A 115,343-nucleotide genomic window follows, 5' to 3' on the forward strand; every position below is an offset into this window, starting at 1 on the left:
GCGGTTCACTCCGTTCAAGCGGGTCAAGGCGATCTTGCTGGAACGGACTGAGCGCCTCCGGTTGGGACTGCTCAACCAGGACTCCAGTTGCTCGCCCAAACCCGGGCGCTATCAACGGAGAGTGAATCACCGAATCAGCACTTTCGAGTATGAAATTCGGAGCAGGTTATGATCCAGTCCAGTGAGGCGATGTTGGGTAAGGTGGCTGTACTCATGGGAGGCTGGTCAGCCGAGCGTGAAGTCTCCCTGCGTAGCGGCCAGGCAGTCTTGCAGGCTCTGCAACACGCCGGCGTCGATGCCCATGGCATTGATGTGGGGCGGGATGTACTGGCGGTTCTGGAGCAGGGGGCCTATGACCGGGCATTCATTGTCCTGCATGGCCGTGGCGGTGAGGATGGGGTTATCCAGGGGGCTTTGGAAGTGCTGGGCCTGCCCTACACCGGTACCGGCGTGGCCGGTTCTGCCGTGGGCATGAACAAACTCATGACCAAGCAGCTTTGGCAGGGTGCCGGTTTGCCTACCCCCGATTATCGGGTGCTGTCTCCGGGCTTTGACCCGGTGGCAGTGGAAGCGGCCCTGGGGTTGCCACTGATGGTCAAGCCGGCCCTGGAGGGATCGAGCATCGGCATGAGCCGGGTCAGTCAGGTGACGGCATTGCCGGAAGCCTTTGACAGGGCTGCGGCCTGCGGCGGGCCGGTGTTTGCGGAACGCTGGATCACTGGGCAGGAAGTGACCGCAGCCATTGTGGATGGGGAACCACTGCCCCTGATCCGTCTGGAAACGCCCAGGACATTTTATGATTACCAGGCCAAGTATGCGGCCACGGATACCCGTTATCATTGCCCCTGTGGTCTGGACCCGGCCCTTGAAAGTGCAGTTCAGGCCCTGGCCTTGACCGCCTTTGAAGCCGTATCGGGCCGGGGCTGGGGCCGGGTGGATCTGATGATAGACCATGGGGGGCAGCCCTGGCTCATTGAAGTGAACACCGTGCCTGGCATGACTGATCACAGCCTGGTACCGATGGCGGCTCGGGCTGCCGGGCTGGATTTTCAGGCGCTGGTGCTGAAAATTTTGGCCACGACCCTGGATTCGGGGCTGCAATGACGGGGTGCCCATGGGTAGAGCAATGGCAAGGCGAAAGGTGCAGCGGCGACTGCCCTGGTGGCGGGAGCCTCGTCTGCACCGCGCCCTGCGGACCCTGCTGCTGGCAGCGGCACTGATCATGCTCGTGGTGGCCGGTCAGGGGGCCGTGACCTACCTGATGGAACCAGATACCCTGCCGGTTCGTACCGTGACATTGGAAGGAGAACTGCGGCATTTACACCCGGACACCCTCTCGGCAGTGGTGACCCCCCATCTCCAGGCCGGATTTCTGGCCCTGGATCTGCGCCAGATGGAGGCATCGGTACAGGCGTTGCCCTGGGTGCGGGGGGTATGGCTGCGGCGGGAATGGCCCGACCGTATCGTGATTCAGATAGAGGAGCAGGTGCCCGTGGCCCGTTGGGGCAACGATGCTCTGGTGAACCAGTACGGGGAACTGTTTCATCCTGCATTGTCGGAAGCCCCGGAAGGGCTCCCTTTTCTGGAAGGGCGCCAGGGACGTCAGCGGCAGCTCATGGAGCGGTTTTTGGCAGTTCAGGCCCGGTTGGCGGACGTGGGGCTGGAGGTTTCCGGCCTGCGGGAAGACGCCCGCCGTTCCTGGGTCATTCAACTTGAAGATGGGGGGCAGGTATTGATGGGACGGGGCATGGATACCGACCGGCTGGACCGGCTGGTGCGCATGTATCCACGGTTGGAGGCCCATCGTGACCATCCCATCAAGCGCATCGATATGCGCTATACCAACGGCATCGCCGTGGCCTGGCAGTCCCCGGAGCGGGATGGACAATAAGATGGACGGTCCTGGGGGCAAGACAAAACGTATTGAATATTACCGCCCTTGATGGGTTTCCTAGGGGCAGTGCAATCATGCCGATCACCCCGGCAGTGGAGATGAAATTTTATGTCAAAGCGATCGGAGAAGGGAATGATCGTCGGTCTGGATATCGGAACTTCCAAAGTGGAGGCCATTGTCGGTGAAATCAATGACGATGGTGATATCGAGATTATCGGAATCGGTTCCCATCCCTCCCGCGGTCTCAAGAAGGGCGTGGTGGTCAATATTGAATCCACCGTGCAGTCCATTCAGCGGGCCATTGAAGAAGCGGAGCTGATGGCAGGTTGCCGGATTCATTCCGTGTTCACCGGCATTGCCGGCAGTCACGTCAAGAGCCTGAATTCCACAGGGGTGGTGGCCATCAAGGACAAGGAAGTCACGGCAGCGGATGTGGAACGGGTGATTGATGCGGCCCGTGCCGTGGCCATCCCCGCAGACCAACGTATTTTGCATGTCTTGCCTCAGGAGTTCATCATTGATGAACAAGAGGGTATTCGTGAACCCATTGGCATGTCCGGTGTGCGTCTGGAGGCCAAGGTACATTTGGTGACCGGTGCGGTATCTGCCGCCCAGAACATCATCAAATGTGTGCAGCGATGCCGGCTGGATGTGGATGACATTATTCTGGAACAGTTGGCTTCCAGTTATGCGGTACTGACCGAGGATGAAAAGGAATTGGGGGTGTGTTTGGTGGACATTGGTGGTGGCACCACCGACATTGCGATATTCACCGATGGTGCCATCCGGCATACCACAGTGATTCCCATTGCCGGTGACCAGGTGACCAATGATATTGCAGTGGCCTTGCGCACACCCACCCAATATGCCGAGGAAATCAAGATCAAATACGCCTGCGCCCTGCGTCAGCTTGCCAACCCGGAGGAGAACATCGAAGTCCCCGGCGTGGGGGACCGGCCACCCCGGCGGCTTTCCCGACAGACCCTGGCGGGGGTGGTGGAGCCGCGCTACGAGGAACTCATGTCGCTGGTGCGCTCGGAACTGCGCCGCTCCGGCTGTGAGGAGCTGGTGGCGGCGGGGGTGGTGCTCACCGGCGGTTCCTCAAGAATGGAGGGCGTGGCGGAACTGGCCGAGGAGGTATTTCAGATGCCGGTGCGCCTGGGGTTACCCCAGTACGTGACCGGTCTGGTGGATGCGGTGAAAAATCCCACCCATTCCACCGGTGTGGGTTTATTGTTGTTTGGTCAGCAAAGTCGTTACCACACCCTGGAGGACGGGGTGCGGGATGGCAGTATGAAATCGGTCTGGGGGCGGATGAAACACTGGTTTCAGGGCAATCTTTAGGGCACCGCTGCGACGGTGGTCAAGGGCGATCAGATCCGGGCAAAACGGGCGCATGCAGGGGGTGGATGGCATGGTGGTGATCGGAACGTGGAACGATTGTGTTTTTTCAACGAATTGTGGTTTTTAGGAGGTGCTGGACATGTTTGAGCTGATGGATAACCTTCCTCAGAATGCAGTCATCAAGGTCATTGGTGTTGGTGGCGGCGGCGGTAATGCCGTACAGCACATGGTCAACGCATCCATCGAGGGTGTGGACTTTGTGGTGGCCAACACCGATGCCCAGGCGCTCAAGCGGGTGGATGCCAAAACCCTGCTGCAACTGGGATCACACATTACCAAGGGGCTGGGTGCAGGTGCCGACCCGGCAGTGGGCCGTGAGGCGGCCCTGGAAGATCGGGAACGCATCCAGGAAGTGATTGATGGTGCCGATATGGTCTTTATTACCGCCGGCATGGGCGGTGGTACGGGCACCGGGGCTGCGCCGGTAGTGGCCCAGATTGCCAAGGAAATGGGCATTCTCACCGTGGCCGTGGTGACCAAGCCTTTCCCCTTCGAGGGTAAAAAGCGGATGTTGGTGGCCCAGAGCGGCATGGAGAATCTGGCCAAATATGTGGATTCCCTCATTACCATTCCCAATGACAAGCTGCTCTCGGTGCTGGGGAAAAACGTGACCCTGCTGGATGCCTTCAAGGCGGCCAACGATGTGTTGCTGGGGGCCGTACAGGGGATTGCAGAACTCATCACCCGTCCGGGTCTGATCAATGTGGACTTTGCCGACGTGCGCACTGTGATGTCGGAGATGGGGATGGCCATGATGGGCACGGGCACCGCTTCCGGTGGGGATCGTGCCCGGGTTGCTGCCGAGGCCGCCATTTCCAGTCCGCTGCTGGAAGACGTGGACCTGGCCGGCGCCAGAGGTATTTTGGTGAATGTCACCGCCGGTATGGACATGTCCATTGGTGAGTTCGAGGAAGTGGGCGCGGCAGTCAAGGAATTTGCTTCCGAGGATGCCACCGTGGTGGTGGGCACCGTGATTGACCCGGAAATGGACGACGAACTGCGGGTGACTCTGGTCGCCACCGGTCTGGGTACCCCCGGCCAGGCTGCCCGGCCCACCCGGGACCGGCCCACCGTCAAGCTGGTGGAAGCTCGCCAGGTGGCCGTTGGTGGCAACAACGGGCCGGACGTGGTGGATTACGACAAGCTGGATCGGCCTGCCGTGCTGCGTCGGCAGCAGGGCAATGCAGCTTATGACATGTCCAACAACCCCAACATGGACTATCTGGACATTCCTGCTTTCCTGCGCAAGCAGGCCGACTGACCCGGGGCAAGCCCACGGCGGGAGGGTGCTCCTCCCGCCGTTTGCCATGCAGCCAGCAGCGTTCAATGGCATAATGACCAGCTATTTTTCCTGTCGGCGCGCCCGGTACATGCCGTTTTCATGCGTCGCGGGTTCAGAGGACTATCACGTTGATCAAGCAGCGCACGCTCAAAAATACCATCCGGGCCACCGGCGTTGGTCTTCATACCGGCGAAAAAATCTATCTCATGCTGCGGCCCGCCCCCGTGAATGTGGGGGTGGTGTTCCGCCGGGTGGATCTGGACCCGGTGGTGGAGATCAAGGCCCATCCGGAGAACGTGGGGGACACCTGTCTGTCCACTACCGTGGTCAATGGTGATGTGCGTGTCTCTACCGTGGAGCATCTGCTGTCAGCGGTGGCCGGGCTGGGTATCGACAACCTGTATGTGGATGTCAGCGCCCCGGAAGTCCCCATCATGGACGGCAGTGCCGGGCCTTTCGTTTTTTTGATTCAGTCTGCCGGCATCGTCGAACAAAATGCCCCCAAACGCTTCATTCGCATCCGCCGTCCGGTGGAAGTCAGAGAAGACGACAAGTGGGCCAGGCTGGACCCCTTTAATGGTTTCAAGGTGGGATTTTCCATCGATTTCAAGCATCCCATCTTCAGCGGCGGCATTCAGTCGGCGGAGCTGGATTTTTCCACCACGTCCTTTGTCAAGGAAGTCAGTCGCGCCCGCACCTTCGGCTTCATGCGGGAAATCGAAGCCCTGCGCAGTCGGCGGCTGGCCCTGGGGGGGAGCTTGGACAATGCGGTGGTTCTGGATGACTACCGGGTACTTAACGAGGACGGCCTGCGCTACGAGGACGAATTTGTTAAACACAAAATCCTCGACGCCATTGGAGACGTTTATCAACTGGGCCATAGTCTCATCGGGGCGTTTACGGGCTACAAGTCCGGCCATGCCCTGAACAATCGGCTGATTCGCAAGCTGATCACCCAGGAAGATGCCTACGAAATCGTGACTTTCGAGGATGGGGGGGAGCCGCTGCCCATTTCCTACGCTCACGCCCTGGTCACGGCTTGACCGGGGTATGACGCCGCATGGCCAGGCGGCGCAGCACCTGCCCCAACTCCGGGTCCGTCACTGTGTTGGCAGCCCCCAGCAGTGCCTGCCGGGCCTTGGTGGTCAGGGGTTCTGGCGGCTGGAGTCGGGAGGTGGTGGCCGGGGGGGTGACAGCCGGACGTACCCGGATACGGATGGTCCGGGCCTGAATCCCGTGCTCCCGTTGGAGTCGAGCCAGAATGTCCCGTTGCCGGTAGCGCAGCGGCGTAGCCCAGACCCCGGAGTCTGTGACCAGGGTCACCACCCCTGCCTGGATTCCGCTCACCCAGCAATGTTCCCGGGGTCCGGGGGGCAGCAGGGTTTTGATGTCACGGGTGAGCCGTTCCAGCAGGGCGGCTTGTTGCAGCAGATCGGGATTCAGGTAGGTTTGGGTGCGGCGCATGGGCAGGCCGTTGGGTCGTTTGGACGGACAGCCCCAAGATTACCCGTGTTGGCGTCAAAGGCATACCCACCGGGGACTGGACCGGCGCAAACCATCGAAACAGCAGGGCAGGCATCGACATCATGGTGAACATCATTTTCCTGACGGGCAAAGGGGCGGGTTCCCGGCGCTTCCAGATCTCCCGCTGGTATCACCTGACCTTGCCCCTGGCCGCGTTCACGGTCTGTGGCAGCCTGATCCTGGGGGCGGGGTATCAGTGGGGCAAACAGGTGCATGGTGCCGCCGACCCCCGGCTGGCCGCCTGGGGAGAGGCATTACAGGCCCAGCGGCTGGAACTGGAATACACCCGGGATGTGGCCGAGGCGGATATCCGTATCCTGACCCAGCGGGTGGCCCAGCTCCAGGCCCAGATGATGCGCCTGGAAGCATTGGGCGGCAAGCTGGTGAACATGGCTGATCTTGAGGATGGGGAGTTTGATTTTGGCCATCCGCCGGGGCTGGGTGGACCGGAGGAACTGCTACCGGGCGTGTTGCCTGATCTTGACCTGCTGCGGCAACTGGACACCCTGGCCCGACAACTGGAAGATCGGGAATCCCAGTTACGGCTGCTCAGCCAGCTGCTTTTATCGGCCCAACTGGCCGATGAAGTGACCCCCGCCGGACGGCCTGTTGCCTCCGGCTGGATTTCCTCCGGCTACGGCACCCGCACCGACCCCTTTACCGGGCGTCAGGTTTTTCACCGGGGGGTGGATTTTGCCGGCCGACCCGGTACCGAAATCCTGGCCGTGGCCGGTGGCATTGTTATTTTTGCCGATTATCACAACACCTTCGGCAAACTGGTGGAGATTGATCACGGTCAGGGCTATGTCACCCGCTATGCCCATAACCGGGCCATGCGGGTGGCCGTGGGCGATACCGTCCGCAAGGGTCAGGTGATTGCAGAAATGGGCGCCACCGGACGTGCCACCGGTCCCCATGTGCATTTTGAGGTGCTCAAGGATGGCCGCCACATGAACCCCCATCGTTTCATCAATGACGCCGGATAGGGGCTCAGCGGGTCCAGGACCGGCGCGGACCTTTGGTCACTGCGCCTGTGTCGTGGATGCGGTATGATGCCCCTTCACGTTCAGTCACCCAGTGCAGAACCTTTCAATGGTCACAAGTCTCGTCAGAAAGATCTTCGGTAGCCGTAACGACCGCCTGGTCAAGCGATATGGCAAGCAGGTGGGACGGATCAACGAACTGGAACCCGATCTCAAGTCGCTCACCGACGAACAACTTCGGTCAAAAACGGCATTCTTCCGTGAACGCCTCGACAAGGGAGAGCCTCTGGAGGATGTGCTGCCCGAAGCCTTCGCGGTGGCCCGGGAGGCGGGACGGCGCATCATGAACATGCGCCATTTCGATGTTCAGCTCATTGGCGGCATGGTGCTCAATGATAGTCGCATTGCCGAAATGCGCACCGGCGAAGGCAAAACCCTGGTGGCCACCCTGTCGGCCTACCTCAATGCCCTGCCCGGCAAGGGCGTGCATGTGGTCACGGTCAACGACTATCTGGCCCGCCGGGATGCCACCTGGATGGGACGGCTCTACCACGGCCTTGGTCTGACTGTGGGCGTCATCAACTCCTCTGGTGCCAAGGGGGCCAAGCATTCCTATCTGTACGACCCGGAGTTTATCGGTGAAGAAGACGGATACCTCCATCTGCGCCCGGTAACCCGGCGGGAAGCCTATGCCGCCGACATCACCTATGGCACCAACAACGAATTTGGTTTTGACTACTTGCGGGACAACATGGCCTTTCGTGCCGAGGATCGGGTTCAGCGCGAACTGGCCTACGCCATTGTGGACGAAGTGGATTCCATCCTCATCGACGAGGCCCGTACTCCCCTGATCATCTCTGGTCCTACCGGTGAAAACTCCGAGTTGTATCAGCGGATGAAGGACATTGTGCCTCGGCTGCAACGTCAGGAAGACGAAGAAGGGGAAGGGGATTACTATGTGGATGAAAAGGTCAAGCAGGTGTTTTTATCCGAAGACGGCCAGGAACAGGCGGAGCAACTGCTCAAGGAAGCCGGGCTGCTCAAGGCGGATCAGTCCCTGTATGACGCCGCCAGCATCCCTTTGCTGCATCATCTCAATGCGGCCCTGCGTGCCCATGCCATTTTCCAGCGGGATGTTCATTATCTAGTGCGGGACCAGCAGGTGCTCATCATTGATGAATTCACCGGGCGGGTGATGGCCGGTCGGCGCTGGTCGGAGGGCCTGCATCAGGCCGTGGAGGCCAAGGAAGGGGTGCCGATCCAGAACGAAAATCAGACCCTGGCCTCCATCACTTTCCAGAATTATTTCCGCCTCTACGGCAAGCTCTCGGGCATGACCGGGACCGCCGATACCGAAGCCTACGAGTTCCAGCATATCTATGGCCTGGAAGTGGTGGTCATTCCCACCAACAAACCCATGGTCCGCAATGATATGCAGGATCTGGTCTATATGACCCAAAAGGAGAAATACAAGGCCATCATCGAGGACATCAGCCATTGCCGGGAACGGGGTCAGCCGGTACTGGTGGGGACCGCCTCGGTAGAGGCCTCGGAAATCCTGTCCGACCTGCTCAAGAAGGCGAAGATCAGCCACGAAGTCCTCAATGCCAAACAGCATGAACGGGAAGCCCATATCGTGGCCCAGGCGGGCCGACCGGGGGCGGTGACCATTGCCACCAACATGGCCGGTCGCGGCACCGACATCGTACTGGGCGGCAGCCTGGAGGCGGAACTGGAGACCCTGGGCCTCAACCCCGATCCTGACCAGGTGGAAACAATCCGCGTCCAATGGCAGCAGCGCCACGATCAGGTGCTGGAGATGGGCGGCCTGCACATCATTGGCTCCGAACGCCATGAATCCCGCCGTATCGACAACCAGCTACGGGGTCGTGCCGGTCGTCAGGGTGACCCCGGTTCCAGCCGCTTCTTCCTGTCCCTGGAAGATAATCTGATGCGTATCTTTGCCTCCGACCGGGTGAAGATGATCATGCAAAAGCTGGGTATGCAGGAGGGCGAGGCCATCGAGAACGCCTGGGTGACCAAGGCCATCGAAAACGCCCAGCGCAAGGTGGAAGGGCATAACTTTGATATCCGCAAGAATCTGCTCGAATATGACGATGTCGCCAACGATCAGCGCCGGGTAGTCTATGAGCAGCGCCGGGAACTGCTGGATTCCCAGGACATCTCCGACACCATTCGGGTGGTGCGTGAAGACGTGGTGGATCAGGCCATCAGCCGGCATATTCCCCCCGGTTCCATCGATGAACAATGGGATATTCCCGGCCTGACCCAGACCATGGAAGGAGAATTTGGTCTTAAACTGGACATTACCGGCTGGCTGGAGCGGGAGGATGACCTGCACGAGGAATCCTTGCGCGAGCGCCTGCAAGGGGAAGTGCGGGCAGCCATGGAGGCCAAGCAGGCCATCATCGGGCCGGAGATGATGCACCGGATCGAAAAGGATGTGATGCTACAGGTGCTCGACAGCCACTGGAAGGAACATCTGGCCGCCATGGACTATCTGCGCCAGGGTATTGGCCTGCGGGGGTATGCCCAGCGCAATCCCAAGCAGGAATACAAGCGCGAAGCCTTCGCCATGTTCGAAAGCCTGCTGGAGCGGATCAAGCACGATGTGATTTCCATGCTCATGCGGCTGCAGGTGCAGTCACCGGACGATGTGGCCGTCCTGGAAGCCCAGGCCCGCCGTCATGACAAATCAGCCGCCATGGAATTCAAGCATGATCAACCGGACAGTCCCCTGTCCGCAGAGGACGAAGCCCGCCCCCAGGGCAACCCCGAAGATCAGGACCAGGAACCCTATCGGCGGGAAGGCCCCAAGCTGGGGCGCAATGATCCCTGCTGGTGTGGGTCCGGCAAAAAATTCAAGCATTGCCACGGCAGACTGGAGTAATCATTCATGGCGGTGAATCTGTCCGAACCCGTTGCACTGGCGCCTGTGGCTGGTGTTCGTCTCGGTGCTGTGGCGGCGGGTATCCGCTACCAGGGGCGTGACGATCTGGTACTGATGGAGCTGGCGCCGGGCAGCACCTGTGCTGCTGTGTTCACCCGCAATGCCTTTTGTGCAGCTCCGGTGCAGGTGGCCCGGCAGCATCTGGCCAGCGGGGCACCCCGCTATCTGCTGATCAATGCCGGCAATGCCAATGCCGGTACAGGAGCCCAGGGATTGACCGCCGCCCGTTCAAGCTGTGTGGCTGTCGCTGACCATGCCGGGGTGGATATGACCCAGGTATTGCCGTTTTCCACCGGAGTGATTGGTGAGCCATTGCCGGTGGACCGGATCTCGGCGGCCCTGCCCATGGCCATGACGGCCCTGAATGAGCAGGGCTGGATGGACGGGATGCGGGCCATCATGACCACCGATACGGTGGGCAAGGGGGTATCGGAAACAGTACGTCTTTCCGGGGGAACGGTTACCCTCACCGGGATTGCCAAAGGATCGGGCATGATTCATCCCGACATGGCCACCATGCTGGCCTTTCTGGCCACCGATGCCCAGGTGGACAAGGACATGCTGCAGGCCATGCTGCTGCGCTGCAATGAAGCCAGTTTCAATGCCATCACCGTCGATGGTGATACCTCCACGAACGACGCCTGTGTATTGATGGCCACCGGAGCTGCCGGGGTCGGGTTGACCGATATGGCGGATCAGGTGCTGTTCGAGCAGGCATTGCTGCGGGTCTGCCGCCACCTGGCCCATGCCATTGTCCGTGATGGGGAAGGCGCCACCAAGTTCATTACCGTGCGGGTCAGTGGCGCCCGGGATGTGGCCGAAGCCCGTCAGGTGGGTTTTACGGTGGCCTTGTCACCACTGGTGAAAACCGCCCTGTTTGCCTCCGATCCCAACTGGGGCCGTATCCTGGCGGCGGTGGGGCGGGCCGGTATTGCCGATCTGGACGTGGATCGGGTGACCATCCATCTGGATGATGTCTGTATCGTTACCCAGGGTGGGCGCGCCCCCGACTATGAAGAAGCGATGGGACAACAGGTGATGGCAAGGACCGATATCCCCATCAACATCCATCTGGGAGAACGGGGCACGGCCCAGGCCGAAGTCTATACCTGCGATTTTTCCTACGACTATGTGCGTATCAACGCCGAATACCGCTCATGAGTCAACGCCTTCCCGCCTAAGAACGGAAGCTCTCTTAACCAATGACAAGCAGCCAGCCTTTGCGGGTGGCGGTGGCCGCCATCGCCAATGATCGTGATGAATACCTGATTGCCCGTCGCCCTGATCATGTGCATCAGGGTGGGCGATGGGAGTTTCCCGGAGGCAAGATTGAGCCGGGGGAGAACCTGGAAACCGCCCTGTGCCGGGAATTGCGGGAAGAACTGGACATCATCCCCGTAAGCTTTCATCCCCTGATGACCCTGGACCACGCCTATCCTGACCGGCAGGTGCGATTGGAGGTGGTCAGGGTTCATCGCTTCGAAGGCCGGCCTCGGGGCATGGAAGGCCAACCCCTGCGCTGGATGCCTGCCGGTTTATTGCACACCCTGGATTTTCCCGCCGCCAACCGACCGATCATTCAGGCGCTGACGTTGCCGGATCGTGTATTGATCACCCCCGATCTGCGCTGCCCCCATACCCTGCTGGCGGGGCTGCAACGGACCCTGGCCGCAGGTTGGGTCCGCCTGATTCAGTGGCGAACGCCGCGTCTGGAAGGGGAAATCCTTGCCGAACTGATGGCCCAGGTCATGCCACTGTGTCGGGCCAAGGGGGTGCGCCTGTTGCTCAATGGCGATCCTGAGCGGGCCATCACCCTGGGGGCTGATGGCGTACACCTCAACAGCCACCGTCTGGCCTTGCTGGGCCAACGGCCTGAGGGACTGGATGGTCAGCATCTGGTGGGGGCATCGGTACATGATGCCGTGGGGCTGCGGCAGGCCCGGAAGATCGGCGCGGATCTGGTGCTGATTTCTCCAGTGGCCGCCACCTTGACCCACCCAGGGGCGCCCACATTAGGGTGGTCCCGGTTCGAGGAACTGGCCCGGCAGGCTGGCTGTCCGGCCTATGCCCTGGGCGGGATGACGCCGGCCCATGTGGCTACGGCCCAGGACCACGGTGGCCAGGGTATCGCCGGCATCCGGGGACTCTGGCTGGGGCCGGCAGAACCCGATTGAATCCTGCCCGTTAAAGGGCGCAGCAGCTCAGGGTAAACTGAATTTCCCCATCACACTGGGCTGGCCGGGATGTCATATCACCTGCCCGCAGGAAACGCACCGAAAACCGCTGTTTGCCGGCGCTGATCTCCGGGTAGCAGGGGGCATTCATGGGCAGGATGATTCGCAGCATCTGCCAAGGCTGGGTAGTATCCAGGGTCTGTTCATGAAAACCTCTGGGTGCAATCACGGTACGGTTTGCCCCGGCGTTGCGGATCAACTGCAGGATCACACTGACGGATTCCTGGATTTCGGTAAAAGGTTGTGCCCATACCTGCAGCAGTTGCCGGCGTTCCCCGGTGGGGCGAGCCAACCAATAGTGATAGGCTGGCAGATCGAAATCGCAGGTTCCCCCCGGTATGGCGGTCCGCTGGCGGATGCTGTTGAAAAAATCATTGCCCTTGACCTGCCGGTCCATCTGACCACCCAGAGCGTGAATGGTATCAATGAGTTGACGATGGTGGTGGATCACCGAGTTCAAGCGCTGCTGGTCCACGCCGGGTTCACTGCCGAGCCGGCCCAGGTTGACGATCTGCCGCTCCAGCTCTTTTATCAATTCCCGCTTCACATCCACCCGGTTGGTGAGGTTCACCATTTCGATCAAGGTGAGCAGACTGCTGTGGGTATCCGGCGGCGCTTCATGTTTCAGGGCGTGATCAAAGCGCGCCATGAGCATTTCCAGGCGCATGAACAAGCGGACCCGCTCATGCAAGGGTTGTTCGTAGGTGATGGTCATTTTCACGGCGCTGATTATAGGCAATAGCTATCTATGTATCAAGTTTGGAGGCGGCGCTTCCTCCCCCGACTGAAATCAGGGGCTTTCGCACCGGAAATTCTGTGAAAGACACATGCCATCCGGGCATCAACCGGCACCCGCCAGGGCCAGATAGCGCTGGTGCAGGGTGTCGACCTGATGTTCAAGATCAGTGGCTGGCCCCTCGTTGTCGATCACATCATCGGCTATTGCCAGCCGCTGGGTCCTGGAAGCCTGGGTATCCAGGATGGCCTGGATCTGTTGCGCCGATACCCCGTCACGGTGACTGGCTCTGGCTTTTTGGGTGGCCTCGGTACAATCCACCAGCAATACCCGGTCTACCCGTTCCTGAGCGCCTGACTCCAGCAGCAAGGGGACGACCAGGATACAGTAAGGGGGTTTGGCCCTGAGTATTTCCTGGTCCATTTTATCCCAGATCATAGGGTGCAGCAGATGTTCCAGTCTGTGACGGGCTTGGTGGTTCTGGAAGACCTGTTCCCGCAACAGGGCCCGATCCAGACTGCCATCGGGTCTGAGGAGATGGTGACCAAAGGCAGACACCACCGCAGCCAGTCCTGGCGAACCTGGCGCCACCACCTGCCTGGCCATTATATCTGCATCAATGACCGTAATCCCACGGGCCTCAAACAGCCGGGATACGGTGCTTTTGCCGCTGCCAATGCCGCCGGTGAGTCCGATGGTCAACATGGCCTAGTGCATCATGCCCAGATAGGTGTCCACGATCAGATGGCCCCATAGCAGGGCAATCCAGCCCGCAGCGGCCAGATATGGACCAAAAGGCATGGGCAGGTTACGGTCCCGCCCCCTCACGGCAATGAGCAGCAGACCCACCACGGCCCCGACCAGGGACGACAATAAAATGATCAGGGGCAGCATCTGCCAGCCGAGCCAGGCACCCAGGGCAGCCAGTAGTTTGAAGTCGCCATGCCCCATGCCTTCCTTGCCGGTGAGCAAGCGGAAGCCATGGTAGACCAGCCACAGGCTCAGATAGCCAAAGACGGCCCCCAGCAGGCTGCTGGTGGCATCGGTAAACAGGCCACCCAGGTTCAGCACCAGCCCCAGCCATAACAGTGGCAAAGTGATGACATCCGGCAACAGGGTGGTGCGCAGGTCGATCACGGCCAGGGCGATCAAGGCCCAGGTCAACAGCAGGGCTGCCGCCGCTGTCCAGGTGGCACCGAAATACCAGACCACAGCCATGGAGAGCAGGGCGGTGGCCAGTTCCACCAGGGGATACTGGGGGGAAATGGAGGCGCCGCAGGCGGCACATTTGCCCCTGAGAAACAGATAACTCAAGAGGGGGATGTTTTCCAGGGCGGTGATGCCATGGCCGCAGGCGGGACAGGCAGAGCGGGGAAGCAGCAGGTTGTAGGGCGGCGCAGGTTCCTGGTCCACCGGCGGCCCATGGCCCTGTGACCGTTGCCAGTCCAGCACATCCTCCTGCCAGCGCCGCTCCATCATGATCGGCAGTCGATGAATGACCACATTGAGAAAGCTGCCGACCATCAGGCTGAACACCCCGGTCAGGGCCAACAGCAGTGGCAGGCTATCGGTAACGGGAAAACTCATACCACAGACCCCAATTGGAAGATGGGCAGATACATGGCAATCACCAGGCCACCTACCACAACACCCAGGATGGCCATGATCATGGGTTCCATCAGGCTGGCGAGGGCATCAACCATATTGTCCACTTCCTCCTCATAAAAGTCGGCCACCTTGCTCAGCATATCGTCCAGGGCGCCGGATTCCTCGCCGATGGCCACCATTTGTACCACCATGTTGGGGAACACCCCGGAATTGCGCATGGCCTGCTGCAACTGAACCCCGGCGGCGGTTTCATCCCGCATCCGCAAGGTGGCCTCCACAAACAGGGCATTGCCGGTGGCGCCGGCCACCGATTCCATGGATTCCACCAGGGGCACCCCGGCGGAGAACATGGTGGACAAGGTGCGGGAAAAGCGGGCGATGGCGGCTTTGCGCAGCAACTCCCCCACCACCGGAATCCGCAGGGAGAGCAGTTCCAGCCGCCGTCGGAAGGCCCGGGAACGGCGCCGGATCTGAACGAAGGCAAATGCCGCCAGAATAATACCGCCGAAAATGACCCCCCAGTAGCGCTGGAAGGCTTCCGAGATATTGATCACAAACTGGGTGAACACCGGCAGATCAGCGCCAAAGCCCTGGAACAGATCCTGAAACTGGGGGATCACGAAAATCAACAAAATGGAGGTGACGATGAAGCCCACCACCACCACTGCCGCCGGGTAAAACAGGGCTTTTTTGATCTTGCCCTTGAGGGATTCGATCTGCTCCTTGTAGGTGGCAATCCGGTGCAGCAGGGTTTCCAGGGCGCCGGATTGCTCACCGGCCTTGACCAGGTTGATGACCAGATCGTCAAAGTAGGTGGGATGGCGGGCCAGGGCATCGGCAAAAGTGGTACCGCCTTCCACATCGGCCTTGATCTTGAGGATCAGTTCCTGCATGGCCAGGTTTTCGTGGCCCCGGCCAATGATTTCAAAAGATTGTACCAGGGGGACGCCGGCACTCATCATGGTGGCCATCTGGCGCAGAAAAATAGCAATATCCTTGGGGGTGATTCGTTTGCGGGCGCCGAACAGGGGTTTGGGTTTCTTGCGTACCTTGAGGGGATTGATGCCCTGGCGCCGCAGTTCTGCCTTGGCCAGACTTTCATTGATGGCGCTGGTTTCCCCCTTGATCCTGACCCCTTTTTTGTCAACGCCTTCCCAGACAAACACTGTCATTTCAGCCATATCGTTAGTCCTTGGTCACGCGGTTGACTTCTTCAAGACTGGTGACTCCGGCTTTCACCTTGAGTAGCCCGGCCCGTCGCAGGTCATCAACCCCCTCGGCCCGGGCCTGTTCCGCCAGTTGCATGGAATTGCCGCCTTCCAGAATGAGCCGCTGGGTGGCTTGGGAGATGGGCAGTACCTGATAAATCCCCACCCGTCCCTGATAGCCATTGGTACATTGATCGCAGCCCACCGGCTTGAACAGTCTAAAGCCCTGGTCGATTTCTGCTTCAGTGAACCCTTCCTGCAGCAGCGTCTCCCTGGGGATCTCTTCGGGGGCCTTGCAATGATTGCACAGGCGCCGGGCCAGTCGCTGGGCAATGATGAGCAGGATCGAGGAGGCGATGTTGTAGGGGGGCACCCCCATGTTGGCCAGGCGGGTGAGGGTCTGGGGGGCATCATTGGTGTGCAGGGTTGATAGCACCAAATGGCCGGTCTGGGCCGCCTTGATGGCAATTTCGGCAGTTTCCAGATCCCGGATCTCCCCCACCATGATGATATCCGGATCCTGACGCAGGAAGGACCGCAGGGCAGCGGCAAAGGTCAGGCCCACCTTGGGGTTGACGTTCACCTGATTGATGCCGGGCATGTTGATTTCAGCCGGGTCTTCTGCCGTGGAAATGTTCCGGTCGGGGGTATTGAGAATCCCAAGGCCGGTGTAGAGGGAGACGGTTTTACCTGAGCCGGTGGGTCCGGTGACCAGAATCATGCCATAGGGCTTGCTCAGGGCCTTGAGATACAGGGCCTTTTGGTGTTCCTCGTATCCCAGGGCATCAATGCCCATGAAGGCACTGGAGGAATCCAGTATACGCAGCACCACTTTTTCTCCATACAGGGTGGGGCAGCTGTTGACACGAAAATCAATGGCCCGGCCCCGGGAAATCTGCATCTTGATGCGCCCGTCCTGGGGAATCCGCCGCTCGGAGATGTCCATGCGGGACATGACCTTGATGCGGGAGGTGATGCGGGGCGCCAGACTGGTGGGCGGCTGGGCGATGTCATGGAGCACTCCATCGAGACGAAACCGGACCCGGAAGAATTTTTCATAGGGTTCAAAGTGAATGTCCGAGGCCTTGCGATTGATGGCGTCCAGCAGCACCTTGTTGACGAACCGCACCACCGGCGTGTCATCCACATCGCTTTCGGTGGCCTCCTGACCCCGTTCTTCCCTGTCCACTATCTCCAGATTGTCCAGATCCTCGGCCATCAGCCCTTCCATCATGGCAGAGGCGTCGTTGAGGGTATCCTCGATCAGTTTGGCCAGCTTGTCCTGCTCCACCAGTACCGGCTCGGTGGGAATGCCCGTGTTGAACTTGATTTCGTCCAGGGCAAGGACATTCATGGGATCGGACATGGCCACAAACAACCGGTTGCCCCGCCGGAAGATGGGGAGCGCCTGGTGTTGGCGGATCAATTTTTCGTCCACCAGCCGGGTGGGAATGAACTCTCTGTCCAGAGCATCCAGATCAAACAGGGGTGTACCGAACTCTTCGGCGGCCACCTGGGCCAATGTTCTGGCCGTCAGGATTTTTTCCGTGACCAGATGGGCCACCAGGGGCAATCGTTTGCGACGGGACTGCTCCAATGCCTTGTTGGCATCGACCTCGCTGAGAAGCCCATCTTTGACCAGGCGCCGGGCGAGACCACTCAGGGGTATGGATGCGGCGGGTGAGGACATGGGGACTCTGGGTTGGGGGATATGGAGGACTGATCAAGCTGCATGTTGTTTTCGTGCTCAAACGGCCAGCGCCCGCCGCGCCTGCAATGGTTTTGCGGAGCATTTGGCGGCGTTTGACTGGAAACCGATGTCATGTGGAATCCTAAGGCACCAAGCCCCTCAAAAGAAACCCCGCTTGGCCCTCTCCTGGCTACCCCTGGCAGGGGGAATGCGCGGGGGAGATGTTCAATGGTGTTTCAGACCCAACCGCCCCAGCCGGTGACGCAACTGTCGGGCCGTCAATCCCAGATGGCGGGCCGCCAGGGTCGGGTTGCCACCGGCCTGGGCCAGGGCCAGGGTGATGGTCTGTCTTTCCTGCTGCTCCAGATGCTGGGTCAGGGGGCGTTGGGGTGAGGAAGACGGGTCAGGATGCTCGGTGTCGGTGGTGTGGGGCAGCCGCAGGTCCGCCACCTGGATGGTGTTGCTTTCAGTCAGGGTGGCGGCCCGTTCCAGCAGATTTTCCAGTTCCCGCACATTGCCTGGATAATCATGGGCCATCAGGGCCTGGATTGCGGCAGATGTGAGATGTTTGGCTGGTGTATCCCAATGGTCTGCCAGCCGGTTGAGAATATGGGTCGCCAGCAGGGGGATGTCCTCCTGCCGTTCCCGCAGGGCCGGCACCCGCAATTCGATGACATTCAGCCGATAGAACAGATCCTGACGAAAACGCCCGGCCTGAACCTCCACGGCCAAATCCTTGTGGGAGGCCGACAGAATACGCACATCCAGGGGGATTTCATGGGCTGCCCCGATGGGTTTGATGGCCCGCTCCTGAATGGCCCGCAATAACTTGACCTGCATATGCAGGGGCAACTCGGCCACTTCGTCCAGTAACAGGGTGCCCCCCTGGGCCGCCTGAAACAGCCCCTGTTTATCTGCTGTGGCTCCGGTGAAGCTGCCTTTGATATGGCCAAAGAATTCGCTTTCCATCAGTTCGGCGGGGATGGCACCACAGTTGACCGGCACAAAGGGATGCCCCTGTCTGGGACCACGCCGGTGGATCTCCCGGGCTACCCGTTCCTTGCCGCTGCCCGACTCCCCCAGGATATAAACCGGCGCCTGACTGCGGGCCAGCTTGAGGATGGTCTCATTGAGCCGCTGCATGGCGGGGGTATGGCCCAGCAGGCCATGGGGATCGGCCTGCTGGGCCTGTGTCCCGGCGTCTTCCGGTGGGGATTGGCTCAATTTCAGCGCGGTACTCACCAGCCGACGCAGGTTGTGCAGGTCCACCGGCTTGGAGACAAAGTCGAAGGCGCCGGATTTAAGGGCCTGTACCGCAGACTCAACGCTGCCATAGGCGGTGATGACAGCCACCGGCAGGTTCGGATGATGGATCTGCATATGGTCCACCAGGTCAATGCCATCCCCATCCGGCAGGCGCATATCGGTCAGACACAGGTCAAAATGTGTGTTCTCCAGCAGCCGCTTGGCCTCGCTGACCGTACCCACGGCGCGGGTGTGCAACTGCATTCGCCCAAGGGTGATTTCCAGCAGTTCCCGGATATCCGGTTCATCGTCGATGATCAGTACGTTGTGAAGGGTCATCCGTCAGACAGGGTAGGATGGCTGGAGGGCGGCGCCCCGTTGGGCGCTGGAAACTGGATACGAAAGCAGGTGCCATCGGCAAGGGGGATAAGGTCAAGACTGCCGCCGTTGTTTTCGCACAGCTCACGGGAGATGTACAGGCCCAGGCCAACCCCCTCACCACCGGCGCTGATAAAGGGGTCGAACAGTCGTCGGGCCACGATGGAATCGATACCCGGCCCCCGGTCAATCACGTCCAGACTGGCGGCGCCATGGGTCTTTTGAGGGTTGCCTCTAAGGAGAATACAGGGAGATTCCCCGCTCCGGTAGCCGTGGCGCAGGGCATTGGTACACAGGTTCCACAGCACCTGATGCAGGTGTCCAGGATCAAACCAGACCTGCTGATCTGCCCCAGGGAGGGACCAGGTCAACTGTTCAGGGGGCAGGCCGTGGTGGCGCCGAAATTCATCACTGAACTGTGCCAGCCGCGCTCCCAAATCCAGGGGGACCATTTGGGGGGGATGGCGTCGGGACAGATCCAGTACGTTTTGAATGACGTGATTCATACGCCGGCTCTGATCCTGAATGATCCCCGCCAGCCGCCGATCTGCCGGGTCAAGGGCCTCGGACTCTCCCAGTAACTGGGCGGCATGGCTGATGGCGCCCAGGGGGTTGCGGATTTCATGGGCAATACTGGCAGTAAGCCGGCCCAGGGAGGCCAGCTTGAGGGCCTGGGTCTGGCGGCGCAGTTCTGCGGTATCTTCCAGCAGCACAATGGTATCGGCGATCTGGTGCTCCCCCAGGCGGGTGAACCGCACCCGCAATTCCGGTCTGTCTGCTTCGGCAGCCAGGGTTTGGGGGCGGGTTTCCGTCGGTGCCTGTCGCCACAGGCTCAAGGCCTGTTGCAAGGCCGGTGACAGCTGCCCCAGGTCTGTCCCCTGGGCGGCTGCTGGCTGGCCCAGCAGCCGCCGGGCTGCCCCATTGACCAGATGCACCCGGTCGTCATCGTTTACCACGATGATACCTGCATGCATGCCCTCGATAATATGGGCGTTGAGTTCAGCCATGCCCGCCAGGTCTGCACCTCGCCGCTGGGCCAGGGCTTCACTTTCCCTGGCCCGGCGGGCGAGCACCAGGGCCAGCAGGGCGGTGGCGAACAGGCCGGCCCCCAGCAGTCCGGTTTCGGTCAGGGCTGCCTCCCGACCAGGTTCCAGCCAATAGCCATGAATCTGCGCCAGCAGCAGGGCAATGGAGGCGAGCGCGGCAAACAGCAGGGCCGGGCGTCCGGGGGCCAGCAGGCCCAGACCGGCAATGGCGGGAATGGCCAGCACCCCCAGGCCGCTGGTGACGCCGCCGCTGGTGTAGGTCAGCAGGGTAATACAGCTGATGTCCGTGGCCGCCTGCAGGTAGATTTGCAGGTTGGGGGCAGGCCGCCGCAGGCGGGTCGCCACGCCAAAAACCAGGCTCAACAGCAGATAGCCGGTGGCCAGCAGCAGGAACAGTCGGGGATGGGAACTGCCCAGGGCCTGGGGACCGGTACCCAGCACCACCAGCGTGGTGACCATCCCGGCAACAAAAAACCGGTACAGGCTAAAAAGCCCCAGGGCACGCCAGATATCCCCCTGACTGTCCCCCTTTCCTCCCCATCCCGGGTTCGGGACCAGCACCGCAAGCGGTCCTATTCTCGTGTAGACTCTTGCGTCAAGAACAGATCCCGGTGAGCATCGGAACAAAAGGGTCTACCCTCGGCCTGCAGGCTTTCTTCCTCGGGGATATGCAGACCACAGTAGTGGCAGCGCAGCATTTTGCCGGAGGTTTTATACCCGTGGTCGGACATGGTCTGCCGACGTTTGGACGGATGCTCTGGGCGGGGGACATCCGGGGTCTTGAGCATAAGCCGGACCACCATGAACACCAGAACGATGGATGCGATCAGGAACAAGATTTGCATGGCGCGTGATTCGATTGTGAGTGGTGTATAAGAAGGTACTACAGAACACGAATCGGCGGTGAATGTGTAAAGAATGGCTATACCTTTCAACCCAAACCGATAACAGGAGGACGCGACCAGGGCCGCGTCATCGTGCTGTACACGATGGGCTATCCCTCCCCGATCTGAAAGCGGGGTGTCTCGCGCAAAATTGATGAATCTGCATGAATTCCAGGCCAAGAGCCTGTTTCGTGATTACCGGATTTCGGTGCCACCGGGGGTTGCCGTCCACAGTCTGGACCACCTGGATGAAACCATGGCGGCCCTGGACGGTGACAGCTGGATGGTCAAGGCCCAGGTCCATGCCGGCGGTCGTGGCAAGGCTGGCGGTGTCAAACGGGTCAATGGACACGCGGCCCTCAGGACTGCGGTCGGAGACCTGTTGGGTTCCACCCTGGTGACCCATCAGACCGGCCCGGCTGGTCTGCCGGTGAACACGGTACTGATCGAGTCCCTGACGGACATTCAGCGGGAGATGTACCTGGGCCTGCTGGTGGATCGGGCCACCCACCGTGTTGCCATCATGGCTTCGGCGGCGGGGGGGATGGACATCGAAACGGTGGCTGCCGAGACTCCAGAACAGCTGCTGACCCTGTTTGTAGACCCGGTGGCAGGTATCCAGCCCTATCAGGGACGGCGCATCGCGTTTGCGCTGGGTTTGTCTGGCCCCCAGGTGAACCTGTTCGTGGCTTTGCTCACCCGGCTTTACACCCTGTTTATCGAGACCGATGCCAGTTTGATCGAGATCAACCCGTTGGTGGTCACCGGGGAAGGGGAGTTGGTGGCGCTGGATGGCAAGATCAACCTGGATGACAACGCCCTTTACCGTCATCCGGCCCTGATGCAGTGGCAGGATGCCAGTCAGGAAGATGCCCGTGAGGCCCGGGCCAGGGCCCATGAACTCAATTACGTTCGTCTGGATGGCAACATCGGTTGCATGGTCAACGGTGCCGGACTGGCCATGGCCACCATGGACCTGATCAAACTCCACGGTGGCGAGCCGGCCAACTTTCTGGACGTGGGTGGCGGTACCACGGCTGCCCGGGTGACCGAAGCCTTCAAGCTCATTCTTTCCGATGATTCGGTCAAGGCGGTCTTTGTCAATATCTTCGGCGGTATCGTCCGTTGCGACCTGATTGCCGAGGGTATCATCGCGGCGGTGCAGGAGGTCCATGTGACGGTGCCCGTGGTGGTGCGTCTGGAGGGGACCAACGTGGAACAGGGCCGTGCCCTGCTGGCCCGCAGTGACCTTGATATCATTGCCGCCGACAGCCTCACCGACGGGGCGCTCCAGGTGGTACGGGCAGCACAGGCCGCCTGAGCGACCGATGCAGACAGACGACGCGGACACGGATTTAACCTAATGAGCATTCTCATCGACAAGCATACCCGGGTCATCTGCCAGGGGTTCACGGGCCGGCAGGGCACCTTCCATACCGAGCAGGCCCTGGCCTATGGTACCCAGATGGTGGGTGGGGTCACACCCGGCAAGGGTGGCCAGCAGCATCTGGGCCTGCCGGTTTTCAACACCGTACATGACGCGGTACAAGACACCGGCGCCAATGCCACCATGATTTATGTCCCGGCTGCTTTTGCTGCCGATGCCATCCTGGAGGCCGCCGATGCCGGGATTGAAACCATTGTCTGCATCACCGAAGGGATTCCCGTGCTGGACATGCTCAAGGTGAAGGCAGCCCTGACGGGCAGCCGTGCCCGGCTCATTGGTCCCAACTGTCCGGGGATCATCACCCCTGGCGCCTGCAAGATCGGCATTATGCCAGGCCATATTCACCAGCCGGGCAAGGTGGGGATCGTCTCCCGCTCCGGCACCCTCACCTACGAGGCAGTCAAGCAGACCACCGATGCAGGGCTGGGCCAAAGTACCTGTGTCGGCATCGGCGGCGACCCGATTCAGGGCATGAATTTCATCGACTGCCTGCAACTGTTTCAGGCTGATGAACAGACCGAAGGGGTGATCATGGTGGGGGAGATCGGTGGCACTGCCGAAGAAGCCGCCGCAGACTTCATCCGTGACCAGGTCACCAAGCCGGTGGTGGCCTACATTGCCGGGGTGACGGCCCCGCCGGGCCGCCGTATGGGGCATGCCGGTGCCATCATTTCAGGAGGACAGGGGACGGCAGATCAGAAATTTGCCGCCCTGGAAGCCGCCGGGGTGGCCGTGGTGCGCTCCCCCGCAGAGATGGGGGAACGGCTCAAGGCGCTGCTCGTATGAACAGCCTCAAGATCGCCCTGGCACAAATCAATCTCCTGGTGGGCGACGTGGAAGGCAATGCCGAGCGGGTGGTGGTCACCGCCCGGGAGGCCCGGGATCGCCACGGTGCCGATCTGGTGCTGTTTCCCGAACTGACCCTGACCGGCTATCCACCGGAGGATCTGTTACTGCGGGGCACCCTCCTGCAACGGGCGCAAGCCGCCCTGGACCATATTGCCCGTGAAGTATCCGGGATTGATCTGGTGGTGGGACTGCCGCTGCGGGAATCCGGGCGTTTGCACAACAGTGCGGTATATCTGCGGGAGGGCAAGGTACTGGCCCGCTATCACAAGCAGGTACTGCCCAATTACAGCGTCTTTGATGAAAAGCGCTATTTTCACCCTGGCAAGGCCCCCTGTGTGGTGGATGTCAAGGGATTGCCGGTGGCCCTTGCCCTGTGCGAGGACGTTTGGGTTTCCGAACCGGCCCGCCGATCCCGATCCGCCGGCGCCCGGCTGCTGCTCAGTCTCAACGCCTCCCCCTTTCACCTGTCCAAACACGAGGAACGGTTAAAGGTGTTGCGGGATCGGATCTATGAAAGCGGCCTGCCGGTGGTGTATCTGAATGCAGTCGGTGGACAGGACGAACTGGTGTTCGATGGTCATTCCCTGGCGCTGGACCGGGGCGGCGCCTTGCAACTGAATGCCCCCTCCTGGCAGGAAGGGATCTACACCCTGGAGGTGCATTTTGATCGCCGGGATATCAGTCTGAGCGGCGGCCTGATGACACCGATCCCCGCCCCGGAAGCACAGCTGTATCAGGCCCTGGTGATGGGGGTGCGGGATTATGTCAACAAAAACGGCTTCAAGGGTGCCCTGCTGGGCCTGTCCGGGGGGATCGACTCGGCGCTGACCTTGTGTGTTGCCGTGGACGCCCTGGGGCCAGAGCGGGTGGAAGCGGTGATGATGCCTTACCATTACACCGCCGATATGAGCCGGACAGATGCAGCAGCCCAGGCCCGGACCCTGGGGGTGGCATACCGGGAAATCCCCATTGCCCCCATGGTGGAAGCCTTCATGGCTGGTCTGGCGGATGTGCTGGCTGGTTTACCGGCGGACACTACCGAGGAAAACATCCAGGCCCGCTGCCGGGGCACCCTGCTCATGGCCATATCCAATAAAACCGGTCGCATGTTGCTGACCACGGGCAACAAAAGCGAGATGGCTGTGGGTTATGCCACCCTTTACGGGGATATGGCCGGGGGATTTGCCCCACTCAAGGATGTGTCCAAGTGTTGGGTCTACCGCCTGGCCCGGTATCGCAACACCCTGGGGCCTGGGATTCCCGAGCGGGTGATTGAACGTCCCCCCTCGGCGGAACTGGCGCCGGATCAGTGCGATCAGGACAGTTTACCCCCTTACGAAATACTGGACTGTATTCTGGAGCGATTTGTAGAACAGGATCAGTCTTTTACCGATATCGTTTCTGCGGGATTTGAACCGGCCACGGTGGAGCGGGTGATGGCGCTGGTGTTACGCAGTGAATACAAGCGCCGTCAGGCCCCCCCTGGCGTGCGTGTCACCCGTCGCGCTTTTGGCAAGGACCGGCGCTATCCCATCACCTCGGGCTATGGTCGGCTGCTGGGTCGTCAACATCCCGTAGCACTTTCTTCCAACTTGCAGGTCGTTGAAAAAAATGAAAAAGATTGAAGCAATCATCAAACCGTTCAAACTGGAAGACGTCCGCGAGGCGCTGATGGAAATTGGCGTGACGGGGCTGACTGCCACAGAGGTCAAAGGATTTGGTCGGCAGAAAGGTCATACCGAACTGTATCGGGGGGCTGAGTACGTGGTGGACTTCATTCCCAAGGTGAAACTGGAAATCGGTGTGGATGATCATCTGGTGGATGCCTGTGTGGAAGCCATCCTCAAAGCCGCCCGCACCGGCAAGATCGGTGACGGCAAGATTTTTGTCACCGACATGGAACGGGCCATTCGCATCCGTACCGGGGAGGAAAACAGCGACGCCCTGTGAGTGATTCCCGGCGGCAGAACCGGCCCCCATCAGCCCCGGAGCACTGCACCCGGGGCAGGTTCAGGGCATGTTTACCGGTACGTCACCACCTCATCCAGGCGCCGCCGATGAGAAGATTCCGGCAGCTCTGCCGGATAGCCTATACAGAGCAGGGCCAGGGGCCGCAACGCCCCTTCCAGACCCAGACGTTGGGCCACGGCCAGTTCATCGAACCGCCCCACCCAGGTGGAACCCAGACCTGCGGCCACCACCGCCAGTTGGGCATAGGCGGCGACGATGGTGGCATCCTGAATCGAAAACAGGGTCCGGCCCCGGTCACCATAAGCGGTGGCAGCACGTTCTGGATCGCTACAGAACACCAGACAGACCGGCGCCTCGGCAATGAACTGTTGCCCGTAAGCCGCTTGAGCCAGTTCCTCTCGCAGGGCTGGCTGCTTCACACAGATGATACGGTAGGACTGCAGATCCCCCGCCGAGGGCGCGGTCACAGCGGTTTCCAAAATGGCGTGCAACTTTTCCGGTTCTACCGGCATATCGGTCTGGTAGCGCCGAATGGAATGCCGGTGTCTGACCGTCTGAAAGAAATCCCACATCCTCAAAACCCCTGTGTCGTGGTTGTGAATCAGCAAAAACCCGCGTGAACCCTCGCCCACTCGGGCGGGGAGGTCAGCGGGGGCCGCGCAAGCGGCCCTATTTTTGTGTCTTCTGCCCCTGAACATAGGCTTTCAACGTTGTGACGCTGTGCCGCCCTCGTCGGTAGACTGCATCCGCACTCACTTGAAATCCCCCGTTATAGCTATTAATCTATGGCTATTGTAGCAGTGAGCACTGACATGCTGAAGGCCACAAAGATACGCATCTACCCCACGACCGAACAGGCGGCATTTCTGAACTGCCAGTTCGGCGCGGTGCGCTTTGTCTATAACACCGGCCTTCGCATCATATCTCATCGCTACCAATACCACGGCCAGTCGTTGAGCGCCAAACACGACATCAAGAAGCTGTTGCCAGTCGCCAAGAAATCGCGCAAGTATGTCTGCCAGCACAAGAGGGATGCCATGCCGTTGAGCGTCCGGTCGTGGGAATGCCCGGCCTGCCACACACAGCATGACCGGGATATCAACGCGGCGCTGAACATCAAGCATCAAGGCATAGTAAAGTTGAAGGCGGAAGGGCTGTCCGTCTCTGCCCATGGAGGCTTGCGTAAGTCCGGCACATCGCCGGCTGCTGCCTGAGAAGTGGGAAGCCTCGCCCGTGGCGCGTCAGCGCTTAGGGCGGGGAGCAGTCACGTGTCTGGTTCTAATCGTTCCGCCCGCTCTGGAAAATTCAGCGCCAGCACCCGCAGGGCATCCCCGGCCAGATCATCCAGGTGCAATTGACGGTAGGCCTTGACCATGATCTCCAGGGCATCGGGTACCGCTTCGGCTCCCGCATAGCGCTCCAGCACATAGCGACCTCGCTGGGCTGCCGCCAGCCAGGCCCCCCGACGCATGTAAAAATCGGCGACATGAAGCTCATGGGCTGCCAGTTGATTTCTTAGATGCACCATGCGTTGCCGGGCGTCCTCAGCATAACGGCTGTGAGGAAAGGTGCGGACCAGGGTGCCAAAATCCTCAAATGCCTGTTGCAGGGGGACCGGATCGCGGCGGGCCTGATCCTGGGGGAACCAGCGGTTGAGGGCACTTTGATCCCGTTCGTAGTTGATCAGGCCCCGCAGATAATAGGCATAATCCACATGGGGATGGCGGGGATTCATCTGGAGAAAACGGTCCACTGCCGCCAGGGCCATTTCCGGCTCCTGGGCCTTGTAGTAGGCATAGGCAATTTCCAGTTGTCCCTGCTGGGCATGACGACCAAAGGGGAAGCGGGCTTGCAGAATTTCGTAATATTCCACAGCCTGCTGGAAATTTCCCCGCCCCAGGGCGGCCTGGGCTTCTTCATAAAGCTGGCTGGCGGACCAATCCTGGGTAGGGTCCTGGCGCAGGGAAGCGCAGCCTGAAACCAGGACGGTGATGAACAGGACAATCAGGGCTGAGCGAAGTGCTGTCATTAGGGACACGAAGACGGGAAGGTAATTGAGGTGATGGTGAGTATAACTGACGTCTATCGGGATTACGCATGACCACTACCATTGAGCTGGCGGGAGACATTCCCTGCGAACTGGCCGGTAAACGTCTGGATGCCGTATTGGCACAGATGTTCCCGGATTATTCCCGGGGCCGTATCCAGCAATGGATCGAGGCGGGGGCGGTGGAAGTGGCCGGAGTGCAGCCGCGACTGCGACAGAAAGTAAACGGCGGGGAGTCTGTGCGGATTCATGCCACCCTGGACCTGCCGGGGCGGGATGTGGCCGAGGATTTGCCTCTGGACCTGGTGCATGAGGATGAGCATCTGCTGGTGATCAACAAGCCTGCCGGGCTGGTGGTGCATCCTGCGGCAGGACATCCCCAGGGCACCCTGGTCAACGCCCTGCTCCACCATGCCCCGGAACTGGCTCATCTGCCCAGGGCCGGTATCGTTCATCGTCTGGACAAGGATACCTCCGGCTTACTGGTGGTGGCCCGTACCCTGGCTGCCCATACAGATCTGGTGCGTCAGTTGCAGGCCCGCACCGTGGGCCGCCAGTATCTGGCCCTGGTACAGGGCACCCTGGTGGCGGGAGGAACCATTGATGCCCCCATTGGTCGGCATCCGGTGGACCGCAAGCGGATGGCGGTGACTCCCGGCGGTCGGGAGGCCATCACCCATTACCGGGTAGACACCCGGTTTCCCTGTCACACCCTGTTGCGGGTCAACCTGGAAACCGGGCGTACCCACCAGATCCGGGTCCATCTGGCCCATCGGCATCATCCCATTGTGGGAGATCCGGTTTACGGCGGACGCCTGCGTCGACCTGGGGGGCTATCCGACAGGGCCGGTAAGGTACTGCAGGATTTTCGCCGTCAGGCCCTGCACGCCACCTGCCTGACCCTGGACCACCCGGATGGTTCGGGCAGTCATCAGTGGCAATGTGATCCGCCCCAGGACATGCAAACCCTGCTGGCTGCCCTTGGTGAAGATTGACAGTGATTGCCGCTGGGCTTTTCCTTGTCCTGGGCAGGCGTTATCATAAGCGGTGTCTTCGTCGATCCGGGATTGACCGGTTCACGAGGGCCTATGTGAGGCAACAGAGGCTTAATTGTCGATGGACAGTTGTTGTAGAGGCATGCGTGGTGAGGCCGTCATTGGCCGCGAACCGGCATGTGATCGCGTCCGTAGGGTTTCCCTCCCGCGGTAATTCACCGCATCTTTTCGGGCATCCCTGACGGACCGTTTCATGTCGGTCATGATCAGGGAAGCCGGTGTCTGCATCATCCCCAGGTTCCTACCGCCGCTGGACACCTTGTGTCCCCGGTCAAGGGTGAATGCCTGCCGACCTTCTGCCCCGGTTTTACCGGGTTGGGTCGTTGTCCTGTCCTTGGTCTCTCCCCATGCCGTCCACGGCCTTGTCAGGCCGTGCCCCGTGCACCCCGACCGTCTGCTCCGGCAGACAAAGGAGACCCCCATGACCCGGATAATCAACCATATGGGCCGCCTGATGAACCAGGTACTCAGAACCCTGGAATCCCCGGCCCGTCCCCCTGCTGAAAGCTATCCCGTGGCTGAAGCCATTCGCCGGGGCGATTTTGGCAGCGCCCGGCTGAATTTTCTCAAGCTGCCCCGTCAGTCCCAGATCCGGATGCTGCAGACCATGGATCAGTCGGCCATCCGGCGTCTGACCCTGGGATTGCCCGATACGACCCTGGCTCACCTCTGCGCCCAGGGGCCGGCGCCTTTGGGAAAAACCATTGTCGGTGCCCTGCCTGAGGGTCGGCGCCGGGGTGTTTCCCTGATGTGCGAACAACATCGCCGTCAGCACTCGTGATATCCGCCGGCGCTTGACGCCGGCCTTTGACAGTGCATGATCAGTACTTCTCGCAACCGGGCCAAGGCATGGAACTGACACGGATTTACGATCTGGACGAACTGAACGAGCATCTCGCCCAGAACAATCTGGCTGCAGTGCGCAGCTGGCTGGATGACATGCGCATCCAGGATATCGCCCAGGACTTGATGCTCCTGGATGACCAGGTGCGGCGGGATGTGTTTCGTTTGCTGCCTCCGGGGCGGCGGGCGGATGTCTTTGCCTATCTGGACCCCCTCCATCAGTTACAGCTTATTCGCCAGGTTTCGGTGGATGAAGGCCGTTATCTGCTCTCGGAGATGTTGCCGGATGATCTGACCGCCCTGCTGGAAGATTTGCCCAAGGACGAGGTTCGGCACTTACTGCGCCTGTTGCCGTTTCGCTCCATTCGCCGCGCCCTGACCCTGCTGGGGTATCCGGAAGACAGTTGCGGTCGCCTGATGACCACGGCGGTGGTGAGTGTGCGACCGGACTGGCTCATGGGACGCGCCCTGGATCATTTGCGGGTACAGGCGGGGCGAGGGGAAACGGTCAACCTGATTTACGTCACCGACGAGGAAGGTCGCCTGCAGGGGGTACTGGCCCTCAAGCATTTTCTCAAATCCCCCATGGACGTGACGGTAGCCTCCCTGATGACCGGCCAGGTGGTATCCATTGATGCCCATGCGCCCCAGGAAAAGGCACTGCAGATGATGCGCCATTATGATCTGCCGGCCCTGCCCGTGGTGGATCAGGATCAGGAACTGCTGGGCATCATCACGGTGGACGACGTGCTGGACGTGGAGCAGGAAGAAAGCACCGAAGACTTCCAGAAGATGGGGGCCATGGCCAGTCTGACCCTGAGCCTGCGTCAGGCGTCCCCCTGGTTGCTCTATCGCAAGCGGGTGGGCTGGCTACTGATCCTGGTGGCGGTGAACATCATCGGTGGCTTTGTCATTGCCGGTTATGAGGAAGCCATCGAGGCTCTGGTGGTGCTGGTCTTCTTTTTGCCGCTGATCATTGACAGTGGCGGCAATGCCGGCGCCCAGTCTGCCACCTTGATGGTACGTGCCCTGGCCACCGGAGATGTGCATCCCCGTGACTGGTTGCGTCTTTGGGGCAAGGAACTGGGGGTGGCCACGGCCCTGGGGCTGACCATGGCCCTGGCGGTGTCTGGCCTGGGCCTCTGGCGGGGCGGGATGGACATTGCCATGCTGGTATCGGTGGCGATGCTGCTGGTGGTGGTGGTAGGCAGTCTGGTGGGGATGATTCTGCCCTTTATCCTCGCCCGTCTGCGTCTGGACCCGGCCACTGCCAGTACTCCCCTGGTGACGTCCATCGCTGACGTGGCGGGCATCATGATCTATTTTGGCCTGGCGGCCACCTTCCTGGGGCTTCATGGACAATGACTGATTCTTTCAACCCGGCCCATGTTCTGGAACAGGTGCAACAGCAGGCGTGGGAGGCGCTCAAGGCCACCATGTCCACCCTGCAGAATCAGGACGTGGCCGCCTTGATCCAGGCCCTGCCCGCCGAGGAGTGGGTGACCGTAATCCGGTTGCTGCCGTCGGAGCGGATGCCGGATGTGTTCTTTTACCTGAATCCAGAGCAGCAGGCGCCGATCCTGGCGGCGTTGAGTGACGATGAAAATACCCGTCTGCTGACCGCTTCTTCCTACGACGATGTGGCGGAATTGCTGGAACATCTGCCAGCCCCGGAATCTACCCGCCTCATGGCCCTGCTGCCCCGGCCTCGACAGCGGGTGGTCAGAGGGCTGTTGAACTATCCCCCTGACAGTGCCGGGCGTTTGATGACCCCGGAATATGTGGCCGTGCGACCGGACTGGACCCTGGAAACCACGCTGTCCTGGCTGCGGGACAACTTTGCTCAGGGGGAAACCATCAACGTGGTGTTCGTGACCGAGGCAGACGGACATTTACTGGGGGCAGTCAAACTCAAGGACATCCTGTTTGGCCCACCCCGCCGGCGGATGGACAGCCTGATCAAGGAGGCTGCGATCCGGGTCCAGGCCCAGGCTGACCAGGAGGAAGCCGCTCGCCTGATCCGCCATTATGATCTGGAAGTATTGCCGGTGGTGGACGAGCGTGAAGTGCTGGTGGGGATCATCACGGTGGACGATGCCCTGGACGTGCTGGAAGAAGAAACCACCGAGGACTTTTTGCGCATGGGTAGCGTGGGCGCCATTGTGCCCGGACTCAAGGACGCGGCCATGAGCCTGCTCTACCGCAAGCGGGTGGGGTGGCTGGTGATTTTGGTGTTTGTGAACGTCTTTAGCGGGGCGGCCATCGCCGTGTTCGAGACCGCCATTGAAGCTGTGGTGGCCCTGGTGTTCTTCCTGCCTTTGGTGATTGCCACTGGCGGTAATGCCGGCTCCCAGGCGTCTACCCTGATGGTCCGGTCCCTGGCCACCGGAGATGTCCAGTTGCGGGACTGGCTTGGTCTGTGGGGTAAGGAACTGATCGTCTCCGTTGCCCTGGGAGTGACCCTGGGTCTGGCGGTCTGGGGGGCCGGGATCTGGCTGGGAGGGCCAGATGTGGGATTGGCCGTAGCCGTGGCCATGGTGCTGGTGGTGATCTTCGGCAGCATGATCGGGATGTTGTTGCCGGTGATTTTGACCCGCCTGCGCCTGGACCCGGCCACCGCCAGTGCGCCCCTGATCACGTCCATCGCCGACGTGGGCGGTATTTTGGTGTATTTCTCCGTGGCCACCGCCATTTTGCAGTTGGGTTAGGATCAATGGCGGCTGTCTATCGCCGCCATTCATGCTAGATTAGCAAAAGCTAATATGGAGACCCTGCCCATGGTTCGTCCCGGCCCCCGCTGGCTGCTTGCTGGCCTGTTCATCCTGTCGTTTGTTGCCGCTCCGGTTGCCGCCGATCCGGCCACCGTCCCTGCCACCCGTCATCTATTGCCCGCCGAGCAGATTTTTGATGGCCGGGTGGAAGCGGTGCAGCAGGCCACGGTGTCGGCCCAGACCAGTGGCCGGGTGACGGCGGTGCGGTACGACGTGGATGATTTCGTCGAGGCGGGGGCGGTCATCATCCAGTTGCGGGACACCGAACAGCGTGCCCGTCTGGATCAGGCCGAGGCGGGCCTGCGGGAAGCCCAGGCCCGTTTCAACGAGGCCAGGGCCGAATTTGAACGGATACAGGGCATCTTCGAGCGCCAGCTCATCTCCCGCGCCGAGATGGACCGGGCCACCGCCGCCCTGGAATCCGCCCGCGCCCGCCTGGAATCTGCCCGGGCCGCCCGGGCCGGCGCCCAGGAGGCCCTGGAGCATACCCTGGTGCGCGCCCCCTACGCGGGCATCGTCACCCGGCGTCATGTGGAAGTGGGCGAGAGCGTCAGTCCCGGTCAGCCCCTGCTGTCGGGCATCTCCCTGGAGTTTCTGCGGGTGACCACGGAAGTCCCCCAGCGCTTCATCAACCCGGTGCGTCGCTATCAGAGCGCCCGTATCCTGCTGGAGGACCAGCCGCCGGTGACCGTCAGCCAGCTCACCTTCTTCCCCTATGCCGATCCGGCCACGGCGGCGTTCCGGGTCCGGGCCGAACTGCCCGACCGGACACCGGACCTGTTTCCCGGCATGTTCGTGAAGGTGGCCTTCACCGTGGGGGAACGAGAGGCCCTGCTGGTGCCCGCCTCGGCGGTGGTTCGGCGCAGCGAGGTCTCCGCGGTCTATGTGGTGGATGATCAGGGCCGGATCAGCCTGCGCCAGGTGCGCACGGGCAGAACGGAAGCCGACGGGCAGGTGGCCATCCTGGCGGGTCTGTCGGAAGGCGAGCAGGTGGCCCTGGATCCCGTCGCCGCCGGCGTGGCCCTCAAGACCCGGCAGCGGGAGGCGGCACGATGAACCAGGCTGCAACGGACGCCGGCGCCATGGGGATCTCCGGCCGTATCGCCAAGGCTTTTCTCACCTCCCAGATCACGCCCCTGCTGGCGCTGGTGGCTCTGCTGATGGGGCTGTTCGCCATTTTGGTGACTCCCCGGGAGGAAGAACCCCAGATCAATGTCACCATGGCCAACGTGTTCATTCCCTTCCCCGGTGCCTCGGTGGAGGAGGTGGAGCAGCTGGTGAGCATCCCGGCCCAGCAGGTGCTGTCCGAGATCGAGGGCCTGGAGCATGTCTACTCGGTATCCCAGCCCGGCCTGTCGGTGATCACGGTCCAGTACCAGGTGGGGGAGCCTCGCACCGATGCCATCGTGCGGCTCTACAATCAGGTCTTTTCCAATCAGGACTGGCTGCCCCAGGGGTTGGGGGTGGGGCAACCCATCATCAAGCCCAAGGGGATCGATGATGTGCCCATCCTGGCCTTCACCCTCTGGACCAAAGACCCTGCCCGGGGTGCCCATGAGCTGCTGCGGGTGGCCCACAGCCTGGAAACCGAACTCAAGCGGGTGCCGGGCACCCGGGACATCTACACCATCGGCGGTCCCGACCATGTGGTTCAGGTGCGGCTGGACCCCCAGCGGGTGGCCGGTTTCGGCCTGAGCCTGGAGGACCTGCGTCATGCCCTTCAGGCCGGCAATGTCTCCCGCGATGCCGGGGCGCTGGTGCGGGATGACCTGGAGATCCCCCTGCAGGCCGGCCGGTTCCTGTCCAGCGAGGCGGAGGTGGCCGCCCTGGTGGTGGGTGTCCACGAGGGCAGTCCCGTCTACCTGTCGGACGTGGCCCAGGTGCGTCAGGGGCCGGCCACGCCGGACAATTACGTGCGCTTCGGCTGGGGCGTGGGCGCCGGCAACGACTTCGTGCCGGGCCTGACCGAACCGGCGGTGACCATTGCCGTGGCCAAGCAGCCGGGGACCAACGCGGTGGAGATCGCCGACCGGCTCATGACCCGCATGGCGCAGCTCCAGGGGACCCATATCCCCGAAGGGGTGGAGGTCACCGTCACCCGCAACTACGGCGAGACCGCCGACGCCAAGGCCCGGACCCTGATCCAGAAGCTGATCCTGGCCACCGCCTCGGTGGTGCTTCTGGTGTGGCTGGCCCTGGGCTGGCGGGAGGCGTTCATTGTTGGCACCGCGGTGGTCATCACCCTGGCCCTGACCCTGTTCGCCTCCTGGGCCTATGGCTTCACCCTCAACCGGGTGTCCCTGTTTGCCCTCATCTTCTCCATCGGCATCCTGGTGGATGACGCCATCGTGGTGGTGGAGAACATCCATCGCCACATGCAGATGGGCAAGAAGACACTGCTGGAGGCCATTCCCCTGGCGGTGGACGAGGTGGGCGGTCCCACCATCCTGGCCACGTTCGCCGTTATTGCGGCCCTGTTGCCCATGGCCTTCGTCTCCGGGCTGATGGGGCCTTACATGAGCCCGATTCCCATCAATGCCAGCATGGGCATGCTGCTGTCCCTGGCGGTGGCCTATGTGGTGACACCCTGGATGACCTACAAGCTGTTGCGGCGTCAGGCGGAACAGCAACCCCCGGCACAGGGGGGCAAGGGTCATGAGGGCGGCGAGGATGCCGCCGGCTGGATGCAGCGGGGTTCCGAGGCCATCCTTGGCCCCTTCCTGCGGGGCAAGGGGGCGCGGATGCGCCGTTGGGGCCTCTACGGGAGCATGGTGCTGTTGATCCTGGGTTCCGTGTCCCTGGCCTATTTCCAGGTGGTGGTGCTCAAGATGCTGCCCTTTGATGACAAGTCCGAATTCCAGGTGGTGGTGGACATGCCTGAAGGCACCAGTCTGGAGCGCACCGCCCGGGTGCTGGGAGAACTGGGGGAATATCTGGCCACGGTGCCGGAAGTGCGGGACTACCAGATCTATGCGGGCACCGCCTCGCCCATCAACTTCAATGGTCTGGTGCGCCAGTACTACCTGCGGGAGGGCGGACATCTGGGGGATATCCAGGTGAATCTGGTGGATCAGAAGGAGCGTCGTCGCCAGAGTCACGAGATCGCCCTGGACGTGCGCGGTCCCCTGCAGGAGATTGCCACGGGCCACGGCGCCGCCCTGAAGGTGGTGGAGGTGCCGCCGGGGCCGCCGGTGCGTGCCCCCATCGTGGCGGAAATCTACGGCCCCGATTACGAAGGTCAGATCCAGGTGGCCCGTCAGGTCAGGGCCCTGTTCGAGTCCACCGAGGGGGTGGTGGATGTGGACGACTCGGTGGACTATCCCGGTCCGCGCCTGATCCTGGAAGTGGACCGTGAAAAGGCGGCCCGGCTGGGTGTGGCCCAGGACCAGATCGCCCACGCCGTGGACACGGTGATCCGGGGCGAGGACGTGAGCTTCCTGTTCGGTGCCGGGGTCAAATACGCCGTGCCCATCCGGCTGGAATTCGACGCCGCCGACAAGGCGGAGCTGGACACCGTGCTGGCGTTGCGGGTACGGGCCAGGGACGGTGCCCTGGTGCCTCTGTCGGAGCTGGTCAACGTGGTGGAGACCACCCGGGAGCGGTCCATTCATCACAAGGACCTGCTGCCGGTGGTCTATGTCACCGGCGACATGGCCGGGCGTCTGGACAGTCCCCTGTACGGCATGTTCGACCTGTTCTTCCAGTTGCGTGACCAGCCCCTGGCCCTGGACCGTCCCCTGGATCAGTACTTCATCAATCAGCCGGAAGACCCTTACGTCTACAGTCTGAAGTGGGACGGGGAGTGGCAGATCACCTATGAGACCTTCCGCGACATGGGTCTGGCCTATTCGGTGGGGCTGGTGCTCATCTACCTGCTGGTGGTGGCCCAGTTCCGTTCCTACGTGGTGCCGCTGATCATCATGGCGCCGATCCCGTTGACGGTGATCGGTGTCATGCCCGGTCACGCCCTGCTGGATGGACTGTTCATGGACGCCAAATTCACGGCCACCTCCATGATCGGCATGATCGCCCTGGCGGGGATCATCGTGCGCAACTCCATTTTGCTGGTGGATTTCATCAATCAGGAAGTGGCCCGTGGGGTGGCCCTGGAAGCGGCGGTGATCCGGGCGGGGGCGGTGCGCACCAAGCCCATCGTGCTCACCGGTCTGGCGGCCATGATCGGCGCCGGGTTCATCCTGACCGATCCCATCTTCAACGGCCTGGCCATCTCCCTGATCTTCGGGGTACTGGTCTCCACGGTGCTCACCCTGCTGGTGATCCCGGTGCTGTACTACAGCTATCTGAAAGGGCGCACGGGCTGACGGGGGGCGCCCCCCCGTTCCCGCAGCATTCGGGCGGCGCAATGGCCGATGCCGGAGGAACAGCCGGTGGTGCGCACGGATTCAGGGGATGGACTCAAGGCGGGTCTCCTAATACGTCAGCACCACAACCCCATCCTCCACCGCCTCGCCGATGAAGGCGGCGCCGCCCCGCTTGCCGTCCAGCTCCGGGATGACGTTGTCATCATTCAATCCATGTTCTGCCATGGCAGCAGTACAGGCATAGAACTTGACTCCGGCTTCATGAGCGTCTTGCATGAACTCATAAATGGATTTTGTCCGCTGCTTGCCCGCATAAAGATTCTCCGCCACCCCACGTTTGAGCAACTGGGCGGTCTCGGCGGCAAAATAAATCTCCACCTCCAGATCCATGGCCGCCGCCACCGCCGCATGGAAAAACGGTGTCCCCAGGGTGCCGGTGGCCTGAAGGCTGGTGTTGAGAAGCATGATGATGACCTTGTCTGCCATGGTGCCTTGCGCCTTGAAATTAAAAGACTGGAAATTTTCCCAAATATCCCCATATGCAGTCAGGCGCCATTTCTTCGGTGCCACGAAACACTTTGCGGATATAATCCGGACCTGTCCAGATTTCTGCCCTTGGGGTATTGACCATGCCGATCTACGAATACGAATGCAATGCCTGCGGCCACCGCCTGGAGGCTATCCAGAAGTTCTCCGACGCCCCCCTGGTGGATTGCCCCGAATGCCACGGCGCCACCCTGCAAAAGCAGGTGTCGGCCCCCGCCTTCCGTCTGGGCGGCAGCGGTTGGTACGAGACCGACTTTAAAAACGGCAATAAAAAGAACCTCAAGGATGACGGCAAGGCCCCGCCCTGCGGTGCTGACAGCAAATCCGGCGGTGGCGCCGATGCCTGTGCCACCTGCAAGGCCGCAGGCTGAGTCGCCCTGATCCCATGTCCATCACCGGACCCAAGGAAAAATCAGTCACATAGCCTGTGGGTCCGGACGTTTACTCCGGTATGTGGAACCCCTTAACATTAACGGTTTTTCCCAAAACCGAATCAACCAGTGAAGGCAAGACATGCGTACTCATTATTGCGGCACCGTCGATGAATCCCTGCTCGACCAGGAGGTGACCCTGTGTGGCTGGGTCAACCGTCGCCGTGACCATGGGGGCGTCATTTTCGTCGATCTGCGGGACCGGGAGGGTCTGGTGCAGGTGGTGTTCGATCCGGATCGGGCCGAGGTGTTCCGGACCGCCGAACGGGTCCGCAGTGAATATGTGCTGCAGGTGCGCGGCAAGGTCCGCCGCCGTCCCGAGGGCACGGTCAACACCGATCTGCGCACCGGCGCCATCGAGGTGCTGGGCACCGAACTGACTGTACTCAACGCCGCCGAGACGCCGCCCTTCCAACTGGACGAGGACGAAGTGGGGGAGGAAACCCGCCTGCGCTACCGCTACATGGACCTGCGCCGTCCCATCATGCAGACCCGCCTGCGCCTGCGTGCCCAGGTGACCGGAACGCTGCGCCGTTTCCTGGAATCCCACGGCTTCCTGGACATCGAAACCCCCATGCTCACCAAGGCCACCCCCGAGGGTGCCCGCGACTATCTGGTGCCCAGCCGCACCCATCCCGGCAGCTTTTTTGCCCTACCCCAGTCCCCCCAGCTGTTCAAGCAGTTGCTGATGATGTCCGGCCTGGACCGCTACTACCAGATCGTCCGCTGCTTCCGCGACGAAGACCTGCGGGCCGACCGTCAGCCGGAATTCACCCAGCTGGATATTGAGACCGCCTTCATGGATGAAGAGGCCATCATGACCCTCATGGAGGAGATGATGCGGGAACTGTTCGCCCAGGTGCTGGAAGTGCCCCTGCACACCCCCTTCCAGCGCATGACCTATGCCGAGGCCATGCACCGCTACGGTTCCGACAAGCCGGATCTGCGTATTCCCCTGGAACTGGTGGATCTCACCGACGTAATGGCCCAGGTGGAGTTCAAGGTGTTCTCCGGCCCGGCCAGGGACCCCAACGGTCGGGTGGCCGCCCTGCGCCTGCCCAAGGGCGGCGAAGTGTCCCGCAAGGAGATCGACGACTACACCAGCTTCGTCGGTCGTTACGGTGCCAAGGGTCTGGCCTATATCAAGGTCAACGACATCAACGCCGGGCGCGAAGGGTTGCAGTCCCCCATTCTCAAGTTCCTGCCGGATACGGTGGTGGTGGAAATCCTCAACCGCACCGGTGCCGAGGACGGCGACCTGATCTTCTTCGGCGCCGACAAGGCCCGGGTGGTGAATGAGTCCCTGGGGGCGCTGCGGGTCAAGCTGGGCCAGGACCGGGGTTTGGTGGAGCGGGGCTGGCGGCCCCTGTGGGTGGTGGATTTTCCCATGTTCGAGCTGGACGACAAGGAAAACCGCTGGGTGGCCCTGCATCATCCCTTCACCGCGCCGCGCACCGACGATCTGGCGGCCCTGTCCGAGCATCCGGGCCAGCTGGTTTCCCGCGCCTACGACATGGTGCTCAACGGCACCGAGGTGGGCGGCGGTTCCGTGCGTATCCACAACATGGCCATGCAGCAGGCGGTGTTCGGTCTGCTGGGCATCGGCGAAGACGAAGCCAGAGAGAAGTTCGGCTTCCTGCTGGATGCCCTCAAGTACGGTTGCCCGCCCCACGGCGGCATCGCCTTCGGTCTGGACCGTCTGGTGATGCTCATGACCGGTGCCCAGTCCATCCGTGACGTCATGGCCTTCCCCAAGACCCAGACCGCCGCCTGCCCCCTGACCCAGGCCCCGGCCCCGGTCAGCGAGGCCCAGTTGCGGGAGTTGGGTATCCGGTTGCGGCCAATGGGTGGGGACAAGAAGGAAGCCTGATCCCTCGCTGTGGCATGGGTAAAACTCCCCTTTCCCATAGGTGAAAGGGGAGCAGCAGACCCAGATCCAGCAGGGCCAGATCAAGCAGACAAAAAAAGGGTGCGGAGGTTTTCCTCCGCACCCTTTTAACTTCCAGTGCATGCCTTCCGGTCAGGCGACCTTGGGCAATGCCATCGGTATGGGACCGATGATTAGAAGTTGTGGGTCACGCCGATCTGGAAGCCGGAGACATCTTCGCCAGCAACCACTGCACCAACGCCCTTGCCCTTGCCGGAGCCGGTCAGGCCATATCTGCCTGCATCATCGTTGTCAGCCAGCGCGTAAACTGCATAGATACCGGTACGACGGGAGAAGTTGAAACCACCACCCAGGGCGTACATCTTGGCGCCATTGTCGGTGGTCAGTTCATCGGCAAAGGTGTAGGAGGCCATCAGGTAAGCCTGACCGAAGCTGTAACGGGCGCCCAGATGGAAGGCGTCACGGTCATCCTGGCCATCGTCAATATTCTCGTACATGGCAGCCAGGGTCAGATCGGCGATCTGGTAGGTGCCACCCACTTTCCAGGCTTGTTGATCTTCGCCACCCACGCCGAAGTTGTTGTTCTGCTCATAAGCAACGGCAACGTACATCGGACCCTGGGAGAACACACCCGCCAGAGAGAAGGCGTTTGTGTCGTTAGCATCCGGGTTGTTGTTCGGGGTGTCATCGACGAGGTCGGTGGTGTAAGACGCCATGAACTGCATGCCGCCGAAATCGGGGGTCATGTAGATCAGGGTGTTGTCATTACGACGGTAGAAATTGTTGGCGTTGTTGCCAGTCTGAGCAGCCACATGGTGCATGTCACCCAGGGTATCGGCGAAGAAGTTCAGGCGCAGGGTGGACAGCTTGTAGGGGGTGTCGTGCTTGCCGATGCGCAACTCACCAAAACCACCAGCCAGACCGACATAGGTATTACGAGCCGTCAGGTTGCTACCATCAAATGCGCGACCCTCATTGCCCTGCAGGGCAGCTTCGATCTGGAACACACCACGCAGGCCCATGCCCAGATCTTCAGAACCACGCACACCCAGACGGGAGGAGTTGGAGGCCAGCTGGTGGGAACTATCAACACCATCGTCCACATAGTCCATGGACACATTCAGACGACCGTACAGGGTGGTGTCGGCCATGGCGGCGGCGGGCAGGCCCATGGCGGCAGCCACTGCGAATACGAGTACTTTCTTTTGCATGCTGATGTTCCTCTGCAGAGCGGTTATCGTTGTCACAAGATCTGACGATGTCAGTCCTCCGCCATAATGCAGAAGCCGTGCCAAATTAATAAGTCACTGATTTTTAATGTGTAAAAATACAACACACCATGACAACAAGCCTGACACTGTCATGTCAATGACATGACAAACAGAAGAAATGTTGTTTTTTAGGTACAATTTCTACCCTGCTCAACCCCGAATCTGGAATTTTTCCAGATAGCGATACAAAGTACGCTCGCTGACCCCCAAACGCCGGGCCGCCTCGGAACGATGCCCTCCACTGGCAGCCAGTGCAGCCCTGACACCCGCTTCGGTACATGCGGTACGGACCCGCCGAGGTTGGGCGCTCAACCCGGTATCGGCATCATGGGCCTGCCTGGACTGAAAAGCGATATGCTCCGGCAACAACGGCCCCCCGCCCGCCAGAATCGCCGCCCGGGTCATGATGTTCTTCAATTCACGCACATTGCCCGGATAGTGATGGGACACCAGCAAATCGGTCACCGGCACGGACAGGGGCAAATGGGATGCACCGCCCTCCACCTCCCTTAAAAAATATTCCGCCAGGGCAAGCACATCCTCCCGCCGTTCCCGTAGCGGAGGGATGAAAATGGGAAACGCCGACAACCGATAATACAAATCTTCCCGAAACCCCCCCTGGGTCACCATGGAGGCCAGATCACGATGGGTGGCGGCCACCACCCGGGCATCCACCGGAATATACTCCGTCCCCCCCACCCGACGGATGCGAGAGGTTTCCAGCACCCGCAGCAGTTTGCTCTGCATCGCCAGGGGCAACTCCCCCACCTCATCAATGAACAGCGTCCCCCCCTGGGCCGCCTCGAACAGACCGATCTTGCGCCGGTCCGCCCCGGTAAACGCCCCTTTTTCATAGCCGAACAACTCTGCCTCGATGATCTGCTCCCCCAGGGTGGAACAATCCACCACCACCAGCGGTCCCTGGGCGCGACCGGAACAATGGTGCAGATAATCCGCCACCCGCTCCTTGCCCACACCACTTTCTCCCAGCAACAGCACCGTGGCATGGGTAGGCCCCACCCGCTCCACCATCCGCATCAATTCCCGCATGGGGGCAGACTGCCCCACCAGGCGCACATTCTCTGAGGATCCGGAGACCGTTGCCGCATCGGGATACAGCAGCAGACCAAAAAAATCCCCATCATCACCCGAGTGCCGGGTCATTCGAATATTCAGACGCTGGCGCCCCCGACCGCCATAGACCAGCACCGACACAGACCGGGACATGGATTCCGGGCTGGCCAGTGGACAACGCCCTGCCCCGGCACAGTCCCCCGGCACCCCCAGAAAAAACTCACCACAACCCATCCCCTGCAACGCCTCGCGGGACAAGGACAGGCAATCCAGGGCCGCCCTGTTGGCCGCCAGCAGGCGATGGTTGCCATCAAGGATCACAAAGGCATCGGGAATCAGTTCGACCACTTGATCGAGGGTGGGCGCGGCAGCGGCGTTGGGGCGGTTGTTCAGGGTCAGCATGGCGGGGAGGTATTCCATCAAAAATTCGGCGCGGGTGCTCCCACCATAGCCCATCGGGCTTGGTGGGAGGGGAAGCGCCGGAACGAAAAAAGGCCCCACAAAGGGGGCCTTTTTATCAATATGGCTGGGGGACCAGGATTCGAACCTGGGTTGACGGAGTCAGAGTCCGTAGTCCTACCGCTAGACGATCCCCCAATAAAACCGAGGCGCAAATCTACAGCATGACGGGGTGTTGAATCAAGCCCCGAAATAAAAACCGAACAACCATCCCACACAAGGCCATCCTGATGGATGGCCCTGGGGCGACTGCAAGCCGTTCCTGTCGCCAGAGATCAGCGCTTGCTGAACTGAGTGGCGCGACGGGCTTTGCGCAGACCCACCTTCTTACGCTCGACCTGACGGGCATCACGAGTCATAAAGCCGTGAGTCCGCATGGCACCCCGCAGATTCTCATCGTACTCCACCAGAGCGCGGGCAATACCCAGACGGATGGCACCGGCCTGACCGTTGGCACCGCCGCCCTTCACCGTAGCCACGATGTCGAAACGATCCAGGCTCTCGGCTACTTCCAGCGGCTGACGGACCACCATGCGGGAGGTCTCACGCCCAAAGTAGACATCCAGGGGCTTGTTGTTAACAGTGATCTCGCCCTTACCGGGGCGCAGAAACACCCGCGCAGAAGCCTCTTTGCGGCGTCCGGTTCCGTAATTCTGGGTTGTTGCCATCTCTTGACCTGCCTGTGTGCTGCCCGGCCATGCAAGGCGACCGGATCAGAGTGTGATTCAGATTTCCAGCGGCTGAGGCTGCTGGGCAGTGTGGCTGTGTTCGGCTCCGGCATACACCTTGAGCTTCTTGAACATGGCCCGGCCCAGAGGATTCTTGGGCAACATGCCCTTCACCGCGATTTCGATGAGGCGCTCGGGAGCACGCTCACGAATCTGCCGTGCGCTGGCGGATTTCATATGGCCGACATAACCGGTATGCCGGTAGTACATCTTGTCGCTTTCCTTGTTACCGCTAAGGCGCACCTTGGAAGCATTGACGATCACGATGTAATCGCCGGTGTCCACATGCGGGGTATACACGGGCTTGTGCTTGCCACGCAGGCGACGAGCCACTTCGCTGGCGAGCCGGCCAAGGGTTTTGCCAGAGGCATCAACCACGTACCAGTCGCGGGTGACTTCAGCGGGCTTGGCGCTAAATGTCTTCATCATTTTGCGCGAGAACCCCCGTCTTTCAAGTCGGGGAGGGATGGTGCATCGTGCCCAGCACGATCACAGGCCCTGCTCGCGTCCTCCTGTATGGGTTTGGGTTAAAAGATACAGCCATAGCCATCAATCCGGACCGGGGGAACGGGGCACAATCCTGTGAACCACGCTCTGATCCCGCCCCAGCAGCAACCGTGCGCGTTCTTTCATTCGCCCCAGAAACAGACCCTTTCGTTGCTGGACGAGGGGGGTTGACCTGAATTCCAGGATGCGCATGAGCCACGGAAAGCGGGCAATGATAACGGGGAACCGGGCGGGTGACAAGGGGGATGTGGCCCAGGAATTCCGGCCAACCAATCACCCCCCTCTGACGGCCATGGCCAGACGGGCCACCGCCGCCCCCACCCCTTCCACTCCCTTGCGAACATCCTCATCCCGAAGTTCACCGCCATCGGTGAATGCCTGGCCCGCCTGCCCCACTCCCATCTGTTCGGGCACCACCAAAAACCCCAGATTGGCCAGATACTGACGGGTATGCTGCAGGGAACGCAGACCACCCAGACCGCCGGGAGAGGCGGCGGCAATGCCGGCGGGCTTGCCCCGCACATGGACCGTCCCCGGCTGACCGGAGCCATCGGGCAAGGGGCGGGAAACCCAGTCCAGGGCATTCTTGAGCAGGGGGGTGAAAAAACCGTTGTATTCGGGAGAGGTCAGCAACAGGCCGTCATGGTCCGCGAACAACTGCTGCAACCGGGCGGCATTGTCGGGCAATCCCTGGGCGTCTTCCAGATCGCCGTCGTAGATGGGCAACGGATACTCCCCCAGACTCACCACCCGGACCTCAGCCCCCGCCACCTCGGCCCCGCAGGCCATCACCGCCAGCACCTTGCCGTTGAGAGAGTCCCGGCGGGCACTGCCGGACAGAGCAAGCAGACATGGTTTGGACATGGACATTCTCCGTTATTGTGCACAAGGACAATTTCTGCACTATAGTGCCCCATCGCCCGGAAAAATCCCAAGACATGGCCAAAACCCTCAAACAGCTCTGGGCCATCCTCACCCCCCATGCCCGCCGGCGCTTTCTGACCGTGCTGCTGCTCGTGCTGGCCATGACCGCCATCGAAACCGCCGGGGTCATCTCCATCATGCCGTTTCTGGCGGTACTGGGTAACCCGGACCTGGTCACCGAACAGCCCCAACTGGCCGCCCTCTATCAATGGATGGGCTTTGACAGCCCCATCCAGTTCATCGTGGTCCTGGGCGCCGCCTCCGCCACCCTGGTCGGCCTGTCGGCCCTGTTCAAATCCTTCACCACCTACACCCTGTTCCGCTTTGCGCACCTGCAGCGCCACGACATCAGCACCCGGCTGTTGCAAACCTACCTGCAACAACCCTATGCCTGGTTCCTGGGCAGAAACAGTGCCGGACTCGCCAAGAGCATCCTCTCGGAAGTGGACCAACTGGGCAGTAACCTGCTGCTGCCGGTGATCCAGATGATCGCCCACGGCGCGGTCATCCTGGCCATGCTGTTGCTGTTGATCATTTACGATCCCCTCATGGCCCTGCTGGCCGCCGGCATCATTGGCAGCCTTTATCTTGCCATTTATCAAGGTGTGCGGGTGCGACTGGGCCGCATCGGCAGGGAGCGCCGGGAGGCCAACAGCGAGCGGTTCCAGACCGCCTCGGAAGCCCTGGGCGGCATCAAGGCCATCACCCTCACCCACAAGGCGGACACCTATGTGACGCGGTTCCGCCACCCTTCCCGCACCTACTCCCGCCATCTGGCCGCCAACGATACCCTGGGGCAGATCCCCGTGTATCTGGTGGAAGCCACCGGCTACGCGGGACTGGTGGCCCTGGTGCTGGTTCTGGTCTGGCGCGGCGACGACCTGGGCCAGATCCTGCCAGTGATCGGCCTGTATGGCTTTGCCGCCTACCGCATGCTGCCCGCCGCTCAAGGCGTCTACCGTGGCTTTGCCCGGCTGCGCTTCGGAGCCGCCGCCCTGGACCACATCCACCGGGATCTGCATCTGCCCCGGCGCCCCCACATCCCGGCCCCGGAACCCTGGATACCCCAACGGGACATTCGACTGGCCGGCGTGTCCTATGCCTATCCTGGCAGCGAAGATCGCCCGGTGCTCAAGGACATCGAGCTGCGGATTCCGGTCAATCACACCATCGGCATCATCGGCCCCACCGGTTCGGGTAAATCCACCCTGCTGGACCTGATTCTAGGCCTGCTGACACCCACCAGGGGGCAGGTACAGATTGATGACATTCCCCTGACCCCCGAACGCGCCCCGGCCTGGCACCGGTCCATCGGCTATGTCCCCCAGGAGATTTATCTGCTGGACAACACCGTGGCCGCCAACATTGCCCTGGGCCTGAGTCCGGAGGAGATTGACCCGGCGGCCCTGGAAGCCGCCGCCAAAGCGGCCCAGATCCATGACTTCATTGTCAACGAGTTGCCCCAGGGCTATCACACAACCGTGGGGGAGAGGGGCATTCGACTATCGGGAGGGCAGCGGCAGCGGATCGGGATTGCCCGGGCCTTGTACCATAATCCGCCGGTGCTGATCCTGGATGAAGCCACTTCGGCTCTGGATCAGAACACTGAATACGAAGTGATTTTTGCAATCAATCAAATGCACGGTAACCGAACCATCATTATGGTTGCACACCGATTGAGCACGATTAAAAGCTGTGACTTGCTTTATCTTTTGGATTATGGATCTGTAATTCATTATGGGACTTACAGTGAAGTCATAACAAGAAATCCATCTCTTGAAATGCCATAACCCTTACCTGCAGACCTATGAATCAATCTATTTTTAAACGAGTATTTGATCCGCCTCTGCGTCGTCTTCTCCAGCACGCAGGATATTCGGTTCGAAGACATCCTCAGCGTCCCGTTGATTTGCGAAGCGTCACTGATAACCCTGTTGCAGCAAAATATCTTGTTAATTGCTCCCCAGTGCTCCTGAATATACCAATCAATCGATGCCGGGGATTTGAAACTTTAAATTTTCAATTAGCGCCTAACATGAATCATCCTTTCGTTTTAACTGCATGCGCACTAATGAAAAATATAAAACTTAATTATTCCGAAAGTCCCTTGCGAATTTATTACGAACTATTCCAACCTAAAAATGCTTCAGAAGTTTTGTCAATCCCTAAAAAAAATTGTAAAAATTTTCAAAAAATAAAACCACTAGAAGCTGTAGAACCTTGGGACCGGGTTGATTCTCTGATTAGAAAAAATATACGTATCGAATTTATCAAGAAAGAAAACAAAAAAATGCAAAAATCTATTGATGCTAACCATGGAATTCAGTTTTGGGGATCGGTTTCTAATGAAAAGGGCGAAGTAGAAATTGCGCGACTTCGCGCTCTTTTATTAAGCATTAAAAAAAATGGATATCAGCGTCATGAAAAACCAGATGGAGATATAGTCGGGAGTATTATTGTAAGCGGATCGCGTTGGGCTGTCCGAACTTATAACGGACAACATCGTGCCGCAGTGCTTGCAGCACTAGGTTATGATCGAATCCCTATTCGCATCATGTTGAATGAAACGATAGGCATGGTACATCGTGAAGATTTTCAACAATGGCCTCATGTGCGCGATCAACTTTATACACCAGAACAAGCTTTAAGTGTGTTCGACAATATGCTTGAAGGAAATCCACCAGATGGGGCCAAGGAAGCAGCTAATCGTGCGGCTAAATGGTATCATAATAAAAAATTATGATAGATTATTTTTTACCAATCAGCAATATTATTAAAGACTGATTTCTCGCATGACTGCTTTTTCCGACCAGCCACTAGTATCAGTCATCATGCCGATGTTTAACGTCGAGCAATATATTTCGGAATCGGTACAATCTATACTGAATCAGACATTTGATTACTTAGAATTGATCATCATTGATGACGGATCAACTGACTCGTCCGCAGAAATAGTGCGCAAATTTTGCATTCAAGAAAAAAGGATTATTTTTATACAGCAAGAGAATCAAGGACAGAGCGCCGCAAGAAATTTTGGATTAAGCCTAGCTAATGGAAAGTATATTTACTTTATGGATAGCGATGATTTTCTTGATCTAAACGCTCTAAAAATGTTAGTGAGCTATGCTGAAAAAATGCAGCTTGATCTTGTTGCTTTCTCGGGAAAATCATTTACCAATGACAAGCTTTCTCTGGATCGTTTTCAACATTATTATAGACCACCCATTACAAAACCGGTAAATGGGGTTGATCTGTTTTTAATACTTTCCAGAAAGAACCAATTTATTGCATCACCCTGCCTTTATCTATTCCGTCGAGATTTAACAGAAACCACGGGTTTAGCATTTGACGTTGGATATATTCATGAAGATGAAGGCTTTACACCTCTGCTTTTTATTCTTGCCACCCGCGCTATTTCTCTCGATGAGCATTTTTTTTGGCGCAGAGTTAGAAATGATTCCACAATGACGACACCCTTATCTTATCGTAATGTCGAGGGCTTGATACAGGCGGCCTGCAAATTATCAATTGATGATAAATTTTTAATAAAATCAAGTTTTTTTAAATTAGTGCTGCTTAAAATAACACTTAAAAAAGCTCAGCGGCGACTTCTGCGCAATGCACGAAAGGTGGCAGAAACGATAGAGCGTCAAGTAAACTTCATTAGCAATATTAGAAAACGCTTCGGTATAAAAGCGCTGTTAAGTATTGATCCAGCAATGATACTTTATGTCTATGCAAATCCGCTGTATCGTTTACTTCGCTCAGTGAAGCAAAAACTGCATCTTAATGCAACTGATTCTCATTAATAAATGTAAACAATGCGCTTAACCGACCAACAACGCCATATCATTCGCGAAGCCGGTTTGCGTCATTTTGGCGTAGTCCCGCGTGTGTTTGGATCGCGGTTGAACGATACGCAACGAGGCGGAGATATCGATTTATTTATTCCCGGCCCTTGGCCTGCCGAAGAAGCCGTTCTCAGGCGGATGCGCTTTTGTGCTGAACTTCAGCGGGAACTGGGTGAGCAAAAAATTGATGTATTAGTGGAATTACCGACACCTTCAGCGATTCAAGAGCAGGCAAAAAAGATTAGTGAGCTGGTATAATAAATCTAATCGAATCATTCAATTCGGTTCCACACTCATAAAAAGCACCATCCGTCTGAATAATAAAAAATCATCGAATTAAAATCAAAAAATAGCTGAGAATTTTCCCATGACTCCCTTGGTTTCGGTGATCATACCCACTGCAAATCGCCCGCATTATCTGCCTCGTGCAGTTAAAAGTGCATTGGCCGGTATGCCACCTGGTGAAGTAGAAGTTATTGTGGTGCCGAATGGGCCGGATCAGTCGTGGCAAAAGTCACTGCAAGTCTTTGCGAATAATGCTGCTGTGCGGGTGATACCCATAACCCATGGTAACGCCAACGTAGCTCGCAATATTGGACTAATGAATGCGCGTGGAAATTACGTTCGTTTTCTGGATGACGACGATTATCTCTATCCCAACGCTGCTGTAGAGCAGTACAAAATATTAGAGAAATCCGATGCTGATGTGGTTTCAGGTAACGTGGATATAGTAGATGAAATGGGAATACGTTTAGATATTTGGATACAGCCAAATATTGAAGATTTTTGTGTTGCTATCCTTGGGCCATGGCGCGCATGTCTAACGACAGCGCACGTCTATCGAACTACGGCTGTCCGTAAGATAACCTGGGTGCCTTCGGTTACATTAAGACAGGATGTGCATTGGCTATTTGAGCTATGCACCGCAAGCGATTTAAAGTGGAAGCGACTAAGCGAATCAGTTGGCGCATGGGTTCAACACCCGAATGCCCGAGTGTCCCTTGCAAGTACTGGAGACTCAAGCGGCGGCTTAACTATTCCTGCTCGTTACCGGGATCGAGACAAAGCAACAGTGAAGATACTTCTTTCTACATATAGGCGTCTGGCCGAGCAAGACCGGCTTACACCTGCCCGGCAGGAGGCTGTAGCACTCGGCCTATGGGGCTGCGTGCATTCATCATTCTTTCTGAATCCAATCGATTGGACGCAGGTGGCAAAAACAGCGTTGGAAATCTATCCTGATTCACGTCCGATCCAGCCCATTTACGCATGGCCGGGCTTTCGGCATTTATCGCCAATTGCAATCCAATGGCTGCTGCTGCCAAAGCGATGGTTGGGCTATCGTATTCGCTACTTCAGGAAGCGGAATCGATTTTAGCCGAGGTTTCTGTTGCTTCTAAAATCTGTATCGGCATATTAATTTAATTTATCGCAGTGAGACGAGAGTCTAAAAAGCGGATCACAGTTTTGCGGTGTTCGCTGCTGGCTTCTTCTAGGCTTTGCACGCAGAGAAATCGGTATTTGCACTCTTCCGCATGTAGCTGTTTGAGCTTTCGGCAAATCGCATGGTGCGATTCACGATTAAAGCAAATCATTACTGCTTCGTGATCGGAAATCAGTTTTGCGTTATTGGTGCCGATTTCAAGATGGTGGGCTAGAAAGGTAGCAACAAACTGGCTGGCATCCCGAAAAGAATAGCGAATATTCTCAGCAAAATGATCGGGGTGATTTTTGAAGTAGTTAGCCAACGTTTCTCTATGCAGCGCATGAGGTGCATGAGGTGTCTTGTAGTATAGGTAGCGGGCGCCAGCAAGTTGTGCGGCCTTCATTTGCTGAAGCAAACTCATCGCGCGGTTGATACCAAAAAGAGTTTTTGCAAAATGATTTATAATTATACTAAGCTTGATCCGCATGGGGCCAAAGCGTTGTATTAATTTCCAACGCCCTCTTAACACGACACAATCCCCAAGAAAAAAATCTTCAGGCTGAACTGGCTGAATTAAAAAAAAATCATCATTTAAATATAAAAATCTTCTTGCTAGCCCTGGAATACGCCAAAGTGCGGTTTCGATCGTAATTGAATTGAATGTAGGTAGTACAGATTCATACCCTTGAAAGATTGTCTTATGATCAACAATCTTTACCCCCAAGCGTTTACGTGTGGCGGAATCAAGAAAAGCAGGACACTGCCCGTCAGTGACCAAGTGTATCGTTCGAATCCATGGTGCGAAACCACGCAGCAGCTTGATGCAGTACACGATCTCCCCATTATCCTTGAACCGGGTTGGATCACGCCCAGCCGCAATCGGCAAATTTTTTACTTTTTTTTCAGCATTTAAAGCCTCTAAGCGTTTGCGAAAATGCACTGGGTCTTCACCATCAACCCATGTTATCACTGCGTCGATTTCATGTTGTGTATTTTGGGGTTTTTTTATCTTCAATTTATACTATGCTCACTTTTAAAGTTGCAATATACTTTCTAAGTTCTAAGCCTCAATCAACATCAATCACCACCGCCCGCCCCCGCTTTGCATAAAGTGCCTGCAGCGCATCCCCAAGGGCCTGCCGGGCTGCCAGATCCCCATGTACCAAACGGATTCTTGACGGCCACCGCTTCATCTGGCGTACAAAGCGGACCAAATCCCGCTGATCGGCATGGCCGGAATAACCGCTCACGGTACGCACACCGGCGCGAATGGTATAGCGCTGGCCGTCCAGCATCACCCAGCCACCCCTGGGTCCATGTTTCTGGATATCATGCCCCGGCGTTCCCGCCGCCTGATAGCCCACGAACAGCACCTGATGCTGCTCGCTCTCCAGCATGGCCTTGAGATAATCGACGACCCGCCCCCCCGCCGCCATCCCGCTGGCAGCCAGCACCACGGCGGGACGCCCCGTTCGAGCCAGATATTCCACTGTCTGCAGATGCTCCTCGTGGCTCTCGACAGTATAGAGATTTTCGAATCCAAGGGGCCGCCTGCCAGCCTGCAGACGATTTTTGGCCTCGGCATTCCACCAGGGCTTGAGTTGGCGGTACACCTGGGTAAACCGGGCAGCCAGCGGTGAGTCCACAATAATCTCCAGATCCGCCCAAGGCGATTGGCCAGAATGGATCAGGTCTTCCAACTCGTACAGCAATTCCTGGGTGCGACCAATGCTGAAGGCGGGAATGATCACCGTGCCATTGTTTTTGAGCGCCTGGGCGATGGCTTCTCCCAGGGCCTGCTGGCGATTGGCCCGGTTGCCGTGCAGCCGATTTCCGTAAGTGGATTCCAGAATCAGCCAGTCTGCATGGTGGGGCGAACGGGGTGCCGGCAGCAGGGGGGTATCAGGAGCACCCAGATCCCCGGAAAACACAATCCGTTGTTCCCGGTTCCGACGCTTGTCCTGCCAGGCCACTTTGACATAGGCCGAGCCAAGAATATGCCCGGCCCGCTCCAGACGCACCCGCAGCAATAGATCAGACGTGTCCGCCACGGTATGCCATTGGCCGTAGCACAGTGGCTGCAACTGGCCTTGTACCTGCTGGAGAAACCGCTGAATGAGATTTTCGTCTCGGGTAAAACCTACCTTGAGGGCGTCTTCGATCACCAGGGGGAGCAACTGGGCACTGGGTGGGGAACATAGAATCGGTCCCCGATAGCCGGCGGCCAGGAGATAAGGCAGGCGCCCGATATGGTCGATATGCACATGGGTAACCACCAGCGCCCGGACTGTGCTGATGTCAAAATTCACTTCCAGTTGCTCGAAGGCATCGCTGCTGGCGTCTTCGCCCTGGAATAGTCCGCAATCTACGAGTAAAGAGTGGTTTTCGTCGGCTATCAATTGATGGCAGCTGCCGGTTACACCGGTGGCGCCACCATGAGAAATCAGGGTGGGATGGTGATCAAGTATGGACATGGCTTGTTTCCTGCTGCAGCGCCTTCACTTCAGCCAGGGACAGACCGGTGGTCTGGGCAATCTGATCGTCGGTGAGCACGCCCAGCTTGAGCAGGTTGATGGCCGTCAGGCGCTGCCCTTTCTGCAGGCCAATCTCTTCACCCTCCTGCCGACCCTTCTGCTCCCCCTCCCGCCGGGCTTCATTCAACAGTGACACTTCGTCACGCAGCGCCCGCTCACGCACAAACGCCAGCCGCTGGGCTTCCTCGTCGGCACTCAGTTCCCGGATGCGGCTCATGGCCCGCTTGACCGGCTCGTGCACAACCTTGGCCATGATGAATTCCTCCCGCCAATGCTTGAAAAAGGTGATCCAGGCATGCAACGGACCTTCCGGTACGCCAAGACGATCCGCCTTGTTCAGCCAAGGACAGACCAGAGGCTAATGTTCAACGATACAAACTGGCCAACTCAGGTGAAGCGTCAATATCCTGCCGGGAAGATGGGTCCACTCGCAGTGCCTTGTCCAGAGACTTGCGGGCTTTGTCCGGGCGATTGGCGCGGAGGTAGGCCCAGGCCAGATCGAAGTGCCCCGCCTTGTCCTTGGGGTGCCGGATGACCGCCTGCTCAAAGGCGGCGATGGCACCGGATATGTCGTCCTGATGGAGCTTTTCCCAACCCAGGGCGTTGTAGCCGTTGAACGTGTCGGGATCGGCCTTGAGCGCCGCCTCGATCAGGCTGATCCGCCGCTCAGGGGATTCCACCCGGTAGCTGGCCTGGATTAATTGCTGGGCCTTGGCATTGCGATACAGCCGATCCTCCACCTGGCTCTGCCATACCTGCAGTTCCCGGCGCAGGGCACGGACCCGGATGTACTCAATGTATCCCAGCAGGATTACACCCAGCGCCAGAATGGAAACCAGCAGGGCGAGTACGGCAAAGTAGTCTTGTATGTCCATACAGAAGGCACATGGCATCTGGTGTGGATTTGAGGTCTATGGTGGGGCAACTGCGGCGCTGGCTCAAGCCGTCCACTCCTCCAACATCGCTCCATACTGCTCGGCAATCACCCGCATTCAGCCAAAAGATGCCCACAAACCTCTCTCGTCTTTGCTCCAAATCGCTCCCACGCAAAACGGCTGGAAAATTCCCGGCAGCGTTCCGGCGTGATTTCTGTCTGGCTGTCAGATAAAAGATCAATGACCGTTTTTGAAAATGCAGCGTAATCCCCCGTCGGAACCAATCGACCCGATACCCCATCGGCAACTGCATCCGGGACGCCACCAGAAGCAAAAGCAACCGTGGGCAGGCCATGGGCAGCGGCTTCAATGGCAACCATGCCAAAACCTTCCACATCACCCGGCAAATTCAATACCGGGAAAATATGGAGAGCACTGGACCGATAGGCTTGCATGAGCATCTCTTCATCCACCTTGCCAAGAAACCGCAGATGTTTCCCCAGCCCCATATCTTCAGCCTCCCGCCGGATGGCTTCAAGCCGGTTGGCGCGTCTGGCGCCCAATGTCTCAGTGGCCTCCGCGCCAATGATCACCAGCAATACGTCTGGTCTGACAGAGACAATGGCGGGCAAGGCATGACGGACAAATTCCAGCAGTCCCTTGCGAGCCGTAAGCCGACCAACACTGAGCAATATGGTCCTGCCCACGGCATTGATGGACTGAAGGAATGCCGCCGTATCATATCGGGAAGTGACATCGGGCAAGGTGACCCCCGGATGCAATACCTTGATTCGCCGAGGATCAATGCCAACATTCCGAGCCAGTTGGGCAGTGTGGTGGCTATTGGTCAATGCCAGGTCCATGCGCTGAATACAGGGCAGGAAAAAGGCACGATAAAGCGGATGACTGGCAATCAAGTCCAGACCATGCAGGTAAACAGCAGTCCGGGCACTGCAGAGACGGCTGCCAAGCCAGACATGGGGCGCCGTGACACCACTGCCGGCTATCAGTAGATCAGGACGAAAATGGCGGGTATTGCTCAAGGTGGTGACCAAGCTCTCCAGCATGAAGCGATACAAGGGAGCGCTGGCAAAGGTTTTCAGAGCCTGGGTTCCGACCGGTGCACGTTGCTGACTGCCGTGGGGACCGCTGATGGCTACGGCAAATTCCTGAGCGAGTTCCTGGGCCAGATGCCAGTTCAGTCGCTCCATGCCACCGGTCAGTGGCGGTAGATTGCGGGTGACGAGCAGAATTTTCCGATTCACGATGACCTAATCGCCCCCATCCCGCGTATGCACCGTATCCTTATACATCAACTGGGTGATCTGCTCCGACACCAGTCCGATGAGGAACACGGTCACTGCCGAGGTGAGCATGAAGATGGTCCCTCCGGTCAGGCGGCCCATGCTGAGGAAGGTGTAGGCGTAATAGGTCAGGCCAAACAGCCCCTGGATGGCGGCGATGGGGACGAATATTTTCAGGGGCGAGTAAAGGGTGCCGATGCGGAAGATGATGAGCAGGAAACGCAATCCGTCCTGCAGGGGCTTGATGTGGCTCTTGCCCACCCGCCTGGCGGCCTGGATGGGGATGTAGCGCACCGGATACCCGGCCCGGAAGAAGGCCATGGTGATGGTGGTGGGATAGGAAAATCCATTGGGCAGCAGATAGAGAAATTCCCGAAATTTGTCCGCCCGTACCGCCCGAAATCCCGAGGTGAGGTCTTCCACCCGATGTCCGGTCATGTAACTGGCCAGCCGGTTGTAAAACCCGTTGGCCAGTCCTCGCCCCAGATTGGCCTGGGAGCCTTTCTGCCGGGCGCCCACCACCATGTCATAGCCGTCATCCAGGGCGGCAAGCAGATGGGGAATGTCGGCGGGATCATGCTGGCCATCGGCGTCCATGAATACGATCACGTCGCCGGCAGCGGCGCGGGCGCCGGATTTGATGGCGGCGCCGTTGCCCATGCCGTAGGGATGGCTGATGACCCGCGCCCCCGCCGCCTCGGCTCTGGCGGCGGTGTCGTCGCTGGAGCCGTCGTTGACCACGATGACCTGGGCCGTGGGCAGGGTTTGCAGGATGCCCTGTATCACCTGGGCAATCACCCCGCTCTCGTTCCTGGCGGGCAGGACTATGCTGATGCTGGTTTCCATGTTTTGCCTATACGGGCCGGGAGGCATGATATTTTGGCTTGATCATCAATGGATGACACAGACTCTCTCATGAGCCTACCTCCACACCCTGACTTAAACGCTCACGGTCAATACGCTCGGATTCACGAATAATCTGCTCGAACTCATCCAGCCTGTGCATCCATATTTCTCGTCCAAGCCTGGAATCTGGAGCGGATGTGCGTACCTCTTCCAGAAAATGATACACGCGATCATAATCACCTATATTAGCCATTAATCCCATGCCATAAAAGGCCACATCAATATTTGGTCTTGATCGAAAAGATGCTACAAAATAATCAACGGCTTGATCAAATCGGTTAATCTCAGAACTCACAAAAGCTTTGGCGAGGTATAGCATTGAACTGGTGCCAGAGCGCCTTTCATATATTGGGTTAGAAAGCAAGGCATCAATTAATGAGTATAAAACATTGAAATCACGCAACTCGCATAAAGGAGAATGGTTTTTTTCCTGAGAAATACGCAACAACTCAAAGGCAACTTGAGGATTGTATCTTGGCGTAGAACTTAAAACATTAAGAACATTTTGCAATGTTTCCGGGAAATCCATTTCACGATGAATACAATTGTCTGTAAGCTGAAAATTTAAAAGCGGTTCATCAGGATGGCGTTCAACGGCACGTTTAATCACATGATGAGCGCCAAAAAAATCATTTTGATCAAGATACCGATTTGCTAAAAATTGCGCCCCCCTGATTGAGTTGGGGTTATGATTCAGCCAAACCTCTCCATTAATATGCTTTTCATTCCATCCTGAGGTAACCTGCCACAACACCCCTGCGAAAACCAGGATATAACCTATTAATCCAATAAAGACTATTCTGCGAAATTTTTGTGGCACTGAAAATAAAAAGAAAACCAATGCAAAATACAATCCAAATGCGGGAATATAGTTTCTGTGGGCAAAATACATTTCCAGCCCAATAAAACTGGACTCAAGAATATGAGCAACCAGAAAAAATAGAACGCCGAATAAGAGGTAAGGTGCTTTTTTACGTAGCCATATTGAAATGCCAATCAATACAGGCCAGAACAAAGCAGCAAAAATGGTAGAGGGTGGATCAAACCAACCAGTAGACTGGGGCCAATGATCCATAAAAGGAGAAACTGCGATGGGTTTTGGAAACAGCAAGTAACGTAAATAATCCAGCAAGATCAGCGGCTGGGTCAATAGTCGCTCTTCGGGAGTAAAATAACGGCGAGGCCCATAGCTATTATCCAAAATTCCGGGTATACGCGATGCCAGATAAAAAAACAGCAATATTGCCGGCAAAATCATGAGGAATAATAAAATGCTGCGTGACACTCTATCACGCAAGTAGTATTCCTTGGGTATCCACAACCATAATATTATCAGTGCCAGCCATGGTAGCAGCGCACCATTTTCTTTTGAAAGAGCTGATAATAATGTTCCAAAACCAAGCCCGAAAAAAAGTAAAAGCCATCTCCATAGTCTATGTCTTTTATCAACCAGATGAGCCCAGACAAAAGCAGCCAAACCACACAGCAGAAACAAACCGGAAAGGCTGGTCATCCGCTGGATAATCATCAAATGAGTTGTTGCAAGAAATGGACTTAACCCCCATATAACAGCAACAGCAAGGCCAATCCACCAAGGCAACACATCATTTTTAGGGTAATAAAAGCGAGCAAGACCAGCAGCAAGAAAAAAGGCGCCGATAAAGGCGGAAAGATGAATGAAAATATTTACGCCCAGCATGAGTTCAGGGTGCCCATCCCAAGCATCTGCTTGGAAAGCAAACGTAGCCAATGCAATCGGACGCCCTAAAGGCCCTGCAATGCCAGAAGAAACAAATGAAAGCCCTGACCATAAATCCGAGATTAAAGACAGGCCAGATAGATTTGGCCAGTCATCAAAAAGAAAGTAGCCTGGCATGGCCAAGCTGTAAAAAAAAGCAATGCTAAAAAAAGATAAAACAAGAAAAAAAAATAGAGATAACCTAATCCCAACTAATCTCAAATTATTGTCCATAGCGTTTGACTTTTATTAATTCAAAAAAAAACCGCTTCAAAAGCGGTTTTAAATTTTTATTTTTTAATTTTTTAAAGATCAAGAAGTTACCTTCTGCATCCGGAAGGTATATATTTTTCACCAATAGTGCCAGGCTTGCAAACCCATCCTTGGATTTGTTCATTAACAATCACCGGAGAAATGAGCATTGTGTCACCACGAATTGCATTAGCAACGGGTGCATCATTTATAAATGTGACTGTAATCAAATCTCCAGTAACACTCACTTCAGAAACATATCGCCCCGCCAAACCGGCTCCACTGGCTGCACCACCACCACCTTGAGATTGAGCCACTGCTAAATCAGCACGAGTACCTGCGGTAACACTCAATGCCTCACCCGCCTGCGCCCGTGCGGTGTAATCCTGATACGCCGGCAACGCAATCGCCGCCAAAATCCCAATGATCGCCACCACGATCATCAGTTCAATCAAGGTAAAACCCGACTGTTTCTTCATCACGAAACCCTCATCTGGAATAAAATGAGCCACCACAGGATGACTCAAGGAAGCCACCTTCCTGATGCACAGGTCATGCCATCCAAACAGCGGGTTTTTCGCAGACAAACGGATCGTTTTTCCCGATAATCGGTACCCAAACGGACAAACATAAAGGCCGACAATTTTACTCGGCCTTGAAACAATGGCCGACCATTTTATATGGCCATTAAAGGGGGGACAGATGAACCGAAACATCACACTGGATACCGCCGAACGTCTCACCGGACTGAGCCGACGGACCCTGCGCCGGCGGCTGGCGGTGGATATGCCGCGCCAGGAACGATTAAGGCGAGTGGACAAGGGCTATATTCCCCTGCGCTGCCTGCGGGGGGATTTACCCGGTGACCTGGGGCCGGAGGATGAGCGAGTGATCGTACTGGCGGATCAGGGCTATGCCGAAGCCCAGCATCACGTGGCCTTGATGCTGATGGAAGCCGGATTTTCCGATCTGGCCATCTATTGGCTGGAACAGGCGGCAGCCCAGGATTACCCGGATGCCATGCACTGGCTGGGCCGGTGCCATGTGTCGGGAGAAGGCGTCGAGGAAGACGAAATTCGGGGACTGGACTGGCTGCGCCGGGCGGCGGCCAAAGGCCATATCATTTCCCAAAAACAACTGGAGGGCCTGAGTCCGATGTACGTATTCGGCCAGGACAGGCTTTAAATGGTGGGTCGTGTAGGATTCGAACCTACGACCAATGGATTAAAAGTCCACTGCTCTACCAGCTGAGCTAACGACCCATCGCCGGGAAGGAATTCCCCAAGGCTTTGGTTGGCCCCGGAAAGGGCAGGTATATTACCGGATTTTCCGGGGAGTGCAAGTTTTTTTTCGGAAGATGGCCGGCAGACTCAAAGCGCCTCCAGCTTTCTTAATCTGGCCGGCAACAGCCGCAGATCCACCAGGGCCGTGATGAATGCCTTGAGGAAGGTGGCCTCGGCTTCGTACAGCATCCGGTAGTACTGGATCTTCATGGTCAGGGCCGAACCCAGAACAATGGCGCCAAAGGTGATGAAACTGCCCAGGGCCAGGGTGGAAAGCCCCGTGACCCCCTGGCCTATGGTGCATCCCATCGCCAGAAATCCCCCAAAGGCCATCAGGACGGCGCCGATGACATGGTTGAAAAAGTCCCCCACCGAGGCAAACCATTCCACCCGGAAAGCACCGGAAATCATGGCCCAGAAGAAGGAACCCACGATGACCCCGGTCAGGGCAACCACGCCGATATACAGCAGGCTGCCGTCAAAACCACTGACCCCATAGCGCAGGGTCTGACCCATGGGGTTGATGAAGGTGAAGGATTGGGTGGACCAGGGGGCCGCTTCACCAGGACGCCCCTCGGGAGTATCGGCCAGAAAATCCCAGTCCTGCACATAGGCTTGCAGGGTATGTTGTTCGCCCATGCCGTCGTCGATCTGGGTGGTGCCGGTGATATACCAGGCCCCCACCACCACCAGACCCACCACCAGTCCCCCCAGCACATGGTCCAGATGGCGCCGGAATGCCGCCCGACGAAAAATCAGGAACAGGAGCACGGCGGCCATCAGCAGACCGATGATCAGCCGGGCCAGAGGCGCGTGTTGGTCGCCGGCCACCAGGGCGCCCAGGTCCTGAGCTGATCCCAACTGAATGCTCAGGGGGCTGATCCAGGGATGAAACAGCAGGGAATAAAGGGTGTGACTGGTGCCCGGAAAGGGATGGGTCATGGCATAGGCGATCAGGGCGATGATCAGCAGCACCAGGATGGATTTGAGGTTGCCACCACCGATGCGCACCAGGGTCTTGTTGCCGCAACCACTGGCCAGGGTCATGCCGATGCCGAACATCAGGCCCCCTAGCAGGTGACCCACCCAGGAGAGCTGGTCGGTGCGGTAATGGGGAAAGCTGCCGTCGGCATGAATGAGGCCGAAGGTTTCCAGCAGGATCACCCCCACCATGGCCACGACGATGGCCAGAAGCCAGGATTTCATACGCCCGGTGTCCCCCATGTTCACCCAGTCGGACACGGCGCCCATGGTGCAGAAGTTGGTTTTGTTGACCACGGCGCCGAAGATGAAGGCAAGGACAAAGATGGAGGCCAGCACGGCGGCGGCGGCGGTGGGAAAGTGCTCAAACAACATGACATGATCTCCTGGAGGCACGCCGGGGCGGCTGATGATCGGCGCCCATGCTCACGGCTGATAGCGGGTGACATCGGCAATGCCGGCGTCGGCAAAGCCCTTGGCCCGCAGGTGGCAGGCGTCGCAGGTGCCGCAGGCCCGGCCCTGGGAGTCGGCGCTGTAACAGGAGACGGTGCGGGAAAAATCCACCCCAGCCCCAATGCCCCGGCGGATGATTTCCGCCTTGGTCAGGTGGATGAGGGGGGTGCGGATGCGGATGCGGTCCCCTTCCACCCCGGCCTTGGTGGCCAGATTGGCCAGGGTTTCAAAGGCCTGGATGAATTCGGGACGGCAGTCCGGGTAGCCGGAATAGTCCACGGCGTTGACGCCGATGAACAGGTCTCTGGCCTGGAGCACTTCCGCCCAGGCCAGGGCCACGGCCAGAAAGACGGTGTTGCGGGCAGGGACGTAGGTGACGGGGATGCCCTCGGAGCGTTGATCTGGAACCTGGATGCTGTCATCGGTGAGGGCGGAGCCACCAAACAGGCCCAGATTCAGGTCCACAACCCGATGGTCCGCCGCGCCCAGGCTGTGGGCCAGTTCGGCGGCGGCGGCCAGTTCGGCACTGTGGCGCTGGCCGTAGCGGACGCTGAGACAGTGGCAGGCAAACCCTTCGGCACGGGCCAGGGCCAGGACGGTGGCTGAGTCCATGCCACCAGAGAGCAGGACGAGTGCGTTTTTCATGGATGCAAGTGTAGGAAAATGATGGGAAATGGGGGATGTGATCGGGGGTTTAGCGCCCTCGGGCGTCGTTCCAGAGCCATTTATGCAACTGGATCTGGAAACGAACCGGCAGGCGGTCGGCCAAAATCCATTCGGCCAGATCCCTGGGGGGCAGCCGGCCATGGACCGGAGAAAACAGAATTTCTGCTCGACGGGCCAAATCATGGGTGCGCACAATGCCGCTGGACCACAGGTAGTCGTCCCGGTTGCACAGCACAAATTTAACCTGGTCGTCCGGGGCCAGATGGTCCAGATTTTTCCAGCGGTTGCTGTGAATTTCCCCCGAGGAGGGGGTTTTGATGTCCATGACCTTGACCACCCTGGGGTCCACCGGGGCAATGTCCAGGGCGCCGCTGGTTTCCAGGGAAACCTGATGACCCCCATCACACAGGGCCGTCAGCAGGGACAGGCTGTTGGGCTGGGCCAGGGGTTCCCCGCCGGTGACACAGACATGGGGGACGCCGTAGGCCTTCACCTGATCCACAATGGCGTCCAGGGTGAGGGGAGTGCCGCCGGTGAAGGCATAGGCGGTATCACAGTAGCGACAGCGCAGGGGGCAGCCGGTCAGACGCACAAACACGGTGGGGCACCCCACGGTGCGGGATTCTCCCTGCAGGGACAGGAAGATTTCGCTGATCTGCAGGCCATCGCTCATGGCCGGCCTGCCTCGTCCATGCGGCGCAGGCGCTGTTCTGCCAGTCGGGCCACGGAGCTGCCGGGGTCTTGATCCCGCACCTGGGTCAAGACGCTGCGCGCCTGGGTCCATTGTTCCAGTTCATAGTGGGTAAATCCCTGTTTGAGCAGGGCATCCAACTGCTTGTTGCTGCCGGGGTAACGCTGGTTGACCCGTTTGAATTCTTCCAGGGCGCGGGGAAAATCCCGGGTGACGTAATAGGCTTCGGCAATCCAGTATTGGGCATTGGCCGCCAGCCGGCCATCGGGGAATTGTTCCAGAACCTGACGAAAGCCGGTCACTGCCTGCTGGTAACGCCCCTGACGGAGCTGGTCAAAGGCGGCCTGATAGATGGCCTGTTCCGAGGTGGAATCGGCAGGGGCAGCAGAGGTTGCCGGTGTCGCAGGGGGGGCCGGATCAGGCCGGGCGGGGGGCGCTGTCCCCGGTATGGGTGCCGGTGTGGCCGGCAATGAGGCTTGGCTGCGTTCCAGCCGTTCCAGGCGACTGTCCACATCCAGATATAATTCCCGCTGACGGTGACGCACCCCTTCAAATTCGTGGCGCAACTGTTCCGACTCTCCCCGCAGTTCCCGCACATCCTGGTCCATGGCATCCACCCGCTGCATCATTTCCATCAGGGCTTCTCCCTCCAGCAGCCGCTCCAGCCGTTCCAGCCGGGCTTCCAGTTGTTGCAGCCGCTCTTCCAGCGCCCCGCTCTGGGCGCGGCTCTGGGCCTGAACAGTGGCCCAGGGGGTGGCGATCAGGGCCGCCGTGATCAGCAGGGTGGTCAGCGATGGTTTCATCTTAGGTGGCCCTCATAGATCAGTTCCACCCGGCGGTTTTTCTGCCAGGCCTGCTCATTGCTGCCCTGGACGGCGGGCATTTCCTCGCCGTAGCTGATCACCTGAATCTGGCTGCTGGATGCCCCTTGCAGCATCAGCATCCGCCGCACTGACTGGGCGCGACGCTCCCCCAGGCCCAGGTTGTATTCCCGGGTGCCCCGTTCGTCGGTGTGACCTTCCAGACGCAGCCGAAGCTGGCTGTTGCGGGCAAGAAAGGCGCCGTGGGCGGCAATCACGTCTACAAATTCGGCACGGACGTCGTCCCGGTCAAAATCAAAGTAAATCACCTGACGGGATAACGGGCTGGCCGGATCGGACAGGGCGGAGGCCAGGGCTTCTGGACTGAGTTGACCATCCCGACCCAGGGGGGTGGTTTCCACACCCGGATAGCGATCCCCATGCATCCGTCCGTCACCGTAGGTGTCTTCTACCAGTACCGGGTCGGTGCTGGCGGTTTTGTCCACCGAGGCACAGGCGCCCAGGATGAACATTGAGATGATCAACAAAAGCAACAGGGAGACAGGAGGTACAGCATAGGGACTGCGCATTGGGGTGATCCTCGACATGGACTGAATTGGGTTGGAGCGTAGGGGATTCTGGCATAGCTATTGACGAAACGGCGACCAGGCCGGTTCCCGCACTTCCCCCTCCTGCAGCACCAGACGCTGATGCACCCGGCCATCGGCACTGACCGCGGCCAGGATGCCCCGCCCCCCCTCGGCAGTGGCGTAGATGATCATACTGCCGTTGGGGGCAAAGCTGGGGGATTCATCGGCACGGCCTTCGGTGAGCACCTGGAACAGGCGGGTCTGACGGTCGAGCAGGGCGATGCGAAAACGGCCATCGGCACCGTGGACCATGGCCAGCCGCCGACCATCGGGAGAGAGGCTGGCGCCGCCATTGTAACGCCCTTCGAAGGTCAGGCGCCGGGGCTGGCCTCCGGTGACGGAGACTTCGTAAAGCTGGGGTTGGCCGGCCCGGTCGGAGGTGAAAATCAGGGAACGGCCATCGGGCATCCAGACCGCCTCGGTGTCGATGGAGCGGCTGCGGGTGATCTGGGTGATGGTCCGGTCGGCCAGGTTCATGATATGGACATCCGGAGCGCCGCCCCTGGAGAGGGTCAGGGCCAGCCGCTGGCCGTCGGGGGACCAGGCCGGGGCGCTGTTGATGCCCTCAAAAGCCGCCAGCCGGGTGCGCTCGCCCCCGTCCACGTTTTGCACGAACACTTCGGAGCGGCCATTTTCAAACGAGACATAGGCAATCCGCTGGCCATCGGGGGACCAGGCCGGGGAGAGGATAGGATGGGGGGAGCGGAAGATGGTGCGGGGGTTGTGGCCATCGGCATCGGCCACCTGCAGGGCAAAGCGACGTTGCTCTCCCGGTCCTGTGACGCTCACATAGGCCACCCGGGTGTCAAAGGCACCCCGTTCCCCGGTGAGCCGTTCGTAGATGATATCGCTGATCATGTGGGCGGCCCGGCGCAGGTGGGCCCGTTCCACCGGGATGGTGTAGCCGGTGAGCTGGCGGTTGCCGGCCACATCAAACAACTGGAACTGGACGTTCAGGCGGTCACCGCTGTCGGGTTGCAGGCGACCGATGACCACGTAGTTGGTGCCCCGGTCCCGCCAGAGGGCAGCATCCGGGGTTTCATCCGGGGCCGGGCGCTGGGGCATGGCCTGCCGGTCTACCGGGGCAAAGCGGCCACTGCGGTGGAGATTGGCGTCGATGATGGCGGCCAGGTCTGCGGGTGCCTGATCGGCCCCCGTCCATGTAAAGGGTACGACGGCAATGGGCATGGCCCCTTCCACCCCCTGGGTGATGCGGATCTCCAGGGCGGCCTGAACCGTCAGCGGCAGACCAAGCAGCAACAGCAGCAGAATGTGTCGAATCTGGATCATCAAAATCTCTCATGGCCTGATTTATGCAGGCTCGAAAGTGAATCGAATCTCGCGGGCAAAGACTTCAGGACTGGGGGGGGCGGGTAATGGCTCGGCCAGTCGTACCGCCCGCTCCACCGAGTCGCAAAAGGCCCGGTCGCCCGTGCATTGTTCCACCCGAACTTCGTGCAGGTAACCCCCCGGTGCCTGACGAATATAGATCACGGCCCGATAGCCGGGCTGATGACCACTGGAACGAAGCCAGCGACTTTCCACCGCGCTGCGGATGGCGGCTTCGTAGGCGTTTTGCAGGCGCTCCAATTCATTCTGCTGGCGGCGCGCTGCTTCGGCTCGGCGCTGTTCCTCGGCTTGACGTTGCTGTTCGGCCTGGCGTTCGGCTTCCTGACGGCGCGCTGCTTCGGCCCGGCGCTGTTCTTCGGCTTGACGTTGCTGTTCGGCCTGCCGCTGGCGTTCGGCTTCCTGACGGCGCGCTTCTTCGGCCCGGCGTTGTTCTTCCGCCCGCCGCTGTTCCTCGGCCCGGCGCTGCTGTTCGGCCTGTCGCTGGCGTTCGGCTTCCTGTCGGCGTGCTTCTTCGGCCCGCCGTTGTTCTTCCGCCCGCCGCTGTTCCTCGGCCCGGCGTTGCTGTTCGGCCTGTCGCTGACGTTCGGCTTCCTGGCGGCGCGCTTCTTCGGCCCGGCGTTGTTCTTCCGCTCGCCGTTGTTCCTCGGCCCGGCGCTGCTGTTCGACCTGTCGCTGGCGTTCGGCTTCCTGTCGGCGCGCTTCTTCGGCCTGCCGCTGTTGTTCTGCCAGCCGTTGCTGTTCGATACGGTCAAAGGCGGTACCGTCCACGGCCACGGCGTCGATCACTTCCGGGGGCGCAACGGGGGGCGGGGTACCCGCTTCTCTGGGGGTGAGGTGGAGATTCACACCCAACAGCAGGAACAAGGCCAGATGGATGCCCAGGACAATCCCGAACAACCCGTAATGTCGGCGCAGCAAACCCCCCATGACATCAGCGGTCCCAGGCCGATGGATCGGGCGGGTCAGTGATCAGCCCGACCCGCTGGGCACCGGCGGACTGAACACTGACCATGGCGTCCACCACCCGGCCATAGTCCACAAACCGGTCACCCCGGACATAGACCTGGACATTCGGCTGTTGTCCCAGTAACCCCACCATGATCTCCCGCAGTTCCTCCTGGTTCAGGGGTACGCCGATCCGTGGCCCCTGATTCAGGCTCAGTTGGCCATCCCGGGTGACTGTGACCACGATGGCTTCCGGCTGGGTGGCGTCATCGGGCAAAGGCTGGGCATCGGCCTGGGGCAGGTCCACTTCCACCCCCTGCTGCAACAGGGGCGCGGTGACCATGAAGATGATCAATAGCACCAGCATGACGTCGATGAAGGGCACCACGTTGATCTGGGACATGGCGCGCCGACGTCGGGCGGCTGAACGGGAACGGCTCACGCTTCCACCCCGTCACGCCCCCCCACCTGGCGTTGCAGCAGGGTGGCCAGTTCTCCGGCAAAGTTGTCATAACGGGCCAGCAGGCGGTCGATGTCCGAGGAAAAGCTGTTGTAGGCAATCACTGCCGGGATGGCGGCAAACAGGCCCAGGGCGGTGGCGATCAGGGCCTCGGCAATGCCGGGGGCCACCATGGCCAGGGTGGCCTGCTGGGCGCCGGATAGCCCCATGAAGGCATGCATGATGCCCCAGACGGTGCCAAACAGACCGATATAGGGGCTGGTGGACCCCACGGTGGCCAGGGCGTTGAGGTAGGTTTCCAGTTCGTCTCCTTCTCGGGAAATGGCCACCTGCATGGCCCGTTCGGTGCCGCCGGCCACTAAAACACCCGCAGCCGGGTCGCGCAACTGGCGTCGGCCCTTGAGAAATTCCTTGAAACCGGCCACAAACACATGCTCCAGACCGGCAATATCCACCTTGCGGCGGGAGCGGTCGTAGAGTTGGGCCAGATCGGTCCCGGACCAGAACCGGACCTCGAAAGCGTCCGCCGTCCGCCGGGCCTCCCGCAGCACCCGCCATTTGATGACAATGATCATCCAGGAGAATACCGAGGCCAGCACCAGCACCAGCATCACCAGCTGAACGACGAGGCTGGCGTCCAGAATCAGGCGGTAAAGGGACAGATCGACGGTCACGGCGCGGCATCTCCGGCAGTCAGGGCGGCCACAATCGGATGGGGTATGGGGCGCGGGGCAAATGTCTCGGCATCAAGACAGGCTATCTTGACCTGTCCCCGGTTCAACAGTTCCGGGGTGTCATTTTCCCGCAGACAGTGGATGTCATGGCCGATGATCAAACTGGCCCGACGGACATCCAGACACCGGGCGCTCACTTGCAGTCGGTCATCAAGCCGGGCGGGGCGCAGGTAGTCCAGGGTGACGCTGCGCACGGCAAAAATCACCCCCTGGGTCTGGCGCAACCGGGTCTGACCGATACCCAGATGACGCAGCCATTCGGTGCGCGCCCGTTCCATGTATTTGAGATAGTTGGCATAGAACACCACACCGCCGGCATCGGTGTCCTCGTAATAGACCCGCACGGGCCAGGTAAATTCGTTAGGCATCATAAAAGCTCAGGCTGGGCGGCACGGGCTTCCAGGGCGCTGGGCACCCGCAGCCCGAAATGCCGGTAGGCGTTGCTGGTGGCCATGCGGCCACGGGGGGTACGCATGAGAAACCCCTGTTGAATCAGGTAGGGTTCGATCACATCTTCGATGGTGCCCCGTTCCTCCCCCAGGGCGGCGGCCAGACTGTCCAGTCCCACCGGGCCGCCGTCAAACTTTTCCATGACCGCCAGCAGCAGCCGCCGGTCCTGGGCATCAAATCCGTGGGCGTCCACGTCCAGCAGGTTCAGGGCGTTATCCGCCACCGGGGCGCTGATGATGCCATCGGCCTTGATTTGCGCATAGTCCCTGACCCGCCGCAGCAGACGATTGGCAATTCTGGGGGTACCACGGGCACGTCGGGCGATTTCCATGGCGCCGTCTTCGTCCAGTTCTGCCCCCAGGATGCGGGCGGAACGGCGCACAATGTAGGCCAGATCCTCGGTGTTATAAAACTCCAGACGTTGAACAATGCCAAAACGGTCCCGCAGAGGCGAGGTGAGCAGGCCGGCCCGGGTGGTGGCACCCACCAGGGTGAACGGTGGCAGGTCCAGTTTGATGGAGCGGGCCGCCGGGCCTTCGCCGATCATGATGTCCAGTTGAAAGTCTTCCAGGGCGGGGTAGAGCACTTCCTCCACCACCGGGGAGAGCCGGTGGATTTCGTCCACGAACAGCACATCATGGGGGTCCAGATTGGTGAGCAGGGCCGCCAGATCTCCTGGGCGTTCCAGTACCGGGCCGGAGGTCTGGCGCATGTTCACCCCCAGTTCCTGGGCGATGATGTGGGAAAGGGTGGTCTTGCCCAGTCCCGGCGGGCCAAAAATCAGTACATGGTCCAGGGCTTCGCCCCTGGCCCGGGCGGCGGAGATGAAAATTTCCATCTGTTCCCTGGCCACCGGTTGTCCCACATAGTCCGCCAGCCGCTGAGGCCGGATGGACCGTTCCAGGGTGTCGTCGTCGGGGATGGTGTCGGCACTGATGATGCGCTCGGCCATGGGCGATGACTACCTGTTGAGGGTGGATTTGAGGGCCAGACGGATCAGGGCTTCGCTGGTATCGGCTTCGGCTTCCACCAGACTGATCAGCCGGCTGGCCTCCTGGGGCTTGTATCCCAGGGCGATGAGGGCGGCCACCGCGTCAGAGGTCGGGTTCGCCGGGGCCGTGGGTGCGCCGGAGGGTTGAGGCAGGGCCGCCCCGCTTCCCAGGGTGGCCACCCGGTCACGCATCTCGATCACCAGCCGTTCCGCCGTCTTGCGGCCAATGCCGGGCAGGCGGGTGAGGGGGGTGATGTCATTGTCCATCACGCAGCGGCTGAAGGCGTCGCTGGTCATCCCGGAAAGGATGGCCAGGGCCATCTTGGCCCCCACCCCGTTGACCCGGATCAGGTGACGAAACAGGCTCCGTTCCTGTACCCCGGCAAATCCGTAAAGCACATGGGCATCCTCCCGCACATGCAGATGGGTGTGCAAGGTCACTTCGCTGCCTTCCGCTGGCAGGTCGAGAAAGGTGGACAAAGGGGCTTCCAGTTCGTAGCCCACCCCGTGTACGTCCAGCATCAGATGGGGGGGCTGTTTATGAATGAGTACCCCCCGCAGTCGTCCGATCATCGGGTTCTCCTGGCATAGCCCGCCGGCAGGCGGGACAGGGTGGCCTGGGTATGGGCATGGCACAGGGCCACCGCCAGGGCATCGGCGGCATCGGCGGCGGGCCGGGCAGCCAGCCCCAGGATCATGGTGACCATGTGCTGCATCTGGGTCTTGTCGGCGGCACCGGTGCCCACCAGGGCCTGTTTGATGGCCCGGGGGGCATATTCGGCCACGGATACTCCCCCCTGCACCGCTGCACAGATGGCCGCCCCCCGCGCCTGTCCCAGCTTGAGGGCAGAGGCGGCATTGCGGGATACAAACACCTGTTCAATGGCCATCACCTGGGGTTGATGCCGGTCTACCAGTTCGGCCACGGCGGTGAGAATATGGCCCAGTCGGGCCGGCAGGGCGTCTCCCTTGACCCGGATACAGCCGCTGTCCACATGGGTGGAGCGGCGGCCATCGGTATCCACAATGCCATAGCCGGTGACTACAGACCCCGGATCAATCCCCAGGATGCGAAGACAGGGGGCGGTCACAGGGCCTGCATGACCGAGTCGGGGAAGTCGGCATTGGTGTAGACATTCTGCACGTCGTCCAGATCATCCAGCATGTCCAGCAGCTTGAGCAGGGCCTTGGCGGTGTCCACGTCATCCACACTGCTGCCGGTGGCGGCCCGCATGGTGACTTCGCTGCGCTCGGGCTTGAGGCCGGCCTCGGTCATGGCGGCGCGCACGGCGTCGTAGTCTTCGGGGGTGGTGAGTACGTCGATGGAGTCATCATCGTTGACCAGCACATCATGGGCGCCGGCTTCCAGGGCCGCTTCCATGACCCGTTCCTCGTCACTGCCGGCGGGATAGCCCAGGATGCCGGTTTTTTCAAACAGGTAAGCCACCGAACCGTCGGTGCCCAGGTTGCCACCGCATTTGCTGAAGGCATGGCGCACTTCAGAGACGGTGCGGTTACGGTTGTCGGTCATGCAGTCCACCATGATGGCGACGCCGCCGGGGCCATAACCTTCGTAGCGCAATTCCTCATAATTGACCCCTTCCAGCTCCCCGGCCCCCCGCTTGGTGGCCCGCTCGATGGTGTCCTTGGTCATGTTGGCGTCCAGGGCCTTGTCCATGGCCAACCGCAGCCGGGGGTTGGTGGCTGGGTCCGATCCCCCCAGACGGGCGGCCACGGTGATTTCCTTGATGAGTTTGGTAAAGAGCTTGCCGCGCTTGGCGTCCTGGGCATTTTTGCGATGCTGGATATTCGCCCACTTACTATGTCCGGCCATGTGAAGTCTCGTTGTCGGGTTCGATCGAAAAAGGCGGGGCAAAAAGGATACTGGAATCCCGGCGACGATGCATCGCACCTTCAGCCGGGGCGTTCTGCCAGACGCCGGAGCAGATAAAACCCCACCACCGCCAGCACCAGCACAAAGGCCAAACTGCCGTAAAGGCCCAGGTAGGGTTCCAGCAGCCGCCATTGGGCGCCCAGGAGGTATCCCCCCAGGGCCAGCACCGTATTCCAGACCAATGTCCCCAGCCAGGTCAGGCCAATGAAGCGCATCAGGGGCATGGGCAGCAGGCCGGCGGGGATGGACACCAGACTGCGCAGGGTGGGGACCAGACGGCCACCGGCCACGATCCAGGCCCCGTGGCGGGCATAGAGGGTCAGCACCCGATCCAGGTCCTGTTCCCCCATCAGCAGCCAGCGACCCCGCTGCCGCAGCAGGGTACGGACTCGCAGTTCTCCCACCCGGCGGGCCAGCAGATAGATCAGGGTTGACCCCAGCGTCCCCCCCAGGCTGCCCGCCAGGATCGCCCACCACAGGCTCAGCAGTCCCTCATGGGCCAAAAATCCGGCAAAGGGCATCAGGGCCTCTGGGGCCAGCAGGATCAAAAACAGGCCCAAGGCCCAATAGCCATAGTCCTCAATGGCTTGATCCACCAAGGGGTTCAACGGCGTACCAGGGTTTTGGCATTGGTGAAGGCCCGGATACCGGCGCGGGCCAGTTCCCGGCCAAACCCGGAATCCCGGATGCCACCAAAGGGCAGGCGGGGATCACTTTTGACCATGGCGTTGATAAATGCAGTGCCGCAGGCCATGCGCCGGGCAAAATGTTCTCCCCTGACCCTGTCCCGGGTCCATACACTGCCCCCCAGACCAAAGCGGGTGTCGTTGGCCAGGCGCAGGGCATCTTCCTCGTCGGTGGCCCGTAAAATACAGGCCACCGGCCCGAAGATTTCTTCCTGATAGGCCCGAGTGCCGGGCACCACCCGATCCAGAATGGATGGCGCATACCAGGCACCCTTGCCGGGCAGGGGCTGGCATCCCATGACCGGCACCGCCCCTTCGGCGATGGAATCTTGCACCTGCTGATGCAGTTCGTCCCGCAGATCGGCTCTGGCCATGGGGGCAAGGGTGGATTCTTCTTTCATGGGATCGCCCGGTTTCAGGTCGGCCACCCCATCCTTGAGCCGGGCCAGAAAACCGTCCACCACCGCAGGCACCAGAATAAACCGTTTGGCGGCAATGCAGCTCTGGCCTGCATTGCGGTAGCGGGACACCAGCGCCTGGGATACGGCCTCATCCAGGTCTGCATCCTCCAGCACCACAAAGGGATCAGAGCCCCCCAGTTCCAGTACACAGGGCTTGAGCACCCCCCCGGCGATGGCGGCCACCGCCCGCCCCGCCCCGTCACCGCCGGTCAGGGTGACCCCATGTACCCTGGGGTCTTCGATCACCCGCTGGACTTCGGCGGAGGTGATCATCAGGGTTTGAAAGGTTCCCGTGGGCAGCCCGGCATCCCGGAACACTTCTTCGATGGCCAGGGCGCAGCGGGAGACATTGGAGGCATGTTTGAGCAGGACCGTGTTCCCCGCCATCAGGGTCGGGGCGGCAAAGCGGAAGACCTGCCAGAAGGGAAAATTCCAGGGCATCACGCCCAAAATGGTGCCCAGGGGCTGAAACATCAGTCGGGCATCCAGTTCTCCCGCCGGCATGGGTTCTTCCGCCAGAAAGCCGGCCCCATGATCGGCATAGTACTCACAGACCAGGGCGCAGCGTTCAATCTCGGCTCTGGACTCGGTCAGGAGCTTGCCCATTTCCTGGGTCATCATGACGGCAAAATGATCCCGACGATGACGCAGCACATGGGCAGCCTGACGCAGCAGCCCGGCCCGCTGGTCCAGGGGGGTATCGCGCCATTCGGGCGCCATGCGGGCCGCCTGACCCAGGGCCTTGTCAATGCGCGGCCGGGCCCAGGTCTCGAACACATGCAGCACCGAACCGTTGGCGGGATTGACGGAACTCAGAGGCACGGGGGGAACTCCTTTGGATGCAGAGGGCGCATACAATAGTCTTTCGATCAAGAATACACCACACCAGCGCCCCTGGGCGCTGCACCTGAATGACCGCCGTGGGTATACTGGTCGCCTCGATACCGATACAGGAGGATGCGATCCGGGCCGCGTGATCGTGCCGTGCATCACGGGGTTTTTCGCGCAATATGATGAATATTCGCACGCTATGTGTCCTTGGAGGCACCGGGTTTACAGGCACCCATGTGGTGGCACGACTGGCCGCGGAAGGCCGTCAGGTCAAGGTACTCACCCGCCATGTCAGTCGGCATCGGCACCTGCTGGTGCTGCCGGGGGTGCAACTGGTGGCTGCGGACTGCCACGATCCCCAAGTGTTGCGGACCCATTTTGCCGGCTGTGACGGGGTGATCAACCTGGTGGGTATTCTCAATGAGCGGGGGCGGGATGGCAGCGGTTTTCGTCATGCCCATGTGGCCCTGGCCCGCACGGTGATCGAGGCGGCTGCAGATGCCCAGGTGGGGCGTGTGCTGCACATGAGTGCTCTCAATGCCGATGCGGCCAATGGGGCCAGCCATTACCTGCGCACCAAGGGAGAAGGGGAAAACATTGTGCATACCCTGGCCGGACCGGTTCGGGTGACCAGTTTTCGGCCTTCGGTGATTTTTGGCCCCGGTGACAGTTTCTTCAACCGCTTCGCCCGCCTGCTGCGCCTGACGCCGGTGTTGCCCCTGGCCTGTCCGAACGCCCGCTTTGCGCCGGTCTATGTGGGGGATGTGGCCGGTCGTATGATCGCGGCCCTGGAGGACCGGCGCACCTGGGGACGGCGCATCGAACTCTGCGGTCCTGGCACCTATACCCTCAAGGAACTGGTGACCTATACCGCCCAGGTCATGGCCCGTCGCCGCCTGATCCTGGGGCTGTCCGATGGCCTGTCCCGGTGGCAGGCGCGGATCATGACATACGTTCCCGGTAAACCCTTCACCCTGGACAACTACTATTCCATGAGCCGGGACAGTGTGTGTCAGGGGCCGGATTGCTGCCCCACCGCCATCGAAGCCATTGTGCCCGGTTATCTGGGAGACCGGGAGCGCCATGCCCGGTTGCACCAGTTGCGCAGTGAGCGCCGCTGATCATGGACTGTTATCTGGTGGGCGGAGCGGTGCGGGATGCCCTTCTGGGGCTGCCGGTCCGGGAGCGGGACTGGGTGGTGGTGGGCACCACGGTGGATGCCATGCTGGCCCAGGGATTTAAACAGGTGGGTCGGGACTTTCCGGTCTTTTTGCATCCACAGACCCGCGAGGAATACGCCCTGGCCCGCACCGAGCGCAAGACCGCCCCCGGTTACCGGGGGTTTGAGGTCCACGCCGCCCCGGATGTGACCCTGCAGGACGACCTGGAACGGCGGGATTTGACCATCAACGCCATGGCCCAGGATGCCCAGGGACAGTTGATTGATCCGTTTGGTGGCCAGAAGGATCTGGCGGCCCGGCGGTTGCGCCATGTGTCTGCCGCCTTTGCTGAAGACCCGGTGCGTATCCTGCGGGTGGCCCGCTTTGCTGCGCGTCTGGGGCCTTTGGGATTTACCGTGGCCCCGGAGACTTTGGCGTTGATGCAGCAGATGGTGGCCGCCGGCGAGGTGGATGCCCTGGTGCCGGAACGGGTCTGGCAGGAGCTGGAACGGACATTGGCCGGCCCCTGTCCATCCCGGTTCTTCCAGGTGCTGCGGGCCTGTGGCGCACTGGCGGTGCTGTTCCCGGAACTGGAGCGCCTGTATGGCGTGCCCCAGCCGCCCCGCTATCACCCGGAAGTGGATACCGGCGTCCATACCTTTATGGTGCTGGATCAGGCCGAGGGATTGTCCACCGATCCGGTGGTGCGGTTTGCGGCCCTCACCCATGATCTGGGTAAGGGAAATACCCCCAAGGATATCCTGCCCAGCCACCACGGCCATGAGCAACGGGGGGTGGTACTGGTGGATCAGCTCTGTGACCGCTACCGTATTCCTGGCCGCTACCGGGAGTCCGCCCGGTTGGTGGCCCGTTACCACGGCCATATCCATCGGGTATTTGAACTGCGCCCGGATACTCTGGCCAAAACCCTGGAGGGACTGGATGCCTACCGGCGCCCGGATCGACTGGAAGGCATTTTGCTGGCCTGTGAAGCCGATTATCGTGGCCGCACCGGATTTGAGGACAGACCTTATCCCCAGGCCGATTATGTGCGCCAGGCCCATGCCCGTTGTCTGGCCATCCAGGCCGGCCCGCTGGTGGCCCAGGGCCTCAAGGGGCAGGCCATTACCCAGGCAATGCGCCGACTACGGATTGAAGCCCTGACCCAGTTGCGACGGGCCTACACCGACCGGGTACCCGACGGCACTTGAGGCCGGGTCGGTCACAGGCGATGGCTCAGGTCATGCTGGGCAAACCCCATCAGGGGAATATCCACCCCTCGCCCCAGGGCCATCACCTGAAACCGTTCCCCCATCTCTCCGGGCAGGGTGAGGGTACGCACCTGGGCTGCCAGGGCCATCTGGGCGCGTACATCCTCCTGACAACGGGCTGCAAAAGCCGCCTCCAGTCCGGTGCCGAACAAAAACCAGGCCTGGGTGGTATATCCCAGCAAGGTCAGATCCGCCCCGGCCCCGGCCCTGGCCACCGCCGAAAAATCCACATTGGCGGTCAGGTCCATCAGTCCCGGCCATATCAGGGGATCGGTGAGCATCCGGTGGCGATAATGGGCGATCAATGTGCCCTGGCGTCGTTCGGGGCTGTAATATTCCCGGCCCGGATAGCCATAATCCACCAATAGCAACACCCCTGCCGCCAGACACTCCGCCACGGCCATGATCCAGGGGGCTAGTCCCGGATTGAATTCCGACTGATAACCTGCACCCCAGTGACCACCGGCAGCCTGATGCAGGGTGTGTACCGCTGCTGTCATGGTGTCATCGGCGGGACGATCCGCCCAGATCACCCCCTCGGCGGTGATCTGCACTCCCCGGCGCAGCACCTGATCCGGGTGCCAGATGAACAGCTCCACCGGCAGGGCATCGAGCACTTCATTGGCCAGCATCACCCCCCGAAATGTCCCCGGTTCGGGCAGCCGGTCCAGCCATTGGACCCGGGCGGCCAGCGCCTCCGGCAATTGGGACAAGGTGGCCTGTTGTCGCTGGCGCAGGTCCGGGCTGGTGTCCAGGATCAGGTAATGATCCGGCAGGGCATCCTGTTGCGCCAGGGTATCGAGCACCTGGGCCGCCAACTGGCCGGTACCGGCGCCAAATTCCAGAATATCCCCACCCCCCAGGGTATCGAGCACCTGGGCACATTGACGGGCCAGACAATGGCCAAACAGGGGGGATTGCTCCGGGGCGGTGACAAAGTCTCCGGCGGCCCCCAGTTTCTGGCTGCCGGCTGCGTAATACCCCAGGCCGGGGGCATACAGGGCCAGGGTCATATAACGATAAAAGGACAGCCAGTTGCCGTTGCTGCGGCTTTCATCCTGCATCTGTTGCAACAGGCGCTGGCTCAGGGCCAGGGCATCGGCGGGGGGGGGAGGCAATCGAAAATGTCGGGGCGATGGTATCATCACAGGTTCTGCTAAAGTCTGGGGTGGGGGAGGGAAGGATTGAGCATGGAACAGCCGTACTTTTCTTCACTGCAGGGCAAGACCGTATTCATCACCGGCGGCGCCCGGCGCATCGGTGCCAGCATGGCCCGTCGCCTCCATGCCGAGGGCATGAATCTGGTGATCCATTACCGCCATTCCAGTGATGACGCCCGCGCCTTGCAAAGGGAACTGAACCAGCTTCGTCCCCATTCGGTTCAACTGGTGGGAGGCGACCTGCTGGTGGCCGGGGCGGTGACACAACTGGCGGAGGCAGCCGTGGCGGCCTTTGGCGGGCTGGATGTCCTGATCAACAATGCCTCTACCTTTTATCCCACCCCATTGGGCCAGATCACCGAAGCCCACTGGAATGATCTCATGGGCACCAACCTCAAGGCACCCCTGTTTCTGTCCCAGGCCCTGGCGCCGACCCTGATGGCCAGAAACGGCTGTATTATCAATATCGTCGACACCCACGCCCGCTATCCCCTCAAGGATTATCCGGTGTACTGCGCGGCCAAGGCCGGATTATGGCTGCTGACCCAGTCCCTGGCCCGGGAACTGGGGCCGCGGGTGCGGGTGAATGGCATTGCACCGGGGGCGATTCTGTGGCCAGAGGCGGCAGAAAACACCGCCGGCCATGACACCATGATCCGCCATACCGCCCTTCAGCGGGAAGGAGACCCGGATGACATTGCCCGCACGGCCCTGTTTTTGATCCGGGACGGCGGTTACATCACCGGACAGGTGATTGCGGTGGATGGTGGCCGCTCGATGGCCCAATAGCGGCTGCCGGTCCCAGTCGGGTGGCCATGAGTCGGGCCGGATTGAGTACCGGCACCGTCAGTCCCCGGCGCCGGATCCCGGCGGCCAGATGCAGGCCACAGCCCACATTGGCGGTCACCAGCACATCTGGCGCCAATGCCTCCAGGGCCTCCAGTTTGGGGGCCAGCAACTGATCGGCCATTCGGGGATCGGTCAGCATCCGGCTGCCGGCGCCGCCACAGCAGAAGGCATTGTCCGGCAGGGCGACATCGGTCACGCCGGGCAGACGTTGCAGCAGGGCCACCATGAAGTCCGCTTCACCCAGACCGTGGCGCAGGGTGCAGGGGGTATGAAAGGCCACCTTGAGGGGGGTATCCACCAGCTGCAGCGGCGTCAGGTCCAGATCCGCCAGTAACCGGCACAGGCCAGTGACCCGCGCTCCGAGTCCATCACCGCCGGCACCGTGCAGATGGACGCGACAGCCACTGTTCAGACTCAGGATCGGCCCCTCATGGCCGGCAAAGGCCGCCTGATTGCGTCGGGCCAGGGCGGCGGCATCCTTCACGCCACCGGCATGATGGTCCATGGCCCCGCAGCAGACCTGTCCCTGGGGCACCACAACCTCATATCCCAGTCTGGTGAGCACCTGGACAGCGGCTTCCAGGGTGGGGCCGTCGAAGGTTTCTGCCGTACATCCGGTAAACAGGGACACCGTGCCCCTTGTGGCGGTCACCGGGGATGGGGTGCGGGGCCAGCGGGGCGGGGGGGTGACATCGGCTAAAAATGTGGCGTTACGGGCCATGCCGGGTCTTTGGGCATTCCCCAGGTGCCCGGCCAGCCAGCCCAGCCCCATGCCTCTGGCCAGTCGCAGACTGCCGGACGCCACCCGTCTGGCCCCCGAATGACTGAGCAGGTATCCCCGGATTGCACCAGAGGGTTGAGGTGGCGGGATCAGAACCCTGCGAGTGGCATCCATCAAATCCCCAAAGGGGACACCGGAAGGACAGACCGTTTCGCAGGCCCGGCAGCCCAGACAGCCCTCCAGATGCCGGCGCACCGTTGCATCATCCTTGAGGGCGCCCTGCATCAACCCCTGCATGAGGGTGATGCGGCCCCTGGGCGAGTCGCCTTCATTACGGTTGATCTGGTAGGTGGGACAATGGGGCAGGCACAGACCGCATTTCACGCAACGGTCGGTATCCCGCAGGATATCGGCAGAGTTTGTCATCATTTTACGCAAGAAACCCCGTCCTTCAGGGCGGGGAGGGATGTATGAGTTTGGGTGACAAGCATAGCCATCGGCCCTCCAGCAAAAAAAAACCTCACCCACCTTGACATGTGCAGTGCAGCATACGATATTAGAATCATATCGTCTCGCGGACCCCTCCGCAGTCGGTATACTCCTCCATCCTCCTTTGGTGGTTTTGGCGCGGCTCCCTCAAGTCGCGCTTTTTTTTTGCCGGTGGCCCTGGGGTTCTCCGGGCGCGTATAATTTCCGGTCTTTTTGTCATCATCAGACCGGCGAACCCATGACCCAAGCAATGTCCCGACCCGTAACCCGCGCGCTCATCAGCGTTTCCGACAAGACCGGCCTGCTGCCCTTTGCCCAGGCCCTGGCGACGCGGGGTATCGAGATCCTTTCCACCGGCGGTACCGCAAAACGCCTCATGGAAGCAGGCATCCCGGTGAAGGAAGTCTCCGCCCATACCGGGTTTCCCGAGATGATGGATGGCCGGGTCAAGACCCTGCATCCGAAGATCCACGGCGGCATCCTGGGGCGTCGGGGCATGGACGACGAGGCCATGCAGACCCACCACATCCCCCCCATCGACCTGGTGGTGGTGAATCTTTACCCCTTTGAAGCCACCGTGGCCCACCCCGGCTGCAGCCTGGAAGACGCCATCGAGAACATCGACATCGGCGGCCCGGCCATGGTACGGGCCTCGGCCAAGAACCATGCCCATGTGGGCATTGTGGTGGACCCCGCCGACTACGACCGGGTGCTGGAGGCCCTGGCCGCCGGTGACGGCAGCCTGCCCCATGCCCTGCGCTTTGAACTGGCGGCCAAGGCCTTTGCCCATACTGCCCGTTATGACGGCGCCATCGCCAATTACCTGACCGGCGTGCGGGACGAACAGACCCAGGCCCCCTTCCCCGGCACCCTGTCCCTGCAATTTGAAAAAAGCCTGGACCTGCGCTACGGCGAGAACCCCCATCAATCCGCCGCTTTCTACCGGGAACGTGATCCCGCCGAGGCCGGCGTGGCCACCGCCCGCCAGATTCAGGGCAAGGCCCTGTCTTTTAATAATATTGCCGACACCGACGCCGCCCTGGAATGTGTGAAGCAGTTCCAGGCCCCGGCCTGTGTCATCGTCAAGCATGCCAACCCCTGCGGCGTGGCCGTGGCCGACCACATCCTGGCCGCCTATGACCTGGCCTTTGCCACCGACCCCACCTCCGCCTTCGGCGGCATCATCGCCTTCAACCGCCCCCTGGATGGCAAGACCGCCGAGGCCATTGTGGCGCGGCAGTTCGTGGAGGTGATCATCGCCCCCGAAGTTTCCCCGGAGGCCGTCAAGGCGGTTTCCGGCAAGCCCAACGTGCGTCTGCTGGCCTGCGGCCAATGGGGTGAAGCCGGCGGTGGCTGGGATTTCAAGCGGGTCAACGGCGGCCTGCTGGTTCAGGACCGGGATCTGGGCCAGATCAACGAATCCGACCTGAAGCGGGTCTCCAGGCGTGCCCCCACCGACCAGGAACAGGCGGATCTGCTGTTCGCCTGGCGGGTGGCCAAGTTCGTCAAGTCCAACGCCATCGTCTACGCTCGGGATGGGCGTACCATCGGCGTTGGTGCCGGCCAGATGAGCCGGGTGTATTCGGCCCGCATCGCTGGCATCAAGGCCGCCGATGAAAACCTGCAGGTGGCCGGTTCGGTGATGGCTTCGGACGCCTTTTTCCCGTTCCGCGACGGCATCGATGCTGCCCACGAGGCCGGTATCACCGCCGTGATCCAGCCCGGCGGCTCCATGCGGGACGAGGAAGTGATTCAGGCGGCCAATGAACATGGCATGGCCATGCTGTTCACGGGCATGCGACATTTTCGGCATTGATTCCTGGGGTTAACGAATGAACATTCTCATCATTGGCGGCGGTGGCCGCGAACATGCCCTGGCCTGGAAGGCAGCCCGGTCGCCCCGGGTGGATACGGTTTTTGTGGCCCCCGGCAATGGGGGCACGGCCAGGGAAGCGGGCTGCCGCAATCTGGATATCGGCGCCGAGGACATCCCCGGCCTGCTGGCCTTTGCCCGCAAGGAAAACATCGACCTGACCATCGTCGGCCCCGAGGCCCCTCTGGTGGCCGGGGTTGTGGACGCCTTTCAGGCTGAGGGTCTGGCCATTTTCGGCCCCACCCAGGACGCCGCCCGTCTGGAAGGCTCCAAGGCATTTTCCAAGGATTTTCTGGCCCGCCACCACATTCCCACGGCGGCTTACGGCAGTTTCACGGATCTGGACGAGGCATTGGCCTACCTGCGTGCCCAGGGGGCGCCCATTGTGGTCAAGGCCGATGGACTGGCCGCCGGCAAGGGGGTGATCCTGGCCCGGACCCTGGCGGAAGCGGAGGCCGCGGTGCGTGACATGCTGGCGGGCAATGCCTTTGGTCAGGCCGGTCACCGGGTGGTGATCGAGGAGTTCCTCAGCGGCGAGGAGGCCAGTTTCATCTGCATGGTGGACGGCGAGCATGTGCTGCCCATGGCCACCTCCCAGGACCACAAGGCCCGGGACAACGGCGACCAGGGCCCCAACACCGGCGGCATGGGTGCCTATTCCCCGGCCCCGGTGGTCACTCCCGAGATCCATGCGCGCATCATGAACCAGGTGATCCTGCCCACGGTGCGGGGCATGGCCGCCGAAGGCACCCCTTACACCGGCTTTCTCTATGCCGGGGTGATGATCGATGCCCAGGGCATCCCCAAGGTGCTGGAATTCAATTGCCGCTTCGGTGACCCGGAAACCCAGCCCATCATGATGCGGCTGCGTTCGGACCTGATCGAACTGGTGGAAGCCGCTCTGGCGGGTCGCCTGGACCGGACCCAGGCCGACTGGGACCCCCGTGCTGCCCTGGGGGTGGTACTGGCGGCAGGCGGCTATCCCGCCGATTACCGCAAGGGGGATATGATCCAGGGCCTGCCGGATACCGATGCCGAAGATGCCAAGGTGTTCCATGCGGGCACGGCCCTGAAGGACGGCCAGGTGGTCACCCAGGGCGGGCGGGTACTGTGCGCCGTGGGACTGGGGGAGCGGGTCAGTGATGCCCAGGCCCGGGCCTACGCCCTGACAAGGCAGATCCACTGGGATGATGTCTACTATCGAACCGATATCGGGCATCGGGCCGTGGCCAGGGAGTGATCCCGGGAAGCCAAAAAATCCATCCAGGATTTTCCCCTGGATGGATGAGTTAAGCGCAGAGAGATATAACGGGCTGGACGGCCTGCGGATTGCGTGTTAACGTAGCGTCCATCAAAAATTCATACCCATTGTCTTGTTGTCCGCCCGCCCGGGTGGTGTCCCTTCTCGAATTCAGATCAGATCCGACCCAATCCGAAACTGGTGTCCCTGGACCATGTCTTGCGGCTCGGCCTGTCCGGCCCGAAGACTTTCACCGATCATCCCGCCTCCGAACCTCGATATGAACCTCACTGAACTCAAGCGTAAATCGGCCTCCGAGCTGGTAGAACTCGCGCAGTCCATGGAACTTGAAGGGATGGCGCGGGCACGAAAACAAGACATCATCTTTGCCATTCTCAAATCCCACGCCAAAAGTGGCGAGGATATTTTCGGTGATGGGGTGCTGGAAATCCTGCAGGATGGTTTCGGGTTTTTGCGGGGGGCAGACAGTTCCTACCTGGCCGGACCGGATGACATCTATGTTTCCCCCAGCCAGATCCGCCGTTTCAGCCTGCGCACTGGCGATACCATTTCCGGCAAGATTCGCCCACCCAAGGAAGGCGAGCGTTATTTTGCCCTGCTCAAGGTGGACAGGATCAACTTCGAGCCACCGGAAGCGGCCAAGCACAAGGTGCTGTTCGAGAATCTCACGCCGCTGCACGCCTCCCAACGGATGCGCATGGAGCGGGGTAATGGGTCCACTGAAGACATCACCGCCCGGGTCATCGACATCGTGGCGCCCTTCGGCAAGGGTCAGCGGGGTCTGATCGTCTCCCCGCCCAAGGCCGGCAAGACCCTGATGCTGCAGAACATTGCCCAGAGCATCACCACCAACCATCCTGAATGCTATCTCATTGTCCTGCTGATCGACGAACGTCCCGAGGAAGTGACGGAGATGTCCCGCATGGTGCAGGGTGAAGTGGTGTCCTCCACCTTCGATGAGCCGGCCAGCCGCCATGTGCAGGTGGCCGAAATGGTGATCGAGAAGGCCAAGCGTCTGGTGGAGCACAAGCGGGATGTGGTGATCCTGCTGGATTCCATCACCCGTCTGGCCCGGGCCTACAACACCGTGGTGCCGTCCTCCGGCAAGGTGCTCACCGGGGGTGTGGATGCCAATGCCCTGCATCGTCCCAAGCGTTTCTTTGGTGCCGCCCGCAACATCGAGGAAGGGGGCAGTCTGACCATCCTGGCCACCGCCCTGATTGATACTGGCTCCAAGATGGACGAAGTGATCTACGAAGAGTTCAAGGGCACCGGCAACATGGAAGTCCATCTGGACCGCCGGATTGCCGAGAAGCGGGTTTACCCGGCCATCAACATCAACCGCTCCGGTACCCGCCGGGAAGAACTGCTCACCGATCCGGAAGAGTTGCAGAAGCTGTGGATCCTGCGCAAGTTCCTGCACCCGATGGACGAGCTGGAAGCGATGGATTTTCTGTTGGGTCGATTGCAGTCCACCAAGACCAACAACGAATTCTTCGACATGATGAAGCGCAGCTGAAGCTGCACTTCAGGGCTGTTGCCGGCTGTTGCTACCTTCCGTGCTTTCCTGGGCGGCCCGCTCTGGACTCCCGCTTTCGCGGACCTACCATCGCATCCCCGCGCAAGCGGGGGGGGCAGCGCCCCCCCTCAGACCTCACACCCACCCTTCCGGGGAAATACCCCAGACTTCACGGGCATACTGCATCACCGTGCGGTCGATGGAAAAATACCCCATCCGCGCCGTGTTCAACATCGCCTTGCGCAACCAGGCCTCCTGATTTCGGTACAGGGCATCTACAGCTTCATGGGCCCGAACATAATCCTCATAGTCGGCCAGCACCATGTACTGATCCTCGGTGAGCAGGTGATGGATCAGGTCGTGATAACGTCCCGGCTCCTGGGGCGAGAAGAAACCATCCCGGATCATGTCCAAAGCCCGACGCAACTCCTCATTGGCGGCATAAAAATCCCAGGGCCGATACCCGTCACGCTTGAGCTGCGCCACCGCATCGGCATTCATGCCAAAAATGAAAATATTGTCCTCACCTACCGCCTCGCGAATCTCGATATTGGCCCCGTCCAGGGTGCCAATGGTCAGGGCGCCATTCAGGGCCAGCTTCATGTTGCCCGTGCCGGAGGCCTCGGTACCGGCAGTGGAAATTTGCTCTGACAGGTCTGCCGCCGGAATGATGACCGCTGCCGTGCTGACATCATAATTGGGAATGAAAATCACCTGCTGCTTGTCATTGGCCGGATCATGGTTGACCACATCCGCCACATCATTGATCAGGCGGATAATCTGCTTGGCCCGCACATAGGATGGCGCCGCCTTGCCGGCAAACAGGGTCACCCTGGGCACCTGTTCCTTGGCCCGACCATCCCGGACCCGGTTGTAGCAGGTGATCACATGCAACACATTCAGCAGTTGGCGCTTGTACTCGTGAATGCGCTTGATCTGCACGTCAAACAAGGCATCCGGGCTGATGGTGATCCCCATGTGCTGTTTCACCAAAGCCGCCAGATGTTCCTTGTTACGACGCTTGACCTGGGCAAATCCTTCCCGGAATTGGGCATCATTGACCTGGGGTTCCAATCGCTGCAACTGGCTCAGATCCATGGTCCAGTCATCACCAATATGCCGGGTGATCAAGGCCGCCAGATCGGGGTTGGCCTGATTGAGCCAGAGCCGGGGCGTGATGCCGTTGGTGATGCTGACAAACCGGCTGGGCCAGAGCCGGTAAAAATCGTTGAACAGGTGTTTTTTCAGCAGATCGGTATGCAGGGCCGCCACCCCATTGACCATGTGGCTGCCCACCACCGCCAGATGGGCCATACGCACCTGACGGCCCTGGCTTTCGTCGATGATGGACAGGCGCCGGACAATGTCATTGTCACCGGGGAAATTGTGACGGACCTCATTGAGGAAATGGAAATTGATGTCGTAGATGATCTGCATGTGACGGGGTAACACCCGCTCCATCAATGCCACCGGCCAGGTTTCCAGCGCTTCGGGCATCAGGGTGTGGTTGGTGTAGGAGAACACCCCCTGGGTGATGGCCCAGGCCTGACGCCAGGGCAGTTCGTGAGTGTCTACCAGCAGGCGCATCAGTTCGGCAACGGCAATGGCCGGATGGGTGTCATTGAGCTGGATTGCCACCATCTCCGGCAGCTTGTCCAGCCCATGCCCCAGATCCAGATGCCGGAATACGATGTCCTGAATGGAGGCGGAGACGAAAAAATATTCCTGTTTCAGGCGCAGTTCCCGACCAATGGCCGTGGCATCATTGGGGTAGAGCACCATGGAAATGGTTTCCGACTCGATCTTTTCCTGCACGGCGCGGATGTAATCGCCTTCGTTGAAGTAGTCCAGATCGAAATCCCGGGTGGCCTTGGCTGCCCACAGACGCAGGTTGTTGACGTTTTTGTTGCCATAACCTGGGGTGGGGAAGTCGTAGGCCATGGCGATGACTTCCTCACCGTCCTCCCAATGGTAGCGGGGTTCTCCCCGTTCCCGGTGTTCCACCAGATAGCCGTAAAAACGCACCGGATAAATTTTTTCCGGGCGGGGAAATTCCCAGGGATTGCCATAGCGCAGCCAGTTATCCGGGTGTTCCACCTGTTCGCCATGTTCGATCCCCTGGTGAAACATGCCAAATTCGTAGCGGATGCCATACCCATACCCCGGCAGACATTGGGAGGCCATGGAATCCAGGATGCAGGCAGCCAGCCGACCCAGTCCCCCGTTCCCCAGGGCAGCGTCGGATTCCATTTCGACGATTTCATGCAAATTGGTGCCCAACTCTTCCAGAGCCTCACAGCAGGGTTCATAAAAACCCAGATTCATCAAGCTGTTGACCAGCATGCGGCCAATGAGATACTCCATGGACAGGTAATAGACCCGCTTGACCTGCTCCTGATCGAACAGGCGCTTGGTATACATGCGTCGTTCGATGATCCGCTCCCGGACCGCATAGGAAACCGCATGCAGCCAATCTCGATGGGTCGCAGAGCGGGGATCCTTGCCGACCGCATGGATCAGGGCATCACGAATCGACTCCTTGAGGGCATCCTTGTCACAGGGCAGGGGCTGAGGGTCTTGTTCGTGGACCATTTCCAGGGTTTTCATAATCTCTCCGCCAGGAAAGCCGCGATTTCAATCGCGGGAGGAATTGCGGCCGCGGTCTTGCAGCCACAGGAAAGGATGTGGGCCTTCCACCCACAGGGCCGCAAGGCTCTGCCCCGTAAAGGGCACCAGTGACGCAGGGCTTTCGCCCTCACAAGCCCCCGACTGCAGTCGGGGGGAGTTGACGCACGAACCGGACGGCGCGGAACCCGTCAGATGTTCTGATCGATAAATGCCGTCAGCTGGGACTTGGACAAGGCCCCCACCTTGGTGGCCTCCACATTGCCCCCCTTGAACAGCATCAGCGTGGGAATGCCACGGATACCGAATTTGGGGGGGGTGGCCGGATTTTCGTCAATGTTCAGCTTGGCCACCTTGAGTTTGCCACTGTATTCGATGGCAATTTCGTCCAGAATGGGGGCGATCATCTTGCAGGGACCGCACCATTCCGCCCAGTAATCCACAAGGACCGGTTGCTCGGACTTGAGCACATCCTCTTCAAAGCTTGCGTCCGTGACACATGTGATGTTTTCACTCACTACAATTGACCTCCGGTTAAAATGTTTGGCATCGCACCACCAGGTACCTGGACCCGGAGGGTTCGACGCGCCGCTGGATTGTATTCCAGACGACCACTTCCAATGATACCGCGAGGCAAGGCCCCATCTCCATGACGGACGAACATCTTTCCGCGACCCATTTCTCAGGACTCGATCTTCCTGCCCCGGTACGTCAGGGTCTGGAAGATGCCGGATTTTCCCATTGCACCCCCATTCAGGCCCTGGCTCTGCCCCATGCCCTGACGGGCAAGGATGTGGCCGGCCAGGCCCAGACCGGCACTGGCAAGACGGCCGCTTTTTTGATCACTGTGCTGACCCATCTGATCCGCCATCCTGCGCCCACAGACCGCCGCCCCAATCAGGTCCGGGCCTTGATCCTGGCCCCCACCCGGGAACTGGCCATCCAGATTCACAAGGATGCCCTGGTGCTGGGCGCCCATACCGGCCTGACCCTGGGGCTGGCCTACGGGGGCACCGACTATGACAAGCAGCGCAAGCAGCTGGCCGATGGGGTGGACATTCTCATCGGCACCCCCGGACGCATCATCGATTACTTCAAGCAGAAGGTCTTTGATCTCAGGCAGACTCAGGTGCTGGTGCTCGACGAGGCCGATCGCATGTTCGATCTGGGCTTTATCAAGGATGTACGTTTCCTGCTGCGTCGCATGACCCCTGCCACCGAGCGTCAGTCCATGCTGTTTTCTGCCACCTTGTCCTGGCGGGTGATGGAACTGGCCTACGAGCATATGAACAGCCCGGTAAAGGTGCAGACCCAGGATGAGCAGGTCACCGCCGAACGGGTGCGTCAGGTGATTTACTACCCCGGTAACGAGGAAAAAATCCCCCTGTTGCTGGGCATCATGAAACGCTCAAACCCGGACCGTTCCATGGTGTTTGTCAATACCAAGCACATGGCGGAGAAGGTTACGGCCTGGCTCCAGGGCAACGGCATTCCCACGGCCTTGTTGTCCGGCGATGTGCCCCAGCGCAAGCGCCAGCGGTTACTGGCCCAGTTCGAGACCAGCGTGTTTCAGGTGCTGGTGGCCACGGATGTGGCGGCCCGGGGGCTGCATATTCCTGATGTATCCCATGTGTTCAACTTTGATCTGCCTCAGTCCGGCGAGGACTATGTGCATCGCATTGGCCGTACTGGCCGGGCCGGGGCAGAAGGGGACGCCGTCAGCTTTGCCTGTGAGGACTCGGCCTTTTATCTGCCGGAAATTGAATCCTACATCGGCTTCAAGATCGCCTCCGAGGCAGTGGACCCCCAACTGCTGCTTGAACATGTGCAGCCGCCGGCGAAGATCGAGCGCAAGCGTGGTGGTTCGGGTGACCGGAGCAAGGGTCGGCCTCCCGCTGATGGGGATAAACCCCGGCGTCGCAGACGGCGCAAGCCCACCGGGAAAAACTGACGGGGCCGGTTGGGCGCGGGGAGCAGTCACAGGTGCTAGAATGAGTATCCCTCCCGCAGTGACCCCTCAGCCATGACCGCAAGTACCCGCATCCGCGAAATCCCCTATAACTACACCTCCTACTCCGACCGGGAGATCGTCATCCGCTTCCTCGGCGAAGGCATGTGGGACGTGCTCAACGAACTGCGCGCCCGCCGGCGCACCGGTGTCTCCGCCCGGATGCTGTTCGAGGTGCTGGGGGACATGTGGGTGGTCACCCGCAACCCCTATATCCAGGATGACCTGCTGGGCAACCAGAAGCGACTCACCGCCCTGATCCACGCCCTGGATCACCGGGTGGACCAGATCATCGCCCGAGCCGAGGGCAATCAGCTGGCCCTGGACTTGGCGGAACAGGCCCGCCGGGCGGTACGACGCTTCGAAGCCTGGTTCCCGGAACAAAAGGCCCTGCGCGCCCGTGCCCGCCGCCTGCTGGGCAAGGTCACCCGCAAGGACAACATCCACTTCGACGGCCTGGCCCGGGTCTCCCATGTCACCGACGCCACCGACTGGCGCGTGGAACTGCCCTTCGTGGTCATCACCCCGGATTCCGAGGCGGAGATGGCCGGGGTCATCCAGACCTGCTTCGAACTGGGTCTGACCGTCATTCCCCGGGGGGGCGGCACCGGCTACAACGGCGGCGCCGTGCCCCTGACCGCCGATGCCGCGGTCATCAACACGGAAAAGCTCGAAGCCTTGAGCGAGGTGGAGTTCGTGGAACTGCCCGGGGTGGAAGGCCCCGTGGCCACCCTCCGCGCCGAGGCCGGGGTGGTGACCCGCCGGGTGTCCGAGGCCGCGGGGCGCGCCGCCCATGTGTTTGCCGTGGACCCCACCTCCCAGGATGCCTGCACCATTGGCGGCAACATTGCCATGAACGCCGGCGGCAAGAAGGCGGTGCTCTGGGGCACGGCCCTGGACAATCTGGTGTCCTGGCGCATGGTCACCCCGGAGGCCCGCTGGATTGAGGTGGAACGCCTCAATCACAACCTGGGCAAGATCCACGATCAGGAGACCGTGAGCTTTCGCATCACCCGATTCCAGGCCGACGGCGTGACCCCCGACGGAGAACCCCAGGTCATCTCTTTTCCGGGCCAGGTCTGCCGCAAGGCGGGGCTGGGCAAGGATGTCACCGACAAGCGCCTGCAGGATCTGCCGGGGATTCAGAAGGAAGGCTGCGATGGCCTGATCACCTCCGCCGTGTTTGTGGTTCATCGCATGGCGGCCCACATGCGCACCATCAGCCTGGAGTTCTACGGCACCGATCTGCATCAGGCGGTGCCCGCCATTGTCGAGATCAAGGACGCCCTGGAGGCCGATCCCAAGGTGCAACTGGCCGGGCTTGAACACCTGGACGAGCGCTATGTGCGCGCCGTGGGCTATACCCCCAAGGGGGCGCGACGGGAGCGGCCCAAGATGGTGCTTCTGGCGGACATTGCCAGTGACGACGAGGCGGCGGTGGGTCTGGCCGCCTCGAAGATGGTGCGTCTGGCCAATGCCCGCAACGGCGACGGCTTCATTGCCGTAAGCCCCGAGGCCCGCCAGCGGTTCTGGGCCGATCGCAGCCGGACCGCCGCCATTGCCGCCCATACCAACGCCTTTAAGATCAACGAGGACGTGGTGATCCCCCTGGACCGGCTGGCGGAGTACAGCGAGGGGATCGAGCGCATCAACATCCACCAGTCCCTCACCAACAAGCTGCGCATGGCCGACGAGATCCTGGCCTGCCTGGGCAAGGATCACCGCGCACTGCTGGAATCCCTGGCCCTGGGCAGCGAGGAGGCCCGGGGCTGGTTTGAGGGCTTGCGCCGGACTGCGGAAGACCATGTGCGCCAGGTGCGGGACCGCTGGCAGGCCGTTTTGAATCATCTGGAGGATGATGCCCAGGCGGTGGACGACCTGCTGGACGCGCCGTCCCGGGCGGACCGCCGCCCCGGCGACCGGCTGATCCAGCTGCTGTTGCGTCGCAGCCTGGTGATCTCCTACCGGCGGGAGATTGAGGCCCGGCTATGGGAAATCTTCGATGGCCGCGACCTGGAACCGGTGCGCCGGAGCATCCAGGCCATCCACGACCGGGTGCTCACCAGTCGCCTGTTCGTGGCCCTGCACATGCATGCCGGTGATGGCAACGTACACACCAATATCCCGGTCAACTCCAACGACTACGCCATGATGCACGAGGCCGAGCATATCGTGGACCAGGTGATGACCCTGGCCCGTGAGCTGGGCGGCGTCATCTCCGGGGAGCACGGCATCGGCCTGACCAAGATTCAGTATCTGGGGGAGCCGGAGCTCAAGGCCTTTGCCGACTACAAGCGCCGGGTGGACCCCATGGACCGCTTCAACCGGGGCAAGCTGCAGGCCGGCTCCGGGCTGTCTCGGGCCTATACCCCTTCCCTGCGTCTGGTGCAGGAGGAGGCCCTGATCCTGGAGCAGAGCGAACTGGGGGCACTCAACGACGACATCCGCGACTGCCTGCGCTGCGGCAAGTGCAAGCCCGTCTGCACCACCCATGTGCCCAGGGCCAACCTGCTGTACTCGCCCCGCAACAAGATTCTGGCCACGGGCCTGATCATCGAGGCGTTTCTTTACGAGGAGCAGACCCGTCGCGGCCTGTCCCTGCGGCATTTCGATGAACTCAACGATGTGGCGGACCACTGCACCATCTGTCACCGCTGCCTCAAGCCCTGTCCGGTGAACATCGACTTTGGTGACGTGACGGCCCGCATGCGGCGCATCCTCAAGGCCAGAGGCCAGCGCCGGACCAGTCTGGCGGCCAAGGTCTCCATGACCTTCCTCAACATCAAGGACCCGGCCACCATCAAGCTGATGCGCACCGCCCTGGCCCAGTGGGGCTTTGCCGGACAGCGCCTGGGGCACCGGATGTTCCAGCGCCTGGGCCTGTTGGAGGATCATCGGCCCGCCGCCACCACGGGACCGGCACCGATCCCCGCCCAGGTCATCCACATGGTGAGAAAGCCCCTGCCGGCGGGTCTGCCCTCGCGCACCACCCGGGCCATGCTGGGGCTGGAAGACCCCAGTCACGTGGCCATCCTGCGGGATCCGGCGGTGGCGCCGGAGCAGGGCGAGGCGGTGTTCTATTTCCCCGGTTGCGGTTCGGAGCGTCTGTTCAGCCAGTTGAGTCTGGCGACCCTGGCCATGCTCTACCGTGCTGGTGCCCAGACAGTGCTGCCGCCGGGGTATCTGTGCTGCGGCTACCCCCAGGAATCCGCCGGCGAGGAGGCCAAGGGCAGGGCGATCACCACCGAGAATCGGGTACTGTTCCATCGGGTGGCCAACACCCTGAACTATCTGGACATCAAGACGGTGGTGGTGTCCTGCGGCACCTGCATGGATCAGTTGCTGAAATACGAGTTCGAGCGCATCTTCCCCGGTTGTCGGTTGCTGGACATCCATGAGTATCTGATGGAGAAGGGGGTGACGCTGGAGGCCGCGCCGGGGGTGGAATACCTGTATCACGATCCCTGCCATTCCCCCATGAAGACCCACGCGCCGCTGCAGGTGGCGGGGAATCTGCTGGGCCGGCCGGTGACCCTGTCGGACCGCTGCTGCGGCGAGGCGGGGACCTTTGCGGTGAGTCGCCCGGATGTGGCCACCCAGGTGCGGTTCCGCAAGCAGGAGGAAATCCACAAGGGCATCACGTCGCTGACCGGCGCGCCGGTGGCCGCCGGCGGCAATGTGAAGTTGCTGACGTCCTGCCCGGCCTGTCAGCAGGGGTTGTCCCGCTACCGGGAAGATACCGGGACGGAGGTGGACTATATCGTGGTGGAGATGGCCAATGCCCTGCTGGGAGAGCAGTGGCAGGCCCGCTTCATCGAGCAGGCCCGCAGCGGGGGTATCGAGAAGGTACTGCTCTGACAAAAAAGCCCCTCTCCCCTTGCGGGAGAGGGGTTGGGGTGAGGGGAAAACGGAACCCCCCTCAGGTCAGGGTCTTCACCCCGTCCTTGCCGCCCAGAATCAGCACATCCGCCGGGCGCCGGGCAAAGATGCCCACGGTGACCACGCCGGCAATCTGGTTGATCTCCGTCTCCAGGGCCACCGGATCGGTCATGTCCAGGTTGAACACATCCAGGATCAGGTTGCCGTTGTCGGTGGTGAAGCCGTGACGCAGTTCCGGTTGCCCGCCCAGCTTGAGCATGGCCCGGCCCACGTGGCTGCGGGCCATGGGAATGACCTCCACCGGCAGGGGGAAGGTGCCCAGCACGTTCACCAGTTTGGAATCGTCGGCGATGCAGACGAAACGCTCGCTGGCGGCCGCCACGATCTTTTCCCGGGTGAGGGCGCCGCCGCCCCCCTTGATCAGGTGCAGGTGCCGGGTGGCCTCGTCGGCGCCGTCCACGTACAGGGGAATGGGGCCGACGGCGTTCAGGTCCAGCACCGGGATGCCGTGACCGCGCAGGCGCTCGGCGCTGGCCTCGGAGGAGGCCACGGTGCCGTCGATGCGGCCCTTCATCTTCGCCAGCAGGTCGATGAAATGATTGGCGGTGGAGCCGGTGCCGATGCCGACGACCATGCCGTCTTCCACGTATTCCAGGGCCGCTTCGGCGGCGGCCTTCTTCATCTGATCTTGATTGCTCATGAGGATGCCTCCTTGGTTGTCGGGGGGGATTCTACATGAGACAGGCGGTGTCGCACGTCTGCCAGGGTCATGGCGCGAGAACCACTCCCCGGGGAGCGGTCCTTGAGGCTGTAAAACCCACTGCAAGGCATGCATCTTGCCGGGGATGGACTTGCCCCTGTATCTTCAGATGATGTCAGCCTATCCCTACCTGCAGAAGATACTCACCGCCCGGGTCTACGACGTGGCGCGGGAAACCCCACTGGACCTGATGCCCACGCTCTCCCGGCGCCTGGGCAACCGCATCCTGCTCAAGCGCGAGGACCTGCAACCGGTCTTCTCCTTCAAGTTGCGCGGCGCCCATAACAAGATCGTCCAGTTGTCCGAGGAAGCCCGCCGCAAGGGGGTCATCGCCGCCTCCGCCGGCAACCATGCCCAGGGGGTGGCCCTGTCGGCCAGGACCCTGGGCATCAAGGCGGTGATCGTCATGCCCGCCACCACCCCCGCCATCAAGGTGGACTCGGTCCGCGCCCTGGGGGCCAAGGCCATCCTCCACGGGGATTCCTACGACGATGCCTATGCCCATGCCCTGGAGCTGATCGAGAAGCACGGCTACACCTTCGTCCATCCCTTCGATGATCCCGATGTGATCGCCGGCCAGGGCACCATCGCCATGGAACTGCTGCGTCAGCATCCCGACCCCCTGGAGGCGGTGTTCGTCAGCGTGGGTGGCGGCGGCCTGATCGCCGGCATGGCGGCCTATATCAAGGCCCTGCGCCCCGATATCCGGGTGATCGGGGTGGAACCCTACGATGCGCCCTGCATGCAGCAGGCCCTGGAAAAACAGCAGCGGGTGATACTGGACCAGGTGGGCATCTTCGCCGACGGGGTGGCCGTGCGTCAGGCGGGTGAGGAGAACTATCGCCTAGCCCGGGACCATGTGGACGAGATGCTGCTGGTGTCCACCGACGAGATCTGTGCCGCCATCAAGGACATCTTCGATGATACCCGGGTGATGGCCGAGCCGGCCGGTGCCCTGGCCATCGCGGGCATCAAGAAATACGTGGAACGGGAAGGGCTCAAGGACGCCTGTCTGGCCGGGGTGCTCAGCGGTGCCAACATCAACTTCGATCGTCTGCGTCACGTGACCGAACGGGCCGAACTGGGGGAACAGCGGGAAGCCCTGTTTGCCGCCACCATTCCGGAGCGGCCGGGCAGTTTCCGGGCCTTTTGCAAGGCCATCGGCAAGCGCGGTATCACCGAGTTCAACTACCGCTACGGGGATACCGAGCAGGCCCATATTTTCGTCGGGGTCCAGCTCAGCGGCGGCGAGACGGAACGCCGGACCTTGCTGCAGGATCTGCGGGACAAGGGCTACCCCATCGAGGACCTGAGTGACAACGAGGTAGCCAAGGTCCATCTGCGCCACATGGTGGGCGGGCACTCGGCCCGGGCAGGGGACGAGATCGTCTACCGCTTCGAGTTTCCCGAGCGTCCGGGGGCGCTGATGAACTTCCTCGCCCACATGGGGCAGGACTGGAACATCAGTCTGTTCCATTACCGTAACCATGGCGCCGCCTATGGCCGGGTGCTGGTGGGGATGCAGGTGCCGGGCCAGGACAAGGCCCGGCTGGAGGAATTTCTCAGGGCACTGGGCTATGTCCACTGGGAGGAGACCGACAACCCGGTCTACCGACTGTTTCTGGGTTAATCCGGGGTGTTGGCCCAGGGACACAGGTTGACCGGGCCATGGGTAGGACATGGGCAATCCTGGGTGTCCAATGCGGGGTGGGGCCGGCAGGTGATCAGGCCCTGTTCGGTCACCACCCCATGCAGGGGCACGTCCCAGGGTTCATGGGGCAGGGTGGGCACTTCCTGAAAAGCATAGGCCATGCCTACCAGATGGGGGCGGCGCCAGTGGCGGTGGCGGTTGAGATGGCTAAAGGTGGTGTCATAAAAACCGCCCCCCATGCCCAGCCGGTTTCCCCGGCGATCAAACCCCACCAGAGGCGTGATCACCAGATCCAGATGACGAACCGGCAGGCAGCGGCGGCGGCGAACGGGGGGTTCGGGAATGCCGAAGCGATTGGGGATCAGGGGCGTATGGGGTTCCCAGGCCACGAACCAGAGCCGCCGGGGGTGAATCGGTGCCAGCACCGGCAGATAGAGATCCTTGCCGGCGGCGCGGGCGGCCCGCACCAGCGGGCCGGGGTCGGCCTCGCCCCGGTCGGGCAGATAGACGGCGATGCGCCGGGCCGCAGTAAACAGGGGGTGGTGGATCAGGTGCCGGGCCATGGCACGGGCATGCCGTGCCCGTTCGGCATAAGAGAGCGCCAGACGCCGGGCGCGAAGCTGTCTGCGAAGGTCGGCGCGTGTCATGGAAATAAAGAGGGCACGCTCCAAGAGTGCCGTGGCGAGCTTTCGACCTTGAACCAGAGGCTCAAGTGGGGGCCGACGCCATGTCTACAGGCTTTCCGCTGCGGGGCGGACATGCACAAAAAGACATCGCAGTGCGGCTCCCGGGGTAGTTGATTAGGCTCAAGGATATTACCCAGCCGCTCACGCACACCTCAGAGGTGCCCAAACCGTAAAAACCAGGATCCGTTCAGGGATCGTCTGATCAAGAATCTGTCTGCCGTTCCTGCTGCAGGGCCAGGTCGACCCGTTCCTGCAGGTCGCGCATCCGCTGGTCCAGCACGGCATTTTGCCGTTTCAGAAGCAGCAATTCATGGGCAATGTTCAGGGCCGCCATCACGGCGATCCGATCACCCCCCACCACTTTACCACCGTCGCGGATTTCCTTCATCCGTCGATCCAGCAGGCTGGCCGAAGCAATCAGCGCACTGTGTTCATCTTCAGGGCAGGCCACCCGGTATTCCTTGCCCAGAATCTGAACCGTCACCGGCTCAGAGCGTGGGTTGCTCATCAGGCCTGCTCCATGGATTTGAGTCGATGGATCATCGACTCCACCTTGATTCGTGCCCGCTCACTGCGTTCCGAGAGTTGGGCCCGCTCTGCCAGCAGCAATTCATTCTGACGGCGTAGCCGATGATTTTCCTCTCGCTGCAACTGACAGACACGCAACAGGGCTTCCACCTTGAATTCCAGGTTCCTCAAAATAGCATCTGCCGGGGCATGGTGAGGGTCGTAGGTCATGGCTCAATACTAGGACTCCATTTCGAGGTCGTCAACCAAGATGATGATGGGCGTGGTGCCGTCATGGTCCGGGCTTGTTAGACTGGACTGCCTGGGCCTGGTTGGCCCGGTTGCCCGCTGTTCCGCCGCGACCGATGGAGTTCCTTTTTCGATATGTCCGATTATCAGGTTTTGCAGGATATTCTGCACGAAGCCGGCGTTGTTGCCGATGCCGCCGAGGTCCATGGCATCCTCTGTGGCCAGCTCAGTGCCAATCTGGGGTCTGGCGAGATGCAGTGGTTGCAGGAGGTGTTTCCCGGACCCGATGGGCCGCCTGCTGAGGGGGAGGCCCGGCGTCTGCTGGCTGAACTGTTTGCCCAAACCCGCACCCAGCTGGCCGATGCCCTGCTGGGGTTCCAGATGCTGTTGCCGGATGAGGATGATGCCCTTTCCATCCGGGTGGACGCCCTGGGACAGTGGTGCCAGGGTTTCCTCCATGGCCTGACGGTGGTCGGTATCACCGATCCGACCCAACTGCCCGCCGATTCGGCGGAAATTCTCAAGGATCTTGGGGAAATTGCTGGTGCCGGTTTCCAGGTGGACGACGACGAGGCCAGCGAGACCGCCTATGTGGAGATCCTGGAATACGTGCGGGTGGGGGTGCTGCTGGTGAGCGAGGAACTGCAGCCCCTCAAGGGCCCCTCCCGCCTGCATTGACCCCCTGTTGATGACCTGGAACCCAAAACGCCATGAAAGAATTCGCCCGTCGCCGTCGCCAGCTCATGGGTGCCATGGGGGAGGGTGGCATCGCCGTCATCCCCGCCGCACCGGTCCGGGTGCGCAATCATGATGTGGAATACCCCTACCGTCAGGACAGCGATTTTCTCTACCTCACCGGCTTTACCGAGCCGGAGGCGGTGGCGGTGCTGGTGCCTGGCCGTCCCCAGGGGGAGTACATTCTGTTCTGCCGGGAACGGGACCAGGAAAAGGAGACCTGGCATGGTCGCCGGGCTGGACAGGAAGGGGCGGTGGAACGGTTTGGGGCGGATGATTCCTTTCCCATCGCGGACATCGGCGACATCCTGCCGGGCCTGCTGGAGAATCGCAAGCGGGTCTATGCCAGCCTGGGACGACACCCGGAATTTGATCAGCGGTTGATCGGCTGGATCAACGGTATCCGGGAACGCACCCGCAGCGGCGTCCATCCACCCCATGAATTCGTGTCCCTGGAGTATCTGCTCCACGACATGCGCCTGTTCAAGTCATCTGCTGAAATGAAGCTCATGAACAGCGCCGCCCTGATCACCAGTCATGCCCATCAACGGGCCATGGCGGCCTGCCAGCCGGGGATGTGGGAGTACCAACTGGAAGCCGAACTGCTTTACGAGTTCCGTCGAATGGGGACCGAACCCGCCTACGGGTCCATTGTGGGAGGTGGGGCCAATGGCTGTATCCTGCATTACACCGAAAATAACCAGCAGCTTCGGGATGGCGACCTGGTATTGATTGATGCCGGTTGTGAGTGCCAGGGTTATGCGGCGGACATCACCCGCACCTTTCCGGTGAATGGACGCTTCACCGAGCACCAGCGTCAGGTCTACGAGGTGGTACTGGAGGCCCAGGCAGCGGCCATCGCCCAGGTGGTCCCCGGCAATCACTGGGACGATCCCCATATTGCGGCGGTCAAGGTGCTCACCAAGGGGCTGGTGCATCTGGGGCTGCTCAAGGGGCGTCCTTCCCGGCTGATCAAGGCGGGGGCCTATCGTCGTTTCTACATGCACCGTACTGGCCACTGGTTGGGGCTGGACGTGCATGACGTGGGGGACTACAAGGTGGGAGACGCCTGGCGCCTGCTGGAACCGGGCATGGTGCTGACCATTGAGCCGGGCCTGTACCTGTCGGCCACGGAGAAGGATGTACCCAAGCCGTTGCGCAACATCGGCATTCGCATCGAGGATGATGTGGCGGTGACCCGCACCGGGCATCAGATACTCACGGCGGATTGCCCCAAAGGGGTGGACCAGATACAGGCGCTGGTGGGCGCGGCCTCCAAAGACGGTTCCGGTTTCGGTGTACCTGGGGTATAGTCCACCTCTTGATAGGGATGCCCCCGGCATCCTCGGCAGCGTGGGAGAGACCTCCCTCACCGGAGGCGCCGAAGGCGCAACTTCCGCCCGGAAACGCTCAGGCAAAAGGACCGCGCTGCCCGATATCGACTCTGGAGAGTGGTCCGACAGACCCACCGAAGGGGATCATCCGCCACGGATGTAATCTCTCAGGTTTCAGGACAGAGGGGCGGCCGATACCCAAAACAGGGTGTCGGCCGCCCCTTTTTCATTTTTACCGGGAGTCGACGATGACATTACGCCGCACCACATTGCACGCCACCCACGAGGCCGCCGGTGCCCGCATGGTGGATTTTGCCGGCTGGTCCATGCCCGTTCACTACGGTTCCCAGATCGACGAGCATCACGCCGTGCGCCGCCAGGCCGGCATGTTCGATGTCTCCCACATGACCGTGGTCGACGTGGACGGCCCCGGTGCCCGGGATTACCTGCGCCACCTGCTGGCCAATGACGTGGACAAGCTCAAGGCCGCCGGACGCGCCCTCTACAGCTGCATGCTCAATCCGGAAGGGGGCGTGCTGGACGATCTCATCACCTATCGTCGCGCCGACGGCTACCGGGTGGTGGTCAATGCCGCCACCCGGGACAAGGACCTGGCCTGGATGCGCGACGTGGCCGCCAGGCTCTCCGGCACCCTGGCCCCGGTGGCGATCCGCGAGCGGGACGATCTGGACATGATCGCCGTGCAGGGACCGGCGGCCCGGGATCTGTGCCTGCCCCTGCTGCCCGAGTCCCTGCGGGCGCCGGCCGAGGCCCTGACCCCCTTTACCGCCACGGAAGACGGGGACTGGTTCGTGGCCCGGACCGGCTACACCGGCGAGGACGGCTTTGAAGTCATCCTGCCCGCGACCGCCACCCCGAGCTTCTGGCAGGCCCTGGCCGCGGCCGGTGTGCGTCCCATCGGTCTGGGCGCCCGGGATACCCTGCGCCTGGAAGCCGGCATGAATCTCTACGGCACCGACATGGACGAGCAGATCACTCCCCTGGAGTCCGGCCTGGGCTGGACCGTGGCCTGGACGCCCGCCGACCGGGATTTCATCGGCCGTCAGGCCCTGGAGCGGCAGCAGGCCGACGGCGGGCACCGGCGCCTGGTGGGGCTGGTGCTGGAAGGGCGGGGCGTCCTCCGTGGCCACATGAGCGTCAGCGCCGGCGAGGCCGGGCAGGGCGAGACCACCAGCGGCAGCTTTTCCCCCACCCTGGGGGTGTCCATCGCCCTGGCTCGGGTTCCGGCGGATGCCGGCGAGCGGGTGACGGTGGACATCCGTGGCAAGCTGGTCCCGGCGAAGGTGGTCAAGCCGCCGTTCGTGCGCCACGGCAAGGCCCTGATCGATCTTTGATCCCGACGGTGTTCCGTCGAACCCGAACCCAATTTTTCCAAACCCCCGAACCCTTCATCAGGAGTCCCCATGAGCCACATCCCCGCAGAACTCAGATACGCCCCGTCCCACGAGTGGGTCCGCAAGGAAGCCGACGGCACCCTCACCATCGGCATCTCCGACCATGCCCAGGCACTGCTGGGTGATCTGGTGTTCGTGGAAACCCCGGAAGTGGGTGCCCACCTGGATGCCGGCGGTGCCTGTGCCGTGGTGGAGTCCGTCAAGGCCGCTTCCGACGTCTACGCCCCCGTTGCCGGTGAAGTGGTGGCCGTCAATGAACAACTGGCCGACAGCCCCGAACTGGTCAATGGCGATGCCTACGGCGACGGCTGGCTGTTCCGCGTCAAGCCCGCCGATGCCGCTGCGGTGGAAGCCCTCATGGACGCCGACGCCTACGCCGCCCACCTGGAAGCGGAAGGCTGATCCCGGCCCTGATCCCCTCCACCTAGACCGCAGCGGAATCCCCATGCCCTTCATTCCCCATACCGACACCGACGTGCGCGAGATGCTGGCGGCCATCGGTGCCGACAGCATCGAGACCCTGTTCGACGAGATCCCCGCCGCCCTGCGGGTGGATGGACTCAACGCCATCCCGCCGGCCGTCGGCGAGATGGAGATCACCCGGCTCATGGAGGCGCGGGCCGCCCAGGATGTGATGGGTCTCAACTTCATCGGCGCCGGTGCCTACGAACATCACATTCCGGCGGCGGTCTGGCAGATCGTCACCCGGGGCGAGTTCTACAGTGCCTACACCCCCTACCAGGCCGAGGCCAGCCAGGGCACCCTGCAGGTCATCTACGAATATCAGTCCATGATGGCCGGCCTGACGGGGCTGCCCATTTCCAACGCCTCCCTGTATGACGGTGCCTCCGCCCTGTCCGAGGCGGTGCTCATGGCGGTGCGGGCCAACCGCCGCTCCAAGAGCCAGCGGGTGCTCATGCCCTTGACGGTGCACCCGGCCTACCGCAGCGTGACCCGTAGCATCGTGGCCAGTCAGGGCATCGAGATCGTGGATGTCCCGTTTGATCCGGCCACCGGTCGGGTCGACCCGGCGGCCCTGGCGGTCTTTGCCGGTGAGGACATCACCGCCCTGGTGATTCCCCAGCCCAACTTCTTCGGTGTGCTGGAAGAGGTGGATGCCCTCACCGACTGGGCCCATGCCAACGGTGCCCAGGCCATCGGCGTGGTCAATCCCGTCAGTCTGGCCCTGCTCACCCCGCCGGGGCAGTGGGGGCAGCAGGGGGTGGACATGGTGGTGGGGGATGGTCAGCCCCTGGGGGCGCCCCTGTCCTCCGGCGGGCCTTATTTTGGCTTCTTATGCTGCCGCAAGGAGCACGTGCGCCAGATGCCCGGTCGTATTGTCGGCCGCACCGTGGACGCGGACGGCCGCCCTGGTTTCGTGCTCACCCTCCAGGCCCGTGAACAGCATATCCGCCGTTCCAAGGCCACTTCCAACATCTGCACCAACCAGGGACTGGTGGTGACCGCCGCCACCATCCACATGGCCCTGCTGGGTCCGGAAGGGCTGGAGCGGGTGGCCGGGGCCTGCGTCGAGGGATGTGGGTCGCTGGTGGCCCGGCTCCGGGCGCGGGGCTTTGAAATCCCCTTCACCGACGAGCGTTTCCACGAGTTCGTGTTGCGGGTGGGCGTGGACGGCGAGGCCCTGCTGGCGCGCATGGCGGCGGCCGGCGTGCTCGGTGGTCATGCCCTTGGGGGGGACTATCCTGAACTGTCCGATGCCATTTTGGTCTGTGTCACCGAGACCAAGACTGCAGCCGACCTGGATCGCTATGTGGCGGTGCTGGAGCAGGCCCGGGCGGACCTGGCGGGCTGATTTGCGGTTGACCCGGAAGTACCGGATGTCCCTGTCGGACAGGTAAACTCCAGAGGTTTTCAAGCATTCCCGCGAAGGCGGGAATGCCGTCATGTCACCAACCAGCACGAGGAGTCGAAACGATGACCCAAATCACCCTGCAAGGCAATCCCATCCATACCTGCGGTGACCTGCCCAAGGTGGGCGCCACCGCCCCTGGGTTCACCCTGGTGGACAATGGGCTCAGTGACGTCAAGCTGAGCGACTTTGGCGGCAAGAAGAAGATTCTGTACATGGTCCCCAGTCTGGATACCGGGGTCTGCGCCCTGTCCACCAAGAAGTTCAATGACTGGGTGGCCGGTCGGGACGATGTGGTGGTGCTGGTGGTCTCCGCGGACCTGCCCTTTGCCCAGGGCCGTTTCTGCGGTGCCGAGAATGTGGACAAGGTGAAGACCCTGTCCACGATGCGTTCCCAGGACTTTGCCAGGGACTACGGCGTGCTGATCGTGGACGGTCCCCTGGCGGGCATCACCGCCCGGGCCTTGCTGGTGCTGGATGCCCAGGATCAGGTGGTCCACGCCGAGCTGGTGCCCGAGATCACCCAGGAGCCGGATTACGACGCGGCCTACGCAAAACTGGGCTGATATCCATCCAACCTTTACCCGGCCCCTCTCCCGGTGGAGGAGAGGGGTTGCAGGAGCCAGGCAATGCTGATCTTTGAACGTTCCCGTCCCGGTCGCCGGACCCCCAGCCAGGCCCCGGCCGGTCGCGCCGATGTCGCCGCGCTGCCCGAGCGCTTCCGGCGCCGTCGTCCGGCGCCGCTGCCGGAGGTGTCCGAACTGGACGTGGTGCGTCACTACACCCGCCTGTCCCAGAAGAACTTCTCCATCGACACCCATTTCTATCCCCTGGGGTCCTGCACCATGAAGTACAACCCCAGGGTGTGCAACAGCCTGGCCATGCTGCCGGGCTTCCTGCGTCGCCATCCTCACGCCCCCGAGTCGGTGAGTCAGGGCTTTTTGTCCTGCATGTTCGAACTGCAGGAGATGCTCAAGGACGTCACCGGCATGCAGGCCGTGTCCCTGACCCCCATGGCCGGGGCCCAGGGCGAGTTCGCCGGAGTGGCCATGATCCACGCCTATCACAAGGCCCGCGGGGATGAAGGTCGTACCGAGATCCTGGTCCCCGACGCCGCCCACGGCACCAACCCGGCCACCGCCACCATGTGCGGCTACGCCGTGCGCGAGATCCCCACCGACGCCTCCGGCGACGTGGACATGGAGGCCCTCAAGGCCGCCGTGGGGCCTGCCACCGCGGGGATCATGCTCACCAACCCGTCCACCCTGGGGGTGTTCGAGCGCCGTATTCACGAGATTGCCCAGGTGGTCCATGACGCCGGTGGCCTGCTGTACTACGACGGCGCCAACCTGAACGCCATTCTGGGCAAGGTGCGTCCCGGCGACATGGGTTTTGACGTCATCCACATGAACCTGCACAAGACCTTCTCCACCCCCCATGGGGGCGGGGGTCCCGGCGCCGGCGCGGTGGGTGTGAGCGAGCGGCTCAAGCCCTTCCTGCCCATCCCGGTGGTGGGCCGGGAAGGGGATCGCTATCGCTGGCTCACGGAGCGGGACCTGCCCCAGAGCATCGGCCGCCTGTCCGCCTTCGCCGGCAATGCCGGGGTGCTGCTGCGGGCCTATGTCTACATGCGTCTGCTGGGTCGGGAGGGCATGCCCAGGGTGGCGGACTACTCCACCCTGAACGCCAACTACGTGATGGCCCGTTTGCGGTCCCTGGGCTATGACCTGGCCTTCCCGGAACGTCGTGCCACCCACGAGTTCATCGTCACCCTGCGACGTCAGGCCAAGGCGCAGGGCGTGACCGCCATGGACGTGGCCAAGCGTCTGCTGGACTACGGCTTCCATGCGCCCACCACTTATTTCCCCCTGCTGGTGCCCGAGTGCCTGTTGATCGAGCCCACCGAGACCGAAAGCAAGGAGACCCTGGACGCCTACGTGGAGGCCATGGCGAAGATCCTGGAAGAAGCCGCATCCGAGCCAGAGACGGTGAAGGGTGCCCCCCATACCCAGCCCAACCGGCGTTTTGACGAGGTGCGGGCCGCCAGGGAACTGGACGTGGCCTGGCAACCCGAGGCCGGCTGATGGCCTACAGCGGCAACCGGGGCCTGACCCGGATCATCAAGGCGGCCGGATATTCCTGGAAGGGGCTGCGCAGCACCTTCCGCCACGAGGCCGCCTTTCGTCAGGAGTTGCTGGCGATGATCGTCCTGGTGCCCCTGGCCCTGTGGCTGGGGGACAACGGCGTGGAGCGGGCCTTGCTGATCGGCAGCCTGTTCCTGATCCTCATCGTGGAACTGCTCAATTCCGGGATCGAGGCGGCCATCGACCGCATCGGTCGGGATTACCATGATCTTTCAGCCCGGGCCAAGGACATGGGGTCGGCGGCGGTCCTGCTGTCCATCCTCCACGCCGTTGTCGTGTGGTTGCTGGTGCTGATTTAAGGTCGACAACGCCTTATGGTTGACTCAGGCAGTCCACCAGGCTCTGCCCCAGGTTTTCCAGCAGCTGGAAATAGCTTTCCACGCCCGCCGGCAGGTCCGCGCCCAGCGGATCCAGCACGCCGGTGCGTGCCCCGGTGCCGTCGATCAGGGTTTCCACGATGGCCGGCCGGAACTGGGGTTCGCTGAAGACGCAGATGGCATCGGAATCCTGAATCCGCTGACGGATCTCCTGGATCCGGCGCGCACCCGCCGGGCGGGCGGGATCCACCGTCACCGAACCCGCCGGGGTCAGACCGTAGTGTCTTTCAAAGTACTGATAGGCATCGTGGAACACGATGAAGGGGTGTCCCTGCACCGGCTCCAGCCGGGCCTGAAGCGTGGCATCCAGGGTCTCCAGGCGGGCCAGGATGCGATCCCGGTTTTCCCCGTAGCGGTCAGCATGGTCGGGGTCCTTGTCGGCCAGGACGTCGGCCACATGGCGGACGATACGGGCCGCGTTCTCGGGCGATAACCAGACATGGCTGTCCACGTCATGGTGATGATCGTGACCATGGCTGTGACTGTGACTATGGCTATGACCATGGTTGTGGTCATGACCGTGGCCGTGGTCATGGCGATCCCAGATGCCTCCCTCCCGTAGTTCATGACGCACCAGGTCGGCGTCCTTGAGCAGGGTGACTTTTGTCACGGATTCCGGCAGTCTGGCCAGAGGCCGCTCCAGAAAACCTTCCAGGTCGCGGCCCACCCAGATCACCACCTGGGCCGACTGCAGATGCCGCATGTCCGAAGGACGCAGGGCGTAGTCATGGGGAGAGGCCCCGCCGGGCACCAGCAGCACCGGCTCTGCCACGCCTTCCATGATCCCGCTGACCAGATTGTGGATCGGGGGTATGCTGACCACGACCCGAGGGGCTGCCTGCAACACCGTCGGCAGGAGCATGACCAGTACCAGGGCCGTGAGGCCCGCAAGCAATCGGCGGCTGCGCATGGGTGAATGGACTCCATGGTTGATGTGGGTTATGTAATACTATAACAATCTTCCCGGAAAACACTTCCATCCTTTCTCTGCGCCGAGTCCGGTTGCCATGTTCCCTCTGTCCCGTCTGATCCGATCCCGTGATGATGCCGTGCCGGCTCGCGGCGCCCTGGTGGCGGCGCGGCAGGTGGGTCTGGTGGCGGGGGGGCGGCGCATTCTGGACGGGGTGGACATGGCGGTGGAAGCCGGCCGGATCGTCACCCTCATCGGTCCCAACGGCGCCGGCAAGACCACCTTGCTCAAGGTGTTGCTGGGGCTGCTCTCACCCACCGGCGGCCAGGTCCTGCGCCGGCCGGGGCTGCGTATCGGCTACATGCCCCAGCGCATCCAGGTGGATGAGATCCTGCCCATCACCGTGCGTCGCTTCCTTGGGCTGGGGGGGCGTTTTCCCAAGGACCGGCTGGCCCGGGTGCTGGCGGAAGTGGGCTGCGCCCATCTGCTGGAGCAGCCTGTGCAGTCGGTGTCCGGTGGGGAAATGCAGCGCATCCTGCTGGCCCGCGCCCTGCTGCGGGAACCCCATCTCCTGGTGCTGGATGAGCCCGCCCAGGGGGTTGACGTGGCCGGGCAGGGGGAGGTGTTCCAGCTCATCGCCCGCCTGCGCGACCGCTACGGCTGCGGGGTGCTGATGGTGTCCCACGAGTTGCACCTGGTCATGGCCGCCGCCGATTCGGTGATCTGCCTGAATCAGCATGTGTGCTGTACCGGCCAGCCGGACGTGGTGAGCCGCGATCCCGCCTATCTCAAACTGTTCGGCAAGACCATGCCGGCGGGCATGGTCCTGTACACCCATCATCACGATCACCGCCATGATCTGCACGGCGACGTGGTGGCGTTTGAGGGGGAAGGGCCGCCCGGGCGCGGCTGCCCCGGGTCGGAGGCCCATCGGCACCATGGATGATTTCATTGTCCGGGCCTTGCTCGGCGGCATGGCCGTGGCCCTGGTGGCGGGGCCGCTGGGTTCCTTCGTGGTCTGGCGCCGGATGGCCTATTTCGGCGATACCCTGGCCCATTCCGCCCTGTTGGGAGTCGCCCTGGGTTTTCTCATCGGTCTGAACGTGAATCTGACCGTGGTCATCCTCTGTGTAACCCTGGCCCTGGTGCTCATGTTGCTGCAGCGGCAGCGACGGCTGGCCACGGACACCCTGCTGGGCATCCTGGCCCACAGCAGTCTGTCCCTGGGATTGGTGGCGGTGGCCTTTCTGGAAGGGGTCCGGATTGATCTGATGGCCTACCTGTTCGGCGACATCCTGGCGGTGTCCCATGAGGACCTGATATGGATCTTCCTCGGTGGCGTGCTGGCCCTGGGGATGCTGGCGGCCCTGTGGCGACCCCTGCTGGCGATCACGGTGCATGAGGATCTGGCCCGGGTGGAGGGGGTGAGGGTGACCCTGGTGAGCATGGGTTTCATGCTGCTCATGGCCCTGGTCATTGCCGTGGCCATGAAGGTGGTGGGCATTTTGCTGATCACCTCGTTGATGATCATTCCGGCGGCGGCGGCCCGGCGGTTGTCGTCCACGCCGGAGCGGATGGCCCTGTTCGCGGCCCTGATCGGCTGTCTGGCCGTGGCCGGCGGTTTGTGGGGGTCCCTGACCTGGGATACCCCCGCCGGACCTTCCATCGTGGTGGCGGCGGCATTGCTGTTTGCCGTGATCTTCAGTCTGCCGGGGGCTGCCCTGCTGCGTCGGCTCCGTACGCCGTCCTAGCCGGCTAGAGGCGGCGCTCCAGGGTCAGGAAGGTGTAGGGATAGGGGTTTTTGTCATCGGCATCATGGGCTTCCCGGGCCACTTCCTGCCAGGTCTCGTTGAGCTGGGGCAGGAAGGTGTCTCCCTCGAAGGCATGCTCGATCACCGTCAGGTGCATCCGCCGGCACAACGGCAAAAGATGCCGGAACAGGTCCGCCCCGCCGATGACGAAGATCTCCTCCACCGCCCCGGCGGCCGCCAGGGCCTGGTCCAGGTCGTGGACCACCGTGCAGCCGGGGGCCTGGAAATCCGGGTCTCGGGTCATGATCAGACTGCGTCGGCCCGGCAGCGGGCGACCAATGGACTCGAAGGTCTTGCGCCCCATGAGCATGCAGCCGCCCATGGTCAGACGCTTGAAATGGGCAAGATCCGCCGGCAGGTGCCAGGGCAGGCGGTTGTCGGCGCCGATGAGCCGGTTGCGGTCCATGGCGACCACGGCGGTGAGCAGCGGTTGGGAATCGGTCATACGGACACCGGGGCCTTGATGTGGGGATGGGCCTGGTAATCCAGCAGGGTGAAGTCCTCGTAACGGAAGTCGAACAGGGATTTCACCGCCGGATTGAGCACCATCCGGGGCAGGGGATAGGGTTCGCGGGCCAGCTGCTCACGGGCCTGATCCAGGTGGTTCAGATACAGATGCACGTCACCGAAGGTATGGATGAACTCCCCCGGTTCCAGGTCCGTGACCTGGGCCACCATGAGGGTGAGCAGGGCGTAGGAGGCCATGTTGAAGGGCACCCCCAGAAAGATATCGGCGCTGCGCTGATAGAGCTGGCAGGACAGTCGCCCGTCGGCCACATAAAACTGGAACAGACAATGGCAGGGTGCCAGGGCCATGCGTCCGGCGCGGACATTGTCCTGGGGGGAGACGCTTTCGTCCGGCAGGTCCGCCACGTTCCAGGCACTGACGATCAGGCGCCGGGAGTCGGGCCGGGTGCGGATCTGTTCCACCACCTGGCTGATCTGATCCACGTGACCGCCGCCGGGCAGGGGCCAGGACCGCCATTGCCGACCATAGACCGGCCCCAGATCGCCGTCCGCCGTGGCCCATTCATCCCAGATGCGCACCCCGTTGGCCTGCAGATAGGCGGTGGAGGTGTCACCTTTGAGGAACCAGAGCAGTTCGTGGATGATGGACTTGAGATGCAGCTTCTTGGTGGTCACCAGAGGAAACCCCTGGGCCAGGTCGAAGCGCATCTGGTGACCGAACAGGGAACGGGTGCCGGTACCGGTGCGGTCGGATTTCTCCGTGCCCTGTTCCAGCAGTTGTTGCAGGAGCTGAAGATAACTATGCATGACGTGCCTTCTCCCGCCGTCGGGCCCAGGCCAGCAGGATGACGCCGGCCAGGATCATGGGCAGGGTGAGGAGTTGACCCAGGGTGAGCCAGCCGAAGGCCAGATAACCGATGTGGGCGTCGGGCAGGCGCCAGAATTCCACCAGGAAGCGGAACACCCCGTAACCCATCAGGAACAGGCCGGACACCGCCCCCACCGGTCGCCAGCGCCGGGAGAAGAACCACAGGATCAGGAACAGGGCCAGCCCTTCCAGGGCCGCCTGGTAGAGCTGGGTGGGGTGACGGGGCAGCAGGTCCGCGGCCGGGAAGATCATGCCCCAGGGCAGGTCCGTGGGTTTGCCCCAGAGTTCGCCGTTGATCCAGTTGCCGATGCGTCCGGCCCCCAGGCCGATGGGGATGAGGGGGGCGACGAAGTCGGTGAGTTGCAAAAAGCCGCAACCCAGCTTGCGGGCATAGAGCCAGCAGGTGACCAGCACCCCGATCAGACCGCCGTGGAAGCTCATGCCCCCTTCCCAGAGCCGGATGAGCATCAGTGGATCACCGGCCAGGGCGTCTAGGTTGTAGAACAGGACATAACCCAGTCGCCCCCCCACGATCACGCCGATGACGCCGTAGAAGAGCAGGTCGGAAACCTGCTCCCGGTTCAGGGGGCTCCAGGGCTGGCCGGCCCGCAGCCAGCCCAGGGCCCAGAAGGCGGCAAAGCCCAGCAGGTACATGAGGCCGTACCAGTGGATCTGCAGGGGACCCAGGCTCAGGGCCACGGGATCGATGAAGGGATGTGTAGGCGTCATCGGTGGATTCTAACCTGTGGTTATTGTCCGATACAGCGACAGAGGATCGCCTTGAGATAGGCCGTCTCCGGCATGGCCGGATGGATGGGGTGATCACTGGCCTGACCGCCGCGGGACAGGATCTGCATCTGTCGGTCCACGTGGCGGGCGGCGGCATGAATCTGTTTTTCCAGGGCATCGGCCGCCATGTGCTGGGAGCAGGAACAGGCGATGAGAAAGCCGTCCCGGGCCAGGACCTGCAGGGCCATCTGGTTGATGCGCCGGTAGGCGGCGGTCCCTTCCTTGAGGTCCTTGCGGCGTTTGATGAAGGCCGGCGGGTCGACGATGATCAGATCGAAACGGGCCCGTTCCTCCCGCAGTCGGCGCAGCACCTCGAAGGCGTCTCCCGCCAGGGCCTGCACCCGGTCATCCACCCGGTTCAGGCGGGCATTGGCTTCCACCTGGGCGACGGCATCGGCGGAGGCATCCACGCAGGTGACCTGTTCTGCCCCGTGCATGGCTGCCTGGATGCCCCAGCCCCCCGCGTAACTGAACAGGTCCAGCACCCGGGCCCCGGTGGAGAGGCGCCGCAGCCAGGCCCGGTTGTCCCGTTGGTCATAGAACCAGCCGGTCTTCTGGCCCGCCAGCAGGGGGACCTGGAAGCGGGCGCCGTTTTCGGTGATCTCCACGGTCTCCGGGATGGGGCCGGTGGCCGGCTGCACATAAAGATCCAGCCCTTCCAGGCTACGCACCGGGCTGTCGTTGCGCCAGAGCACGGCGCTCGGGCGCAGCACCTTCTCGAAGGCGCTCAGCAGGGCATCCCGCAGGCGTTCCATGCCGGCGGTGGTGATCTGGGCCACCAGCACGTCGCCGTAGCGGTCCACCACCAGACCCGGCAGACCGTCGCTCTCGCCGTGAACCAGTCGGTAGAAGGGTTCCTCGAACAGACGCTCCCGCAGGGACAGGGCCACCTTGAGGCGGTGGACCAGCAGGGAGGGGCCGAAGGGGTGATCCGCGTCCCGGGTCACCAGGCGGGCACAGATGAGGGAATTGGGGTTGGCGTAGCCCGTGCCCAGGGTGCGCCCCCGGCTGTCCTGGAGGGTCACCGGCTGGCCCGGTTCCAGGGAGCGGATGGGGGTGGCCTCCACGTCCACTTCATTGCTGAAGATCCAGGCGTGGCCGGCCAGCAGGCGCCGTTCTTCGTTTTTCTTCAGGCGCAGGGGGACGTAGTCGAGGGTTTCCATGGGGGCTCCGGCAAAACGCCTATTATAGACCGATCTGGGCGTGCCCTTGCTTGTTCACCCCTTAGCCAAGCCCCTTCTTCGAAGGGCGCATCCTTGACCGTCTTTTTCCGCCCCGAGCATGTAGACACAGACTCCGGCTCAATATACACACCTCCAGCCCATGGGCGATGGCGAGGCTTTTGTCGGTTTTGCACTTTTTACTGCTCAAACTCCGCCCCCTTGAACTTCATCACGTTGCAATTCTCCCGGATATCCCGCTGCAGCTTTTCATCGAACCCCTCCGGTGCCTGGGCTTCGATCTCCACCGAGATTTTCACCTTCACCCCCGAACACAAGGTGAACTTCTCCACGATCTCATCCACCAACGTGGCAAAATCCATCTTGGCCCTGATGGGGTCCAGGTCCACGGTGCCGTAGAACTGTTTCTTTACCGTGGCGGAGGGGGTAGTGTTCCCAGGCACTGGCGGCGGTACCTCTGTGACGCCACCACCAGAGGTACCCGAGCCAGATCCGGTTTTACCCTCACCCGTCGGGCCGCCGGTGGTGTCGGGAACCGGTTCAACAGGCTTATTGATCTGCTCGTCCGCACGTTTTTCCGCCTCCAGACGGTCACGATAGGCCCGGGCCGCCTCCCGCTCGATCAGCAGGGATTCCGTGTCGATGCTGGCCCCATGATTGCGGGCAAACACGAAGCCCAGATACCGATCCCCTTCCCTGCCGGCGGCATGGCCAAAATAATCTTCCGAGGCCAGCCCCTGATTCAGGGCGTCCTTGAAAACCTGGTCATTCAACAAGCGCGGCAGGTACAGGTAGTGGCAGCAATCCTGCCAGACCTTCAGCGCACTGACGTCGGTGACTCCCTCCTTGAAGTACCACTGCCCCAGCACGTTGCGCAGGAAGATCGGTGACCACTCAAAAATCACCCACTCCTCTTCCCGCAGTCGCTGCTCGATGGTGTCCACCAGGTTCTTGGTGGTGGTGGCAATCTGTACCACTTCCCACTTCAGTACCGGCTTGCCCCGCTCAAATTCTTCCAGCGGTGCCATCAGCCACTTGTAAGCCTCACGAATCATCTGGGTCAGCGCGGCCTCGGCAGCATCCCGGTTCTGCTTGGCCTGACGCAGATGGGCCAAATCCTGATTCAGGGTGCCGTTTTCAATGTCCTCGACAATGGACCGCCAGGCCAGATAGATCCGGCCCTGCTCCTTGAGGCGACTGACCACATCCGCATCCGGCGCCAGAAAGATCAGCCGGTTCTGCTTCTGGCGGGGCTGGTCACCCCGTTGGCGCAGGATCTCTTCCGCCACCTTGCCGGCCTCATGGCGCTCGGTCCGGCTATAGCCCGCCTGGGTGGGCAAGATCACCAGCCGAGGGCCGATACCATAGTCATCCGGCACATCCCCGGAAGGGGTGAACACATGAATCCCGGCGAAGTGGTGACTGCGCCCCATCAGCCGCTGGATACGGTCCTTGAGCAGGGAAATCAGCACATCCTGGTTCTGGATCCGCTGCTTGCGGCTCTCCATTTCCCGCCGCAGGTTTGGCTTGGTATCAAACCAGAACCGGTCCTGCTCCCCATAGAGATAATGCAACCGGTCCCGCAGGTGTTTGAGGGCATCCTCGAAAATGCCGATGGACTGTCCCGGCTGCACGGTCCCCAGGAGAAGGCGTTCCTGCTGGATACCCCTGACATTTTGGGCATTGCTGGAAGGCGCGCTACCCAGAAACAGGGTACGGGCCGTGCGGCGGGCGGCCTGAACGCTGCCGAACAGGGTCTTTTCCCGATCCAGGTCCAGTGCGGTGGACCGTGGCCCATCCACCTCCCGCTCGATCACCGGTTCCCAGCCCTGAGGCAGATAATGGATGCTCTTGTGGCGCACGGTGCTGTCCTCCAGGGGCAGGGAACCGGGCATGATCAGGGCATCCCGGTTTTCCGAGAGCCACAGGCGATGAATGACGATGGCCATGTACTGCAGCACACCCCGGGTACGCTGAAATTTCTCCAGGGTGGACCAATCTTCGTACAGCCGGTCGAAAATCTCCGGGTGGATCGGATAGGAACGACACAGGCGCTCGAAATACTCATTGGACTGGGTTTCCACGGGAAACTTGGTGGCATGCTGCCGATAGAAGTCCGAAAACTGGCGGCTGATGCCTTCCACTTCCGCCCGGGTGCCGGAGCAGTCGAACAGGCGGCGGCGGACGATCTCGAACGCCTCTTCCGTGGCCACCGGCTTCCACACTGATTCCACCCGGGCAAAATACTTCTCCAGGGCGCTGAGTACCTGCTGCCCCTGGGTACCCCCCACTTCCAGTTCCGATTCGGGCAGGGAGGCCAGCAGGATGGCATTGGGCACCGCCTTCAGGGCTTCGGTCAGCCCCTGGATGAAGCTGAGATTGCTGTCATAGGTGCCGGCCAGATAGGACTTGCCCGGCGCCAACTGGCGGATGAAGGCCAGCAGCTCGTCGATCAGGATCACGCAGGGGGCCGCCTGCTCCAGCAGTTGCCTGAGCACTTCCTTGCCCGGTGAGACCCCGCTTTCGTCGCTTTGGGCCACGCGCTCGTAGCCCGCTTCGCCGAGCAGTTGCCAGGCCAGTTCTCCCCACAGGGTATTCACCCGTCGGCCATCCCGAGGCGTCGCCTGACTGGGAGACAGCTTGATGCCGTCGATGACCGCCACCCGAGCCTGGGGCAATTCATGGATGCCGGCCTCATCCAGTATCGGCGGCACCCCCATCAGCTTGTCGGTGGCGGTTTGCCGGGCCGCCAGGTGGTACACCGCCAGCATGGTGTGGGTCTTGCCGCCACCAAAGGCGGTTTGCAACTGGATCACCGGATCGCCGCCCTTTCCGGCCAGACGCTGGGCCACGGAAATCAGCAACAGGCGCATACCCTCGGTGATGTAGGTGCGGGCGAAGAACTTCTCCGCGTCCTGGTATTCCTCCGGTGCCGTACCGCCGGCCACCTGGGAGATATCCGCCGCAAACTCGGACTGTTTGAAAGTGCCTTCCAGCACATCTTTATGGGGGCGGGCGATCTCTTTCCAGGGTTTCAAACTCATGTCTCGATTCCTTGGTGATGTCCAGCGTGTCTTTCCCGGATCAAAATTCCAGACCGGCCTGCGTGCCCACATGCCCCACGTCATGGGAAGCCGCCACGATGGCGCTCCAGGAGGCGATGAGTTCGTTATAGGAACGGGCTTCCTCGGCCCATTTCTTGCGCTCGCAGAGGGTGTACAGGTGATAGGCCAACTGGCGGATGGGCTCCCCCTTTTCCGGCATCCGGGCCAGCAAGAGGCCGGCGGCGGTTTCGCCGTCCTGCTGCAGGCGGCGGATCATCTGGTGACAGGCTTCCCAGATGGGGGTCCGCTTGTCGGTGAGGGGGTCCCAGTCGGCGGCATATTCGCCCCATTTCAATAGACTGACCTTGCCGCCTCCGGATTCGATCACGTTGGCTTCCCGCACCCCGTCCACACTGGTGCCCTTGGCCCTGGCCAGGGTGTCGGCCTCACCAAAGGGGCCGGTGTTCCAGCCATATTGATCGAACCAGCCGGCGCAGAACTGGGTGTCGGCGTCGAAGTTGCCGGAGTCGGGGCTGAGGTAGTCGGTGATGGCCCGGTTGATGAGGATCAGGGCATCGTGGACGCCCATGGGCGAGCCGTCCTGGTTCAGCACCGCCTCGTGGCGGGAGTAGATGGCCATGCCGGGACCGATGGCGGCCTGGGCCAGGTCCACCGGGGCAATGGGGGTCTGGCCGGTCTCGCCGCCGATCATGGTTTCCAGGGCTTCGGGCATTTCTTCCCGCAACTGGCGCTGGAAGTCGCGGCGGGAGATGGTGCCGGCGTTGGGGAGGCGTTTGCGGCAGACGAGGACGATGGAGGAGGCCAAGGCGTTGGTGCCTAAACCAATTGTTCTGACCTCCCTTTCTGTTCGCATCGGCCAAGTACCGTCGATAGAAAAGCCGGCCTGAATCACGGCTTCCAGAAACGTCACCCACCCCGTGCTGGTGGTGCTGCCTTCCTTGGTTTCCGATTGCTTGAAAGCGTAATAAATGGTGACCGGAAAGGCCGGATGGGCCTGCGTCGCCAATTTATGAATGGCTTGTGTCATGCCTTTCATGAAGAAGGTTTCGGCCTTTTCCTTGCTACCATGGCGATAGGGTGTGGCCACCAGTTCCTGTTCCTTGGGTACAGCCATGGTGCCAAACAAATCAGGATAGATACGACGCAAAGATCGGCGCATCCAGACATAGAAAAAATCCGAAAGGTCGGCATAACCTATATTGTCATAGTAAGGCGGATCCGTAGAAACAACTTTTCCTTGGCTAATTTCTTGTGTTTGAGCATCAAATTGAATAACTTTTGAGAAAGACCCACAAGGAACATTATTCAGCGCCCTAATAATACCTCTAACAGAAACCTCAATATCGCCAGCCGCACTAGCGAATAAATTTGTTTCTGAAAAATCCCAAACCATCGGGAGTGCTTGCCTACCGAAAGTAGTTTTTAACTGATCTCTAGTCGGACTCCAAGCAACAAGCGTACTGTTGTAATCACTCAACTTATCGTTTGCAAGTCCGAGATAAACAGCCACCGCATCCCCATACGCTGTCGCCCCCGATCCACCTTGGGCCAGTGGCATATCATCGGGATCGAGACTGCCTTCATCCAAACCCACCCCGCGTCGAGTGGAGGGATTGGGGTTTGCCGCACGATAGTCGGCAATGGCCTTTTCCCTGGCTTCCTGCACCAGATCGGAGAAGGTGGTGAGGGCTACCAGTTGGCGGGGGGTGAAAAGGTCGCCGTAACTTTTCATGCCATACATGGGTGGAGAGAACCATCGGGGATTCTCTGGCATCAGTGCTGTGGGTTTCCATTCAGGCTGTGCTTGATTAGCTGTGTCCTCATGTCGGATATCAGGCGATAGATAAACACGTCCCGATTTTCCCTCAGCAACAATGGCCATCAGCCTCTGCCCCAGATTTCCAGCCTGGGCTTGTTCATAAATGTATTTCGGCTGAATAGGAGTGTTTGAAAAAAGGCAATTAAAATTGGCACCACGACCCAATTTTGTACCCTGTTTAGCATCGTCTGGCAGTGTACCCACTCTGATACCGAATACATACCGATCCCCATCCACCACCGGCTGCACATAGGCTTCCTTGCCCTTCTTGCTGGACAGCACAAAACTGGACACCAACGGCACATCCACATGACTGAACGCCGGATTTGGACTCTTCACCGTCCTTGCCCACAACCAGGCAATCACCGTCAGTTCCTCACCGAGATAGGCTTTCAGATCAGGCCGCTCGGCCACCATCTCGGGCGTGATCTTCACTTTGGGATACAGATGGCCAATGCGCTTGAAGGCTTCCTCCCGCATCCAATACCCATAGCGGCGCACATCCTCGGCAAGTCCCGTGGCCCCAGGCCAATCCTGCTCGAAGCTCTGCTGCTTCTCCCCTTCGGGCTCCGGCCCCACCGGCCTTTGCCCGGCGAACCTGGGCGGAATCTCGATCATGGCCTTGTTGATCATCACCGCCACCGGATTCAGGTCCGAGGCGTAGCTTTCCAGCCCCAGGCGCTGGGCCTCCAGGGGTATCGCCCCTCCTCCAGCAAATGGATCATGGAATGCGGGTAATTGATCCGGGTTGAACAGTTCCGCCGCCTGGGGGTGGTGGCGGTTCAGGTGGCAGGTTTCCCGCCAGCTTTCCCGGATGGCCTCCCGGGCACGGCCAAGGACTTCCTCGTTGTTGGTGTTCTCCCATTGCACCAGGTCGCGGATGATCTGAAACAGCTTTTCTCGCTTGATCTCGGCTTCCTGCTTGTTCACCCCGTAGCCCAGTTCCCGCTGATAGCCGGGATCGTTCACCAGTTGAGCGAACAGCACCGCCCGGGCCGCCGCCAGGGGGCGCCGCGCCCACCACAGATGCAAGGTGCTGGGGTGGCCATGGCGGATGGACTTTTCCCTGGCTGCCGCGGCATTGATGTCATCCAGCGGCAAGGCCACTTCGATCAGTTTTTTGGGAGATTTGACAGGGTGCAAGAAGTTCTATCCTTTATTGTGAGGGTAAGCGGCATTTAAAGATCACGGTAGGCGTCCTCATCCGCCGCCGAGGCCCATTCGCTCAGCGTGCCTTCCACGGCCCTGGCCAGCAGTTGCTCCAGATCCAGGTTCATGCTGGACACCGCCCAGTCGGGTGCCTGGGTGAACGGCTGGTGGACATAGAACGGTCCTTCCCAGGTCTCGCCCTCCACGAGGACGATGGCCAGCCAGAACTTCTCCGTCTGGTTCAGGCCGTAGAGGATCTCGTTGCGGGAGACGGTCACCGTGGTCTGCCCCTTGGCGCGTCCCTTCACTTCGATGTGTCGGTCCGGCGGCAGGGAGCCATCGGGCTGAACCGGGGGCCGGGCGGTGATATCCCAGCCGCATTTCTGCGCCGAAACATCAAATACCTGATGCCCCATGGCTCGCTCGGCATCCATGACGGCCTGCATGGCGATGCGCTCGACCCGGGCGCGGGCCTGGGCATCCACCGTGAATGAAGTCTCTCCCTTGCGTTCCGCCAGCAGACCCCGAGGGATGACCAGGGCACCGCCAATCACCACCGGTGGACTGGAGACCACCTGTTTCATCGCCTCCAGTTCCCGGCGACGCTGGTTGAGCCGCTCGGTCAGTTCATCCACCCGTCGCCGGGCCATTTCCGGCTGCAGGCGCGGTTGTTTGCCGGCCTTCATGTCGTCGGTGAGCTTGATATAGCGATCCGACCAGTAATTGATTTCCTTCACCAGACGCTCGTTGACGGCATCCAGCACCTTGTCGGCCTGCCGCTGGCGTCGGGACTTCACTTCCTGGTAATGGTCGGGCACCAGGGCCTGCACCGCGTGGTTCAGGGCCAGGGCTTCCAGATCCTGAGTGAGCCAGGGCGCCTGGCGCAGATCCTTTACCAGGGCAAGCGCGTCGTCGTCGAGGGGTTCCAGATCCAGATGGGGCGCCCAACCGGCATGACCGCCCTGCCCCTGAGCGTCGATGGCCACGAATTGCAGACGCCGGGACACCACCCGTGGCGGGCGCCCACCCGTACCCTGTTCTTCCCGGACGGCATGATCCAGCATGAACAGCATCCAGGGTTCGGTGCCGTCGTCGTTGGGGTCCAGCAGTATGGCGCCCTGCTTGAGCCTGGCGCGGTGGGCCGAGAGCACCAGGTCCGTGATGGCGTGCATGAGCGGATGCAGGGGGTGGATCAGATCGGCCATGGGCTTGCCGGGAAGCCGCACCCGGTCCTTCTCGAAACAGATCCGTTCGTATTTCTTCAGGACCGGGGCACGGCTTTCGCTGATGACCCGATCCCGCTCCCGA

General features: G+C 61.0%; 105 protein-coding genes, 2 tRNA genes, 1 other RNA gene and 2 riboswitches (1 of these 110 running past the window's edge). Of the genes, 47 read left to right on the forward strand and 61 right to left on the reverse strand.

The window, feature by feature from the left end; translation table 11 throughout:
- Positions 1-168: 168 nt before the first annotated feature.
- The 5 genes from BMX62_RS00815 to lpxC all read left to right on the forward strand — a co-directional run bounded on the left by BMX62_RS00815 (position 169) and on the right by lpxC (position 5,623).
- On the forward strand, positions 169-1,104 hold the full coding sequence (locus tag BMX62_RS00815; RefSeq protein WP_090202606.1) for a D-alanine--D-alanine ligase: 936 nt from the start codon (positions 169-171) through the stop codon (positions 1,102-1,104).
- Positions 1,105-1,126: 22 nt separating this feature from the next.
- On the forward strand, positions 1,127-1,891 hold the full coding sequence (locus tag BMX62_RS00820) for a cell division protein FtsQ/DivIB (protein ID WP_238375789.1): 765 nt from the start codon (positions 1,127-1,129) through the stop codon (positions 1,889-1,891).
- 111 nt (positions 1,892-2,002) lie between these two features.
- The gene (gene ftsA / locus BMX62_RS00825) at positions 2,003-3,238 is read left to right on the forward strand and encodes a cell division protein FtsA (protein WP_090202609.1); all 1,236 of its coding nucleotides are present in this window, start codon (positions 2,003-2,005) and stop codon (positions 3,236-3,238) included.
- Positions 3,239-3,377: 139 nt separating this feature from the next.
- The gene (gene ftsZ / locus BMX62_RS00830; RefSeq protein WP_090202615.1) at positions 3,378-4,559 is read left to right on the forward strand and encodes a cell division protein FtsZ; all 1,182 of its coding nucleotides are present in this window, start codon (positions 3,378-3,380) and stop codon (positions 4,557-4,559) included.
- A gap of 149 nt (positions 4,560-4,708) precedes the next feature.
- Positions 4,709-5,623, forward strand: coding sequence for a UDP-3-O-acyl-N-acetylglucosamine deacetylase (gene lpxC, locus BMX62_RS00835; protein WP_090202618.1), 915 nt, complete (start codon positions 4,709-4,711; stop codon positions 5,621-5,623).
- Here lpxC and BMX62_RS00840 read toward each other — a convergent pair.
- On the reverse strand, positions 5,613-6,044 hold the full coding sequence (locus BMX62_RS00840; RefSeq protein WP_090202621.1) for a DciA family protein: 432 nt from the start codon (positions 6,042-6,044) through the stop codon (positions 5,613-5,615). The two genes, lpxC and BMX62_RS00840, sit on opposite strands and share 11 nt — an antisense overlap.
- Before the next feature lie 122 nt (positions 6,045-6,166).
- On the opposite strand from BMX62_RS00840, the gene BMX62_RS00845 reads away from it, so the two are divergent.
- The 4 genes from BMX62_RS00845 (at position 6,167) to BMX62_RS00860 (ending at position 12,232) form a co-directional block, all read left to right on the forward strand.
- Entirely contained in the window at positions 6,167-7,090 is a 924-nt protein-coding gene (locus BMX62_RS00845) for a M23 family metallopeptidase (RefSeq protein ID WP_090202624.1), read from the forward strand.
- Positions 7,091-7,196: 106 nt separating this feature from the next.
- Positions 7,197-9,998, forward strand: coding sequence for a preprotein translocase subunit SecA (secA, locus tag BMX62_RS00850; RefSeq protein WP_090202627.1), 2,802 nt, complete (start codon positions 7,197-7,199; stop codon positions 9,996-9,998).
- Between the two features lie 6 nt (positions 9,999-10,004).
- The gene (gene argJ / locus BMX62_RS00855; RefSeq protein ID WP_090202630.1) at positions 10,005-11,219 is read left to right on the forward strand and encodes a bifunctional glutamate N-acetyltransferase/amino-acid acetyltransferase ArgJ; all 1,215 of its coding nucleotides are present in this window, start codon (positions 10,005-10,007) and stop codon (positions 11,217-11,219) included.
- A gap of 41 nt (positions 11,220-11,260) precedes the next feature.
- A complete protein-coding gene (locus tag BMX62_RS00860; RefSeq protein ID WP_090202632.1) occupies positions 11,261-12,232 on the forward strand; it encodes a Nudix family hydrolase in 972 nt (323 codons plus the stop codon).
- Between the two features lie 10 nt (positions 12,233-12,242).
- On the opposite strand, the gene zapD is transcribed toward BMX62_RS00860, so the two are convergent.
- The 8 genes from zapD to BMX62_RS00900 all read right to left on the reverse strand — a co-directional run bounded on the left by zapD (position 12,243) and on the right by BMX62_RS00900 (position 21,048).
- Entirely contained in the window at positions 12,243-13,007 is a 765-nt protein-coding gene (gene zapD, locus BMX62_RS00865; RefSeq protein WP_090202636.1) for a cell division protein ZapD, read from the reverse strand.
- Between the two features lie 126 nt (positions 13,008-13,133).
- Positions 13,134-13,733 (reverse strand): dephospho-CoA kinase, encoded by a 600-nt coding sequence (gene coaE, locus BMX62_RS00870; protein WP_090202639.1) that lies wholly within the window; start codon positions 13,731-13,733, stop codon positions 13,134-13,136.
- Between the two features lie 3 nt (positions 13,734-13,736).
- Entirely contained in the window at positions 13,737-14,615 is an 879-nt protein-coding gene (locus BMX62_RS00875; protein ID WP_090202642.1) for a prepilin peptidase, read from the reverse strand.
- On the reverse strand, positions 14,612-15,817 hold the full coding sequence (locus BMX62_RS00880) for a type II secretion system F family protein (RefSeq protein ID WP_090202645.1): 1,206 nt from the start codon (positions 15,815-15,817) through the stop codon (positions 14,612-14,614). The genes BMX62_RS00875 and BMX62_RS00880 overlap by 4 nt, the downstream gene beginning before the upstream one ends.
- A gap of 4 nt (positions 15,818-15,821) precedes the next feature.
- The gene (pilB, locus tag BMX62_RS00885) at positions 15,822-17,534 is read right to left on the reverse strand and encodes a type IV-A pilus assembly ATPase PilB (RefSeq protein WP_090202649.1); all 1,713 of its coding nucleotides are present in this window, start codon (positions 17,532-17,534) and stop codon (positions 15,822-15,824) included.
- A 225-nt stretch (positions 17,535-17,759) separates the two neighbouring features.
- Complete coding sequence (locus tag BMX62_RS00890; protein WP_090202652.1) at positions 17,760-19,118, reverse strand: sigma-54-dependent transcriptional regulator; 1,359 nt, start codon at positions 19,116-19,118, stop codon at positions 17,760-17,762.
- Positions 19,115-20,764 (reverse strand): sensor histidine kinase, encoded by a 1,650-nt coding sequence (locus BMX62_RS00895; protein WP_238375790.1) that lies wholly within the window; start codon positions 20,762-20,764, stop codon positions 19,115-19,117. The genes BMX62_RS00890 and BMX62_RS00895 overlap by 4 nt, the downstream gene beginning before the upstream one ends.
- Before the next feature lie 11 nt (positions 20,765-20,775).
- On the reverse strand, positions 20,776-21,048 hold the full coding sequence (locus BMX62_RS00900; protein ID WP_090202655.1) for a PP0621 family protein: 273 nt from the start codon (positions 21,046-21,048) through the stop codon (positions 20,776-20,778).
- A gap of 193 nt (positions 21,049-21,241) precedes the next feature.
- Between BMX62_RS00900 and sucC the strand changes: the two genes are divergently transcribed.
- Genes sucC through BMX62_RS00920 form a run of 4 tightly spaced genes read left to right on the forward strand, consistent with a single transcriptional unit; the run spans position 21,242 to position 25,333 of the window.
- On the forward strand, positions 21,242-22,408 hold the full coding sequence (sucC, locus tag BMX62_RS00905; protein WP_090202658.1) for an ADP-forming succinate--CoA ligase subunit beta: 1,167 nt from the start codon (positions 21,242-21,244) through the stop codon (positions 22,406-22,408).
- 42 nt (positions 22,409-22,450) lie between these two features.
- Positions 22,451-23,320: a succinate--CoA ligase subunit alpha gene (sucD, locus tag BMX62_RS00910; protein ID WP_090202661.1), complete on the forward strand. Its 870-nt coding sequence runs from the start codon at positions 22,451-22,453 to the stop codon at positions 23,318-23,320.
- A complete protein-coding gene (locus BMX62_RS00915; RefSeq protein WP_090202664.1) occupies positions 23,317-25,008 on the forward strand; it encodes an NAD+ synthase in 1,692 nt (563 codons plus the stop codon). The genes sucD and BMX62_RS00915 overlap by 4 nt, the downstream gene beginning before the upstream one ends.
- Positions 24,995-25,333: a P-II family nitrogen regulator gene (locus BMX62_RS00920; protein WP_090202667.1), complete on the forward strand. Its 339-nt coding sequence runs from the start codon at positions 24,995-24,997 to the stop codon at positions 25,331-25,333. The genes BMX62_RS00915 and BMX62_RS00920 overlap by 14 nt, the downstream gene beginning before the upstream one ends.
- Positions 25,334-25,404: 71 nt before the next feature.
- Here the strand turns inward: BMX62_RS00920 and BMX62_RS00925 are convergent, their stop codons facing one another.
- Complete coding sequence (locus tag BMX62_RS00925) at positions 25,405-25,926, reverse strand: nitroreductase family protein (protein ID WP_090202670.1); 522 nt, start codon at positions 25,924-25,926, stop codon at positions 25,405-25,407.
- Positions 25,927-26,166: 240 nt separating this feature from the next.
- On the opposite strand from BMX62_RS00925, the gene BMX62_RS00930 reads away from it, so the two are divergent.
- Positions 26,167-26,568, forward strand: coding sequence for a helix-turn-helix domain-containing protein (locus BMX62_RS00930; RefSeq protein ID WP_090203069.1), 402 nt, complete (start codon positions 26,167-26,169; stop codon positions 26,566-26,568).
- Between the two features lie 50 nt (positions 26,569-26,618).
- On the opposite strand, the gene BMX62_RS00935 is transcribed toward BMX62_RS00930, so the two are convergent.
- The gene (locus tag BMX62_RS00935; RefSeq protein ID WP_090202672.1) at positions 26,619-27,383 is read right to left on the reverse strand and encodes an outer membrane protein assembly factor BamD; all 765 of its coding nucleotides are present in this window, start codon (positions 27,381-27,383) and stop codon (positions 26,619-26,621) included.
- A 68-nt stretch (positions 27,384-27,451) separates the two neighbouring features.
- On the opposite strand from BMX62_RS00935, the gene rluD reads away from it, so the two are divergent.
- From rluD to BMX62_RS00965, 6 genes are all read left to right on the forward strand, one after another.
- Complete coding sequence (gene rluD / locus BMX62_RS00940) at positions 27,452-28,396, forward strand: 23S rRNA pseudouridine(1911/1915/1917) synthase RluD (RefSeq protein WP_090202674.1); 945 nt, start codon at positions 27,452-27,454, stop codon at positions 28,394-28,396.
- Between the two features lie 481 nt (positions 28,397-28,877).
- Complete coding sequence (locus BMX62_RS00945; RefSeq protein WP_090202676.1) at positions 28,878-29,237, forward strand: hypothetical protein; 360 nt, start codon at positions 28,878-28,880, stop codon at positions 29,235-29,237.
- A gap of 68 nt (positions 29,238-29,305) precedes the next feature.
- Positions 29,306-30,664, forward strand: a complete 1,359-nt coding sequence (mgtE, locus tag BMX62_RS00950; RefSeq protein WP_090202679.1) for a magnesium transporter — start codon at positions 29,306-29,308, stop codon at positions 30,662-30,664.
- Entirely contained in the window at positions 30,661-32,007 is a 1,347-nt protein-coding gene (gene mgtE / locus BMX62_RS00955) for a magnesium transporter (protein ID WP_090202683.1), read from the forward strand. Before mgtE (BMX62_RS00950) ends, mgtE (BMX62_RS00955) begins: the two co-directional genes overlap by 4 nt.
- Before the next feature lie 69 nt (positions 32,008-32,076).
- Entirely contained in the window at positions 32,077-33,126 is a 1,050-nt protein-coding gene (locus BMX62_RS00960) for an efflux RND transporter periplasmic adaptor subunit (protein WP_090203072.1), read from the forward strand.
- Positions 33,123-36,392 (forward strand): efflux RND transporter permease subunit, encoded by a 3,270-nt coding sequence (locus BMX62_RS00965; protein WP_090202685.1) that lies wholly within the window; start codon positions 33,123-33,125, stop codon positions 36,390-36,392. Before BMX62_RS00960 ends, BMX62_RS00965 begins: the two co-directional genes overlap by 4 nt.
- On the opposite strand, the gene BMX62_RS13210 is transcribed toward BMX62_RS00965, so the two are convergent.
- Positions 36,368-36,490 (reverse strand): hypothetical protein, encoded by a 123-nt coding sequence (locus tag BMX62_RS13210; protein WP_274377147.1) that lies wholly within the window; start codon positions 36,488-36,490, stop codon positions 36,368-36,370. The genes BMX62_RS00965 and BMX62_RS13210 overlap by 25 nt on opposite strands.
- 10 nt (positions 36,491-36,500) lie before the next feature.
- Positions 36,501-36,878, reverse strand: coding sequence for a DsrE family protein (locus tag BMX62_RS00970; protein ID WP_090203076.1), 378 nt, complete (start codon positions 36,876-36,878; stop codon positions 36,501-36,503).
- A 143-nt stretch (positions 36,879-37,021) separates the two neighbouring features.
- On the opposite strand from BMX62_RS00970, the gene BMX62_RS00975 reads away from it, so the two are divergent.
- Both BMX62_RS00975 and aspS read left to right on the forward strand, forming a co-directional pair.
- On the forward strand, positions 37,022-37,309 hold the full coding sequence (locus tag BMX62_RS00975; RefSeq protein ID WP_090202688.1) for an FmdB family zinc ribbon protein: 288 nt from the start codon (positions 37,022-37,024) through the stop codon (positions 37,307-37,309).
- 142 nt (positions 37,310-37,451) lie between these two features.
- On the forward strand, positions 37,452-39,239 hold the full coding sequence (aspS, locus tag BMX62_RS00980; RefSeq protein WP_090202691.1) for an aspartate--tRNA ligase: 1,788 nt from the start codon (positions 37,452-37,454) through the stop codon (positions 39,237-39,239).
- 191 nt (positions 39,240-39,430) lie between these two features.
- Here aspS and BMX62_RS00985 read toward each other — a convergent pair whose 3' ends face one another.
- From BMX62_RS00985 to BMX62_RS01010, 6 genes are all read right to left on the reverse strand, one after another.
- Complete coding sequence (locus tag BMX62_RS00985; RefSeq protein ID WP_090202695.1) at positions 39,431-40,468, reverse strand: porin; 1,038 nt, start codon at positions 40,466-40,468, stop codon at positions 39,431-39,433.
- 210 nt (positions 40,469-40,678) lie between these two features.
- Positions 40,679-42,022 carry a sigma-54 interaction domain-containing protein gene (locus BMX62_RS00990; protein ID WP_162273481.1) on the reverse strand — a complete coding sequence of 448 codons (1,344 nt, stop codon included), beginning with the start codon at positions 42,020-42,022 and terminating at the stop codon, positions 40,679-40,681.
- 103 nt (positions 42,023-42,125) lie between these two features.
- Positions 42,126-42,199, reverse strand: a tRNA-Gln gene (locus BMX62_RS00995).
- Between the two features lie 137 nt (positions 42,200-42,336).
- Complete coding sequence (gene rpsI, locus BMX62_RS01000) at positions 42,337-42,729, reverse strand: 30S ribosomal protein S9 (protein WP_090202699.1); 393 nt, start codon at positions 42,727-42,729, stop codon at positions 42,337-42,339.
- Between the two features lie 57 nt (positions 42,730-42,786).
- Positions 42,787-43,215: a 50S ribosomal protein L13 gene (gene rplM, locus BMX62_RS01005; RefSeq protein ID WP_090203082.1), complete on the reverse strand. Its 429-nt coding sequence runs from the start codon at positions 43,213-43,215 to the stop codon at positions 42,787-42,789.
- 354 nt (positions 43,216-43,569) lie between these two features.
- Positions 43,570-44,160, reverse strand: a complete 591-nt coding sequence (locus BMX62_RS01010) for an NADPH-dependent FMN reductase (RefSeq protein WP_090202702.1) — start codon at positions 44,158-44,160, stop codon at positions 43,570-43,572.
- Positions 44,161-44,234: 74 nt separating this feature from the next.
- Here BMX62_RS01010 and BMX62_RS01015 point away from each other — a divergent pair, with 74 nt between their 5' ends.
- From BMX62_RS01015 to BMX62_RS01030, 5 genes are all read left to right on the forward strand, one after another.
- A complete protein-coding gene (locus BMX62_RS01015) occupies positions 44,235-46,010 on the forward strand; it encodes an ABC transporter ATP-binding protein (RefSeq protein WP_090202706.1) in 1,776 nt (591 codons plus the stop codon).
- 17 nt (positions 46,011-46,027) lie between these two features.
- Positions 46,028-46,963, forward strand: a complete 936-nt coding sequence (locus BMX62_RS12545) for a hypothetical protein (protein ID WP_143339632.1) — start codon at positions 46,028-46,030, stop codon at positions 46,961-46,963.
- A 49-nt stretch (positions 46,964-47,012) separates the two neighbouring features.
- Positions 47,013-48,029, forward strand: a complete 1,017-nt coding sequence (locus BMX62_RS01020; RefSeq protein ID WP_090202709.1) for a glycosyltransferase family 2 protein — start codon at positions 47,013-47,015, stop codon at positions 48,027-48,029.
- Positions 48,030-48,041: 12 nt separating this feature from the next.
- A complete protein-coding gene (locus BMX62_RS01025) occupies positions 48,042-48,329 on the forward strand; it encodes a nucleotidyltransferase domain-containing protein (RefSeq protein WP_090202712.1) in 288 nt (95 codons plus the stop codon).
- Between the two features lie 109 nt (positions 48,330-48,438).
- Positions 48,439-49,449, forward strand: a complete 1,011-nt coding sequence (locus BMX62_RS01030; RefSeq protein ID WP_090202715.1) for a glycosyltransferase family 2 protein — start codon at positions 48,439-48,441, stop codon at positions 49,447-49,449.
- Positions 49,450-49,492: 43 nt separating this feature from the next.
- On the opposite strand, the gene BMX62_RS01035 is transcribed toward BMX62_RS01030, so the two are convergent.
- The 8 genes from BMX62_RS01035 to BMX62_RS01065 all read right to left on the reverse strand — a co-directional run bounded on the left by BMX62_RS01035 (position 49,493) and on the right by BMX62_RS01065 (position 57,585).
- On the reverse strand, positions 49,493-50,512 hold the full coding sequence (locus BMX62_RS01035; RefSeq protein WP_090202718.1) for a Stealth CR1 domain-containing protein: 1,020 nt from the start codon (positions 50,510-50,512) through the stop codon (positions 49,493-49,495).
- A 52-nt stretch (positions 50,513-50,564) separates the two neighbouring features.
- Positions 50,565-51,971 (reverse strand): MBL fold metallo-hydrolase RNA specificity domain-containing protein, encoded by a 1,407-nt coding sequence (locus BMX62_RS01040; protein WP_090202721.1) that lies wholly within the window; start codon positions 51,969-51,971, stop codon positions 50,565-50,567.
- Positions 51,958-52,284, reverse strand: coding sequence for an RpnC/YadD family protein (locus tag BMX62_RS01045; RefSeq protein WP_338011466.1), 327 nt, complete (start codon positions 52,282-52,284; stop codon positions 51,958-51,960). Before BMX62_RS01045 ends, BMX62_RS01040 begins: the two co-directional genes overlap by 14 nt.
- A 112-nt stretch (positions 52,285-52,396) precedes the next feature.
- Positions 52,397-52,906, reverse strand: coding sequence for a tetratricopeptide repeat protein (locus BMX62_RS01050; protein WP_162273482.1), 510 nt, complete (start codon positions 52,904-52,906; stop codon positions 52,397-52,399).
- 107 nt (positions 52,907-53,013) lie between these two features.
- Positions 53,014-54,171, reverse strand: a complete 1,158-nt coding sequence (locus tag BMX62_RS01055; protein WP_202906169.1) for a glycosyltransferase family 4 protein — start codon at positions 54,169-54,171, stop codon at positions 53,014-53,016.
- A 6-nt stretch (positions 54,172-54,177) separates the two neighbouring features.
- The gene (locus BMX62_RS01060; RefSeq protein ID WP_090202730.1) at positions 54,178-55,056 is read right to left on the reverse strand and encodes a glycosyltransferase family 2 protein; all 879 of its coding nucleotides are present in this window, start codon (positions 55,054-55,056) and stop codon (positions 54,178-54,180) included.
- Between the two features lie 67 nt (positions 55,057-55,123).
- Positions 55,124-57,088, reverse strand: a complete 1,965-nt coding sequence (locus BMX62_RS12550) for a tetratricopeptide repeat protein (RefSeq protein ID WP_143339633.1) — start codon at positions 57,086-57,088, stop codon at positions 55,124-55,126.
- A gap of 86 nt (positions 57,089-57,174) precedes the next feature.
- Complete coding sequence (locus tag BMX62_RS01065; protein ID WP_090203085.1) at positions 57,175-57,585, reverse strand: pilin; 411 nt, start codon at positions 57,583-57,585, stop codon at positions 57,175-57,177.
- Positions 57,586-57,808: 223 nt separating this feature from the next.
- Here BMX62_RS01065 and BMX62_RS01070 point away from each other — a divergent pair, with 223 nt between their 5' ends.
- Positions 57,809-58,291: a tetratricopeptide repeat protein gene (locus BMX62_RS01070; RefSeq protein ID WP_090202733.1), complete on the forward strand. Its 483-nt coding sequence runs from the start codon at positions 57,809-57,811 to the stop codon at positions 58,289-58,291.
- 1 nt (position 58,292) lies between these two features.
- Here the strand turns inward: BMX62_RS01070 and BMX62_RS01075 are convergent.
- From BMX62_RS01075 to BMX62_RS01150, 17 genes are all read right to left on the reverse strand, one after another.
- Positions 58,293-58,368 (reverse strand) — tRNA-Lys (locus BMX62_RS01075).
- Positions 58,369-58,476: 108 nt separating this feature from the next.
- Positions 58,477-59,745 (reverse strand): YeeE/YedE family protein, encoded by a 1,269-nt coding sequence (locus BMX62_RS01080; protein ID WP_090202738.1) that lies wholly within the window; start codon positions 59,743-59,745, stop codon positions 58,477-58,479.
- A gap of 51 nt (positions 59,746-59,796) precedes the next feature.
- Positions 59,797-60,468: a 7-cyano-7-deazaguanine synthase QueC gene (gene queC, locus BMX62_RS01085; protein WP_090202741.1), complete on the reverse strand. Its 672-nt coding sequence runs from the start codon at positions 60,466-60,468 to the stop codon at positions 59,797-59,799.
- Positions 60,469-60,517: 49 nt separating this feature from the next.
- On the reverse strand, positions 60,518-61,162 hold the full coding sequence (gene queE / locus BMX62_RS01090; RefSeq protein ID WP_090202744.1) for a 7-carboxy-7-deazaguanine synthase QueE: 645 nt from the start codon (positions 61,160-61,162) through the stop codon (positions 60,518-60,520).
- Positions 61,159-61,983: a tol-pal system protein YbgF gene (gene ybgF / locus BMX62_RS01095; protein ID WP_238375792.1), complete on the reverse strand. Its 825-nt coding sequence runs from the start codon at positions 61,981-61,983 to the stop codon at positions 61,159-61,161. The genes queE and ybgF overlap by 4 nt, the downstream gene beginning before the upstream one ends.
- Complete coding sequence (gene pal / locus BMX62_RS01100) at positions 61,980-62,570, reverse strand: peptidoglycan-associated lipoprotein Pal (RefSeq protein WP_090202747.1); 591 nt, start codon at positions 62,568-62,570, stop codon at positions 61,980-61,982. Before pal ends, ybgF begins: the two co-directional genes overlap by 4 nt.
- Before the next feature lie 57 nt (positions 62,571-62,627).
- Positions 62,628-63,920 carry a Tol-Pal system beta propeller repeat protein TolB gene (tolB, locus tag BMX62_RS01105; protein ID WP_090202752.1) on the reverse strand — a complete coding sequence of 431 codons (1,293 nt, stop codon included), beginning with the start codon at positions 63,918-63,920 and terminating at the stop codon, positions 62,628-62,630.
- A 21-nt stretch (positions 63,921-63,941) separates the two neighbouring features.
- Positions 63,942-64,907 (reverse strand): cell envelope integrity protein TolA, encoded by a 966-nt coding sequence (tolA, locus tag BMX62_RS01110; protein ID WP_090202755.1) that lies wholly within the window; start codon positions 64,905-64,907, stop codon positions 63,942-63,944.
- Positions 64,908-64,911: 4 nt separating this feature from the next.
- The gene (tolR, locus tag BMX62_RS01115; protein ID WP_238375793.1) at positions 64,912-65,367 is read right to left on the reverse strand and encodes a protein TolR; all 456 of its coding nucleotides are present in this window, start codon (positions 65,365-65,367) and stop codon (positions 64,912-64,914) included.
- The gene (gene tolQ, locus BMX62_RS12555) at positions 65,364-66,059 is read right to left on the reverse strand and encodes a protein TolQ (protein WP_143339634.1); all 696 of its coding nucleotides are present in this window, start codon (positions 66,057-66,059) and stop codon (positions 65,364-65,366) included. The genes tolR and tolQ overlap by 4 nt, the downstream gene beginning before the upstream one ends.
- Positions 66,056-66,490 (reverse strand): tol-pal system-associated acyl-CoA thioesterase, encoded by a 435-nt coding sequence (gene ybgC / locus BMX62_RS12560; RefSeq protein WP_143339635.1) that lies wholly within the window; start codon positions 66,488-66,490, stop codon positions 66,056-66,058. Before ybgC ends, tolQ begins: the two co-directional genes overlap by 4 nt.
- Entirely contained in the window at positions 66,487-67,521 is a 1,035-nt protein-coding gene (ruvB, locus tag BMX62_RS01125) for a Holliday junction branch migration DNA helicase RuvB (protein ID WP_090202761.1), read from the reverse strand. Before ruvB ends, ybgC begins: the two co-directional genes overlap by 4 nt.
- A gap of 9 nt (positions 67,522-67,530) precedes the next feature.
- Complete coding sequence (gene ruvA / locus BMX62_RS01130; RefSeq protein ID WP_090202765.1) at positions 67,531-68,133, reverse strand: Holliday junction branch migration protein RuvA; 603 nt, start codon at positions 68,131-68,133, stop codon at positions 67,531-67,533.
- Positions 68,130-68,651, reverse strand: coding sequence for a crossover junction endodeoxyribonuclease RuvC (gene ruvC, locus BMX62_RS01135; RefSeq protein ID WP_090202768.1), 522 nt, complete (start codon positions 68,649-68,651; stop codon positions 68,130-68,132). Before ruvC ends, ruvA begins: the two co-directional genes overlap by 4 nt.
- Positions 68,648-69,394, reverse strand: coding sequence for a YebC/PmpR family DNA-binding transcriptional regulator (locus tag BMX62_RS01140; protein WP_090202771.1), 747 nt, complete (start codon positions 69,392-69,394; stop codon positions 68,648-68,650). Before BMX62_RS01140 ends, ruvC begins: the two co-directional genes overlap by 4 nt.
- A gap of 80 nt (positions 69,395-69,474) precedes the next feature.
- Positions 69,475-70,050: a DedA family protein gene (locus BMX62_RS01145; protein ID WP_238375794.1), complete on the reverse strand. Its 576-nt coding sequence runs from the start codon at positions 70,048-70,050 to the stop codon at positions 69,475-69,477.
- Between the two features lie 8 nt (positions 70,051-70,058).
- Complete coding sequence (locus BMX62_RS01150; RefSeq protein WP_202906170.1) at positions 70,059-71,423, reverse strand: NAD-dependent succinate-semialdehyde dehydrogenase; 1,365 nt, start codon at positions 71,421-71,423, stop codon at positions 70,059-70,061.
- Between the two features lie 191 nt (positions 71,424-71,614).
- Here BMX62_RS01150 and BMX62_RS01155 point away from each other — a divergent pair, with 191 nt between their 5' ends.
- Both BMX62_RS01155 and BMX62_RS01160 read left to right on the forward strand, forming a co-directional pair.
- Complete coding sequence (locus tag BMX62_RS01155; RefSeq protein WP_090203098.1) at positions 71,615-72,553, forward strand: complex I NDUFA9 subunit family protein; 939 nt, start codon at positions 71,615-71,617, stop codon at positions 72,551-72,553.
- A 2-nt stretch (positions 72,554-72,555) separates the two neighbouring features.
- Positions 72,556-73,803 carry a multifunctional CCA addition/repair protein gene (locus tag BMX62_RS01160; protein ID WP_090202774.1) on the forward strand — a complete coding sequence of 416 codons (1,248 nt, stop codon included), beginning with the start codon at positions 72,556-72,558 and terminating at the stop codon, positions 73,801-73,803.
- 11 nt (positions 73,804-73,814) lie between these two features.
- On the opposite strand, the gene BMX62_RS01165 is transcribed toward BMX62_RS01160, so the two are convergent.
- Positions 73,815-75,008: a class I SAM-dependent methyltransferase gene (locus BMX62_RS01165; protein ID WP_090202777.1), complete on the reverse strand. Its 1,194-nt coding sequence runs from the start codon at positions 75,006-75,008 to the stop codon at positions 73,815-73,817.
- A 45-nt stretch (positions 75,009-75,053) separates the two neighbouring features.
- Between BMX62_RS01165 and BMX62_RS01170 the strand changes: the two genes are divergently transcribed.
- Positions 75,054-75,812 (forward strand): pteridine reductase, encoded by a 759-nt coding sequence (locus BMX62_RS01170; RefSeq protein WP_090202779.1) that lies wholly within the window; start codon positions 75,054-75,056, stop codon positions 75,810-75,812.
- On the opposite strand, the gene BMX62_RS01175 is transcribed toward BMX62_RS01170, so the two are convergent.
- Positions 75,763-77,022, reverse strand: coding sequence for a (Fe-S)-binding protein (locus BMX62_RS01175; RefSeq protein ID WP_238375796.1), 1,260 nt, complete (start codon positions 77,020-77,022; stop codon positions 75,763-75,765). The genes BMX62_RS01170 and BMX62_RS01175 overlap by 50 nt on opposite strands.
- Before the next feature lie 310 nt (positions 77,023-77,332).
- Here BMX62_RS01175 and purH point away from each other — a divergent pair, with 310 nt between their 5' ends.
- The 3 genes from purH to rho all read left to right on the forward strand — a co-directional run bounded on the left by purH (position 77,333) and on the right by rho (position 81,735).
- Positions 77,333-78,898, forward strand: a complete 1,566-nt coding sequence (gene purH / locus BMX62_RS01180) for a bifunctional phosphoribosylaminoimidazolecarboxamide formyltransferase/IMP cyclohydrolase (protein WP_420795796.1) — start codon at positions 77,333-77,335, stop codon at positions 78,896-78,898.
- Between the two features lie 16 nt (positions 78,899-78,914).
- Positions 78,915-80,195 (forward strand): phosphoribosylamine--glycine ligase, encoded by a 1,281-nt coding sequence (purD, locus tag BMX62_RS01185; RefSeq protein ID WP_090202786.1) that lies wholly within the window; start codon positions 78,915-78,917, stop codon positions 80,193-80,195.
- A gap of 280 nt (positions 80,196-80,475) precedes the next feature.
- Positions 80,476-81,735 carry a transcription termination factor Rho gene (rho, locus tag BMX62_RS01190; RefSeq protein ID WP_090202789.1) on the forward strand — a complete coding sequence of 420 codons (1,260 nt, stop codon included), beginning with the start codon at positions 80,476-80,478 and terminating at the stop codon, positions 81,733-81,735.
- Positions 81,736-81,870: 135 nt separating this feature from the next.
- On the opposite strand, the gene BMX62_RS01195 is transcribed toward rho, so the two are convergent.
- Both BMX62_RS01195 and trxA read right to left on the reverse strand, forming a co-directional pair.
- The gene (locus tag BMX62_RS01195; RefSeq protein ID WP_090202792.1) at positions 81,871-84,342 is read right to left on the reverse strand and encodes a glycogen/starch/alpha-glucan phosphorylase; all 2,472 of its coding nucleotides are present in this window, start codon (positions 84,340-84,342) and stop codon (positions 81,871-81,873) included.
- A gap of 209 nt (positions 84,343-84,551) precedes the next feature.
- Complete coding sequence (gene trxA, locus BMX62_RS01200; RefSeq protein WP_090202795.1) at positions 84,552-84,878, reverse strand: thioredoxin TrxA; 327 nt, start codon at positions 84,876-84,878, stop codon at positions 84,552-84,554.
- Between the two features lie 131 nt (positions 84,879-85,009).
- Here trxA and rhlB point away from each other — a divergent pair, with 131 nt between their 5' ends.
- Positions 85,010-86,311 carry an ATP-dependent RNA helicase RhlB gene (gene rhlB, locus BMX62_RS01205; protein ID WP_090202797.1) on the forward strand — a complete coding sequence of 434 codons (1,302 nt, stop codon included), beginning with the start codon at positions 85,010-85,012 and terminating at the stop codon, positions 86,309-86,311.
- 72 nt (positions 86,312-86,383) lie between these two features.
- A complete protein-coding gene (locus BMX62_RS01210) occupies positions 86,384-90,226 on the forward strand; it encodes a DUF3683 domain-containing protein (protein ID WP_090202800.1) in 3,843 nt (1,280 codons plus the stop codon).
- Between the two features lie 61 nt (positions 90,227-90,287).
- Here BMX62_RS01210 and rpiA read toward each other — a convergent pair whose 3' ends face one another.
- On the reverse strand, positions 90,288-90,947 hold the full coding sequence (rpiA, locus tag BMX62_RS01215) for a ribose-5-phosphate isomerase RpiA (RefSeq protein ID WP_008931144.1): 660 nt from the start codon (positions 90,945-90,947) through the stop codon (positions 90,288-90,290).
- A gap of 172 nt (positions 90,948-91,119) precedes the next feature.
- On the opposite strand from rpiA, the gene ilvA reads away from it, so the two are divergent.
- Positions 91,120-92,637: a threonine ammonia-lyase, biosynthetic gene (gene ilvA, locus BMX62_RS01220; protein WP_090203103.1), complete on the forward strand. Its 1,518-nt coding sequence runs from the start codon at positions 91,120-91,122 to the stop codon at positions 92,635-92,637.
- Here ilvA and BMX62_RS01225 read toward each other — a convergent pair.
- From BMX62_RS01225 to BMX62_RS01240, 4 genes are all read right to left on the reverse strand, one after another.
- Positions 92,634-93,305, reverse strand: coding sequence for a 5-formyltetrahydrofolate cyclo-ligase (locus BMX62_RS01225; RefSeq protein WP_090203106.1), 672 nt, complete (start codon positions 93,303-93,305; stop codon positions 92,634-92,636). The genes ilvA and BMX62_RS01225 overlap by 4 nt on opposite strands.
- Positions 93,306-93,318: 13 nt before the next feature.
- Positions 93,319-93,506, reverse strand: a non-coding RNA gene (ssrS, locus tag BMX62_RS01230) — 6S RNA.
- A gap of 40 nt (positions 93,507-93,546) precedes the next feature.
- Positions 93,547-93,852, reverse strand: coding sequence for a cell division protein ZapA (locus tag BMX62_RS01235; RefSeq protein ID WP_090202803.1), 306 nt, complete (start codon positions 93,850-93,852; stop codon positions 93,547-93,549).
- Complete coding sequence (locus tag BMX62_RS01240; protein ID WP_090202806.1) at positions 93,852-94,082, reverse strand: TIGR02449 family protein; 231 nt, start codon at positions 94,080-94,082, stop codon at positions 93,852-93,854. The genes BMX62_RS01235 and BMX62_RS01240 overlap by 1 nt, the downstream gene beginning before the upstream one ends.
- A 153-nt stretch (positions 94,083-94,235) precedes the next feature.
- Between BMX62_RS01240 and BMX62_RS01245 the strand changes: the two genes are divergently transcribed.
- The 8 genes from BMX62_RS01245 (at position 94,236) to BMX62_RS01280 (ending at position 101,897) form a co-directional block, all read left to right on the forward strand.
- A complete protein-coding gene (locus tag BMX62_RS01245) occupies positions 94,236-94,778 on the forward strand; it encodes a UPF0149 family protein (protein ID WP_090202809.1) in 543 nt (180 codons plus the stop codon).
- Between the two features lie 32 nt (positions 94,779-94,810).
- Positions 94,811-96,148, forward strand: a complete 1,338-nt coding sequence (gene pepP, locus BMX62_RS01250; RefSeq protein ID WP_090202813.1) for a Xaa-Pro aminopeptidase — start codon at positions 94,811-94,813, stop codon at positions 96,146-96,148.
- 31 nt (positions 96,149-96,179) lie between these two features.
- Positions 96,180-96,271, forward strand: a riboswitch (glycine riboswitch).
- Position 96,272: 1 nt separating this feature from the next.
- A riboswitch (glycine riboswitch) is annotated at positions 96,273-96,362 on the forward strand.
- Between the two features lie 55 nt (positions 96,363-96,417).
- Positions 96,418-97,524: a glycine cleavage system aminomethyltransferase GcvT gene (gene gcvT / locus BMX62_RS01255; protein ID WP_090202818.1), complete on the forward strand. Its 1,107-nt coding sequence runs from the start codon at positions 96,418-96,420 to the stop codon at positions 97,522-97,524.
- Positions 97,525-97,593: 69 nt separating this feature from the next.
- The gene (gene gcvH / locus BMX62_RS01260; protein WP_090202821.1) at positions 97,594-97,986 is read left to right on the forward strand and encodes a glycine cleavage system protein GcvH; all 393 of its coding nucleotides are present in this window, start codon (positions 97,594-97,596) and stop codon (positions 97,984-97,986) included.
- 43 nt (positions 97,987-98,029) lie between these two features.
- Positions 98,030-99,397 carry an aminomethyl-transferring glycine dehydrogenase subunit GcvPA gene (gene gcvPA / locus BMX62_RS01265; protein WP_090202824.1) on the forward strand — a complete coding sequence of 456 codons (1,368 nt, stop codon included), beginning with the start codon at positions 98,030-98,032 and terminating at the stop codon, positions 99,395-99,397.
- 122 nt (positions 99,398-99,519) lie between these two features.
- Positions 99,520-100,020: a thiol peroxidase gene (gene tpx / locus BMX62_RS01270; RefSeq protein WP_090202827.1), complete on the forward strand. Its 501-nt coding sequence runs from the start codon at positions 99,520-99,522 to the stop codon at positions 100,018-100,020.
- Between the two features lie 63 nt (positions 100,021-100,083).
- A complete protein-coding gene (gene gcvPB / locus BMX62_RS01275; protein WP_090202831.1) occupies positions 100,084-101,538 on the forward strand; it encodes an aminomethyl-transferring glycine dehydrogenase subunit GcvPB in 1,455 nt (484 codons plus the stop codon).
- Entirely contained in the window at positions 101,538-101,897 is a 360-nt protein-coding gene (locus BMX62_RS01280) for a diacylglycerol kinase (RefSeq protein WP_090202834.1), read from the forward strand. Before gcvPB ends, BMX62_RS01280 begins: the two co-directional genes overlap by 1 nt.
- Before the next feature lie 13 nt (positions 101,898-101,910).
- On the opposite strand, the gene znuA is transcribed toward BMX62_RS01280, so the two are convergent.
- The gene (znuA, locus tag BMX62_RS01285) at positions 101,911-102,885 is read right to left on the reverse strand and encodes a zinc ABC transporter substrate-binding protein ZnuA (protein WP_090202837.1); all 975 of its coding nucleotides are present in this window, start codon (positions 102,883-102,885) and stop codon (positions 101,911-101,913) included.
- Between the two features lie 97 nt (positions 102,886-102,982).
- Here znuA and znuC point away from each other — a divergent pair, with 97 nt between their 5' ends.
- Both znuC and znuB read left to right on the forward strand, forming a co-directional pair.
- Entirely contained in the window at positions 102,983-103,831 is an 849-nt protein-coding gene (gene znuC / locus BMX62_RS01290) for a zinc ABC transporter ATP-binding protein ZnuC (protein WP_090202840.1), read from the forward strand.
- On the forward strand, positions 103,824-104,636 hold the full coding sequence (gene znuB / locus BMX62_RS01295; protein WP_090202843.1) for a zinc ABC transporter permease subunit ZnuB: 813 nt from the start codon (positions 103,824-103,826) through the stop codon (positions 104,634-104,636). The genes znuC and znuB overlap by 8 nt, the downstream gene beginning before the upstream one ends.
- 4 nt (positions 104,637-104,640) lie before the next feature.
- Here znuB and BMX62_RS01300 read toward each other — a convergent pair whose 3' ends face one another.
- From BMX62_RS01300 to BMX62_RS01330, 7 genes are all read right to left on the reverse strand, one after another.
- Positions 104,641-105,141 carry a dihydrofolate reductase gene (locus BMX62_RS01300; protein WP_090202847.1) on the reverse strand — a complete coding sequence of 167 codons (501 nt, stop codon included), beginning with the start codon at positions 105,139-105,141 and terminating at the stop codon, positions 104,641-104,643.
- Positions 105,138-105,971: a thymidylate synthase gene (locus BMX62_RS01305; protein WP_090202851.1), complete on the reverse strand. Its 834-nt coding sequence runs from the start codon at positions 105,969-105,971 to the stop codon at positions 105,138-105,140. The genes BMX62_RS01300 and BMX62_RS01305 overlap by 4 nt, the downstream gene beginning before the upstream one ends.
- Positions 105,964-106,761, reverse strand: a complete 798-nt coding sequence (lgt, locus tag BMX62_RS01310; protein WP_090202854.1) for a prolipoprotein diacylglyceryl transferase — start codon at positions 106,759-106,761, stop codon at positions 105,964-105,966. The genes BMX62_RS01305 and lgt overlap by 8 nt, the downstream gene beginning before the upstream one ends.
- 20 nt (positions 106,762-106,781) lie before the next feature.
- Positions 106,782-107,984 (reverse strand): class I SAM-dependent rRNA methyltransferase, encoded by a 1,203-nt coding sequence (locus tag BMX62_RS01315; RefSeq protein WP_090202857.1) that lies wholly within the window; start codon positions 107,982-107,984, stop codon positions 106,782-106,784.
- Positions 107,985-108,181: 197 nt separating this feature from the next.
- Positions 108,182-111,046: an ATP-binding protein gene (locus BMX62_RS01320; protein ID WP_090202860.1), complete on the reverse strand. Its 2,865-nt coding sequence runs from the start codon at positions 111,044-111,046 to the stop codon at positions 108,182-108,184.
- A 40-nt stretch (positions 111,047-111,086) separates the two neighbouring features.
- A complete protein-coding gene (locus BMX62_RS01325) occupies positions 111,087-113,993 on the reverse strand; it encodes a DUF1156 domain-containing protein (RefSeq protein ID WP_238375801.1) in 2,907 nt (968 codons plus the stop codon).
- 71 nt (positions 113,994-114,064) lie between these two features.
- A protein-coding gene (locus BMX62_RS01330; protein ID WP_090202868.1) for a helicase-related protein crosses the window boundary here: on the reverse strand, positions 114,065-115,343 show its 3' end. Its footprint extends 2,312 nt past the window's final position; the window shows 1,279 of its 3,591 coding nt (coding positions 2,313-3,591); the start codon falls outside the window, past its right edge; its stop codon occupies positions 114,065-114,067.

The organism is Ectothiorhodospira magna (assembly GCF_900110965.1).
GTDB lineage: Bacteria > Pseudomonadota > Gammaproteobacteria > Ectothiorhodospirales > Ectothiorhodospiraceae > Ectothiorhodospira > Ectothiorhodospira magna.

Bases quoted from the DNA above. Each gene is read 5' to 3' on its own strand.
- BMX62_RS00880 (WP_090202645.1), bottom strand. From the start codon at position 15,817: ATGGCTGAAATGACAGTGTTTGTCTGGGAAGGCGTTGACAAAAAAGGG.
- BMX62_RS01020 (WP_090202709.1), top strand. From the start codon at position 47,013: ATGACTGCTTTTTCCGACCAGCCACTAGTATCAGTCATCATGCCGATG.
- BMX62_RS01025 (WP_090202712.1), top strand. From the start codon at position 48,042: ATGCGCTTAACCGACCAACAACGCCATATCATTCGCGAAGCCGGTTTG.
- BMX62_RS01010 (WP_090202702.1), bottom strand. From the start codon at position 44,160: ATGTCCAAACCATGTCTGCTTGCTCTGTCCGGCAGTGCCCGCCGGGAC.
- BMX62_RS00930 (WP_090203069.1), top strand. From the start codon at position 26,167: ATGCTGAAGGCCACAAAGATACGCATCTACCCCACGACCGAACAGGCG.
- BMX62_RS01305 (WP_090202851.1), bottom strand. From the start codon at position 105,971: ATGCATAGTTATCTTCAGCTCCTGCAACAACTGCTGGAACAGGGCACG.
- BMX62_RS00840 (WP_090202621.1), bottom strand. From the start codon at position 6,044: ATGCGCCGCACCCAAACCTACCTGAATCCCGATCTGCTGCAACAAGCC.
- BMX62_RS01225 (WP_090203106.1), bottom strand. From the start codon at position 93,305: ATGACACGCGCCGACCTTCGCAGACAGCTTCGCGCCCGGCGTCTGGCG.
- aspS (WP_090202691.1), top strand. From the start codon at position 37,452: ATGCGTACTCATTATTGCGGCACCGTCGATGAATCCCTGCTCGACCAG.
- BMX62_RS01210 (WP_090202800.1), top strand. From the start codon at position 86,384: ATGACCGCAAGTACCCGCATCCGCGAAATCCCCTATAACTACACCTCC.
- BMX62_RS01015 (WP_090202706.1), top strand. From the start codon at position 44,235: ATGGCCAAAACCCTCAAACAGCTCTGGGCCATCCTCACCCCCCATGCC.
- BMX62_RS01245 (WP_090202809.1), top strand. From the start codon at position 94,236: ATGTCCGATTATCAGGTTTTGCAGGATATTCTGCACGAAGCCGGCGTT.
- BMX62_RS01235 (WP_090202803.1), bottom strand. From the start codon at position 93,852: ATGAGCAACCCACGCTCTGAGCCGGTGACGGTTCAGATTCTGGGCAAG.
- pepP (WP_090202813.1), top strand. From the start codon at position 94,811: ATGAAAGAATTCGCCCGTCGCCGTCGCCAGCTCATGGGTGCCATGGGG.
- BMX62_RS00900 (WP_090202655.1), bottom strand. From the start codon at position 21,048: ATGCAAATCTTGTTCCTGATCGCATCCATCGTTCTGGTGTTCATGGTG.
- rho (WP_090202789.1), top strand. From the start codon at position 80,476: ATGAACCTCACTGAACTCAAGCGTAAATCGGCCTCCGAGCTGGTAGAA.
- BMX62_RS00960 (WP_090203072.1), top strand. From the start codon at position 32,077: ATGGTTCGTCCCGGCCCCCGCTGGCTGCTTGCTGGCCTGTTCATCCTG.
- ftsZ (WP_090202615.1), top strand. From the start codon at position 3,378: ATGTTTGAGCTGATGGATAACCTTCCTCAGAATGCAGTCATCAAGGTC.
- ruvB (WP_090202761.1), bottom strand. From the start codon at position 67,521: ATGGCCGAGCGCATCATCAGTGCCGACACCATCCCCGACGACGACACC.
- BMX62_RS00860 (WP_090202632.1), top strand. From the start codon at position 11,261: ATGACAAGCAGCCAGCCTTTGCGGGTGGCGGTGGCCGCCATCGCCAAT.
- tolB (WP_090202752.1), bottom strand. From the start codon at position 63,920: ATGATCCAGATTCGACACATTCTGCTGCTGTTGCTGCTTGGTCTGCCG.
- zapD (WP_090202636.1), bottom strand. From the start codon at position 13,007: ATGACCATCACCTACGAACAACCCTTGCATGAGCGGGTCCGCTTGTTC.
- znuA (WP_090202837.1), bottom strand. From the start codon at position 102,885: ATGCGCAGCCGCCGATTGCTTGCGGGCCTCACGGCCCTGGTACTGGTC.
- BMX62_RS00820 (WP_238375789.1), top strand. From the start codon at position 1,127: ATGGCAAGGCGAAAGGTGCAGCGGCGACTGCCCTGGTGGCGGGAGCCT.
- rpsI (WP_090202699.1), bottom strand. From the start codon at position 42,729: ATGGCAACAACCCAGAATTACGGAACCGGACGCCGCAAAGAGGCTTCT.
- pilB (WP_090202649.1), bottom strand. From the start codon at position 17,534: ATGTCCTCACCCGCCGCATCCATACCCCTGAGTGGTCTCGCCCGGCGC.
- tolA (WP_090202755.1), bottom strand. From the start codon at position 64,907: ATGGGGGGTTTGCTGCGCCGACATTACGGGTTGTTCGGGATTGTCCTG.
- ilvA (WP_090203103.1), top strand. From the start codon at position 91,120: ATGTCAGCCTATCCCTACCTGCAGAAGATACTCACCGCCCGGGTCTAC.
- BMX62_RS01030 (WP_090202715.1), top strand. From the start codon at position 48,439: ATGACTCCCTTGGTTTCGGTGATCATACCCACTGCAAATCGCCCGCAT.
- BMX62_RS01280 (WP_090202834.1), top strand. From the start codon at position 101,538: ATGGCCTACAGCGGCAACCGGGGCCTGACCCGGATCATCAAGGCGGCC.
- znuC (WP_090202840.1), top strand. From the start codon at position 102,983: ATGTTCCCTCTGTCCCGTCTGATCCGATCCCGTGATGATGCCGTGCCG.
- znuB (WP_090202843.1), top strand. From the start codon at position 103,824: ATGGATGATTTCATTGTCCGGGCCTTGCTCGGCGGCATGGCCGTGGCC.
- queE (WP_090202744.1), bottom strand. From the start codon at position 61,162: ATGAGCGATGGCCTGCAGATCAGCGAAATCTTCCTGTCCCTGCAGGGA.
- BMX62_RS01175 (WP_238375796.1), bottom strand. From the start codon at position 77,022: ATGATGACAAACTCTGCCGATATCCTGCGGGATACCGACCGTTGCGTG.
- BMX62_RS01160 (WP_090202774.1), top strand. From the start codon at position 72,556: ATGGACTGTTATCTGGTGGGCGGAGCGGTGCGGGATGCCCTTCTGGGG.
- coaE (WP_090202639.1), bottom strand. From the start codon at position 13,733: ATGTTGACCATCGGACTCACCGGCGGCATTGGCAGCGGCAAAAGCACC.
- BMX62_RS00875 (WP_090202642.1), bottom strand. From the start codon at position 14,615: ATGAGTTTTCCCGTTACCGATAGCCTGCCACTGCTGTTGGCCCTGACC.
- rhlB (WP_090202797.1), top strand. From the start codon at position 85,010: ATGACGGACGAACATCTTTCCGCGACCCATTTCTCAGGACTCGATCTT.
- BMX62_RS00915 (WP_090202664.1), top strand. From the start codon at position 23,317: ATGAACAGCCTCAAGATCGCCCTGGCACAAATCAATCTCCTGGTGGGC.
- BMX62_RS01065 (WP_090203085.1), bottom strand. From the start codon at position 57,585: ATGAAGAAACAGTCGGGTTTTACCTTGATTGAACTGATGATCGTGGTG.
- rplM (WP_090203082.1), bottom strand. From the start codon at position 43,215: ATGAAGACATTTAGCGCCAAGCCCGCTGAAGTCACCCGCGACTGGTAC.
- purD (WP_090202786.1), top strand. From the start codon at position 78,915: ATGAACATTCTCATCATTGGCGGCGGTGGCCGCGAACATGCCCTGGCC.
- ybgF (WP_238375792.1), bottom strand. From the start codon at position 61,983: ATGAAACCATCGCTGACCACCCTGCTGATCACGGCGGCCCTGATCGCC.
- secA (WP_090202627.1), top strand. From the start codon at position 7,197: ATGGTCACAAGTCTCGTCAGAAAGATCTTCGGTAGCCGTAACGACCGC.
- BMX62_RS00890 (WP_090202652.1), bottom strand. From the start codon at position 19,118: ATGACCCTTCACAACGTACTGATCATCGACGATGAACCGGATATCCGG.
- pal (WP_090202747.1), bottom strand. From the start codon at position 62,570: ATGCGCAGTCCCTATGCTGTACCTCCTGTCTCCCTGTTGCTTTTGTTG.
- sucC (WP_090202658.1), top strand. From the start codon at position 21,242: ATGAATCTGCATGAATTCCAGGCCAAGAGCCTGTTTCGTGATTACCGG.
- BMX62_RS00965 (WP_090202685.1), top strand. From the start codon at position 33,123: ATGAACCAGGCTGCAACGGACGCCGGCGCCATGGGGATCTCCGGCCGT.
- rluD (WP_090202674.1), top strand. From the start codon at position 27,452: ATGACCACTACCATTGAGCTGGCGGGAGACATTCCCTGCGAACTGGCC.
- BMX62_RS12550 (WP_143339633.1), bottom strand. From the start codon at position 57,088: ATGGACAATAATTTGAGATTAGTTGGGATTAGGTTATCTCTATTTTTT.
- purH (WP_420795796.1), top strand. From the start codon at position 77,333: ATGTCCCGACCCGTAACCCGCGCGCTCATCAGCGTTTCCGACAAGACC.
- BMX62_RS01045 (WP_338011466.1), bottom strand. From the start codon at position 52,284: ATGGCCAAGGTTGTGCACGAGCCGGTCAAGCGGGCCATGAGCCGCATC.
- lgt (WP_090202854.1), bottom strand. From the start codon at position 106,761: ATGACGCCTACACATCCCTTCATCGATCCCGTGGCCCTGAGCCTGGGT.
- queC (WP_090202741.1), bottom strand. From the start codon at position 60,468: ATGAAAAACGCACTCGTCCTGCTCTCTGGTGGCATGGACTCAGCCACC.
- BMX62_RS01240 (WP_090202806.1), bottom strand. From the start codon at position 94,082: ATGACCTACGACCCTCACCATGCCCCGGCAGATGCTATTTTGAGGAAC.
- BMX62_RS12545 (WP_143339632.1), top strand. From the start codon at position 46,028: ATGAATCAATCTATTTTTAAACGAGTATTTGATCCGCCTCTGCGTCGT.
- rpiA (WP_008931144.1), bottom strand. From the start codon at position 90,947: ATGAGCAATCAAGATCAGATGAAGAAGGCCGCCGCCGAAGCGGCCCTG.
- tpx (WP_090202827.1), top strand. From the start codon at position 99,520: ATGACCCAAATCACCCTGCAAGGCAATCCCATCCATACCTGCGGTGAC.
- sucD (WP_090202661.1), top strand. From the start codon at position 22,451: ATGAGCATTCTCATCGACAAGCATACCCGGGTCATCTGCCAGGGGTTC.
- BMX62_RS00945 (WP_090202676.1), top strand. From the start codon at position 28,878: ATGACCCGGATAATCAACCATATGGGCCGCCTGATGAACCAGGTACTC.
- BMX62_RS01195 (WP_090202792.1), bottom strand. From the start codon at position 84,342: ATGAAAACCCTGGAAATGGTCCACGAACAAGACCCTCAGCCCCTGCCC.
- BMX62_RS00815 (WP_090202606.1), top strand. From the start codon at position 169: ATGATCCAGTCCAGTGAGGCGATGTTGGGTAAGGTGGCTGTACTCATG.
- BMX62_RS01300 (WP_090202847.1), bottom strand. From the start codon at position 105,141: ATGACCGATTCCCAACCGCTGCTCACCGCCGTGGTCGCCATGGACCGC.
- ftsA (WP_090202609.1), top strand. From the start codon at position 2,003: ATGTCAAAGCGATCGGAGAAGGGAATGATCGTCGGTCTGGATATCGGA.
- BMX62_RS00985 (WP_090202695.1), bottom strand. From the start codon at position 40,468: ATGCAAAAGAAAGTACTCGTATTCGCAGTGGCTGCCGCCATGGGCCTG.
- BMX62_RS00845 (WP_090202624.1), top strand. From the start codon at position 6,167: ATGGTGAACATCATTTTCCTGACGGGCAAAGGGGCGGGTTCCCGGCGC.
- ruvA (WP_090202765.1), bottom strand. From the start codon at position 68,133: ATGATCGGACGACTGCGGGGGGTACTCATTCATAAACAGCCCCCCCAT.
- BMX62_RS01155 (WP_090203098.1), top strand. From the start codon at position 71,615: ATGAATATTCGCACGCTATGTGTCCTTGGAGGCACCGGGTTTACAGGC.
- BMX62_RS01080 (WP_090202738.1), bottom strand. From the start codon at position 59,745: ATGTTGTTTGAGCACTTTCCCACCGCCGCCGCCGCCGTGCTGGCCTCC.
- BMX62_RS00975 (WP_090202688.1), top strand. From the start codon at position 37,022: ATGCCGATCTACGAATACGAATGCAATGCCTGCGGCCACCGCCTGGAG.
- BMX62_RS00970 (WP_090203076.1), bottom strand. From the start codon at position 36,878: ATGGCAGACAAGGTCATCATCATGCTTCTCAACACCAGCCTTCAGGCC.
- BMX62_RS00920 (WP_090202667.1), top strand. From the start codon at position 24,995: ATGAAAAAGATTGAAGCAATCATCAAACCGTTCAAACTGGAAGACGTC.
- gcvPB (WP_090202831.1), top strand. From the start codon at position 100,084: ATGCTGATCTTTGAACGTTCCCGTCCCGGTCGCCGGACCCCCAGCCAG.
- BMX62_RS01050 (WP_162273482.1), bottom strand. From the start codon at position 52,906: ATGGACATACAAGACTACTTTGCCGTACTCGCCCTGCTGGTTTCCATT.
- BMX62_RS01070 (WP_090202733.1), top strand. From the start codon at position 57,809: ATGAACCGAAACATCACACTGGATACCGCCGAACGTCTCACCGGACTG.
- mgtE (WP_090202679.1), top strand. From the start codon at position 29,306: ATGGAACTGACACGGATTTACGATCTGGACGAACTGAACGAGCATCTC.
- BMX62_RS01315 (WP_090202857.1), bottom strand. From the start codon at position 107,984: ATGGAAACCCTCGACTACGTCCCCCTGCGCCTGAAGAAAAACGAAGAA.
- gcvPA (WP_090202824.1), top strand. From the start codon at position 98,030: ATGCCCTTCATTCCCCATACCGACACCGACGTGCGCGAGATGCTGGCG.
- mgtE (WP_090202683.1), top strand. From the start codon at position 30,661: ATGACTGATTCTTTCAACCCGGCCCATGTTCTGGAACAGGTGCAACAG.
- BMX62_RS00990 (WP_162273481.1), bottom strand. From the start codon at position 42,022: ATGGAATACCTCCCCGCCATGCTGACCCTGAACAACCGCCCCAACGCC.
- BMX62_RS01170 (WP_090202779.1), top strand. From the start codon at position 75,054: ATGGAACAGCCGTACTTTTCTTCACTGCAGGGCAAGACCGTATTCATC.
- BMX62_RS01320 (WP_090202860.1), bottom strand. From the start codon at position 111,046: ATGAGTTTGAAACCCTGGAAAGAGATCGCCCGCCCCCATAAAGATGTG.
- gcvH (WP_090202821.1), top strand. From the start codon at position 97,594: ATGAGCCACATCCCCGCAGAACTCAGATACGCCCCGTCCCACGAGTGG.
- BMX62_RS01165 (WP_090202777.1), bottom strand. From the start codon at position 75,008: ATGATACCATCGCCCCGACATTTTCGATTGCCTCCCCCCCCCGCCGAT.
- gcvT (WP_090202818.1), top strand. From the start codon at position 96,418: ATGACATTACGCCGCACCACATTGCACGCCACCCACGAGGCCGCCGGT.
- BMX62_RS00925 (WP_090202670.1), bottom strand. From the start codon at position 25,926: ATGTGGGATTTCTTTCAGACGGTCAGACACCGGCATTCCATTCGGCGC.
- ybgC (WP_143339635.1), bottom strand. From the start codon at position 66,490: ATGATGCCTAACGAATTTACCTGGCCCGTGCGGGTCTATTACGAGGAC.
- BMX62_RS01140 (WP_090202771.1), bottom strand. From the start codon at position 69,394: ATGGCCGGACATAGTAAGTGGGCGAATATCCAGCATCGCAAAAATGCC.
- argJ (WP_090202630.1), top strand. From the start codon at position 10,005: ATGGCGGTGAATCTGTCCGAACCCGTTGCACTGGCGCCTGTGGCTGGT.
- BMX62_RS01040 (WP_090202721.1), bottom strand. From the start codon at position 51,971: ATGTCCATACTTGATCACCATCCCACCCTGATTTCTCATGGTGGCGCC.
- BMX62_RS01060 (WP_090202730.1), bottom strand. From the start codon at position 55,056: ATGGAAACCAGCATCAGCATAGTCCTGCCCGCCAGGAACGAGAGCGGG.
- BMX62_RS00935 (WP_090202672.1), bottom strand. From the start codon at position 27,383: ATGACAGCACTTCGCTCAGCCCTGATTGTCCTGTTCATCACCGTCCTG.